We start from the raw sequence: 88,633 nt of genomic DNA, 5'->3' as shown, positions 1-88,633 counted from the left end.
CCCGCGCCGTTCGGGCCGAGGAGGGCGAAGACCGAGCCCTCGGGGACGTGCAGGTCGATGCCGTCGAGGACGGTCTTGTCGCCGTAGGACTTGCGGAGGCCGATGGCGGAGACGGCGGTCGGAGACGGACGGCCGTCGACCTGGCTGGGCATGGGCATGACAGAAGACGGCATGGGGCCCTCCTGGGGAAGGGTGAGGGGAAGGGGGATGGGGGCGCGGTGGCGACGGACCGACCGGGGAGGCGGTGCTCAGGCCTTGGCGCGGCGGATGTCGATGTTGCCGTGCTTCGTGCGGGCGCGGACCTCGACCGTGTCCTCGGTCTTGCCCGGGGTCTCGGACGCGGTGAGCGCGTTGCGGACCTGGCCGGAGGTCGAGTGGGCGTCGAGCCAGGCGGCGACACCCTCGCGGATGCCGACCTCGATGGCGCCGTAGGAGGTCTCCAGCTGGACGGTGCCGCTCGCCACCTCGCCGACGCGCAGGGTGCCGTGGGCGGTGGTGGCGACGACCGAGGCCTCGGCGCGGCCGACCTCGATGTCACCGTTCGCACCGCTGACCCGCAGGTCGCCGGTGACGGCGCGGACGGTCGTGGTGCCGTGCGAGTTCTTCAGGACGGCGGGGCCGTCGACGAGGCCGACGCGCAGGCTGCCGGAGCTGGTGGTGATCTCGGCCTTGCCCTCGACCCGGTCCACGGTGATCGAGCCGTGCGAGGCGGTCAGGTGCAGCGGGCCGGTGGTGTCGAAGCGTGCGTCGCCGGCCGAGGTCTTCACGCGGACCTCGCCGAGCCGGCCCTCGCCGAGCACCTGGGTCCAGGCGCCGGTCAGTTCGACCCGCGAGTCGGCGGGCAGTTCGACCGTGACGTCGACGACGCCGGTGCGGCCGAACATGTTGGACTTCGGCGTCCGCACCGTCAGTACGCCGCCCGCGTACGTGACCTCGGTCTGGTCGGCCGTCCTCACGTCCAGGTCCTTCTTCGGGTTGCGCGCCCGCACCTCGACGACGGTGTCGGCGCGGTCGCCCGCGATGAACTGGATGGAACCGGCCTCCACGCGCGCCGTGGCCGAGATCGGTTCGGGAGTGTCGAAAGAAGGCATGGCTGTCCCGTCCTCTTGAGTCTTCAGGTCGTCCCCGCAGGTGGGACGTGGTGTGGGTGAAGTGGTGCGGGTGGGGTGGCGCGGCTCGCCGGCGTGGCTAGCGCACCCAGCCCGTGATGCTCTGTCCCATGGTCTGGGGCTTCTCCGGCGTGCGCGGCCGGCCGCCGCTGCCGACCGCGGCCGACACGGCCCGTACGAGCCAGGCGTTGACCGACAGGCCCTCGCGGGCCGCGGCCTCCTCGGCGCGGGTCTTGAGGTGGGCCGGCAGGCGCAGGTTGACGCGGGCGGTGCCGCCCTCGTCGCCCTCGGCGAGAGCCGGTGCCGGGAGGGGCGCGGCGGTGGTCTCCGGCTCCGCGGGGGCGCCGCCGCCGGGCGGGAGCGTCACCAGGAAGTCGGGGTCGAGGCCCCGGAGCCGTACGTCGACCGAACCGGGAGCGAGTTCACGGGTGATCTCGTCGGTCGCGGCGGAGAGCACGTTGAGCATGGTCAGCCGGGCCGCCGACTCCAGGGGAGCGGTGAGCCGCTCGGCCAGCTCGCGTGCCTCCTCGCCGCCGGCCTCGGCGGCCACCGCGAGTTCGCGGCGGAGGTTGTCGACATACGGGGTGAGGTCCATGACGTCATCATGGCACCACTCTGGCGCCACTTGCAAGTATCCGGATGTGCTTGATGTGGTGCTGTCTCTCAAAACCGCGCCTGACCTGCGTAAATGCGCTGGCACCTCCATGGGTCGCGGTGGTGTCGGCTGTACGTGACTGACCCTGGCGATGCGAAATGGCGCCATGTGGCACCAGCTGGTGCCACATGGCGCCATCCCCCGGACGGGCGCGTCGGCTCAGGCCGCGTCCCGCACCCTGCCCGCGAACTCCGGGCCGGGGACCGGCTCCCACTTCTCGTCGTACGTGAACAGCCGGGCCCGGAGGGACTCCGCCGGCTCCGCCACCCCGTCCCGGGCGGTCGGGACGGTCACGAGTGTGCTCGTCTCGCCCGAGGGAACGGAGAGCCACAGGCGTGTGCCGCCCTCCGTCACACCGGACAGCGGTCGGGCGGGATCCGGCACCTCGCCGAACCACTGCTCAAGCCAGGCCCGGTCGACGTCCGCCGTGGAGAGCTCCGGGCCGTCCGTCACCGGCTCGAGGAGGATCTCGCCCCCGATCTCCACGTCCGCCGGTGCGGACAGCGTCACCTTCCAGCTCAGCGCCGAACCCTCGGTCACGTCGTCCGCGACGGGCGTCAGGCGCACGGTGGGCATCGCGTCGTCGTTGCGCGCGGTGACCCCGCCCCGGTGCGCTCCGACGACCGTGCCGCGCACGGCCTTGACGAACGCGTCGTGCCGCACGTCGTCGCCGTAGCGCGTGTTGCCCCGTACCTCGACCGGTACGTCGATGTCATGGCGTCCCGGACGCACCGTCACCGTGCGGGACGTCACCTCGTCGGTGCCCGGCACGGGGACGAACAGGCGGACCTGTCCGCTGCCCTGCCCGGAGACCGTCACCGGCACCCGGTAGGTCCGGACCCCGGAGTCGCCTTCCGTGACGGTCAGGCGGCCCATGTCGACGCGCGTGAGCGGCGCCGGGTTCACCGCCGGAGTGCCGGGGCGCCAGCCCCACGCGTCCATGAGCCAGGCCCGGCCGGCGCCGCCGCGCGGGGTCAGTTCGAGCGCGCCGATCCGCTTCAGGTCGACGCCCGCCCGCGCCGCGGCGGCCAGCGGTACGCGGACCTCGCGGCCCCAGTACGCGGCGGTGCGCGGGCTGCCCGGCAGTCCGTCGACGCGGGTGCGGCCCAGGGACGCGCGGCGGCCCGAGGAATCGGTCACGGCGACGTCCAGTTCGGTGCCGGTGCTGTTCGGCGGGGCGATCACGCGCAGGGCCAGGGACTCGGCGCCCGCGAGGGAGACCGGCCGCGCCGAGCGGACCACGACCGGGCTTCCCGTGCCCGTCCACTTCATCGCGACGGCGTCGCGGCCCGGTTCGCGAGAGGTCTCCCAGTACGCGAAGTGCGGCGACCACCCCTCCTCGGGCGACAGGCAGGCGCGGGCGGCGTCCGGGTCGATCTGCGCGCACAGCCGGCCGCCGCCGGAGACGGTGACCGAGGAGCCCGGGAGGAACGCCGGGGTGCGGCGGGCGCCGACGGCGTGGGTGAGGACCCGCGCCGGTCCCGCCGAGGGCGCGCGGCGCCCGGTGCCGTCGAGCAGCGGCCGGACGGCGTCGTCGCCCCCGACGAACAGCCGGGCGGAGGCCGCGATGTACGTGGCGCCCGCGGCCTGCTGCTGCGTGGCCGTCAGCCGGGTCGCCGTGCCGGGGGAGCAGACCGGGTCGACCCCGTCGTCGGACGAGAAGTCGTCGATGGCCGGGGCCTTCGCCTGCCCCGGAGTCCACTCGCTGTTGAAGAAGTTGTGGTTGGCGCCGACGAAGTAGGCCGCACTGTGCAGGGCGTCGCCCTTGCTGACGCCGCGGGTGCCGTCGACGTAGATCTGGCCCTGGAGGTCGGACACGTCGCCGTCGCAGCCCGGCAGGAGGGTGGTGGACGGCACGTCGGGGGCCGGGTTCTGGCCGAACACCGTGGGCCCGATGAGGACGTTGCCGCGGATCTTCCACCGTACGGGGCCCCGGTAGCCGTCCTGGGCGGCGGGCGGCGGGTTCAGGCTGTCGAGCGCGGCCCGGTTGACGCCCTCGCCGCCCCGGGAGTGCCCGACGAGGAGCACCCGCGAGAGGTCGGCGGGGGCGGTCTTCCGTACGGCCGCCGGGGCGGAGGCGCGGTGCGCGGACCAGTCCGCCCAGCGGGCGAGGTGCAGCCGGACCAGGGAGGAGCGGGCCTGGGCGCCGGCGTCCTCCAGGTTCTCGTCCTGCCCGTTGACGCCGTTCGCGGCGACGGACACCGTCACGTACCCCTGGGAGGCAAGGAGCCGCTGGGCGCGCAGATAGCCCTGTTCGCTGGGGATCGGCCGGGTGCCCGCGGGGCACGGCCAGGTGATCCGTACGTCCTCCGTGCCCGGGGTGTAGCAGGTGTCGTGGCGGCCGTGCAGGAAGAGCGCGACCGGTCGCCGGCCCGGCGCTCCGGCCGGTCCGACGACGGTGGCGCGCATCTCGACGGGCTGCGGCAGGCCGGGCAGTCGTACGGAGTCGAGGGCGTACTCGCCGCTGACGGTCCGGTAGCGGCCCGGGACTCCGGGGTCGACCGGGTTCGCGGGGAGCGGGGCCGGCGGTACGGCGGCGGGGGCGAGGGGGCGTTCGGCGGTGGCGTCGGCGTGGCCCGCCGCGTCGAGCCGCCGTCCGCCGGCCGTCACCCGGAGCCGCGTGCCCTCTTCGAGCCGGACGTCCCCGAGGGGCAGGGCGAAGGAGCGCCCGTCCGGCCGGGCGAGCGGGCGGCCGAGGAGCCGGTCTCCGGCGTGGAACTCGACGCGGGCGTCGCCGGCGGGGATGCGCTCGGGCGCCGTCCAGACCAGCTGCCTGCCCGCACCGCTCCCGGTGACCTGCCAGCCCTCGGGGAGGGTGAGTTCGCCGAGCCTGTTCCCCGGGGCTGTCGGCGACGGTGAACCGGGTGCCGGCTGCGCCGCCGCCTGCCAGGGCGACACCGCGGTCAGCGCGAGTAACGCCACGGCGGTGGTCATGCCGCGTGTGACACGTATCAAAGCGGTCTTCCTCACGATCGGTCTCGTCGGAGCACCGGGAGACGGCCGGATTCCCGGCCTTCCCGGAGCCCCTCTCGTCTCGTGAGGACGGTGACGGACACCTGTCGGTTGTCTCATGCGCCGTCAGAACGGCGACAGGGAAGGGGTGTCGGCGCGGAAAGAGGGCCGGCCCGGGTGGCGTGGAAGCCACCCGGGCCGGCCCCGGTGCCGCGGCGGGGATCAGGCGAGGTCGAACCGGTCCAGGTTCATCACCTTGTCCCACGCGGACACGAAGTCCTTCACGAACTTCGCCTTCGCGTCGTCGCTCGCGTAGACCTCGGCCAGCGCGCGCAGCTCGCTGTTGGAGCCGAAGACCAGGTCGGCGCGGGTGCCCGTCCACTTGACCGCGCCGGTGGCCGCGTCACGGCCCTCGAAGGTGTTCTGGTCCTCGGAGGTGGACTTCCACTCCGTGCCCAGGTCGAGCAGGTTGGCGAAGAAGTCGTTCGTGAGCCTGCCGGGCGTCTCGGTGAGGACACCGAGCGAGGACTGCGGCTGGGTGACGCCCAGGACGCGCAGACCGCCGACGAGGACCGTCAGCTCGGGCGCGCTCAGGGTGAGCAGGTTCGCCCTGTCGATGAGCAGGTACTCGGCCGGGAGCCGGTTGCCCTTGCCCAGGTAGTTGCGGAAGCCGTCCGCGGCCGGCTCCAGGGCGGCGAAGGACTCGACGTCCGTCTGCTCCTGGGTGGCGTCCACACGGCCCGGCGTGAACGGCACCTCGACGGGGTGGCCCGCGTCCGCGGCGGCCTTCTCGACCGCCGCGACGCCCGCGAGGACGACGAGGTCGGCGAGGGAGACCCGCTTGTCCCCGCTCTGGGCGGAGTTGAAGGACTCCTGGACGCCCTCCAGGACGCGCAGCACCTGCGCCAGCTCGTCCGGGTTGTTGACCTCCCAGTTGCGCTGCGGCTCCAGACGGATGCGGCCGCCGTTGGCGCCACCGCGCTTGTCGCTGCCGCGGAAGGAGGAGGCGGCGGCCCAGGCGGCGGAGACCAGCTGGGTCACCGTGAGGTCCGAGCCGAGGATCTTCTCCTTGAGGGAGGCGATGTCCGCGGCGTCGACGAGCTCACCGGTACGCGTCGGCAGCGGGTCCTGCCAGAGCAGCTCCTCCGACGGGACCTCCGGGCCGAGGTAGCGGACGACCGGGCCCATGTCGCGGTGGGTGAGCTTGTACCAGGCGCGGGCGAAGGCGTCCGCGAACTCCGCCGGGTTCTCGTAGAAGCGCCGGGAGATCTGCTCGTAGACCGGGTCGAAGCGCAGCGACAGGTCGGTGGTGAGCATCGTCGGGAGGTGCTTCTTCTCCGGGTCGTACGCGTCCGGGATGATCGCCTCGGCGTTCTTGGCGACCCACTGGTGGGCGCCCGCCGGGCTCTTGGTCAGCTCGTACTCGTACTCGAAGAGGTTCTTGAAGAAGCCGTTGCCCCACTGGGTCGGCGTGGTGGTCCAGGTGACCTCAAGGCCGCTGGTGATGGCGTCGGGGCCCTTGCCGGAGCGGAAGGTGTTCTTCCAGCCGAGGCCCTGCTCCTCCAGGGACGCGGCCTCCGGGTCGGCGCCCACGTGGTCCGCCGGGCCGGCGCCGTGGGTCTTGCCGAAGGTGTGGCCGCCGGCGATGAGGGCGACGGTCTCCTCGTCGTTCATCGCCATCCGGCGGAAGGTCTCGCGGATGTCGCGGGCCGCGGCGACCGGGTCCGGGTTGGCGTTCGGGCCCTCCGGGTTGACGTAGATGAGGCCCATCTGCACCGCGCCGAGCGGGTTCTCCAGCTCGCGGTCGCCGGTGTAGCGCTCGTCGCCGAGCCAGGTGGTCTCCGGGCCCCAGTAGACGTCCTCGTCGGGCTCCCACACGTCCGCGCGGCCGCCGGCGAAGCCGAAGGTCTCGAAGCCCATCGACTCCAGGGCGACGTTGCCCGCGAGGATCATGAGGTCGGCCCAGGAGATGTTCTGGCCGTACTTCTTCTTCACCGGCCACAGCAGACGGCGTGCCTTGTCGAGGTTGCCGTTGTCCGGCCAGCTGTTCAGCGGGGCGAAGCGCTGCTGACCGGCGCCGGCGCCGCCGCGGCCGTCGCTGATGCGGTAGGTGCCGGCGCTGTGCCAGGCCATGCGGATCATGAACGGGCCGTAGTGGCCGAAGTCGGCCGGCCACCAGTCCTGCGAGGTGGTCAGGACCTCGGCGATGTCCTGCTTCACGGCAGGCAGGTCGAGGCTCTCGAAGGCCTTCGCGTAGTCGAAGTCCTCACCGAGCGGGTTGGCCACGGCGGGGTTCTTGGCGAGGATCTTCAGGTTCAGCCGGTTCGGCCACCACTGGCTGTTGCCGCCGCCCTGGGTGGGGTGCGCGGCACGCCCGTGCGCGACGGGACAGCCACCGGCACCCTCCGCCTTCGCGTCGGTGACGATTGCTTCGTGGTTCTCAGACATCGGAATCCTTCCGGACCTGGCGGACACAGTGCTCAGGAAGTGCGTTCGGCGGACGGGCCTCGCGCGGGTCTCACGTTCTGCTTCTCCCGCCGTGCTGGAGTCTTCCTGTCCCTTGGCCATCTTCGAAACCGATCCTACGATGGACGTAGTCCAAGTCAAGAACCACGCCAAGTTCGACGATGCCGATGAGGTGAGACATGAGTGACCTGCTGGAGCGACTGCGCGCGCGTGGCTGGCGGATGACGTCCCAGCGCCGGGTGGTCGCCGAGGTCCTGGCCGGGGATCATGTGCACCTCACCGCGGACGAGGTCCACGCGCGCGCGGTCGCGCGCCTGCCGGAGATCGCCCGGGCGACGGTCTACAACACGCTCGGCGAGCTGGTCGCCCTCGGCGAGGTCGTGGAGCTCTCCACGGACGGGCGGGCCAAGCGGTACGACCCGAACGCGCACCATCCGCACCAGCATCTGGTCTGCTCGAACTGCGGGATCATCCGCGACGTCCACCCGACGGGGGACCCGCTCGCCGTCCTGCCGCCCGCGGAGCGCTTCGGCTTCACGGTGGCGACGGCGGACGTCACGTACCGGGGACTCTGTCCGGGCTGCGCCTGAGTACGGGCCCGGAGGTCTGGGCGCGGAAGTCTGACGCGGGGCCTGAGCTCGGAAGCCCGGGCGCGGAGCCTGAGTTCGGAAGTCCTGACACGGAGCCTGAGCTCGGAAGCCCGGGCGCGGAGAAACGGGAGGAGCCCTCCACCGGTGTCGGTGGAGGGCTCCTTCGTGTCCTGCGGGGGTGCGGACTACTTCAGGACGGCGAGCGCGTCCTCGTAGCTCGGCTCGTCGGCGATCTCGCCCACGAGCTGGGCGTGCAGCACCGTGTCGTTCTCGTCGAGGACGACGACGGCGCGGGCGGTCAGGCCGGCGAGCGGCCCGTCGGCGATCTCCACGCCGTAGTTGGTGTGGAACTCACGGCCGCGGAGCGTCGAGAGGTTCTTGACGTTCTCCAGGCCCTCGGCGCCGCAGAAGCGGGCCTGCGCGAAGGGCAGGTCGGCGGAGATGCAGAGGACGACCGTGTTGTCCAGCTGCCCGGCCTTCTCGTTGAACGCGCGGACGGAGGAGGCGCACGTCGGGGTGTCGACGCTCGGGAAGATGTTGAGGACCTTGCGCTGACCGGCGAAGTCCTTGAGCGACTTGTCCGCCAGCCCCTCGGCGACGAGCGTGAAGTCGGGGGCCTGGCTGCCGGGGGCCGGCAGAGCACCGTTGACCTGCACGGGGCTGCCCTTCAGCGTGACCTGGGCCATGGGGATCTCCTTCAGACGTAAGAGTGGCAACGGGGGGAATCGTACGGAAGGCGGATCCGCTCCCACGACACGGGCCGTCGCGATCACTTCCCGCCGATTCACGAATATGAACGGACTGCTCTCGTGCGCCACTGCTGTGGGCGGCTCGCAGGGTGCGCCGGCGTGAATGAGCAGTCTTGACGCCCCTGGTGCAGACCTTTAGGTTCCACCCTCGACGGTCGTCGCCTGTTCACATACGTGATGAAGGGGTGCCTCCATGACTCGATGGTTCACCGCCCCCGCTGAGCGGAGGGGAGTCGAGAGCAGCTCAGCCCCGGACGGCCGTGAAGCGGGACGGCGGTGTGCCGAAGGTACGGGTGAACGCGGCCGTGAACGCGGCCGGGGAGGCGTACCCCAGGCGGCCCGAGACCTCGCTGACCGTCGCCGTACGCAGCAGTGGGACGGCCGCCAGGAGCCGGGCGCGGGACCGCCAGACGGCGGGGCTCTCGCCCGTCTCCGCACGGAACCGCCGGGTGAACGCCCGCTCGCTCGACGCGCATCGGGCCGCCCAGTCGGTGTTGGTGACCGTCGCGTCCGGCGCGGCCAGATACTCCCGGCACAGCGCCGCCAGGTCGGCGGAGGCGGGGATCCCGACGTGGAAGGGGAGCGGGGAACGCGCGGCGATCTCGTGGAGCAGCAGCGTCGCGATGGCGCCCTCCCGCCCCGACAGGCTGTAGTCGGCGGCGAACTCGACCGCCGCGAGCAGCAGTTCGCGCAGCAGCGGCGGCACGTCCACGACCGTGCAGCGCGCCGGCCACCACGGGACGGCGCCCGGCTCCACGTACAGGCTCCGTGTGCTCACCCCGAGCATCCGGACCCGGTGCGGGGTCGCGGCCGGGATCAGGACGGCCCGCTCGGGCGGGACCGTCCACGTGCCGTCGGCGGTCTCGACGACCATGACGCCGGTCGCCCCGTAGAGGAACTGCGCCCGCCGGTGCTCGTGCCACTCCAGGACGTGCCCGGCCGGATAGTCCGTACCGATCGGCAGGACCGCCCGGTCGAGGTGGTCGACGGAGTCCAGCGGGATGTTCTTCACCGGACCACCGTACTGGCCGAGACGCGAAGGAATCCTGCCGACCATCGCATGCGGGAAACCGGCGCCGGCTGGTGATCTTGGCCCATGGACATGGTGACGCTGATGGCGATCGGGCTCCTCACCGGAGCGACGACGGTCTTGTTCGGGTTCGGCGGCGGGTTCGTGGCCGTCCCGGTCGTGGTGTGGGCGGACGCCGCCCTCGGCACGGCGGCCGTCCCGGTGGCCACCGCCACCTCGGCCCTCGTGATGGTCGTGAGCGCCGCCTTCGCCACCGCCGTCACCCCACGGTCGGTGCTCCTCGCCCTGCGGGGCAGCGGCGCCCTGCTGCCGCTGCTCGCGGCGGGCGCCTGCGCCGGGGCGTACGCCTCGCGTCTCGCCCCGCCGGACCTGGCCCGCTGGGCGTTCGTCGGCTACACCGCCCTGACCGCCCTCGACCTGCTGCTCAGGCCCGGCTTCCTGCGTGCCGAGAGCGCGCCCGACGCGGAGCCGGGGCGGGCCCCGAGGCCGCTGCCGGCCGGCGCGGGCGCACCCATCGGCGCGGTCGCCGCCTTCCTCGGCGTCGGCGGCAGCGTGATGACCGTCCCCGCGCTGCGCCGGGCCGGTCATCCCATGCGGGTGGCGACCGCGCTCGCCAACCCCCTCACCCTCGCCGTCGCGCTCCCGGCCGTCGCGGTCTCCCTCGCCGGGGCCCCGCCCACGGCCGCCACCGCGAGCGGCACGGGGCTGGTGGGCCTGGTCGATCCGTACGCGGCGGGGGCGCTGCTCCTCGGAGCCCTGCCGGTCATCGCCGTCCTGCGCCGCCGCCCGCTCCGGATCCCGGACCGCGTCCACGCGTGCGCGTACCTCGGGCTGCTCGCCCTGGTGGCGCTCGCGATGGCGCTCACCGGGCTCTGAGCCCGCCGCCCGGTGAAACGGGGTCGGGGCGGCGGGCCCGGCGTCAGCTCCGCGCGCGGGACCGGTAGTCCTGCCGCAGGGCGTCGAGGACGTCGGCGGCCTCGGGCAGGCCCGCCTTACGGCAGCGCGCGGCCGCCTTCACCAGCCGGGCGGACGCCTCGTCGATCCGGCCGAGACCGTTCCCCTCGATGAGGGCGGCGATCCGCACGGCCTCGGCGCGCGGCACCTCTCCCTCGTCCCCGCCCCGCTCGTGGGCGGCGATCGAGGCCTCCGCCTCGACGAGGGCCTCCGGGAAGCGGTCCGCCTCCGCCAGGACCCGGGCACGGCGGTAGTGCACCTGGCCGCTCTCGTACCAGGACGCGAAGTCCTCGGCGTCCTCCGGGACGGCCGCGATGATCGCGTCCGCCCGCGTCAGGTGCTCCAGGGCCGCGTCGAGCCCCTCCGCCCCGCGGGCCACCACGACGAGCCGGGCGAACTCCCGGGCCATGTGCGTGATGAGGTGCGGATGAGGAGCCTCGGCGTGCGCGGCGAGAGCCCGTTCGTACGCGGAGTCCGCCGCGTCCCAGCGGTCGGCGAGCGCCAGCGTGATCGCCGCCTCGGCCGCCACCAGGGTGAGGACCGGTCCGCGGTCCTCCCACCCTGCGACGGTGTCCGCGAGCCGCAGGAGCTCCTCGGCCGCGGCCAGGTGCTCGTCCAGCTCCCGAAGGCCGCGCGCGAGCGTCAGCCGCGCCTGGGCCAGCGGCCGTTCGCCGATCGCGGCGGACGCCTCGTCGGAGAGCACGGACTCCAGTACGGCGACGGCGTCCGCCTGCTGCCCCGACCGGGACAGCACGTCGGCGAGCTGGAGCCGCGCGTCGGTGGCCTCGTCGGCCGCCCCGTCCTGGTCGAACCGGGCGGCCGCCTCCGAGAGATGGCGCACCGCGCCCTGGGTGTCCCCGAGGTGCGTGGAGGCGTGGCCGAGCAGGAGGTACGTCGGCGCCATCGGGAAGTCGGCGTCGTCGTACCGGACGGCGTCCGCGATCGACCGGTGCAGCAGCTCCGCCGCCTCCGCCGGCTCCTCACGGGCGAGGAGGAACTGGGCGAGCAGGGCGCGCGGACGCCCGTTGCGCCAGGGGCGCTCCGCCGTCTCGTTGTCCACCAGGGCGGCTCGCAGCTCCGCCTCGGCGCCCGCCATGTCGCCGCGCCGGCCCGCGACCTCGGCGACGAACTGACGCACGTTCGCCACGTGGTGGGGGAGGGAGAGACGCTCCGCCTCGGCGCGCATCGTGCCGGCGGACTCCTCGAACCGCTCCAGGGCGGAGTCGGAGAGCTCCGGGAAGGTCCGTACCACCTCCTGGTACGCGGCGAACGTACGGGAGTAGAGCACCGCGAGGTACGCGAGACGGCGGTCGAGCGCCGCCTCGTCGCCGGCCACGGTCTCGCCCTCCCCGGGCACCCCGCCCGTCAGCGGGGCCCCGGTCTTGAGCCGCTCCGCCTCGCGCAGGAGTTCGTCCAGGCCGGACCAGACCGTCTCGGCGTCCGGCGCCGCCCCCTCCGTGCTGTCGGGGGCGGCCGCCCAGGCGAGGGCGCGGCTTCGGGCGGACAGCGCCTGCCACGGCATCCCGACGCCCTCGTAGAGGACGGCGGACCGCTCCAGCTCGGCCATCGCCTCCGCGTTCTTGTCCGCCCGCGTGAGCAGGAACGCCCGCTGGGCGGCGAGCTCGGCCCGCAGCAGGCCCTCCGGGCCGAGCCGGTCGTCGTGGGCGGCGGACCCGTCGGCCAGCCGCTCCTCGATGCGGGACCAGAGCCGGCCGTCGCCCGGATGTCCCACGCGCGCCATGCGCCGCGCCTCGCGCACCAGGTCCACGAAGTCCCCGGGCATCTCGGCCGCGGCGGCCGCGGCGGGCGCCGGGCCTTCCGCGGCCGACGACGCAGGGGCGTGGACGGCGGTCGCCCGCAGGCCCAGTGGCAGCGGCGCGTCGAGCAGCGGACGGCGGTCGAGTCGCGCCCGGCGGCGGTCGCCGACGGCCGAGGTGCCGTTGCGCGCGTCGAAGGCGGCGGTGAGCCGGGCCGCCTCGGCGCGGACGTGGGCGAGGAGCCCGGCCGCCGTCCAGTTCCGGCCGGGCGGGCCGGCCACGGGCGTGTCCGTGTGCCCGTCCTCGACGAGCCGGGCGAGCAGCACCTCGACGCCGGTGAGGAAGTCCAGGTGGGCCAGCGGCGCGCCGGTCGCCTCGAACAGCGGGCGGTTCTCCGCGAGGATCTCCAGACCGCGCCCCTCGTTGCGGGAGAGCGCGCAGAACTCCAGGTGCAGGCCGACCTCCTTCTGCGCGCCGGTCTTGCCCCGCACCTGCCGGTAGCCGGTGAGGTGGTGCGAGCGGGCCTCGTCCGTGCGGCCGAGGCGGAGCAGCGGCAGCAGCGCCCGCGCCTGGCTGGACTGCGGCTCCTCGGCGCAGGTCTGGGCGCGCCCGAAGACCGGCTGCCAGGTGTCCAGCGCGCCGGCGTCATCGCCCGCCGCCACCTGGCGCAGGGCGAAGTCCCGGGTCTCGCAGGCCTCGCAGTCGCTCAGCTCGGTCCGCGGACGGGTGGCCCACAGGTCGTAGGCGTCGGCGACGCCCACACCGGTGTGGACCGCGACGTGATAGCGCATCGCGGCCACCGGCTGCATGCCGTGCCCGGCCTTCTCGTACCGGTCGCGCATCTGGTCGACCCAGCCGTGGACGGTGGCCAGGGGCATCTCGGCCACCTGGAGCAGGGAGGTCGTCACCCACTTGAAGCTCCAGAAGACCTGATGGGCCTCCCACTGGCTGAACGACTCGGGGGCGGAGTCCCACAGCTTGAGCAGCCGGGCGAAGGCGACGGGCGTCTTGCGGTGCTCGCCGGTGAACACGTACGCCGTGATCAGCTCGATGAGGGCCGTCACCAGCGTGTCCGGCTTCTCGAAGGCCTCGGCGGCCTCGACGAGCTCCTCGGCGGTGATGGTCCGCTGCAGGCCGTGGGGAAGGTCGTGGTTCGCGCGCAGCGCCTCGACGACGGCCTCGGGGGTGTCCAGCATCTCTACAGTTCCTTCCGGGGCTCGGTGCCGGCGGCGTCCGGGCCGGAGTGGTGCATGGCGTGGGTGAGCAGACCGATGAAGGCCCGGTTGAGCAGCGCGCTCTCGCTCGCCCGCAGCGGCCGGCGGCTGAGCAGCAGCGCCTGACCGTAGAGGGCCTCCGCGGTCGTCACGGCGAGCCCGCGCTCGGCGATCGTGATCGCCTGCCGGACCAGCGGGTTCAGGTGGTTCAGGACGAGCTGGGCGCGCGGGGTCTCCTGGCGCAGCGAGCCGAGGATGTCGGCCCACAGGCCGTCGCTGTCGGCGGCGAGCCCGGACCTGGTCCGCTCGTGGCGCGCCTCCCGGTTGTCCAGGAGCAGTGCGGGCGCGGTGACCGGCTGGAAGTCGCGCAGGACGACGTCGCAGTCGTGCACCGCGATCGTCTCGCGGGCGATCGCGAGGAAGGCCGCGGCGCGCAGCTCGGCGGTCGGGTCGACGGCGTCGAGATGGGCCGTGACCGTGGCGGGGTCCAGGTCCGTGACCGTCGTGCCCGGGCGGATCTCGGGCAGCCGGTGCACCAGGTCGCGGTCGTAGGTGTAGCCGCCGTTGACGACGCCCAGACCCGCGGCCGACGCGATCGGGGCGACCTGACGGAACTCCTCGACGCTGCGCGCGACCAGGACCGTCGGGTGCGTCCGTACGAACTCCTCCAGCGTGACGTTGCCGTCGGTGGTCTCGAACGGCAGCCACGGCAGCACGATGCGCAGCAGCTCGTCGTCGTAGCGTGCCAGCGCCTTGACCGCGAGGTGGTGGGTGTCGATGAAGCGGTGCAGGAGCGACGGGTCGCTGGCGGCGAGCCCGGTGAGCCAGTCCCGGATCCGGTCGCCCAGCGCGTCCCGTACGGCGGACAGCGTGCCGTCCTCGTACAGCGCCTCCCGCGACGCCGTCGGCCGCAGACTCGTCGTGTCGACGACGCAGCGCACGAAGAACGCCCACTCCGGAAGCAGTTCGGGTGCCTGGTCGGTCAGCAGCATGCCCTTGAGGTGCACCCGGTGCCCCGCGCGCTGAGCCGGGCTGACGGCCGTCGGCAGCACGTACGCGACACCCCGCAGCCCGGCCGCCGGCAGGTCGAGCTCGACGCTGTCGAGCGGCGTGAAGCCGAACAGGTCGCGGCAGTACGCGGTGAGGGCCTCGCGGCGGGCCAGCGGGGAGCGGTGTTCGCGCTCCCACGGCGGCGCCTCGTTGATCCGGTGGGTCTCGCCGCGGGGCCCGACGACGGTGACCTCGTGCCGCAGCAGACCGCCGTAGTGGCGGGCGAGCGACACGACCTGCTCCGGGCTCGTCCACTCGGCGTTGTCGGCGCGCGGGGTGAGGCGGACGGTGGTGCCCGGCTCGGGCACGGCCGAGGCCGGAAGCGTCCGGATGGTGTAGCGGCCGTCGGAGTGGCCGCGCCACTCGACGGCGGGCGCGGACGGGTCGGCCGCGGACCGGCTCACCACCGTGATCTCGTCGGCCACGACGAAGCACGCGAGCAGACCGATGCCGAACTGGCCGATGAACTCCCCGCGGGCGGCGTCGAGTCCCGCGCCGTCCAGGGCGCCGTCGGCGGTCCGCTTGGAGCTGCGCCCGATCGTCGCGAGGAACCGGTGGACGTCGGCCTCGGTCAGGCCGACGCCGGTGTCCGTGACCGTGAGGGTCTCACCCGTGCGGACGGTGATGGTGCCGGGCGCGCCGGGCGTGAGCGCCTGGCGGGCGGTGATGGCGTCGACGGCGTTCTGCAGCAGCTCGCGCAGATAGACGCGGGGGCTGGAGTAGAGGTGGTGGGAGAGCAGGTCGACCAGGCCGCGCAGGTCGACCTGGAACGTGTGGGCGGACTCGGAAGGGTGCACCTGACGGAGTCTTTCGGTGGGTGCGCCCGGCCAGGGAAGGACGCGGGCGGGAAGCGGAAGGAAGCGGTACGGGAGGGCCGGCCGTCTCCGGAAGGGAGGGGCGCCGGCTCTCGGGAACGGACGGGTGCCGGCGGTCGCGGCGCCGGACGGGCGCTCGCGGTCGCGGGAACGGACCCGAGGTCCGTCCGGCGCGCGGCCGGCCCGTGGCGGGTGGCGGGGCGTCCCGGCTCAGCGGCCGGCCGACGCGCGCAGCTTGCTGTACGCCGCGGCGGGGTCGGAGCCGTCCAGGTAGTACCAGGGGAACTCGGTGACACGCCCCTCGGTGGCCCGGAAGCACTCCCGGGCGGCGTCCCGCTCCCCGGCCAGCGAGAAGGCCATGGCGAAGGTGTTGAGGACCTGGAGCCAGGCGCCCCGCCGCACGAAGTCCGGGTGCCGGTAGGAGTGCTCGGCGGCCTCCCGCAGGGACTGCGTCACCTCGGGCCTGCGCATGTACGCGGCGTCCGCGCCCGATGCGAGGGAGAGCCACTCCTCGATGTGCGCGACGGCGACGAGCTGCCCCAGGAGCGTGCCGCCCGGGGCGCCGAACGCGGACGCGCGCGCGAAGGCGTGCATCTCCTCGTGGGAACCGCCCCATTTGTCGCAGAGCTGCTGCAACTGCTGCTGATGGGCCTCCAGGTGCTGCGGATCGCGCCGGATCGTCGCCTCGAAACGGCGTCGCGCGACGACCTGGCCCACTTCGAGGCCGCGCCCGGTGACCTGGAGGCCGTACCAGGGCGAGGCCCACAGGGGTTCGCGCTCGGCCGCCTCGTACAGCCACTCCTCCGCCGTGCGCAGCCGCGCGTGGAACAGCTCGAACTGCGCACGCGTGACGTCCTCGGCGCGGGCGCCGGTCCGCGCCTCCCAGCCCCAGCTGAGGTGGCGGATGCCGGCCACGAGCCGGGGCAGCGCCGCGCCGGGCTCCGCCTCGAGGACCCCGGTGATCCACCCCTCGACCCCCGCGGTGTCACCGACGGCCCACAGGAGCTCCGTGCGGCCCTCGCTCTCGGGACGCGCTTCGAGCACCTCCCGCACCGTGGCCCAGTCCGCCGCCACGGCGGCCTCGCGGACCCGGCGGACGTCCGGATCCCCGGAGTCCTTGTCCAACCGCGCTACCGGCCGGCCTGCCCATTTCCCCAGCGTGAGCCCCCATCCACGGAAGCCAGCCATTTCCCCACCCCTTGCTGTGTGCGAACGGGGCGGCCAGTGATCACCCGCCCCGTGGACGTAGTGACTATCACGCGCGACCGACAATCGCACAGCAGTTTCACTCGGGTGCCCGGCGCAGGGCGCGGACGGCCGGTACGGAGAGCATCACGGCGATCAGCACGAGGCCCGTGACCGAGGAGAAGAGCAGCACGCGGTCGGCGCCCACGCTGTCGGCGGCCGGGCCGGAAAGCGCCCGGCCCAGCGGGATGACCATGATGGATCCGGCCACGTCGTAGGCGGAGACGCGGCTCAGGACGGCCAGGGGGATGTGCGACTGGACGCTCGTCGCCCACATGACGCCCCAGAAGGCGAACCCGCAGCCTGCCACCACCCCGGTCACCGCCGTGACCGTGAACGGCCATCCGAGCGCGGGCGCCAGGGGGTTGAGCGAGAAGAAGAACATGGCGCACGCGCCCGCGACGAGCGGACGGCGCGGCCGGACCCGCATGCCGAGCAGCCCGCCGACGATCGTCCCCGCGCCGTCGGCGGACGCGATCCATCCGTAGCCGCTCGCGCCGTGCTGCTCGGTGAGCAGCGCCGCGCCCAGCGGCAGGGCCGGGCCGAAGACGAACAGGCCGTACACGGCCCACACGGCGATGACCCCCCACAACCAGGAGCGGGACCGGAACTCGTGCCATCCGGTGGCGAGGCGCCGCAGGACCGGCTCGTCGCTCTCGTCCCGGGCCGTGCAGAGCCTGCGCAGCGGCGCAAGGCCGAGCGCGCTGCACGCGTAGCAGGCCGCGATCACCACGAAGGACCCGGCGACGTCCCAGTACGCCACGAGCAGGCCGGAGAGGCCGGGGCCGAGCAGGGTGCAGATCGACTCGGAGACGCGGAGCAGCGCGTTGGCCCGCTGGATGTCCTCGGCGACCCGGGGCACCAGGCTCGCCAGACCCGGCTGGAACATGGCGGTCGCGGCCCCGCTCAGCGCGAGCAGCGCCATCATGTGCCACAGCCGCAGGTCGCCGACGGCGAGGAGCGCCGCGAGGGCCAGCATGGCGACCATCCGCACCACGTCGGCGCCGACCATCATCACCTGCGGGGTGAACCGGTCGGCGAGCACGCCGCCGAACAGCACCAGCAGCACGATCGGCGTCATCCACGCCGCCAGCGCGTAGCCCACGCCCGCCGCCCCGTACCCCGCGCCGAGCACGGCGGTGGTGAGCGAGACCATCAGCATGCCGTCGGCGAGGAGCGAGGTGCTGCGGGCCGCGAAGAACAGCCGGAAGCGCGGGGAACGCCACGGGCTGGGAAGGGAGTTCTTCTCCCGCTCTGCGGTCACGTCATTCGTCGTCATGTCAGCTGCGCCGGTCCCGGCCGGCCCCTTCCCTGAGAATCCGCTGCCCGAGCCAGGCACTGGTCCGGTCCGTCTCCGCCGGCGCGTCCCGCACGATCACGTACCGGCGCGGGGCCAGGACGCCCGGACGGCCCGGCAGAGCGTCCATCAGCGCCGCGTGCGCCTGCGCGGCGGTGAGCGGGGAGTCCCCGCAGGCGAGGAAGGCGGTGAGGCCGTCGACGCCCCCGGTGTCGAGGGCCACGTGCACGGGTACGCCTCCGAGCGCCCCGCTCAGCACCTCCGCGACCTCGGGCGGGGACACCCAACAGCCGTCCACCAGGCTCCAGTCCGCACCGCGCTCGACCGGCCGGACACCGGTCACCCCGGTGAGCGCCGCCAGCGGCACGTCCTCGGTCGCGGCCGCTTCCAGGAGCCGTACCAGACCGGTGAGGAACCCCTCGGCCTCGTCCGGCGTGAACAGCGCGGGATCGACCCACATCCCGAGCCGGAGCACGGGCGCCGTCTCCTGGACGAAGGTCAGGACGCGCGTCGGCAGCACCTGCACCGGCCCGTGGGCCACCTCCAGTTCTGGCCCGTCGGCCTTCCCCGTGGACCCGCCCGGCAGCGTGCTGACGTCGTTGAAGACGACGTCGCGGGTGAAGCGGCTGCCCCGCTCGTACGTGACGGCGTCGATCATCTCCCAGAGGCGGAGCGCGTCGAACTGGCTGTGGCGGTAGGCGTTGAGCGCCGCTCCCCACGCCTTCCGCAGCAGCGCGTCGAAGGACGGCACCCGCACGTCCAGGGCGAGCAGCGCGTCCTGCGACACGGTGTTCACCGAGCGGGCGAGCCGGGGCAGGAACCGGTTCGAGGTGGGCACGGCGGCGACGCACGAGGACTGGCCCGTACGGTGGGAGATCAGCGCGCACCACGCCGTGAGCAGCACCGTGGACGGCAGACCGCCGGTGCGCTCCGCGACGAGGGCGAGCGCCCGGGCGCCCCGCAGCGAGCGGAGGGTCAGCTGCTCCGCCTCGACCTCGGCGCCCACGGCACCCGGCTCCGCGAACATCGCCTGGGGGCCGGTGCGGATGATCCGCTCCCAGTGCCGCAGGGAGGCCTCGGACCGCCGGAGTCCGCGCGGGGTCGCCTCCTCGGCGGCCAGGCCGAGCGGGGTGAAGGCCGCCACCGCGGGGAGCGTCCGGCCGGCGAGCAGCTCGCGCCAGTCCTCCTCGAGGACGGAGAGGGCGCTGATGTCCGTCACCGCGTGGCTCGCCGCGAGGGCGACGTACAGCGGCACACCCGCCACGGCGACGAGGGAGATCCGCAGGCCGAAGTCCCGGTCCAGGTGGAAGCGGCCGGCGCGGTCCCGGCGGGCCACGGCATCGGCATGGCGCGCGGCCTCCGGTGGGACCTCGTCATGGTCGAGGACGGTGACCGTGAACTCTCCTTCGGCCGCCACGACTTGCTCGCGGGGAGCCTCGCCGGCCGCGTGGGGGAAGGTCGTACGCAGCGCCTCGTGCCGTTCCACCAGGGCGCGGAGCGCGTCGATCACCGACTCGGTCCCGTTTCCCCCGGGCACGGGCCAGACGGCGTGGATGTTGATGTGCTCGGGCTCGTCCCGCAGCATGCAGCGGATCATGTTGGCCTGGCCCATCGTGACCGGGCCCCGGCGCTCCTCGCGGCCCGCGTAGCGCACGGTCACCGTGTACGTCTTCGTCATGCGAGGCCCTTCGCGGCGGCCGCGTGGACCAGGGGTGCCCAGGCGTCGATCAGGAGGGCGAACTCCGCCATGTCCTCGCGGACTTCGTCGACGAGTCGCTCGCGGCGGGCGGCGAGGAAGTCCGCCGCCTCGGCGTAGCGGCCGCCGAGCTTCCGGTAGGAGCGGTCGACGACGTCGAGCCGCTCGGTGATCTCCACCCGGTCGACGCGCGTGCTCTCCCGGACGAGTCCGGCGACGGCGGAGGCGCGGAGCCCGCCGCCGGCGTCGAGCAGTGTCTCGCCGGCCGCCGCCGTCCCGGCGTACACGGAGTGCAGGTGCGGGCTCGCGAGCAGGAACTTCGCGAACCGCAGCTGGTACGCGAGGAAGCCGCTGTCCGAACGCCGCTCGGAGGTGTGGAAGTTGACGATGTGCCGGTTGTGCAGCACGCCGGGAAGCCGGGCGTCGTGGACCAGGTGCAGGAGGAAGTAGTCGCTGCCGATGGTGTCGGTGGCCGGCGGCAGCGGCACCCGGCCGTACACCTCGCGGGCGAGGGCGATGTTGCACATGTCGACGCGCGTGGGGCCGACCGTGGTGAGTGTGGTCAGGTCACGGGTGTACGCGGCGGTCCCGGCGCCCCGGAACGCCTCGGCGATCAGGTTCCTGCGCCAGATCTCCGGATAGCCGTCCGGTACGGACAGGCCGATGACGTCCTCGTAGACGAGCGGGTCGAGCCGGCGGATCTCCGCGACGTCGACGGACATCTCGCCGACGAAGGAGCCGCCGACCAGGGCCACCGGCCGGTGGGCGCACGCGGGGTCGAGCCGGCTGCGGGACACGAGCCCCGCCACCTCGGCGGCGGGCCGGCCCAGGGCCGTGAGCTCGTGGTGGAGCGGGAAGACGGGCTCCCCGTCCAGGTACTGGTAGCGGCTGTCGGAGTCCCTGCGGTGCACCGACGCGCAGCCGAGCGCCTCCGCGAACAGGAAGGCACGGTCGGTGCAGGCGCCGTAGGACACCCGGGACGGCAGCAGCAGGCCGAGCAACCGGTCCGGTCCGGCGGCGCCGGACTCGCCGATGACCTCGCGCAGGAAGTCCCGCTGCGCGGTCTCGTCGAGGTGGTGGACGACCACGCCGGGGACGCGGGGGAGTCCGGCCACCGCCTCGCGGTGCTCGGCGAGCACCGGGGCCGCGGAGGAGTCCAGGATCAGCAGGTGCACCTCGACGCCGAAGTGGCGGGCGCCGTGGGCGGCTTCTTCGGCGACCGCCCTGATCGTGTCGGCGCAGGCGCGGTGGGTGGGCAGGGTCAGGCAGACACGGCGCACGCCGGCTCTCCGTCCGTGGCCTCGGCCGTGTCGCTCCAGGAGGTCAGCCCGAGGAGGCGGCTGCCGAGCTCGTTCAGGGTGGCCGTGGGGTAGCGCTTGGACTCGTGCAGCACGGGGTCGCCGACGAGGGTGCGGTTCCAGCGCGGGGTGCGCAGGTGCCGCCAGGACTCGACGCGGGACTTCCGCAGCTTCGTGTGCTCCTCGAGGGCCGGCATCATCGACAGGTACTGGACCGCCCGGACCTGGTCGGCCGAGGTGTTGCGGGCCACGCCGTGGGCGAGGAGACCGTTCCAGATCAGCAGGTCGCCCGGGTGCAGATCGGGGCGCACGACGGGGAACTCCGTCCGGTCCACGGCGGGCCGGACGGGGTCGCGGTCGGCCGGCTGGCCGGGCTTCCACTCCTCGAACCGCCGGAAGAGCTCGGGGCAGCACTGGAAGCCGCCGGACTCCGGGCGGGTGTCGTTGAGCGCGATGATCCCCTGGACCCGCTGCGGGGGCACCCCGAGCGTGGTGTCGATGTCCCAGTGCAGCTCGATGTCGAAGCCCCGGTCGGTGGGCTCGATCAGGGCGCGGTCGCGGTTGCGGACGTTGGGCGGGTTGAGGTTGAGCCGGTCCTGGGTGACCCACAGCTCCTCGCAGTCCCACACGTCCACGAAGGCGTCGTAGACGCGCTGGGCCTGGCGGCTGTCCCAGAGGAGCTGGTGGTGGTACGCCTCGACGAAGCCGTACACGTGCAGCTGCTGGTCCAGCTCGGAGCGGAACGGCCGGTCCTCGTACCAGCTGTCCGGCCGCTCGGGGTCGAGGCCCTGGAAGTCCCAGGCGAAGTCGAGCAGGCGCCGCGCGGCCTCGGCCGGTATCGCCTCGCGGACGACGACGTAGCCGTACGTCTGCCAGTGGGCGAAGTCCTCCTCGGACAGCACCCGCAGCGGCCGCGACTTCTTCAGCTCCCGCAGCGTGGTCGCGGCGAGGTACGACTCGCCGTCGGCGCTGAAGTACGGCAGGTCCGACGCCGCCCGGTGCAGATAGGGGCGGCGGACGGGGCGGTGCGGAGCGGGCGTGGGCATGGGGGTCCCTCCAGAGGCGGTGGCCGGAGGTCAGTCGGCCACGTCGTTCAGAAGAATTGGTTTAGACCAGCACTTCTGTCAAGTGGCGTCGGCATGTGTCGAGTTAGGAACCCGGAGGCACGGAGGTGCGGCGGCTTTGGTCTAGACAACCGTCGGCGAGCTGGCTTAGGGTCCCCATGCGCAGTCCGGTCCCTGATGGAGCATCAGGCGGCTTCTTCGCCGTGCCGTGGTCGACGAGGACCCCACGCCTTGACTGTCCGCCCATGCCCAGAGGGAGCGGTTTTCCATGAGCACACCCAGCACCACCGTCCTGCCCGACGGCGGCCTGAAGAGCCCGGGCGCGGGCCTGATCACCCTGGACCCGGTCCGCACCGCCCTGCTGCACGGCCTGGACGAACTGCTCACCGGGCTCGCCGCGCGCCTCTCCGCCCCCGAGGTGGTGGGCCCGCCGCTGCTCTCCGTGGAAGGCCTCGCGCGCCTCGACTTCTTCCGCAACTTCCCCCATCTCGGCGTCTCCGCCGGACGGTTCGCCCCCGACGCGCTCGACGGCCTCGCCGCCGGGGCATCGCCGGGCGACCTGCCGCTCCGGCCGACCGGCTACCTGCTGCCCTCCGCCACCTGCTACGGCCTGCTGCTCTCCCTGGAGGGACGGGACGTCGGCGAGGACGGACTGCGGCTCTCCGCGGCCGGCCGCTGCTTCCGCAACGAGACCCACTACGACGGGCTGCGCCGCCTGTGGGGCTTCCACATGCGCGAAGTCCTCCACCTCGGCACCCAGCAGGGCGCACTCGAACACCTGGAGCAGGGCGCCGAGTTCATCCTCGAACTCGCCGGACGCCTCGGACTCGACCTGTCCCGGGCCGTCGCCGACGACCCCTTCTACGACAAGGGCGGCTCCCGCGCCCGGCTCATGGCGCTCGACCCCGTCAAGCACGAGTTCAGCGCCCCCGACGGCACGGCCATCGCCTCCGTGAACCGCCACCGCAACTTCTTCGGCGAGCGCCTCGACATCCGGGCGGGCTCCGCGGGCCCCGCGTACAGCGCCTGCGTCGCCTTCGGCGTCGAGCGCTGGGTCCACGCGATGATCCTCGCCCACGGCACCCCCGAGCAGGCTTTCGACCGCCTGCGCGACGCGAGCGCCTAGGGCCTGTCCGTACTCCCGCACCCTCCGCACAGCAAGGAGCGCACGCACCCCATGGACCCCATCGCCTCGTGGCTGCACGAGAAGAACCCCGGCCTCGACGGGCCGATCGACGCCGACGAGGACCTCATCGAGGCCCGGCTCATCGACTCCATGGACTTCCTGGAGTTCATCGACCTCCTGGAGGAGCTCTCCGGCAGCTCCATCGACCTCCAGGAGGTCACCATCGACGACTTCCGCACCATCGGCCGCGTCCAGGAGCGCTTCCTGAGTGCCGCCCCGTGACCCGTCGCCCCTCCTCGCCGCCGTGGCGACCACCCGGGAGGTCCTGGACCATCCGGGACTGCACGAGGGCCTGCTCGCGCCCTGGGAGCGGCGGCGGCTCGACCGGATCCGCGTACCGGGCCGCCGGGACGACGTGACGGCGGCCCGCCTCCTCGTCCGGCTGTGCGTCGCCCGGTTCACCGGGCTCCCTCCGGAGGCGGCGGGCCCCGACCAGTACTGCGAGGACTGCGGACGGCACGGGCACGGCCGCCCGTACCTGAGCCGGCGGCCCGGACTCGGCGTCAGCCTGAGCCACGCCGACGGCCTCGTCGCGGCGGCCGTCGGCCCCGGCCCGGTCGGCGTCGACGTGGAGCCCGCGGCCCGCAGGCCAGGCCCCCTGCCCGTACTCCGCCGGCTCCTGCCCGCGGACGAACTGCGCGAGGCGACGGCCGCGCCGGACCCCGACGCGGCGCTGCTGCGCCTCTGGGTGCGCGGCGAGGCCCGCTTCAAGGCGGGCGGTCATGAGGCACTGCGACTCCTGGACTGGACCGACCGCGACCGGGCGGCCGTCGCCGCGGTCGCCGGCGCGGGCACGGTCACCGTCATCGCCTGCGGGGAACCGGGGGCCGGACGACCTGCGTGAGGACCTTCTCGCTCCGGTTGCGCTCCGACTGCGGGCACGCGCCGGCACCGTCCGCGGTGGACATGCCGCTCACCTCGGACCGGTACGGGCCCCGGTGGCCGGTGCGCCCGTCGGAGACGTCCGGTGGAGAGCAGCCGTCGGCCCCGGAGGCTCGGGGCACCGGACGGCTGAATGCGCGACCGGACCGGGCTAATCCCGTGCCGCGGGCGTGGCCCTGCGGACCCGCGGTGGTACGTCGATGGCCATGCAGCCAGCCACACCCCCGACGGTCACCCCCTTCCTCCGTACGGCCGCCGCCTACGCGTGGCGGCTGCTCGTCGTCGGCCTCCTCGTCTACAGCCTGTTCGCGGTGCTCGGGCGCTTCCACGAGATCGGCGTGGCCGTCTTCCTCGGCCTGGTGATCACCGCGCTGCTCCGGCCCGTCGCCGACCTGGTCGCCCGGTTCCTGCCCCGCCCCCTCTCGGTCGCGCTCACCCTGCTCTGCGGCATCGCCCTGGTCCTCGGGGTGCTCGCGCTGGTCGGCGAGGCGGTCGCGGGGGAGCGGACCACGCTCGTACGCGAGTTCCGGGAAGGGATCGGGCGGATCGAGGACTGGCTGGAACGGCCGCCGGTCCGGCTCGACCCGGACGCGCTCTCCGGCGTGCAGGAGAGGATCGGAGAGTTCCTCTCCAGCCACCGGTCCGCACTGATCAGCGAGGCGGTGAGCGGAGCCGGGCAGGTCGTCGCGGTCCTCACCACGCTGGCCCTCGGCCTGTTCAGCGCGGTGTTCTTCATCCACTCCGGGGACCGGCACTGGGCCTGGTTCCAGGACCAGCTGCCCGAGTCCGTACGCGACCGCGTCGCCGTCGGCGGGCGCGCGGCCTGGCGCACCTTCACCGGCTACACCCACGGCATCGTCCTGGTGGCCGCGGTGAACGCGGTGCTCGTCGGCATCGCCCTCTGGGCCCTCGGCGTCCCCCTCGCGGTGCCGCTCGCCCTCCTGGAATTCCTCGCGGCCTTCATCCCGCTCATCGGCTCGCCGATCGCCCTCGCGGTCGCCTCCGTCGTGGCACTCGCGGCGAAGGGTCCCCTGGTCGCCGGGATCGTCATCGCCCTCATCGTGATCATCGGTCAGATCGAAGGGCATCTGCTGCACCCCCTCGTCATGAGCTGGGCCGTGCGGCTCCACCCGCTGGTCGTGGCCGTCTCGGTGATCGCCGGCTCGATCGCCGCGGGCATCGTCGGCGCCGTCGTGGCCGTCCCTCTGGTCTCGGTGGTGTGGTCCGTCCACACGGCGCTCCGGGCCGCGCGCGCCTGAGTTCCCCGGCGCACGGGGTCTTGCGCCGGGCGTGCGGCCTCTCTACTCTCCCGGCCAATGGTTAGGAACATTTCCTAACGATTGGCCATGGAGGGAAAGGGAGTTGACATGCGTCGACGAAGCGTCTCGCTTCTCGGGCTCGCGGGTCTGCTGGCATTGCCCCTGACGGTCCTGCCGCAGGCGCAGGCCGCCGACGGCCTGGTGTCCACGGGAAAGCAGGCGACGGCCTCGTCCGTCGAGACCTCGGCCTTCGGGCCCGGACTCGCGGTGGACGGCAGCACGGCCACCCGCTGGGCGAGCGCCGAAGGGATCGACCCGCAGTGGATACGGATCGACCTCGGGGCGGACCACACCGTCTCCCGGGTGAAGCTCGCCTGGGAGGCCGCGTACGCCAAGACGTACCGCATCCAGACCTCGGCCGACGGATCGACCTGGACCGACGTCTACTCCACCACCGCGGGCGACGGCGCGACCGACGACCTCACCGTCTCCGGCAGCGGCCGCTACATCCGCATGTACGGCACCGGGCGCGGCACCCCGTACGGCTACTCCCTCTGGGAGTTCGAGGTGTACGGCGCGCCCACCGGCACCGGCGGAGGCGGCGGCGGACCGGCCGTCCCCTTCGGCAGCCACCTCAAGCCCTACGCCGCCGGCATCCTGAAACCCTCCGGCACCCAGGCGGCCCTCGACCAGAAGGTCGTCGACTACTACAACAAGTGGAAGGCCGCCTTCGTCCGGCAGAACTGCGGCAACGGCTGGTACCAGATCATCTCCCCCGACGCCGACCACCCGTACGTCGCCGAGGCGCAGGGCTACGGCATGGTCGTCACCGCCACCATGGCGGGCGCCGACCCGGACGCCAGGAAGATCTTCGACGGCCTCGTCAAGTGGAAGATCGACCACCCGTCCTCGGTCAACCCGAACCTCCTCGCCGCCGAACAGGACACCGCCTGCAAGAGCGTCAACGGCGGCGACGGCGCCACCGACGGCGACATGGACGTGGCCTACGGCCTGCTCCTCGCCGACAAGCAGTGGGGCAGCACCGGCACGTACAACTACCGGGACCTCGCGCTGAAGCACATCGCCGCCATCAAGAAGGACGAGGTCAACGCCACGACCAAGCTCCTGAAGCTCGGCGACTGGAGCAGCTCGGGCGACCAGTACTACTACATCACCCGCACCTCGGACTGGATGGCCGACCACTTCCGCGCCTTCCGCGCGGCCTCCGGCGACAACACCTGGGACGCCGTGCGCAGCGCCCACCAGACGCAGGTCTCCCGCCTCCAGTCCACCTACGCCCCCGGCACCGGACTCCTGCCCGACTTCGTCGTCGACACGAACACCACGCCCAAGCCGGCCCCCGGCCAGGTCCTCGAGGACCCGAACGACGGCTCGTACTGGTGGAACGCCTGCCGTACGCCGTGGCGCATCGCCGACGACGCGGTGACCAGCGGCGACGCCACGTCCCTCGCCGCCGCCCGGAAACTCAACGGCTGGATCAAGACGAAGACCGGCGGCGACCCGAACAAGATCGCCGTCGGCTACAAGCTCAACGGCACCCAGATCTCCTCGGGGAGCGAGGCCGCCTTCTTCGCCCCCTTCGCGGTCGCGGCCATGACCGACCCGGGCAGCCAGGCCTGGCTGGACGCCCTGTGGAACAAGATGGTGGCGACCCCGGTCGACACGAGCAGCTACTTCTCGGCCAGCATCCAGCTCCAGGTCATGATCACGGCCTCAGGCAACCACTGGGTCCCGTAGCGGGGTGTCCCGCCGCACGGACAGGGCCCTGAGATAACCGCTCAGGGCGGCGGCGGTACCCGAGAGCGGGAAGCGGGCGCCGAGCTGCCCGTCGGGACGGACGACGAGACCCGTCGCGCCGTCGGGGAGGTAGAGCCGCGCGAACTCCCCGGCGGCGTCGCGGTACACGGGCAGGGACGGGTCCGCGTTCTCGCCGCCCGGCCCCCGCGCACCGGCCGCGAGGATCGCCACCGCAGGCAGACCGGCGACCGCCCGTGCCGCCGCGGCGGCCCCGGCCAGCTCGGCCCCGTCCGGCCCGTACAGCAGCAGCACATGCCCGGCGCGCCCCCGCAGCACATCGAGAAGACGCAGCGGATAGCCGGCGATCGGGGTGATCAGGCCCGCGCAGTCCGGGGCCCGGTCACCAGGCTGGGGCGCCTCCTCGGGACCGTGACCGACGCCGGACAGCGGACCGCCCCGGTAACTCACCAGCAGCTGCGCCTCACGCAGGAGCAGCGTCCGCCGGTCCTCGGGGTCGGCCTCGATCCCCCGCACGGCGTGCCGTACGGTCCGGCCGACGACCTCCTCACCGACCGGACGGCGTTCGGCGTCGTACGTGTCGAGCAGCTCGGGCCCCGCCACGCCCCGCACCACGAGGGCCAGCTTCCAGGCCAGGTTGCAGGCGTCCTGCACCCCGGTGTTCATGCCCTGGGCGCCGGTCGGCGGATGGATGTGCGCCGCGTCGCCCGCCACGAAGACCCGGCCCCGGCCGTAGCGGTCGACGATGCGGTGGCTGATCCGGAAGACCGAGGACCAGCGCAGGTCCGAAAGCCGTGCCGGGCGCGGTGCGAGACGGTCGACGACGGCCTGGAGATCGGCGAGCCCGGGGCCCCGGCCGCTCTCCAGCCCGTGCGCCACACCGTCCGGCGCGGACGCCTCCCGGGAGGCGGCGAGTTCCGGCGGAAGTCTCATCGACATCCGGTACCGTCCCGCCCCCGGCAGCGGGATGCAGACCAGGACCTCCCCGGTGGACCCGTCCGCGGCCCGCCGACCGGACCGGACGCCGTAGCCGTGGGGCAGGTCCCAGTCGGCCACGACGTCGCCGAGCATGTACTCCTCCTGGAACGCACCCCCCTCGTAGGACAGGCCCAGCGTCTTCCGTACGACGCTGTGCGCGCCGTCGCAGCCGATCAGGTACGGCACCCGCAGCTCCTCGCCGGCACCGGACGCCGTGCGCAGCCGCGCGGTGACCCCGTCCCGGTCCTGGCTGAACGACTCCAGCGCGGTGCCGCGCTCCACGACCGTCCCCAGCCGGGCGACGTGCTCCTCCAGGAGCCGCTCCGTCTCGTACTGCGGCAGCGCCGCGAAGCCGTAGGGCACCTCCGGCGGCAACGCGAGCTCGATCCGGTCCCGCTCGCGGCCGTCGACGTACACCAACTGACCGCGCAGCGGCACCGCCGCCTCCAGGACCGCCCGGACCACACCCATCCGGTCCCACAGCTCCAGGGTGCGCGGCTGGATCCCGACCGCCTTGGCGTACGGAAGACGGGCCGTGAGCCGGTCGACGAGCCGGCAGTGCACGCCGTGCCGGCGCAGCTCGGCGGCCGCGCTCAGACCGGCCGGGCCCGCGCCCACGATCAGGACGTCGGTGGTGGTGCGGTGCGCCACGCGTGCCTCCAGGACTGACTCACCCCCCGACGGATCGGCCTGAACAATCGTCACCCGCGTCCGCCCGGTCGGCGAGCGGTACGGCCGTCCGGCTGACCTGTCGGCCGGGCCGGGTACTGTCGCGGCCATGCTCGAACTGATCGCTCCCACCGGCAGACGGCACACCTCCGTGCGCCCCTCGGCCCGCCGCCGGGGCGTCGCCACCCGGGCCCTGGCGGAAGCCGCGGGGCGTGCCGGATGATCGCGGAGCTCCTGCCGGACGCCGTCGCCTCCGCCTGGCGGGGTGACGACACGGAACCCGTCACCCTCTTCCCCGAGGAGGCCGCCGCCGTCGCGCGCGCCGTCGCCAAGCGACAGCGCGAGTTCGCCACCGTGCGGCTCTGCGCTCGGCTCGCGCTCGGCCGCCTCGGCCTGCCCGAGACGCCCCTCGTACCCGGTACGCGAGGAGCACCGCGCTGGCCGCACGGAGTGGCCGGCAGCATGACGCACTGCGCCGGATACCGCGCCGCCGCCGTGGCCAGGACCGCGGACGTGGCGTCCCTCGGGATCGACGCGGAGCCGGCCGAGCCCCTGCCCGACGGGGTCCTCGACGTCGTCTCCCTGCCGGGGGAGCGGCGCCGTCTGGACGCGCTGACCGCCGGCGTGCCGGGCGTCCCGTGGGACCGGCTGCTGTTCAGCGCCAAGGAGAGCGTCTTCAAGACCTGGTACCCGCTGAAGGGGAGCGAGCTCGGCTTCGAGGAGGCGTCGGTCGAATTCACGCCGGACCCGGACACGGACCCGGACCCGGACCCGGACCCGGGTCCGGATACGCACGGCCGGCACACGGGTTCGTTCACCGCCCGGCTCCTCGTCCCCGGCCCGGTGACCGGCCACACCCGGCACGACCACTTCACCGGCCGCTGGCTCGTACGCGAGGGGCTGGTCCTGACCGCGATCGCCCTGGCCCGGTAGGGCGGAGGGCGACGGCGGTGGGCGGTGGCCGCTCGTCGCACGGACCGAGCCTGGTCGCCCTCCGCACCGAGCCCGGTCGCCGTGCGGGTCGACGGAACCGCTCGGCGTGCCCGGGCGTCCGTCCCGGGCATGAGCGAGAACCCGTCACAGGAATCGCGGGACCGGGCCGAGAGCGCCGTCGGCTGCCTGCTCGCCGTCGCCGGTGTCGCGGCCGCGGCCGCCTTCGCGCTGCCCCGGGCCGCGTACAGCCTCGACGGCGGCTTCGAGTCGCACGCCCGTGACTGGGGCGTGATCCTCGTCGAACTGCCGCTCATCCTCTTCGCCGGTCTCGTCGTCCCACCGCTGACCTGGGCCGCCGCCGTCCGGTGGCTGCGGCCCTGGACGGCGGCGCTCGTCTGCGTCGCCCTCGTGGGCCTCGCGTTGTGGGGACTCGCGCTCTGGTGGCATCCGCCGCAGCCGGATCCGGGGTACGGGCCCGGTCTCTGACGGGCCCTCGGCCGGGTAGCGTGCCCCCGGGCGCGCCTCGTCAGGGGCGCGGCCGCGACCACGAGAGGACGAGGAAGCCCATGGCGCAGGAGCACAAGGAGCACACCCCGAGCACGGTCGTCTCGCAGCCCGTGGGGCATGTCGTCGGCGGGCGGGGCGAGGTGCGGGACGACGAGTGGGGGGACGTCGAGTCGATCGTCCGCCTCGACGGGGAGGCCTTCGGCCCCGAGGCGCTGGCCGGGCTCGACGCCTTCTCGCACCTGGAGATCGTCTACCACTTCGACCGGGTGAGCCCCGACGCCGTCCAGACCGGCGCCCGGCACCCGCGCGGCAACGAGGAGTGGCCGCTGGTCGGCATCTTCGCCCAGCGCGGCAAGAACCGCCCCAACCGCCTGGGCGTCTCCCGCTGCCGTCTGCTTCGCACGGACGGACTCGACCTCCACGTGCGGGGCCTGGACGCCGTCGACGGCACGCCGGTCCTCGACATCAAGCCCTACATGACGGAGTTCGGCCCCCAGGGACCGACCACCCAGCCCGCCTGGGCCGACGAGATCATGCGCCACTACTACTGAGCCCGGGGGCCGTCTCCTGGTGGTGAACCGACGTACGGAACCCGAACTAGGGTTGCCCCGTGCGTGTACTGCTGGTGGAAGACGACGAGCCGGTCGCGGAGTCCCTGCGGCGCGGGCTGCTGCGCTACGGCTTCGAGGTGGAGTGGGTCACCACGGGGACGGCGGGACTCGCCGTCACCACCCCGTACGACCTGGTCCTGCTCGATCTCGGCCTGCCCGACACGGACGGGCTCGACGTCTGCCGGGCGCTGCGCCGCCGCGGCGACGTGCCGATCATCGTGATCAGCGCCCGCAGCGACGAGACCGACCGGGTCGTCGGCCTGGAGATCGGCGCCGACGACTACGTCTCCAAGCCCTTCGGGGTGCGCGAGGTCATCGCCCGGATCAGGGCCGTGATGCGCAGGGTGCGGCCGGCGGAGCAGCCCACCGGACCCCAGCGGTACGGCGCCCGGCTGACCGTCGACCGCAAGGCGGCGCGCGTGTGGCTGGACGACTCCGAAGTGGCGCTCACGCCCAAGGAGTACGACCTCCTCGCGTTCCTCACGGAGGAGCCGGGGGCGCTGATGTCCCGCGAGCAGATCATGGAAGCCGTCTGGGACGCCAACTGGTTCGGGCCGACCAAGACCCTCGACGTCCACGTCGCGGCGCTGCGCCGAAAACTCGCCGGGGCAGTCACCGTCGAGGCGGTCCGCGGCGTGGGCTTCCGTCTGGTCGTGGAGCCCGCGGGCCGCCCGTGATCAGACGCCTCATCGTCAGCTACGTCGCCCTGGTCGCGGTGGCCCTGGCCGCCTTCACCGTGCCGGTCGCGTTCACGCTCACCGCCCAACTGCGCGGCGACACCGAGGAGTCCGTACGCCGCGAGGCCACCACCATGGCCCTGCTCCTCGGGGACGGCGACGCGCCCGCCCGGCAGGCCCTCGCCCGGATGGCCGGGGCGTACGGGGGCGAGACCCCAGGCACCGTGGAGGTGGTGGCCGCCGACGGCCGGAGCGCGATGGAGCCGCTGCCCCTGGCGGCGCACCCGGACGACCCGGCGTTCGGCGCGGCCCTCGCCCACGGCAGGACCACCGTCGACTGGGGATCCCGGCTCGTCTGGGGACCCGAACTCGTCGTCACCGTCCCCGTGTACGCCCGCCGCGGGGCGGATGAGCCGGAGCGGATCGTCGGCGCCGTCCGCATCCGCTACGCCACCGCCGACCTGAGCGACCGGCTCTGGCGGATCTGGGGCTTCCGGGCCGTCCTCGCCGTCGGCGTGCTCGCGGTCGCCGCGGGGCTAGGCGCGATCGTGGCACGACGCCTCACCAAGCCGCTGCGCCAGCTCAACGACATGGCCAGCCGGTTCGGCGACGGCGACCTCACCGCCCGCTCGCCCGTCACGGGTCCGCACGAGACGCAGACCCTGGCCCGCACGCTCAACCAGGGCGCCGAACGCCTCCACACCCTCGTCGCCTCGCAGCGCATCTTCGTCGCGGACGCCTCGCACCAGCTGCGCACCCCGCTGACGGCGCTGCGCCTCTCGCTCGACAACATCGCGGACGGCGTCGACGACCCGTTCGTCCGCGAGGACGTCGACCAGGCCACCGCCGAGGTCGTCCGGATGAGCCGCCTGGTCAGCGGCCTCCTCGTGCTCGCCCGCGCCGAGGCCAAGGTGTCCGCGCCCGAACCGCTGGCCCTGCGCGAGCTGGTCGAGGAGCGGCTGAAGGTCTGGCGTCCTGCCGCCGACGAACGCGGGGTGACCATCGTCCTCACCGGCGACGCCGAGACCCTGCCGCGGGTGCTCGCCGGGCCCGGCAACCTCGACCAGGTCCTCGACAACGTGCTCTCCAACGCCCTGGAGGTCTCCCCGGACCGGGGAACGATCACGGTGCGGATGGAGGCGGGCGGCCCCGAGGAGGCGGTCCTCGAGGTCCTCGACCAGGGCCCCGGCATGTCCGCCGCCGAACAGGCCCGCGCCTTCGACCGGTTCTGGCGCGGCCAGGGACTGACCGGGCGCTCGGGCTCCGGTCTCGGCCTCGCCATCGTCAAGCAGCTCGTCACGGACGACGGCGGCGGGGTGGCCCTGCGGGACGCGCCCGGCGGCGGACTGTGCGTACGGATCGTGCTGCGGACCGTGGCCGAGGGAACGCGCTGGATCAGCCCTCGGCCGGGAGCACCGAGGAGTGGTGGTTGACGATCAGCCACCGGCCGTCGCGCTTCTCGTACACGTAGGTGTAGCGGGCGTCGACCGGCTCGGTGACACCGGTCTTCGGGTCGGTGAGGTGGAAGCGGTAGAGACCGGCGTCGATCGCCGAGTCCGCGTCGAGGACGTCGATCTCCGTACGGATCTTCTCGCCCCGCGGCTTCTTCTGCAGGAAGTGCGCGAAGTAGTCGGCTATCTCCGCGTGGTCGGTGCGGATCCGCGGGGAGGCCGTCGGCAGCAGGACGGCGTCCTCGGCGTACAGGCCGGTGACCCGCTCCGGGTCGCCGGAACGCAGCGCCGCGTTCCACCGGTCGAAGAGGCCGGCGATCTCCCGCTCGGAGGGCTTGCCGCGCCGGTGGTCCCTCCCGGCGGCCCTGCCCTGCCGGGCGTCCGCCCCGGCGGCCTCGACCCGCGGGGTGTCCTTCGCGGCGGCCTCGACCTCCCGGTGGACCTGCTCATCGGCCTGCGCCACGCCGACCCCGGCGACGACGGTGCCGAGGGCGGCGACGGCGAGACCGCCGGCGAGGACGGCGCTGGTACGGGGTGTGCGCTGCATCAGAGGAGGCTCCTGATTCCGGTGAACGGGCCACGGACGCGGGTGCGTTCGGGTCCTGCCACTCTCGCCGCGCGTGATGCAGCCCCCGTACAGCGCACGTCAAGCGCCCGGCCAAGACTCGGGAAAGTCAGCCCCGGTTCCGGGCGCCCGCCGTGCGCGCCACGCCGAGCAGGAACAGCCCGCACGCCGACACGATCAGCCACCCGGGCCGGGTCGCGGCGGCGAGGGCGTCAGGTCCGGTGCCCGCGACGAGGCCGCCGGCGACGGCGATGCCCACCGCCACACCGACCTGACGCGACGTGGACGTGATCGCGCCCGCCACGCCGGCCCGGGCCGCCGGCAGACCGCCGACCGCGGTGTTCGTCAGAGGGGCGTTGGCGAAGCCGAAGCCGATGCCGATCAGCAGGAACGCGAGCAGGATCAGCGGCACGCCCGTGTCCCCGTCCAGGCCCACCAGGCAGAGACCGCCGGCGGCGGTGAAGCCGCCCGCGAGGAGCAGCGGCCGCCTGGGCCCGACCTTGCCCACCAGGACCCCGGACCAGGGCGCGCACACCGTCGCCCCGAGCGCCATCGGCAGGGTCGCGGCGCCGGACGCGAGCGGTGTCCAGCCGCGCGCCTCCTGGAGGTAGAGGGTGCTCAGGAGCAGGGTCACGTTGAGGGCGACGAAGACCGCCGTCGCGCCGAGCACCGCCGTGAGGAACGGCGGCCGGCGGAACAGGCCGAGGTCCATCAGCGGCTCGTCGCGCCGGAGTTCGACGCGTACGAAAGAAGCGAGGGCCACCGCGGTGAGCACGTACCCGGAGAGGGCCGCGGGCGACGTCCAGCCGATGCGGGGGCCTTCGATGAGGAGGCCGACGGTGAGACAGAGGACCAGGGTGAGGAGTGTCTGCCCCGGCAGGTCGAGACGGCGGGCGCGCTCGCCGCGGGACTCCGGCACGAACAGGGCGACCAGGACCAGGGCGAGGACGACCACCGGAGCGTTGATCCAGAACACCGCCCGCCAGCCGAACGCGGCGATCAGCGCACCGCCCGTGACCGGCCCCGCCGCCATGCTGAGCCCGAACACCGAGGCCCACACGCCGATCGCGCGGGCCCGCTCGCGGGGGTCGGGCATCGCGTTCACCACGATCGCCAGGGCCACCGGACTGAGCATCGAGGCCCCGATCCCCTGTACGGCCCGCGCCGCGACGAGCACGCCGAGGGAGGGGGCGAGGGCGCACACGAGGGAGGCCAGGCCGAAGACGAGCAGTCCGGTCCGGAAGACCCGGCGGCGCCCGAGCCGGTCGGCGAGGGCGCCGGAGACGATGAGGAGACTGGCCATGACCACGGTGTAGGCGTCGACGACCCATTCGAGGCCGCGGGTGCCGACGTCCAGGCCGCGGCCGATCTCCGGCAGCCCCACGTTGACGATGGTGGCGTCGACGCCCACCAGGAACATGCTGAGCGCGCAGACCGCGAGCACCGTCCAACGGCGGCGTGCGCTGAGCGGGGCGGGCGGTGGAGCGGGCCGGGATGTGGTGAGCACGTGGTTCCCCCTTCGTCGAGACCGGACGCTGCCCAGACTCGGACCGGGGGAGGGGAGTGGCAAAGAATTTTGCGAAGACCGCAAAAAGGGGCGGGCTCAGGCGGAGGTGAAGAGGTCTCCGGGGGCGTCGTCGAGGACGAACCCGTTGTCGAAGCGGACGCGGACCGTCAGGCGGAGCTTCCGTTCCTGGTACGCCATCCACGCGGGCTCCAGGGAGCCGACCTGCTCCTCCAGTTGGCGCCTGCTGCCCGGGGGCATCTGGTGGCCGAAGTCGTCGAGGAGCGACTTGAGGCGCTCGTACTCGCGGACCTCCTGGCTCTGCGGCCGGTCCTCGTCCACCCGCTCGACCGTGCCCTCGACACCGGCGGCCAGTGCCAGGAACCCGGCCCCCGCCTCGGGGGAGTCCTCGCCCGCGGGGACGACGAGCCCGCCCAGCCGGAGATCCGCCGTCAGCCGCACGCGCCGGCCCTCGTCGATCGTCATCGGTCCTTCGTCTCCATGGTGTCGGGGCTGCCATTATCCGACGCCGGCGCCTGGGGCCGTCCCGGTTACGCGCGTGGCCCCGTACGGGTGGACTCGCCGCCCACGTACGGGAGGGGAGGACCGCCGCCCCGGACGCCGGTGGTGATCTGGCCGTCCCGAAGCTCTCGCGACCCGGAAGAGGCGCCCCCCACATGAGACGTATCCCCTCCCGACGGCTGTTCGCCGCGACGCTGCTCGTGGCGTCCATGCTGGCCCCGCTGACGGCGACGCCCGCCGGCGCCGTCCACGCCGCCACCGCCGCGTCCACGTCCGCGCCCGCCGCCGGCGCCCGGTGGCACGGCGAGGACGACTGCCCGCCCGGCGGACTCGGCCCCGAGCTGACCGCCCGGCTCGACAAGGCCATCGAGGACGTCCGCAAGCAGGCCGGCATCCCCGGTGTCGCCGTCGGCCTATGGATGCCGGGCCGGGGCAGCTACGTCCGCGCGACCGGCGTCGCCGACAAGGTCACCGGCGAGCCGATGTCCACCGACGGCTTCATCCGGATCGGCAGCGAGACCAAGACCTTCACGGTCACCGCGCTCCTGAAGCTCGTCGACGACGGACGGATCGGGCTCGACGACCCCATCGCCCGGTACGTCCACGGCGTGCCGAACGGCCACCGGATCACCCTGCGCCACCTCGCCGAGATGCGCAGCGGCCTCTTCCCGTACACCTCCGACCCGGACTTCATCCACGACCTGCTCAGCGAGCCGCAGCGGTACTTCACCCCGGAGGAGGCGCTCGCGTACGGCTTCAGGCACAAGAACACGTTCAAGCCGGGCGCGAAGTTCGAGTACTCGAACTCGAACCTGGTGCTGCTCGGCCTGGTCGTCGAGAAGGTCAGCGGCCGGCCGCTCGCCGAGTTCCTCCGCAACCGGGTCCTCCGCCCGGCCCACCTGCGCCACACGTTCCTCCCGAGCGGGCCCGAGTTCCCCGAGCCGCACCCCCGCGGCTACACGAACCAGACGCTCGACGGCGCGGTCGTGGACTCCACCGACTGGAACCCCAGCTGGGCCTGGGCGGCCGGGGCGATGATCTCCGACCAGCACGACCTGCGCCACTGGGCGAAGGTCCTCGCCACGGGGGAGCTGCTGAGCCCCGAGACGCAGGCGCAGCGGCTCCGGACCCTGCCGACGGGCTTCCCCGGCCTCAGCTACGGGCTCGGCATCTTCGACGCGAACGGGTGGATCGGGCACAACGGCTCGATTCCGGGGTACGAGACGGTGACGGTGTATCTGCCGGAGCGGGACGCGACGCTCGTGATCATGATCAACACGGACATCACGAGCGGGGGTCAGGAGCCGTCGACGCTCCTCGCCCGCGCGATCACGTCGGTGGCGACCCCGGACCACGTCTACGCGAGCGCCATCCAACCCCGCTAGCCACCGGGGCGGTGCCACCCGCGTTGTGGGCATGCGTTCCTCCCCCGGACTTCGTCCGGGAGGTGCCCCCGGGGCGGAACGGGTGGGCACAACGGAACGGCGCCCTTGCCGGCGCCGGAGGCTCCCGCGCCTTGACCCGCACCACGGGTGGCGGCGCACGGGTGGTGCGGGTCCAGGCTCGGAACGTGGAGGCGCCGCTAGGGGCGCCGTCCCGTGTGCCCACCCGTCCCTCCCCCTAGGACTTCGTCCTGGGGGGACCCCCATGCGGGACGATTGCCCACACGGGCAGCGGCGCACCGCCCGCCCGGGCGCGGAGTCCCGTCGAGCAGCGCACCCACATCCCGCACGCGCAGCGCCCGTCGTTCACCCGAGCGGGATCATGAAAGCCCTGTTCGCGGCCCCAGCGGAGGTCGATCGGGCCCACGTGGCCGAAACTGGGTGGGAGGAGGTGGGCGAGTGGAAGGCGGTGACGACGGCGACGCCGGGCCCCCGCACCAGGTCCGCAGGCTCGTGCTGCACGGGACGCGCGGGGTCGTCTCGCGGTGCCGTGACTTCACGGCGGAGGCCCTGGCCGACTGGGGGTGGCTCCCGGCGGACGGCGAGGAGGCGGCGGAGCGGGTCGAGGACGTCCTGCTGCTGGTGTCGGAGGTCGTCACGAACGCCTGCCTGCACGCCGGCGGCCCCGAGGAGTTCGTCCTGCTTCGGCACGGGGACGGCGGACTGCGCGTGGAGGTGTCCGACGCAAGCCCGGAGCATCCGCGGGTACGGGCGGCCCGGTCTCCCGCGCTGCCCGGCGGGCACGGACTGATGGTCCTGGACCGGCTGGCGGGCGCCTGGGGCAGCCGGGACAAGGGTGCGGGAGCCGTGGGCAAGGTCGTGTGGCTGGAGGTCGGCGGCCCGCCCGTGGGGGCGAGGGGCGCACGGGAATAGATCCCGCCGGGGCGGGCAGCCGCCGCGCAGGGGGGGCAGTCGTCTCCGGACGGAGAGGAGCGGACCATGCCGCGCGGATCGAACGCCAAGCGGGAGCGGCAGTACGAGCACATCAAGGAGAGCGCTCTGGACCGGGGCGAGAGCCGGAAGCGGGCGGAGGAGATCGCCGCGCGCACGGTGAACAAGGAGCGGGCGCGGGCCGGGGAGTCGAAGACCGCGAGCAAGAGCTCGACGCAGGACATGTCCTCCTCGCGCCGCGGCGGCCTGCGCTCGCACAGCGGCTCGGAGGGTCCGACGTACGACCAGCTGTACGCCGAGGCCCAGCGCCGCAACATCCACGGCCGTTCCTCGATGGACAAGGCCGAGCTGAAGCGGGCCCTGGGTCAGTGAGAGGCCTCGGCCGCTCTTTCCACGACGCCCCGGACGACTCCCAGGTCCACCAGGTCCTGGGGGCGCAGGCGCAACTGGTCGGCGGTGGTCGCCGACTCCTCGGGGGCGCGCTTGAGGATCGCGGTGGCCGATTCGGGCGCGATGACGGAGAAGTAACTGTCGGGCGTGGCCCAGGTGTTGCCCGGGGCGGCGAGGGCGAGGGCACCTCCCGAACCGCCCTCGCCGATGAGCAGTGACGTGAGCGGGGTACGGGCGGCGGCGACGGCGCCGAACAGCTCGGCGATGGCCGTGCCCGCGCCCGCGCGCTCCGCCTCCGCGTCGTTCGCCGCGCCGGGGGTGTCGATCAGGGTGAGCACCGGGATCCCGAGGCGGTCGGCCAGGCGCACGAGGCGGGCCGCGGTGCGGAAGCCGGCAGGGCGGGTCGCGGTGCCGCACTGCGCGGCGTAGGCGACGGTGCGGCCGTCGGGGAGCCGCCCGAACCCGCACCGCATGCCGGGGTCGACGCCCCCACAGCGGTCGCCGGAGATCTCCTCGCGCAGGGTGAAGTGGGCGTCTAGGTACGCGCCGGCCCGGGGCCGGTCGGGGTGCCGCGCCCGCGCCACGGCCTCCCGTCCGCCGGCGGCGGGCGGCACCCCCGCGCCCCCGAGCGCGTCCGGGAGCGGCACCGGGCCCTCGTCCTTCCCCGGCCCCCCGAGCGCGTCCGGGAGCGGCACCGGGCCCTCGTCCTTCCCCGGCCCCCCGAGCGCGTCCGGCGGCGGCACCGGGCCCTCGGCCGGGTGGGTGAGGAGCGACAGCCAGCGTCCCAGGGTCTCGCGCAGCGCCCCGGGCGGCACGATCGCGTCGATGTGGCCGTGCGCGAGCTGCGCCTCCGCGGTGTACGCGGCGGGGTCCGCGTCCGGCGGGCGTACGCGGGAGCCGGCGAAGCCGACCTGTGCGCCCGGCAGGGCCAGGACGACGTCGGAGCCGGCGCCGAGGGTGGCCCAGCCGCCGCCCGTGGTCGGATCCCGCAGGACGGCGACCTGCGGCAGCCCCGCGGCCCGGGTCAGCTCGGACTCGCCGGCCAGGTGCTGGAGTTGGAGGAGGGCGCGCATGCCCTCGTGCATCCGGCTCCCGCCGGTGGCCGGGAGGACGACCACGGGCAGCCGCCGTTCCCGGGCCAGGGCGTGGGCGGCGGCGGCCCGCGCGCCGGTCCGCTCGCCGAGGGACCCGCCGAGGAAGCGGAACTCGAAGGAGATCAGGACCGCCGTCACCCCGCCCACGACGCCCGTGCCGCAGACCACCGACTCGGTCTCGCCGGTGCGCTCCGCGGCGCGCGCGTGCGCGGCCGAGTAGCCGGGCCAGCCGAGGGGCCCGTCGCCGGTCAAAGGGCCTTCGTCGAAGGGGAGTTCGTGGAAGTCGTCGGTGACGAGGGCGATCGCCTCGCGTGCGGTCCTCGGGTCGCTCATGCGGGCCTCGCCGCTCCTCGCCGGAAGGTGCCTACGGGGTCGTGCGCTGCTGCCCTCCCACCGTACCGTCCGGGCCCCGGGCGGCCCCGGGCGGCCCCGTTCGCCCCCCGGCGCCCTGGCCGGCCGCCGGGGGCGAACGAGATGCGGTCAGGCCAGGATCCCGCTCCCGTGCGGTGCGTACAGGTCGAGGAGGCGGACCCGGGTCACATGGAGGCGGTGGGCGAGGATCGCCCCCACCCAGAACAGGACCGACGCGCCGAACTCCGGGTCGGAGCGGCACATCGACCGGACGGCCGGGGCGTCGAACTCGTACGCCCGCACCGGCGTCATCGCCTCGGCCCCCGACTGGCACAGATACGGCGGGAACATCCAGGACAGCCCGACCAGCTCACCGTGGCGCAGGGTCTCGATCACGGGCGCTCCCCGGCCCGGCACCTTCGCGTCGAGGGTCACCGCGCCCGTCTTCACGATCCAGAACCGGTCGGCGTGCTGCTGTTCCTCGAACAGCCGGTGGCCGGACTCGAAGTACACGTCCTCGGCGAAGGCCATCAGGCGCTCCCGGTGCTCCGGGGGCAACGTGCTGACCTTGGGCGCGGCTCTGCTCATGGCGGACCCTCCTCGCACACTCGGCTCCCACCCCCAGTGTGAGGCCGCCCGCCCCCGTACGCAGGGTCCGGAACGGCCGACCGGGTGCCGGTGCGCAGGGTGGTCCCGCGGCCACCCTCTGTACACCCGGCGTCCGGAATGCGCACGCCGGGCCGAGGGCGGAGCATGAACGTGAGGAGGGGTGGCCGACGGGGGGTGTGACCCTGGAGGGTGCCATGCCCGTCCCGGACGGTGGCGACGAGCTCGTCGTGTTGCGAGGGGTCGACAAGTACTTCGGCCCCCTGCACGTCCTCCAGTCCATCGACCTCACGATCCACCGCGGCGAGGTCGTCGTCGTCATCGGGCCCTCCGGCTCGGGGAAGTCGACGCTGTGCCGGGCGATCAACCGCCTGGAGACCATCGACGCGGGCGAGATCGTCGTCGACGGGCGGCCCCTGCCCGCGGAAGGACGCGAACTGGCGGCCCTGCGGGCCGATGTGGGCATGGTCTTCCAGTCCTTCAACCTCTTCGCGCACAAGACCGTCCTCGACAACGTGACCCTCGGGCAGATCAAGGTCCGCAAGAAGGACCGGAAGAAGGCCGAGGAGAGGGCTCGCGCCCTCCTCGACCGGGTCGGGGTCGGCACCCAGGCCGACAAGTACCCGGCCCAGCTCTCCGGGGGCCAGCAGCAGCGCGTGGCGATCGCCCGCGCCCTCGCCATGGAACCGAAGGTGATGCTCTTCGACGAGCCGACCTCCGCGCTCGACCCCGAGATGATCAACGAGGTCCTGGAGGTCATGCAGCAACTGGCCCGGGACGGCATGACGATGGTGGTCGTCACCCACGAGATGGGCTTCGCCCGCTCCGCCGCCAACCGCGTGGTCTTCATGGCCGACGGCAGGATCGTCGAGGAGACCTCCCCGGACGAGTTCTTCAGCAACCCGCGCAGCGAGCGCGCCAAGGACTTCCTGTCCAAGATCCTCCACCACTGACCTGTTCAGAGCCTCAGAGGTGATCCTCATGAACCCGCTCAGGACCAGCAGGGCCGTCGTGGCCGCCGCCGCGGCCGTCGTCCTCTCCGTCACTTCGGCAGGATTCGCGAACGCCGCGGCCGGCGGCGCGCCCCGCGACCACGGCGACGGCCAGAAGATCACCATCGGCATCAAATTCGACCAGCCCGGCATCGGTCTGAAGACCCCCGACGGCACCTACACCGGCTTGGACGTCGACGTGGCGACGTACATCGCCAAGCAGCTCGGCCACGACCCGAAGGACATCGTCTGGAAGGAGGCCAAGAGCGCCGACCGGGAGACCCTGCTCCAGCGCGGCGACGTGGACTTCATCGCGGCCTCGTACTCGATCAACCCCAAGCGGTCCGAGAAGGTCGACTTCGCGGGCCCGTACCTCCTCGCCCACCAGGACGTCCTGATCCGGGCCGATGACGACTCGATCAAGAAGCCGTCCGACCTCAACAACAAGAAGCTCTGCTCGGTCACCGGCTCCACGTCCGCGCAGAACGTCAAGACGAAGATCGCCCCGGACGCGCAGCTCCAGGAGTACGGCGGCTACTCCGAGTGCCTCACCGGCCTGGAGAACGGCGTCATCGACGCCCTGACGACCGACGACTCGATCCTCGCCGGATACGCGGCGCAGCCCGAGTTCAAGGGCAAGTTCAAGCTCGGTGGCTTCAAGATGAGCAACGAGAACTACGGCATCGGCGTCCAGAAGGGCAGCGAGCTCAAGGCCAAGATCAACGCCGCCCTGGAGAAGATGGTCGCCGACGGCTCGTGGCAGGCGGCGGTCGACAAGAACCTGGGTCCGGCCGGTTACAAGAACGAACCCGCCCCGAAGATCGGCGTCGTCGTCCAGTGAGCAGGCAGCCGTGTTCGACTTCCTCCAGGGGTACGACCTGCTCGGAGCCTTCTGGGTGACGGTGCAGCTCACCGTCTACTCCGCGATCGGCTCCCTCGTCTGGGGGACGCTGCTGGCCGCGATGCGCGTCAGCCCCGTCCCCCTCATGCGGGGCTTCGGCACCGCCTACGTCAACATCGTCCGCAACATCCCCCTCACCGTCATCATCGTCTTCACCTCGCTCGGCCTCTTCCAGACCCTCGGGGTCAGCCTCGGGGCCGACAAGTTCACCACCATCAACTTCCGGCTCGCCGTCCTCGGCCTCACGGCCTACACCAGTGCCTTCGTCTGCGAGGCCCTCCGCTCCGGCATCAACACCGTCCCCCTCGGACAGGTCGAGGCCGCCCGCGCCATCGGCCTCAACTTCCCGCAGGTCCTGCGCCTCATCGTGCTCCCGCAGGCCTTCCGCTCCGTCGTCGGCCCCCTCGCCAACGTCCTCATCGCCCTCACCAAGAACACCACCGTGGCCGCCACCATCGGCGTCGCCGAAGCGGCCCTGCTGATGCGGGAGATGATCGAGAACGAGGCCCAGCTCATCCTCATCTCCGTGATCTTCGCCGTGGGCTTCCTCTGCCTCACCCTGCCCACCGGGCTCCTGCTCGGCTGGGTGGCCAAGAAGGTGGCGGTGAAACGGTGAAGACCACGCCCACCGTCCTCTATGACGTCCCAGGCCCGCGCGCCCGGCGCCGCAACCTGCTCTGGACGCTGCTGTTCCTGATCGCGCTCGCCGCCGTGGTGTGGTGGGTCGTGGCGAGCCTCGCCGCCAAGAACCAGCTCGAATGGTCCAAGTGGTCGCCCTTCTTCACCGACGCCCGCGTCTGGGAGACGTACATCCTGCCCGCCCTCAAGAACACGGTGATCGCCGCCGCGCTCGCCATGGTCATCGCCCTGCCCCTGGGCGCGCTCCTCGGCATCCTCCGGCTCTCCGACCACCGCGCCGTCCGCGCCGTGGCGGGCACCGTCGTCGAGTTCTTCCGGGCGATCCCGGTCCTGATCCTGATGCTCTTCGCGAACGCCGCCTTCGCCGAGTTCACCGACGTCAGCCCGGACACCCGGCCCCTGTACGCCGTCGTCACCGGCCTCGTCCTCTACAACGCCTCCGTGCTCGCCGAGGTCGTCCGCGCCGGCATCCTCGCCCTCCCCGCCGGCCAGACCGACGCGGCCAAGGCCATCGGCATGCGCAAGGGCCAGACGATGACGTACGTCCTCCTGCCGCAGTCCGTCACCGCCATGCTGCCCGCCCTCGTCAGCCAGCTCGTCGTCATCGTCAAGGACACCGCGCTCGGCGGCGCGATGCTCGGCTTCTCCGAGCTCCTCGCCTCCGTCCGTCCCATGAGCGCCAACTACGGCGCCAACACCATCGCCTGCTTCACCGTCGTCGCCGTCATCTTCGTCGCCCTCAACTTCGCCCTCACCACCTTCGCGTCCTGGCTCGAACGCCGGCTGCGGCGCGGCAAGAAGTCCACCGGAGCGGTCGTCGGCGTCGAGGCGGTGGAGGACCTCGCGGTCCCGGGCGAACACCCGGAGACGCACTGAGAGCCATCCGGGTGAAGGCGTCCATCCGGGCGTCCCGGCGTGCCGAAACACCCACCATGAACGCCACGCCGACCGCGCGCGAACCGCGCCCCGAACGCCACCGACCCACCCGCACCGACCGTCTCCTCGCCGCGCTCGGCGGCCTGGTCTCGGCATACGTCTCCCTGGCCGTCGCGGACCTCGTCTCCTTCTGGGTACGCCCCGAGGCGGGCCCGGTCGCGGCCGTCGGCGGCACCGTCGTCGACTCCACCCCGGCGGCCGTCAAGGAGTGGGCGATCCGCGTCTTCGGCGAGAGCGACAAGACCGTCCTCCAGCTCGGCATCCTGCTCCTCCTCGCCGCCCTCGCCCTCGGCGTCGGGCTGCTCGCCCTGCGCCACCAACTGCTGGGCACGGCGGCCGTCGCCGCCTTCGGCGTCCTCGGGGCCGTCGCCGCCGTCACCCGACCCGACTCCACCTCGGCCATGGACGCCGTGCCGTCCCTCGTCGGAGCCGCCGCCGGCGCGCTGCTGCTGTACGTCCTCATCGGCCGGCTCCTCACCCCGAAGCCCGGAACCGCCCGGGCCGACCGGCGCGGCTTCCTGATCGTCGCCGCCTCCACCGGCCTCGCCGCGACCGGAGCCGCCGCCCTCGCGCGCGCCGTCGGCACCCCCGTACAGGAGAACGCCGCCGCCTCCCGCGCGGCCCTGCGCCTGCCCCGGCCCGCGTCCCCCGCACCGGCCGTGCCCGCCGGAGCGCAGCTCGACGTCCCCGGCATCAGCCCCTTCGTCACCCCCAACCACGACTTCTACCGCGTCGACACCGCGCTCATCGTGCCCAAGGTCGACGCCGGCCGCTGGCGGCTGCGCGTCCACGGCAGCGGAGTCCGCGAGGAACGCACCCTCACCCTGAGGGAGCTGATGGCCCGCCCCGTGGTGGAACGGGACATCACCCTGAACTGCGTCTCCAACCCGGTCGGCGGCCCGTACGCCGGCAACGCCCGCTGGCTCGGGGTCCGCCTCGCCGACCTGCTCCGCGAGGCCGGCGTCCGCCCGCCCTCCGAGGGCGGCCCCGCCGACCAGCTGGTCGCCCGCTCCGTCGACGGCATGACCATCGGCACGCCCGTCGAGACGGTCATGGACGGCCGCGACGCCCTCCTCGCCTTCGGGATGAACGGCGAACCCCTGCCCTTCACCCACGGCTTCCCCGTCCGCATGCTCGTCCCCGGCCTGTACGGCTACGTCTCCGCCTGCAAGTGGATCGAGTCGATCGAGCTCACCACCTTCGCCGCGTACGACGCCTACTGGGTCCCGCGCGGCTGGGCGGCCCAGGCCCCGGTGAAGACCCAGTCCCGCATCGACACCCCGCGCGGCCTCGACCGACCCGCCGCCGGCATCGTGATGATCGCCGGGGTCGCCTGGGCCCAGCACCGAGGCATCCGCCGGGTGGAGGTACGGATCGACGACGGCCCCTGGCAGGACGCCAGGCTCGCCGCGGAGGACAGCAGCGACACCTGGCGTCAGTGGGTCCACCCCTGGGCCGCCGCCCCCGGCCACCACACCCTCACCGTCCGCGCCACCGACGGCACCGGCACCACCCAGCCGGAACACCGCACCGACACCATGCCCGACGGGGCCCAGGGCTGGCACTCGGTCGAGGTGACGGTCAAGGGCGGATGAGCCCTCTCAGGCCAGGAGCCAGGAGGGCCAACCCTTCTCCGTACGCGGTCAGAACCAGTGCAGGCAGTGCGGGGCGCCCTCCCCGCGGAACAGGGCGTCCGCGAGCGCGGCCGCGCCCGGCCGGTGCGCCCGGACGTGCCCGGCCCGCACGAGGGTGCTCGGGGCGGTGCCGCCGAGGTAGACCGATCCCAGGTCCCGCACGTCCAGGGACAGATCGGGTTCCCGGTCCGTCGGGACGCATGCGGCCTTGCCGTCCCTGACGGTCAGCAGGTAGCGGCCGTGCTCGCCGAGGAACGGGTCGTCCACGTCGAGGACCAGCTCGCCGTCCGTGAACCAGCCGCGCGCGGTCAGCGCGCCCGGCACGTCGAGCAGCCGCACCCAGAGCCAGTCGCCGGGCGTGCCCACCTCGGCCGCGCGGAGGTCCGCGAACTGCCAGCGCAGCGGGTGCTCGGGCGGGACGTGCTTGAACACGACCGTACCGACCAGGTCGTGTTCGAGCACGAACCGGGCCAGGGCCGTGAAAACGGCGTCGCTGGTGGCGATCACCTCGTCGACGGTAAGGGTGCGGTCGTCGCCGACGGTGTAACTGGCGTACCCGTCCGGGATCCCGTCGGCGTCCCGGTGGACGGCGACGTGACGCGGCGCCGGAGCGATCGGGGGCTGCCCCGCCCGCCGGGCCCACCAGCGGTGCGGCCGGGACAGCGCGCCGGGCTGCGCGCGGCGGTACCGGTCGTAGACGTCTTCGAGGAGCTCCGCGCAGTCGGCACGCGGCAGCACCTCCACCGAGCCCGCGTCCGCCGCGTCCGTGGCCCCGGGCGCACGGGTGGGGGCGAGCGCGGCCTGCCTGCGCGGCACGGTCAGCCGCTGCGTACAGGTCGCCGGGCCGTAGCCGAACCTGCCGTAGATCGTGGCCTCGGACGCGAGCAGCACGGAGAGGACGTCCCCCCGGGCGCGCAGCTCGGTGAGCTGATGCCGCATCATCGCGCTCAGCACGCCCCGGCGCCGGTGCGAGGGCAGCACGCCGACGGCGGTCACCCCGCCGACCGGGACGAGGGCCCCACCCGGCAGGGTGAGTTCGAAGGAGTACGAACCGGCGGTGCCGACGGGCCGGCCGTCGTCCGCCAGGGCGAACAGGCCACGGTCCATCTCGAGCGCCGACCACCAGACCCCCCCGCCGTCCTCGGCCGGCGTCTCGGGGAAGAGCCCGAACGCGGTGTGCATCGTGTCGACGAAGACACGATGGTCCTGCTCGGTCGTGGGACGAATCTCCATCGGTACTGCCGCCTTCCCGGAACACCGGCGCCACCGTCCGTGGCGCCCCGCACAGTGCAGCCCGGCCCCCTGGCCTGGTCAAACGAATTTCCGAGGCCCCGACGACGAAGATCGGCCGCATAACGAAGCGGTTCCGCCGGTCCGTTCGGGGCGGGCATGAGGGAGACTGCTCCCGTGCGTGGACATCTGCCGGACGAGAACCCCGGTTTCGTGGGACGCCGCACGGAACTGGAGCGCATTTCCGCCGCGTTGGCGGAGCACCGCCTCGTCACCGTGACCGGCGTCGGGGGAGTCGGGAAGACCCGGCTCGCGCTGCGCGCAGCGCACCGCGCCGCCGGCGGATTCCCGGACGGCGCCTGGTGGACCGACCTGACCCAGCTCGACGGCGACCGGCTCCTCGTCGCGCTCGTCGCCGACTCCGTCGACCTCGCCGACCACACCCCCGGCATGGCCACCACCGGACTCTGCCGCCGCCTCGCCGACGACCGGCTGCTCCTCGTCCTCGACTCCTGCGAGCACCTCGCCGAACCCTGCGCCCGGCTCGTCACCGAACTCCTCGCCGCAGCCCCCGGACTCACCGTCCTCGCCACCAGCCGACGCCCCCTCGGCGTCGCAGGGGAGCGGGTCGTCGCCCTCGACCCGCTGCCGCCCGCCGGCGGCGACGCCCTGGAACTGCTCCGCCGGGCCGCGGGGGAGGACTTCACCGCCGCCGGGCCCGCCGGCGAGATCTGCGTACGCCTCGAAGGCATCCCGCTCGCCCTGGAACTGGCAGCCGCGCAGATCCGCCTCCAGGGCGCCGAAGCCGTCCGCGACCAGCTCGGCACCCGCCTCGACGCCCCGCCGGGAGCCCGCTTCGACCTGCTCGCCCACCCCGAGCGGGTCTGGCCAAGCCGCCACCGGACCCTGCGCGCCGCCATCGGCTGGAGCCACGAGCTGAGCACCCCCCTCGAACGCCTCCTCTGGGCCCGCCTCTCCGTCTTCCGCGGCCCCTTCGACCTTGCCTCCGCGACCGCCGTCTGCTCCGGCGGCCCCCTGGACGGCACGACCCTGCCCGCGGCGCTCGACGGACTCGTCCGCTCCTCCGTGGTCCGCCCGCCGGACGCCGCCGGCCGGCTCCGCATGCTCGACACCATCCGCGAGTACGGGGCGACCTGGCTGGACCGGACCGGCGAGACCGGAACGGTCGCCGACCGGCACGCCGCCCACTTCCGGGCCCTGGCCCGCCGGGCGGAGACCGAATGGCACGGCGCCCGCCAGCTCCGCTGGTACCGGACCGTCGACGCCCACCACACCGACCTGCGCACCGCCCTGGACCGGCTGCTGCGCACCGATCCCGACGCGGCCCTCGACCTCGTCGGCTCGGTCGCCTTCGCCTGGTCCTGCCGCGGCCGCCTGCGCGAGGCCCGCGACGGCCTCGAACAGGCCCTGCTGCTCGCCGGGGCCCGCGGCCGCGTCCGGGCCCGGGCGCTGTGGGCCCTCGGTGTCACCCTGGTCCTCCAGGGCGAGTCCGGCCCCGCCCAGGAGGTCAGCGAACGCTGCGCCCGCGAGGCCCGATACACGGAGTACACCGAGCACCCCTCGTACGGGACGGCTCCGGGGCCCGGCGACCTCACCCTCGACGCCGCCGCCCTCGCCGGACTCCTCGCCCTGACCACCGGCCGCCCGATGGCCGCGTACGTCGTCGTGGGCCACGTCCTCGACGCCGCCCCCGGCGGACCCGCCGACTCCGCCGCCCGGCTCCGCTGCCACCTCGTCCGCGTCTTCGCCCTCACCGGCCTGGGCCGGCTCGCCGAGGCCCGGGAACGGGCGCTGCACCTCCGCGCCCTCTGCGAGGAGCTCGACGAGCACTGGACCCGCACCGCCCTCGAATACCAGCTCGCCCTCACCGGCCTCCTGGAGGGCGACCCGGCGGCCGCCTCCGGTCACGCCCGCGCCATGCTCGAAGGCACCCGCGGCCTCGGCGCGAGCCTCGGCGTCGCCCTCGGCCTCGACGTCCTCGCCACCGCCCTCGCGGCGGCAGGCGACGGCGAGCGCGCGGCCGACGTGAGCGGGACGGGCGAGGCGTACTGGCGCTCCACCGGCCAGCCCCGGCGCGGCCTGCCCGGGCTGCGGGCGCTGCACGAGAAGTACACCGACACGGCCCGCGCCACGATCGGCGAACCCGCCTACGAGGAGATCTTCGTCCGCGCCCTCACCGGACCCCCGCAGGACGGCCTCGACCGGGCCCTGCGCGGCCCCCGGCAGGCCTGAGGGCACCACCCCGCGCCGCCGACGTGCCGGGCCCTGCGCGGCCCCCGGCAGGACTGACGGCACCCCCCGCGCCGCCGACGTGCCGGGCCCCCGGCCCGGGCGGACGATGAGGGCATGGACGGTTCCCTCAGTGGTCTGGGCGACATCAGCACACCGGGGCGCGTGGCCGACCCCGACGAGGGCGTCACCGCGCAGGAGCTCGCCCTCGCCACCCGCAACCACGGACTGCCCCTGGAGGCCCTGCGGTACGAGGTCACGCCGCCCGGCCTCCACTACGTCCTCGTGCACTACGACATCCCCGCCACCGACGCGGAAAACTGGCGCCTCACCGTCGGCGGCCGGGTCCTGCGCCCGCTCTCCCTGGACCTGGCGGCGCTCCGCGACCGGCCCTCCGTCACCCGCCGGGTCACCCTGGAGTGCGCCGGGAACGGCCGCGCGAGGCTCAGCCCCCGGCCCGTCAGCCAGCCCTGGCTGGTCGAGGCCGTCGGCACCGCCGACTGGACCGGCGTCCCGCTGGCCGCCCTCCTCGCGGAGGCCGGCATCGCCGAGGACGCGGCCGAGGCCGTCTTCACCGGCGCCGACCACGGCGTCGAGCGCGGCGTCGAGCAGGACTACCGCCGCAGCCTGCCCCTGACGACGGCCGCCGACCCGGCGCGGGACGTCCTCGTCGCGTACGCCATGAACGGCGCGCCCCTGCCGCCGCAGCACGGCAGCCCCCTCCGGCTCGTCGTCCCCGGCTGGTACGGCATGGCGCACGTGAAGTGGCTGCGCGACATCACGCTCGACGACACCCCGTACACCGGCTTCCAGCAGACCGTCTCCTACCGTCTGCGCCGGGAGGCCGACGAACCGGGGGAGCCGGTCACCCTCATCGCCCCCCGTGCCCTGATGGTGCCGCCGGGCTTTCCCGACTTCATGTCCCGCACCCGCGTCGTACGCCCGGGCCCCGTGGAGCTCACCGGCCGGGCCTGGTCCGGGCACGGCCCCGTCACCCGCGTCGAGCTCAGCGAGGACGGCGGGGCGGCCTGGACCGAGGCCGAGCTCGCACGTGACCCCGCGCACCCGTGGGCCTGGTCCGCCTGGCGCACCACCTGGACGGCGACGCCGGGCCTGCGCCACCTGACCGTGCGGGCCACCGACGCCGAGGGGAACGTCCAGCCGCTCGCCGCGCCGTGGAACCGCGGCGGCTTCGCGAACAACCTCGTCCAGCGCGTCGAGGTGCTGTGCACCCCGGAGGCGTCCGTCGCCCCATCGGGCGACGCGTAGAGTCGACCCCGGCGCACCCCCGTACACCTCGGGTGACTCCCGTGCGCCGCCGACCGACCCCCGACGAGGAGACCTCCGTGACCGACCCGGCGTCCACCGCCCTCCAGCTGCAGATCGCCCGGGACCTCCAGGTGGCCGAGACCTTCGACCCGAAGGCGGAGATCGAGCGCCGGGTAGCCTTCCTCACCGAGCGGCTCACCTCCACCGGACTGCGCTCCCTCGTCCTCGGCATCAGCGGCGGCGTCGACTCCACGACGGCCGGCCGGCTCTGCCAGCTCGCCGTGGAGCGGGCCCGGGCCGCCGGCCACGACGCCACCTTCTACGCGATGCGCCTGCCGTACGGCGTCCAGGCCGACGAGCAGGACGCCCAGACCGCCCTCGGCTTCATCCGCGCCGACCGCGTCCTCACCGTGGACGTCAAGGCGGCCAGCGACGCGGCCCTGGAGGCCTGCCTCACCGGCGGGACGACCTTCCGCGACGCCCACCACCAGGACTTCGTGCAGGGCAACATCAAGGCCAGGCAGCGGATGATCGCCCAGTACGCGGTCGCCGGCGCCCACGACGGTCTTGTCGTCGGCACCGACCACGCCGCCGAGGCCGTCTCCGGCTTCTTCACCAAGTTCGGCGACGGCGCCGCCGACGTCGTCCCGCTGACCGGCCTGACCAAGCGCCGCGTCCGCGCGATCGCCGACGAGCTGGGCGCCCCCGCCTCCCTGGTCTGGAAGACCCCCACGGCCGACCTGGAGACCCTCGACCCGGGCAAGGCGGACGAGGACGCCCTCGGCGTCACCTACGACGACATCGACGACTTCCTGGAGGGGAAGCCGGTCGCCGAGCCCGCGTACGCCATCATCGTCCGCCGCTACGAGCTCACCGAGCACAAGCGGCAGCTGCCGATCGCCCCCTGAGCGGACGGGCGGCCGCAGCCGGAGGATCCTGGAAGGGGTGCCCGGGCACCGGGCCCCGGAAGGGAGCACGACATGTTCGGCGAGACCACGGCGTACAGCAGCTTCTCGGTCGACGACCTCGGCGCCGCGCGTGACTTCTACGGCGACGTCCTCGGCCTGAGGGCGGAGGAGACCGGACCCGAGGGGATGCGGATGCTGAACCTCGTCCTGCCCGGCGGGGCGCGCGTCTTCGTCTACCCCAAGGAGAACCACACCCCCGCCTCCTTCACGATCCTCAACTTCGAGGTCGAGGACATCGACCGGGCGGTCGACGAGCTGGTGGGGCGCGGGGTGACCTTCCAGCGCTACCCCGGCTTCGAGGCCGACGAGAAGGGCGTCGTGCGCGACACGCACGGCCCCGCCATCGCCTGGTTCACCGACCCGGCGGGCAACGTCATCGCCGTCCTCTCCACGGGCTGACCGTCCCCCGTGGGCGACCCCCTAACGGCCCGGCCAGGGTGCGCGGGAGCCGCCCACGGTCTCGAATGGGGGCGTGACCGCGCCGCCCGACGACTGCCTCGCCCGCAACGAGTGGATCTGCGGCGACTACCTCTCCACCCGGCGCGAGATCCTCGGCGACGCCGTCGTCCAGCACCTCCAGCTGACCGGCGCCGCCCTCGCGCTCGCCGTACTGCTCGCCCTGCCCCTCGCGGTCGCCGCGCGCCGCTGGCGGTGGGCGGCCGGGCCCGTCCTCGGGCTCACCACGCTCCTGTACACGATCCCGGCGCTTGCGATGTTCTCGCTGCTCCTGCCGGTGTACGGACTGTCCCCCGCCCTCGTGGTGGCGGGGCTCGTCCTGTACTCCCTCACCCTCCTCGTACGGAATCTCCTCGCCGGGCTCCGTGCCGTCCCCGAGGAGACCCGGCAGGCGGCGCGCGGCCTCGGGTACGGGCCGATCCGGCTGCTCCTCGCCGTCGAACTGCCCCTCGCGCTGCCCGCCGCCATGGCGGGACTGCGCATCGCCACCGTCTCCGCCGTCTCCCTCGTCACCATCGGTGCGATCGTCGGCCACGGCGGCCTCGGCAACCTGATCTACGCGGGCATGAACACCTACTTCAAGGCCCAGGTCCTCACCGCCTCCGTGCTCTGCGTGGTCATCGCCGTCGCCGCCGACCTGCTCCTCCTCGGCGCGCAGCGGCTCCTCACCCCCTGGACCCGGGCAGGGGCCGCGTGACCGCCCTCGCCGACGCGTGGTCCTGGCTCACCACCGCCACGAACTGGTCCGGCGACAACGGCGTCCGGCACCGGCTCGTCGAGCACCTCTTCCTCACCCTCGTCTGTCTCGCCCTCAGCTGCCTGATCGCCCTGCCCGTCGCCCTCGTCCTCGGCCACCTCGGCAAGGGCGGCACGCTCGCCGTGAACCTCGCGAACGCCGGCCGCGCCGTCCCCACCTTCGCCGTCCTCGTCCTGCTGCTCCTCAGCCCGCTCGGCCCGTACGGGCAGTGGCCGACGATCATCGCCCTGGTGCTGTTCGCCGTGCCCCCGCTCCTCACCAACGCGTACGTCGGGATACGGGGCGTCGACGCCGACGTCGTACGGGCCGCCCGCGGGATGGGCATGACGGGCCGCCAGACCCTGGCCCGGGTCGAACTGCCGCTGGCCCTGCCCATGATCCTCACCGGCGTACGGATCGCCGCCGTCCAGCTCGTCGCCACCGCGACCGTGGCCGCGCTCGCCGCCGGCGGCGGGCTCGGCCGGATCATCACCGCCGGGTTCAACCTCGCGTCCACCCCGCAGGTCGTCGCCGGAGCCTTCCTCGTCGCCGCCCTCGCCCTCCTCGTCGAGGCGGCCTTCGAGGGCGCCCGGCGTCTCGGCCCGACGCGGCTGAAGGGCGGCGGCGGGTGACGGCGCGGGGCGCGGCCGGCGGGCGGCGGCGGGTGACGCGGCCTGCCGTCCTGTGCCTGGCGGTGCTGCTCTGCGCCGGCCTCGCCGGCTGCGCCGTGGGACCGGCCCTGGAGGACCGGGGCGCGGTCACGGGACAGCCCGGCGACGGCCACCGGCTGGTCGTCGGCTCGGCCGGGTTCACCGAGAGCGACCTCCTGGCCCAGATGTACGCGCTGCTGCTCCAGGACGCCGGTCACCGCACCAGGATCCTCTCGGTCACCAACCGGGAGCTGTACGAGCCCGCCCTGGAGAACGGCCAGATCGACGTCGTACCGGAGTACGCGGCGACCTTCGCCGACTGGCTGAACGCCAAGACCGCCGGGGCGGACGCACCGACCGTCGGCTCACCCGACCTCACCAGGACCATGACGGCCCTGCGCGCCCTGGCGGAGCCGCGCGGGCTCACCGTCCTCGACCCCGGCCGCGCCGTCGACCAGAACGCCTTCGCCGTCACCGCCGCCTACGCCGCCGAGCACCGCCTGAAGACGCTCGGCGACCTGGGGGCCGCACGGCTGCCCGTGCGCCTCGCGGCCGGTGACGAATGCGTCCGGAGGCCCTACTGCGCCCCCGGCCTGAAAGAGGTCTACGGCATCGACGTGACGGCCGTCGACCCCAAGGGCGTCGGCACCACCCAGGCCAAACAGGCCGTGCAGAGCGGCCGGGACCACATGGTGCTCACCACGACCACCGACGCCACCCTCGACGCGTTCGGACTGGTCCTGCTCGACGACGACAAGCACCTGCAGAACGCCGACTTCATCGTCCCCGTCGTCAACCGCGCCCGCGCCGGCGGCGAGAGCGTCACCCGCGCGCTCGCCCGCCTCAACACCGTCCTGACCACCGCCGACCTGGCACACCTCAACGAACAGGTGGACAGCTGGCGACGGCTCCCGCAGGACGTGGCACGCAACTACCTCGCGGAGAAGGGACTCGTCCCGCGCCGATGACCCGCACTCCATGTGATCCACTGTCCTCGCGGGGGCGTACCGAACAGGAGCAGGAGCAGCGTTGACCACCTACCGCCAGCCGGGCCTCGTCCTCACCGACCACCGGTTCCCCGTCCCCCTCGACCACACGCGCCCCGACGGCGAGCGCATCGAGGTCTTCGGCCGCGAGGTCGTCGCGAGCGACAAGGACCGCTCGGGCCGCGAGGGGCTCCCCTGGCTGGTCTACCTGGAGGGCGGACCCGGCTTCGGAGCCCGCCGCTTCATCGGCCCGCAGGCCTGGCTCGGCCGCGCCGTGCAGGAGTTCCGCGTCCTCCTCCTCGACCAGCGCGGCACCGGCCGCTCCACCCCCGCCAACCGCCAGACCCTGCCGCTGCGCGGCGGCCCGGCCGAGCAGGCCGACTACCTGGCGCACTTCCGCGCCGACTCCATCGTCAAGGACTGCGAACTGATCCGCCGCCGGCTCACCGGCGGAGCCCCCTGGACGGTCCTCGGCCAGAGCTTCGGCGGCTTCTGCGCCACCCACTACCTCTCCACCGCCCCCGAAGGCCTGGAGCGGGTCCTCATCACCGGCGGCCTGCCCTCCCTGGACGCCACCGCCGACGAGGTCTACCGCGCCGCCTACCCCCGTGTCCGCCGGAAGAACGAGGCGCACTTCGCCCGCTACCCGCAGGACGCCGAACGGGTCAACGCGATCGCCGCCCACCTCATCGACCACGAGGTCACCCTCCCCGGTGGCGGACTGCTCACCGTCGAGGCCTTCCAGTCCCTCGGCATCCTCCTCGGCTCCGGCGAGGGCACCCACCAGCTCCATCTGCTCCTGGAGGGCGCCTTCGTGCCGACCCCGGCCGGGCCCGCGCTCGCCGACGCCTTCCTCGAACAGGTCCAGGCCCACCTCTCGTACGCGGGACACCCGCTCTACGCCGTCCTCCACGAGGCCATCTACGCCCAGGGACAGGGCCCCACCGACTGGGCCGCCGAACGGGTCCGCGCCGAGCACCCCGAGTTCGACGCCCGTGCGGCGCTCGAGGAGGGCGCGCCCCTGCTCCTCACGGGCGAGACCGTCCACCCCTGGCACTTCACCACCGACCCCGCCCTGCGCCCGCTGCGCGAGACAGCCGAACTGCTCGCCGCGCGCACCGACTGGACCCCGCTCTACGACCCCGACCGGCTCGCCGCCAACAGGGTCCCGGTGGCGGCCGCCGTCTACCAGGACGACATGTACGTCGACACCGCCCACTCCCTGGAGACCGCGCGGGCCGTCCGAGGGCTGCGGACCTGGGTGACGGACGAGTTCGAGCACGACGGGGTACGGGCCGGCGGGCCGCGCGTCCTCGACCGGCTGCTCTGCCTCGCCCGCGACGAGATCTGAACGCCGCCGCGGGAGAGGCATAGGATTCGGCGCGCAGTCGATCAGCAAGGACACCGGGGTGCAGGCCCCGGCCCGCACGAAGGGGCCCGGATGGCGGCACGCGAGACACCTGCGTCCGGCCGGGAGCTGAAGTTCCGGGCCCTCATGGCCGAGCTGCGGCGCGGCATCCTCGACGGCACCTGGCCCCCCGGCAGCAAACTCCCCACCGAGCGTGCCCTCGCCACCGAGACGGGCCTGTCCGTCACCACCGTCCGCCGCGCCTACGAGGACCTCGTCGCCCTCGGCCTCGTCGAACGACGCCAGGGCGCCGGCACCTTCTCCGCCCACCGCCCCGAGCGCGACCGCGCCGACCGGCGGATCGTCGGCGTCCTCGTCCCCGACACCACCTACTACTACCCGCGCGTCCTGCAGGGCATCGAGCGCGAACTCGCGGCGGCCGGCGCCCGGCTCGTCCTCGCCTGCTCGCAGTACGACCCCGCCGAGGAGGACGCCGCCGTCGAACGGCTCCTGTCCGCCGGGGTCCACGGCCTCCTCCTCGTGCCCAGCCTGCACACCGCCACCGACCCGGGACGGCGCGCCGAAGAGCTCCTCGCGCTGCCCGTCCCCGCCGTCCTCGTCGAGCGCCGGCTCGCCGCGTACGGCCCCGGCGACCCCACCGAGCACGTCTGCACCGACCACGAGGGCGGCGCCTACGACGCCGTCCGCCATCTGCGCGCCCTCGGCCACGAACGGCTCGGGCTGGTCACCCGCACCGACGCGCCGACCACCGCGCCCATCGAGTCCGGCTTCGCCCGCGCCCTCGCCGACCTCGGACTTCCCGCCGCGCCGCCCCACGAGCGGGACGTGAGGGACGGCTGGGACCCGGGCCGCGCGGACCGGGCGCTCGCCGCGCTGCGCGCCTCGGGCGTCACCGGCGCGCTCTGCTTCGGCGACCGGGAGGCCGCCCTGATGCTCGGCGCGGCCCGCCGCGCCGGACTGCGGGTGCCCGGGGACCTCGCCCTGGTCAGCTACGACAACGAGTTCGCCGATGTCGCGGAGACCCCGCTGACGGCCGTCTCGCCCCCCAAGTACCAGCTGGGCCGCCTCGCCGCGCAGATCCTGCTGCGGCGGCTCGCCGAGGGGGAGGCGGCCCCGCTCCACCAGGTGCAGCTGCGACCGAGGGTCGTGGTCCGCGCCTCCTGCGGAGGTCGGGCACAGGACGCGCGAAAGTCCAAGCAGTGAGTGCGGATTGCTCATGGTGTGCTCTGGTCACGCACGGATACAACTCGGTCCGGACCCGCGAGGGCCCCTGCGGAGCCCGTGAGGAGAGGACCCGGACCATGAGCACCCACGTCAGCGCGGAGATCGCCGGCCAGCCCGACTGCTGGCGCCGCGCCGCCGAGATCGCCGACCGCGACGCCGGCCTGCTGCCGGCCCGCGGCGAGCGCGTCGCGGTCGTCGGCTGCGGCACCTCGTACTTCATCGCCCGTGCCTACGCGGCCCTGCGGGAGTCCCTCGGCGCGGGCGAGACCGACGCGTTCCCCGCTTCCGACCCGACCGCGCTCGGCCGCGGCTACGACCGGATCGTCGCCCTCACCCGCTCCGGAACCACCACGGAAGTCGTGGACCTGCTCGCCGGCGCCGGCGGCCGCGTCCCGACGCTCGTCGTCACCGGCGTCCCCGGCAGCCCCGCCGGGCGGCTGGCCGACCGGATCGTCGACCTCGGCTTCGCCGACGAACGCTCCGTCGTCCAGACCCGGTTCGCCACCACCGCCCTCCAACTCCTGCGCGCCGGGCTCGGGGTGGACCTCGGGCCCGCGATCGCCGACGCCGAACTCGTCCTGTACGAGCAGCTGCCGGCCGCCTGGGAGCGGCGCGGCCAGTTCACCTTCCTCGGCACCGGCTGGACCGTCGGCCTCGCCGACGAGGCGGCGCTCAAGCTCCGCGAAGTGGCCCGCGCCTGGACGGAGTCGTACGCGGCGATGGAGTACCGGCACGGCCCGATCAGCATCAGCGACCGGGCGAGTCTGGTCTGCTGCCTGGGCCCTGCCCCTTCCGGCCTGCGGGACGAAGTGGAGTCCACTGGCGCCCTGTTCGCCGCCGACGCGATCGACCCGGTCGCGGCGCTCGTCCGGGCCCAGCGGCTCGCGGTCGCCCTCGCGGACCGGCGCGGCCTCAACCCCGACCGCCCGCGCCACATCTCACGCTCGGTCATCCTCGCCGGGGCGTTCCGCCCGACCGTGTCGGAGGCGACCCGTATCCTGCGCTCATGATCGACACGGATGCACAGGACCTCCTGGAGATGCCCGGCGACTGGACGCGCGCGCTCGCCGTCGTCGCCCACCCCGACGACCTGGAGTACGGCTGCGCGGCGGCCGTCGCCGCCTGGACGGACGCGGGGAAGGAGGTCACGTACGTCCTCGCGACCCGGGGCGAGGCCGGCATCGACAGCCTCGCCCCGGACCTCTGCGGGCCGATCCGCGAGCAGGAGCAGCGGGACAGCGCCGCCGTCGTCGGCGTGGACACCGTCGAGTTCCTCGACCACCGCGACGGCGTGATCGAGTACGGCCTCGGCCTGCGCCGTGACATCGCGGCCGCCATCCGGCGCCACCGCCCGGAGCTCGTGATCACCCTCAACCACCGTGACACCTGGGGCGGGGGCCCGGGCGCCCCCTGGAACACCCCGGACCACCTGGCGGTCGGCCGCGCCACGCTCGACGCGGCCGCGGACGCCGGCAACCGCTGGATCTTCCCGGAGCTGACCGAGCAGGGCCTCGACCCCTGGAACGGCGTCCGCTGGGTCGCCGTCGCCGCCTCCAGCACGCCGACCCACGCGATCGACGCCACCCCCGGCCTGGACCGCGCGATCCGCTCCCTCCTCTGCCACCGCGCCTACATCGAGGCCCTGACGGACGAGGACCCGGAGACGTACGTCCGCTCCTTCCTGACCACGGCGACGTCCCGCGCCTCGGCCCGCTTCGGCGACCGTCCGGCGGTGACGTTCGAACTCTTCGGCCGCTGAGGGCCGAGCCGCGGCGGGTCAGGTCCTCGGATTCGGCTTCATCACCGCGAAGACCGCGCCGAAGGGGTCGGCGAGCCAGGCGATGCGGCCGACGTCCGGGACGTCGGTGGCGGGCATCACGACCGAGCCGCCGCCGCCCTGCGCCGTGCGGGAGGTCGCGTCCGGATCCTCCACCGTGAAGTACGGGATCCAGGTCGCGTCCATCCCTTCCTGGAGCTCGGCCGCGCCTCCGAAGGACGCGTCCTCCTGGTCGCCCTCGGCGGTGGAGATCACCCGGTAGGTCATGCCGGGCGCGTCCATCCGCGACCAGCGCCAGCCGAAGAGGTTCCGGTAGAAGGCGAGGGTGGACTCCGGGTCGGGGACGTGCAGTTCGGCCCAGAGGAGGGTGTTGGTCGCGGAGGTCCGGTCGAGGCCCTTCACGGTCCCCGGCTGCCAGACGGCGAACTCGGCGCCGGCCGGGTCGGTGAGGCAGGCCATGCGGCCCGCGTCCATGACGTCGAAGGCCTCGACGCGCACGGTGCCGCCCGCCTCCGCGGCGGCCTCCTGGGTCGCGTCCGCGTCCGGGGTCTGGAAGTACACCGTCCAGGCGCTCTTCGCGCCCTCGTCGAGCGGTCCCAGCGCGCCGACCGTCTTGCCGTCCTGCTGGAAGAAGCCGTAGCCGCCGGCGTCCGGGCCCGCCGACCGGAAGTCCCAGCCGAAGACGGCGCCGTAGAACGCGGCGGCGGCGTCGGTGTCGGGGCTGCCGAGGTCGATCCAGTTGGGGGAGCCCTTGGTGAACTGCGTACCGAGCATGGGTGGTGTCCCGTCCTTGCGTCGTCCGTGGCCGAATGTGGTCACCATGGCCGATCCTCGCCCGAGGGCCCCCGTGGCGCAGCCCAAGCCGCCGCGTTTCATCCGGCCGGCCGACGGGCCGCCGCCGCCTCCAGATCCTCGAACAGGAGCTCGTTGCTGATCGCCACACCCGCCCGGTAGCCCCGGCTCACCGCGTTGACCACCTGCTCCTGCGGGCCCGTCACGTTCCCGGCCGCCCACACGCCGGGGACGCTCGTCCGGCCCGTCCCGTCGACCGCGACGAACTCCCCGAGCGGGGTCTCGCGCAGCTCAGCGCCCAGTCCCCGCAGCACCCCGTCCCGTGCGGCGAGGCGCCGCGCCCCGACGAAGACCACCGAGCGCGGGACGGTCCGGCCGTCGGCGAGCCTGACGCCGGTCAGCCGGTCGCCCTCGACGGCGAGCCCGGCGACCTCCCCGGCCACGACCTCGATGCCGGCCGCGTCGAGCAGCGCCGCGTCCCGGGCGGAGAGCTGCCCGGCGGTGTGCAGGAAGAGCGTCACGTCCCGGGACCAGCGCGAGAGCATGAGCGCCTGGTGCGCGGGCATCGTGGGATGGGCGATCACGCCGAAAGGCAGGTCGCGGACCTCCCAGCCGTGGCAGTACGGGCAGTGGATCACGTCGCGGCCCCAGCGCTCGGCCACCCCGTCGATGTCCGGCAGCTCGTCGACGAGCCCGGTCGTCACCACGAGCCGCCGGGCACCCACACGGGTGCCGTCCGCGAGCGCCACGAGGAAGCCGTCGCCGTCCGCCGCCGCGCCGGTGACCACGCCGTCCCGTACCTCCACCCCGTACACGGCGAGCTCGCGCCGGCCGGACGCGAGGTATTCCGCGGGGTTCATCCCGTCCCGGGACAGGACCCCGTGCATGTGCGCGGCCGGGGCGTTGCGCGGCTCGCCCGCGTCGACGACCAGCGTGCGCAGCCGCGAGCGGCCCATGATCAGTGCCGCGCTGAGCCCGGCCGCGCCGCCGCCGATCACCACAGCGTCGTACGTCTCGTTCGTTCGTGAGTTCATGCGCCGAGCCTTCGCCGGACGCTGCCGCACTCGCAAGAAGACTTGCCGTTTCTGCAACACTGGCCGCATGACCGAAGACGACCGCATCGACGCCGTCCTGACCGAGGTCGGCCCCCGCCTGCGCCGAGTCCGCCGCGACCGCGGGGTGACCCTCGCCGAGCTCTCCGCCGCCACCGGCATCTCCGTGAGCACCCTGTCCCGTCTCGAGTCCGGGCAGCGCAAACCCAGCCTCGAACTGCTCCTGCCGCTCGCCCGCGCCCATCAGGTCCCCCTCGACGAGCTCGTCGGTGCCCCGCCGGTCGGCGACCCCAGGGTCAAGGCGAAGCCCATCGTGCGGCACGGCCGGACGATGTACCCGCTGACCCGGCAGCCCGGCGGGCTCCAGGCGTACAAGGTGATCCAGGAGAAGGCGCAGGAGCCCCCGGAGCCCCGGGTGCACGAGGGGTACGAGTGGCTGTACGTGCTCTCCGGGAGGCTCCGGCTCGTCCTGGGCGAGCACGACGTCGTGCTCGCCGCCGGCGAGGCCGCCGAGTTCGACACCCGCGTCCCGCACTGGTTCGGGCCGGCCGGGGACGGGCCCGTGGAGTTCCTGAGCCTCTTCGGCCCGCAGGGGGAGCGCATGCACGTACGGGCGCGCCCCAAGAAGTCCGGCTGACCTGGTTCCATCGCGGGCAAGCGACCGCTTAGTATGCCACCGACCGCTCGGTACGGAGGAGGCATTCCGGATGCAGGCATGGCGTGTGTACGAGAACGGCGAACCGGGCGCGGTGATGCGCCGCGAGGAGGTGGAACGGCCCACGCCCGGCGAGGGCCAGGTCCTCCTCCGGGTCCGCGCCGCCAACGTCAACTTCCCCGACGCGCTGCTCTGCCGCGGCCACTACCAGGTGCGGCCCCCGCTGCCCTTCACCCCCGGCGTCGAGGTCTGCGCCGAGACCGAGGACGGGCGCCGCGTCATCACCACCGCCGCCCTCCCGCACGGCGGCTTCGCCGAGTACGCCCTCGCCGACGCCGCCGGGCTCCTGCCCGCCCCCGAGGCCCTCGACGACGCCGAGGCCGCCGCGCTGCACATCGGCTACCAGACCGGCTGGTTCGGCCTGCACCGCCGCGCCGCCCTCCAGGAGGGCGAGACCCTCCTCGTCCACGCGGCGGCCGGCGGCGTCGGCAGCGCCGCCGTCCAGCTCGGCAAGGCGGCCGGCGCCACCGTCATCGGCGTCGTCGGCGGCCCCGACAAGGCCGCCGCCGCCCGCGCCCTCGGCTGCGACGTCGTGATCGACCGCCGCTCCGAGGACGTCGTCGCCGCCGTCAAGGCCGCCACCGGCGGCCGGGGCGCCGACGTGATCTACGACCCCGTCGGCGGCGAGGCCTACCAGCAGTCCGCCAAGTGCGTCGCCTTCGAGGGCCGGATCGTCGTCGTCGGCTTCGCGAGCGGCACCGTCCCGGCCCCCGCCCTCAACCACGCCCTGGTGAAGAACTACTCGATCCTCGGCCTCCACTGGGGCCTGTACGCGGCGAAGGACCCGGCCTCGATCGCCCGCTGCCACGAGACCCTGACCGCCTACGCGTCGAAGGGCCTCATCAAGCCCCTCATCGGCGGGCGCGTCCCCTTCGCCGGCGCGGCGGACGCCGTCCAGCGCGTCGCCGACGGCACCACCACCGGCCGCCTGGTCGTCCTCCCGGAAGGAGCCCACGCATGACCGAAGCCGAGGAACTCCGCAGCCGCGTCGCGCAGTTGATCGCCGATCATCCGCCCGCCACGACCGACCGCACCGACTTCCTGAAGGCCCGCTTCGACGCCGGACTCGCCTGGGTCCACTACCCCGTCGGCCTCGGCGGACTCGACGCGCCCCGCGCCCTGCAGGCCGTCGTCGACGCCGAACTCGCCGCCGCCGGCGCCCCCGACAACGACCCGCGCCGGATCGGCATCGGCCTCGGCATGGCCGCCCCCACCCTCCTCGCGTACGGCTCCGAAGAGGTCAAGTCCCGCTTCCTGCGGCCCCTCTGGGTCGGCGAGGAGGTCTGGTGCCAGCTCTTCAGCGAGCCCGGGGCGGGCTCCGACCTCGCCGCGCTCGGCACCCGCGCCGTACGCGACGGCGACGAGTGGGTGATCGACGGGCAGAAGGTGTGGACCTCCAGCGCCCACATCGCCCGCTGGGCCATCCTCATCGCCCGCACCGACCCGGACGCGCCGAAGCACCGGGGCATCACCTACTTCGTCTGCGACATGACCGACCCCGGCGTGGAGGTCCGGCCACTGCGCCAGATCACCGGCGAGGCCGAGTTCAACGAGGTCTTCCTCACCGGAGTCCGCATCCCCGACGCCCACCGCCTCGGCGAGGTCGGCGACGGCTGGCGGGTCGCCCAGACCACCCTCATGAACGAGCGGGTCTCCATCGGCGGCGCCCGCATCCCCCGCGAGGGCGGCATGATCGGGAAGCTCGCCACGACCTGGCGCGAGCGCCCCGAGCTGCGCACCCACGAGCTGCACCGGCGCCTCCTCGACCTCTGGGTCGACGCCGAGGTCGCCCGGCTCACCGGCGAGCGCCTCCGGCAGCAGCTCGTCGCAGGACAGCCCGGCCCCGAGGGCAGCGCCATGAAGCTCGGCTTCGCCCGGCTCAATCAGGCCATCAGCGGACTCGAGGTCGAACTCCTCGGCGACGAAGGCCTGTTGTACGGGGAGTGGGAGATGCGCCGCCCCGAGCTCGTCGACTTCACCGGCCGCGACGCCGGCTACCGCTATCTGCGCTCCAAGGGCAACTCGATCGAGGGCGGTACCAGCGAGGTGCTCCTCAACATCGTCGCCGAGCGGGTCCTCGGCCTGCCGCCGGAGCCCCGCAACGACAAGGACGTCGCCTGGAAGGACCTCGCGCGATGACTGACCTTCTGTACTCCGAGACCGAGGACGACCTGCGGGCGACGGTCCGCGCCCTGCTCGCCGACCGGGCCGGCCACCAGACGCTGCTGGACCGGATCGAGACGGACGACCCGTACGTCCCCGGCCTCTGGAAGGCCCTCGCGGGCGACATCGGCGCTGCCGGACTCCTCGTCCCCGAGCGGCTGGGCGGCCTGGGCGCGAGCCACCGCGAGGCGGCCGTGGTCCTGGAGGAGCTGGGCCGCGCGGTGACCCCGCTGCCGTACCTCACGAGCGCGGTGGTGGCGACGGAGACGCTGCTCGGCCTGGCGGGGGAGGGCGGCGGCCCGGCCGCCGAGCTCCTCGCCGCGCTCGCCTCCGGCGACCGCGTCGCGGCCCTGGCGGTCCCGTTCTCCACCGCGCCCCCCGCGCCGGTCGGCCCGCTCGACGACGCGGGACGCGCGGGCTCCTCGGGCGCGGCCGGTTCCGCCGATGCCGGCGCGCCCGCGGGCTCTGCCGAACCTCTCGGCTCCTCCGAACCCGTCCGTGCCGTTGCTGACGCAAGTGTCGCCGATGTGTTGCTCGTCCCACGGCCCGACGGGCTCTACGCCGTGGCCGCCGGCGACGTCGTCCTCACCCCGCTGACGCCGCTCGACCTCACCCGGCCCCTGGCCGTCGTCGATGCGAGCGGCGCCGCCGGCACCCGCCTCGCCGACGGCGACGCGTCCCGTGCCGCCATCCGTCGCGGGCTGCTCGCCGGGGCGGGACTGCTCGCCTCCGAGCAGCTCGGACTGGCCGAGTGGTGCCTGGAGGAGACGGTCCGTCACACCCGTGAGCGCCACCAGTTCAACCGCCCGGTGGGCTCCTTCCAGGCCCTGAAGCACCGCATGGCCCAGCTCTGGCTGGACGTGGTCGGGGCCAGGGCCGCGGCCCGCGCCGCTGCCGACGCCCTCGCCACCGGCAGCCCGGACGCCCCGCTCACCGTGGCGGTCGCCCAGGCCTACTGCTCGAAGGTCGCGGTCCGCGCCGCCGAGGAGTGCGTACAGCTGCACGGAGGGATCGGCATGACCTGGGAGCACCCGGCACACCTGGCCCTGAAGCGGGCCAAGTCGGACCAGATCGCCCTGGGCTCGGCGGGCCGGCACCAGGACGCGATCGCCGTTCTGGTGGACCTCCCCGCACCCAGGTAAGGGGCTGCTGTGTTCACCGGATCACCAGTCACCGACGATCAGTTCGACTCCTTGGGCGCCCGCGCACTCGGCCAGGGCCGTCCGCAGCCAGTCGCGGTACGGGTGCGTGCCGCCCGGGCCGGTCTCGCTGGGTGTACGGAAGACGATGTAGCCGCCGGGGTGCGAGTACCGCTTGAACCCGTGTCGTCGTGCTTCCTCCGCCGAGGGGTGGCGGCCGGGGCGGAACCACAGGACCACTTCGGTGCGACGGTTCCGTTCGGCAAGGGCGACGCCTTCCAGCGAGGTCCACGGAATGGATGCCGCAGCCGTGTTCCGTCCGGGGGCCGCGGCACCCACCCTGAGTCCGTCCGGCGTGACGACGAGCGTGTTCCCCCGCGCACTCTGCCAGGCACTCCACCCGCAGACGGCCACGGCGATCGCGACGATGAACCAGTCCGGTCCCTCGAACGCCCACGTCTCCTGCGGATTGACGACATGGACGACAAGCCCCCAGGCACCCAGGATGGCGGCGGCGATCAATAGCCGCCCGCCGAACGCGGTAAGCAGCTGCCCCGGGGAGATGCGAGAGGAGAAGACCTCACCGCCCGGTGGCACCTTGGCGGGGGCCGGGAGGGTGGGGGCCTCGGGGAGGGCCCGGGGGGCGGTCTGCTCCTGCCTCCGGCGGCTTTCGAGCCGCCGGAGCGCCCGGGCGAACGCCACGCGCCGAGCCCGGACCGCCGCCTCGACCCCGGCCTCCTCCGAAGGCTCCTGCCGACCGCCGTCTTCGAGCCGTCGCAGGGCATGTGCGACGTCGGCGGCGGAGGCGTAGCGCTGGGCGGGTTCCTTCCGCAGCAGGGTGAGCACGAGTTCATCCCACGCGCGGGGGATGTGCGGGGCCACCTGGCTGGGCACGGGCGGGTCCTGCATGAGGTGGGCGGTGAGGTAGCCCACGGTGTCGGGCGCCTCGAACGGCAGCCGCCCCGTGATGAGTTCGAAGAGGACACAGCCCAGTGCGTACAGGTCGCTGCGCTCCTCGGGGCGGCCTCGCGCCTGCTCGGGCGCCATGTAGGGAGGCGTGCCCACGATGAAACCGGTCTGAGTGAGGCGGTTGGACGTGGCGTACGGGTCGGCGGACCGCGCGATGCCGAAGTCGAGGACCTTCACCGCGCCCGCCGCCGTGACGAGCACGTTCGAGGGTTTGATGTCCCGGTGCAGGACGCGGGCGGCATGGGCGTCGGCCAGGGCGTCGCAGATCTGCGCGCCCCACCTCGCCACGTCCGGCAGGGCGGCGGGTCCACGGCGGACGACGGCGTCGAGGCCCTCTCCCCGGAGGTGCTCCATCACCAGGAACGGTGCCCTGCCGCCCTCGACGTCCGCCTCGCCGAGGTCATGGATCGTCACGACGTTGGGGTGCTGCAGCGCGGCGGTGATCCGCGCCTCGCGCAGGAACCTCGTGCGCGCCTCGTCGCCTCTGCTTCCGCCGCCGGCCAGGAGGGCGATCACCTTCACGGCGACCAGGCGTCCCAGGACCTCGTCCCGAGCCTCCCAGACCTGCCCCATGCCGCCCTCGCCGAGCTGCCGCAACAGCCGGTACCGGCCTCCGAAGACCTCATCTCCCAGCACTGCGTCTCCCCCGGTCGTCTCCTGTCAGGATCACTCTCCCAGGGGAGCAGGAGGCATGCCGCGGGGCGGCCGAGACGTGACCCAGGTCACGTGGACGGGGCAGTGCGGTCTGACCGGGCACATGTGCGAGGCCGATCGGGCGCCCCGTGCCGTTGCCGGGCATGGACCACAGACGCCCCGCCTCGTCACGCAGCACGGCGTCCGCGCGCCGGTCGCCGTTCATGTCGCCGAACCCGCCGACCTTCGGCTACGTCACCGTCTCCCAGTAGGGATACGGCTTGCGCCTCACACTCCCGCAGCGTGGGTACGAGCGTCATGAAGCTGATCTCGGCACTACCGCCGCTGGTCGGGACTGGGCAGGGGTGTCCCATGAGTACCCGCCGGCGAGTCCGTGATTCTGCTGGTCGTACATGCAGACGTTCAAGCCGGTGCGGTTGTACCGCGTCAGGATCTTGTTGTCCCAGCTCCCCAGGGTGGGCATGCTCGTGTTCGTCTTGAACATCGAGCCCGTGCCATCGCCGTTCGCCCAGCCACAGAAGTAGCCCCGGGGCAGTCAGCTGGGCGCCGCCTGCGCGGGCGTCGCGCCGGCCCCGAGCAGCCCCATCGATGTGAGCCCCAGCGTCGTGGCCAACGCGGCCGCGCGCTGAAGCAGAATCTTGCGCATGAATCCCCTCCCTTGCGCGGCACGGAGCAGAAGTTCGACGTGCCGCGCCAGGAGGACATCCGCGCCGAGACCGGCGCGGGCCTCCTCGCTGCCGGTCACGACCGCGTCCTGCCGAACCGCTGGTGCGACCGTACGTTCGAGTGGAAGGACTGCCTGGCCACCGCGCCCCGGCCGGATCTCACCCGTATGGCCGCCCCGCCATACGTCCGGACGGACCGCGCATTCCGTCACACTGTCCGCCGAACGCCGCAATTCCGGTGCGGCGACGGAGGGACGTGAGAGCGATGGCCGTTTCCATTTCTGTCGTGGTGCTGCTGCTGGTACTGGCCGTGATCTTCCTGCGGAACGGCGGCTTGAAGTTCACCCACGCCCTCGTCTGCGCCCTGCTCGGCTTCTTCCTCGCCGGCACCAGCATGGCGCCCACCATCCACAACGGCGTCGCCGCCACGGCGAACGTGGTGTCCAGCCTCAGGCCCTGACCGCGCCGCCCCCTGCTGGGTTCGGATAACCGAACCCTCGATTCGGGGGCGAGCACCATCGCCCCGCCCCACCCTCGGAGGATGAGGGCATGGCTGAGACGACGACGGACACAAGGGCGGCGACCGCTGCCCGCGCCGAGGACCTGCACCGCGCCTACGGGCGCGGCGCCGCCACCGTACACGCGCTGCGCGGGGTGTCGGTGGCCCTCGCACCCGGCACCTTCACCGAGGTGATGGGCCTGTCAGGATCCGGGAAGACCACCCTGCTGCACTGCTTCGCCGGCATGGACCGGCCCACCCGCGGCACGGTCTGGTGGGGCGACACCGAGGTGACCCGGCTGCCGGAACGGAAGCCGGCGGAACTGCGGCGCACCCGGATCGGCTTCGTCTTGAAGGCGTTCAACCTGACGCCCGCCATGACCGTCGCCCAGGACGCCGAACTGCCCGCCCGCTCGGCGGGCACCCGGCCGGACCGCGGCCGCGTCCTCGACGCGCTCGCCCGCGTCGGCCTTGCGGGACGCGAGCGGCACCGCCCCAGACAGCTCTCCGGCCGCCAGCAGCAACGCGTGGCCATCGCCCGCGCGCTCGTCTCCCGGCCCGCGTCCTGTTCGCCGACGAACCGACCGGCGTGCTCGACCGGGCCACCGGCCACGAGATCCTCGCCCTGCTGCGCGCCGGGGTCGACCCACGACGGCCAGACCTGCGCCATGGTCACTCACGACCCCGTCGCCGCCGCCTACGCGGGCCGGGTCCTGCTCCTCGCCGACGGCCTGGTCGTCGGGCTCACCGCTGCCGAGGTCGCGGCACGCCTCGGCCGGCTCGGCGGGTGAGCGCCGTGACCCTCCTCACCCTCGGACAGCTCCGCCGACGTCCCGCCGCCTTCGCCGGACTCGCGGTCGCCCTCTTCCTCCTCGTCGCCACGACGACCCTCTTCGGCTCCCTGTTCGCCACCGAGGCCACCGAGCCCGTCGCCGTCCGCCGCACGGCGGTGGCGGGACCCGGCCTGATGGCGATCGCGGGGGCCTTCGGTGACCTGCAACCTCGGCGCGATCCGCCACCAGCAGGGGCGGCACGAGCAGGCGCTGGAGGCGAGATCGCCGTCCTCGTCGCTTTCCGGCCCGCTCGTGAACGGCGCATGAAAGCAGGGCCGGTTCCATGTGCTTCTCATCCGCTCCCGCCTACCGTCAGCCGCCGGCGCGACATGTCAGGACCCCGAGGAGCCGTTGTGACCACCCCGCCGCCCCGCAGACGAGGACGCGCGCTCGCGCTGATCACCGTGCTCGCGGCGATCCTCCTCGAAGAAGCCGCCCAGGAGCACCTGAACAAGCTGTTCACCGTGCGCATGGTCCTGCCCGCGCGCGAGCCTGGCGCAGTCACCTATCCGCGGTGAAGGCATGGCCCACATTGTCACCCGTCACGCGTCAGCTGACGCATCATGTGCGGCCCCCTTCAACTGGCGCTGACGCTACGTTGATTGCTCGTCCTTGCCGGTGAGGCGTGTTCTGAGGGACGGTTAGCGAACCATTTCAGGTGATGGGGGACCCACACCTCTCAGCTTCTCTCGCATGACGCACCGGCGACTCGCGGACCCACCGCGTGCTCGTCGCGACAGCTCGCGATGGTCGCGGTCGCTGTCGAGAGGAGGTGGCAGATGTGCCGATCCCCGGAGCCGGACGACCCAGGCATGGACACGGAGGGCGCTGAGCGCTCGCCATCCGGGCCTGGAACGCCCACGAGGTGGCATCCGCGGGGCGTGAGCTCGTGGTGGATTGGATTGCGAGCTGTGCTTCTCCTAGTGGACACAGTGGCGGTCCTGAAACAGCACGAGGCCCTCGCCCAGTGGGCGAGGGCTCTCATCGCGGTCGGTGACATGATCGTCGACGCCGGCAAGCACGAGCGGTCATGAAACCAGGGGGGCCTGATCGTCGAGAGGCGGTCAGGTCCTCTGTATCAAGGAGAACATGGGCTGCAGACCCGACCAAGGGTCGCTCTCCCAATTGCACCCAACAGCGCGTCACGAAAGCGGGTTTCGTGCCATGCTCGCGGTCTGTCCGAAGAGGAGGCCGCGTCATGGGGACGGAAGAGGGGCAGTGCCGGGAGTGCGGTCGACCTCTGCCACCCGCTTCGGACACAGGTCGACCACGCCAGTACTGCTCGGGCGTCTGCAGATCGGCCGCTCGACGGTCCCGTAACCGGCGGAAAGAATCTGCGAGCACCGCCGCTTCACGGCAGTGCTCGACCGACATCGCCGGCCGCCGATGCGACCGGAACGCGCGGCACGCCCTGCTGGTGAAGGGTGGCACCGAAATCCAGGTCTGCGCCGAGTGCCTCGACATGACCATCTCGTTCCTGATCAAGAGCGGCGTGCCCTCATCGTCTGTAGAAGTACGCCTCCTGTCCGAGGAAGTGGACGAGCGCGCGGTTGAGGAGGTGCCGATGGCGGTGGCCCCCGCGCCGGCCGCCACCGTCCGCCGGGCACTCATTCTCCTCATCGAAGATGATCCACGCGTCGCCCAATTCATGACCGTTTCCCTGACTGAGCAGCGCTACACGGTCATCCATGAGGCATCCGGGTCTGCCGGTCTGCGTAAGGCGTATGACGAGCGGCCTGACTTGGTGCTGCTGGACCTCGGGCTCCCAGATATCGACGGCTACGAGATCCTGGCCCGGCTTCGGGCCGTCAGTGATGTGCCTGTCATCGTCGTGACAGCGCGCAGCGATGTCCGGTCACGCCTCCACGGCCTCAACCAGGGGGCGGACGATTACCTCGTGAAGCCCTACCACTTCGCGGAACTCCTCGCCCGTATGGAGAGGGTGCTGCACCGCCGCACATCACCGGAGCAGTGGACCCAAGGTGTCTATGACGACGGCTTGATACGGATCGACTCTCAAACCTTCGAGGTCAGCGTGGCCCAGGTCCCGCTGAAGCTGACGCCGACGGAGTTCCGCGTTCTCGACCTGCTCGTGCGCAACACGGACGTCGTCCAATCGTTTCGTAAACTGCTCGCAAGAGCTTGGGGCGACACCAACGGCCGGGACACGGAAAAGGTCAAGTTCACCATTTCACGCCTGCGAAGGAAACTGGACTCAACCGCTGTCGGCAGTGCATCGATCGTGTCAGCCCGAGGCATCGGCTACCTCTACCGAGCACCAGGGCCATCAACGGCGGACACCCCTGCACCACCGGCCTCTCCATCAGCCCAATCCAACTACGGTCACGCAGGCAATGTGCTCAGCATCCTGCAGTCGCAGGACCCCGACAGCGACAGTGGCGAGACGGTCCTGCGCCTGGGCTCCCTGCGCATCGAGCTGCCTACCCGGCAGGTCAGCGTGGACGGCTCGGTCCTCGAACTCACCCGCAAGGAGTTCGATCTACTCGCCCTACTCGCCCAGCGCCCAGGCGTCGTCATCCGTCGGGAGCAGATCATCAGCGAGTTCTGGCCCACCGGTTCTCCAGGGAACGAACGCTTCCTGGAGGTGCACGTCGCGTCCCTGCGCGCCAAGCTGCGCATGCCGACCCTCATCGAGACCGTACGTGGTGTCGGCTACCGCCTCGTCGCTCCACCCGCGTAGGAGAAGCATGGTGCACGCACGTCCTTGGCCGTGACCGTCGGCCATCGCGGGCCTCTGCGAGAACGGTCGGCATCGGCGCGCTCCCCTCACGCACGTGACGCACATGCCGCGCGAACGGCGCACGAAGCCATGATCGCAAACCGAAGGGCCGATGCCGCGTGGACGGCCTGGCGACCTGCGCGCCCAGCACCATGGTCCTCGCATCTGGGAGGACACGCCGCCGAGTCGGATCCACGGGCTCTCCGCCCGCACCAGCCTGGCGATACACGGAGTAGAGCGCCTCTTGTGGCCTCCCTGGACGCCTTCACGGCCACGCTCGTCGCCCGGTACAGCCAGAAGGTCGTGTCGGTCAACGGAGAGAGCGCGAAGGACGGCGCGGAAGCCGTTCAGTGGACCTTCGCCGACGGGGATCACCAGAATCGGAATCTGGAGGGGTGGGCGACGAGGAGTACTGCGTCGTCAGGGCGGGGCACAGGGGCAAGGTGCTGTCCGTGTAGAGGGGGAAAGCGCAGAGGACGGCGCCGAAGTCGTGCGGTGGGACTACGAGAGTCGGCCCCACCAGGAGTGGAGGCTCAGGCTCGTCCAGAAGGACCGTCGCCACTTCACTCTCGAGAACCGCCACAGCGGCAAGGTCCTGTCGGTGTACGGCGAGGCGACGGGACGGTGACAAGCTCGTGCAGTGGACCGACGCGGGCAAGCGTCACCAGCAGTTCCGCATGAGCCGGTCCCCGGCTCCGGTCACACATGGAGCCGGGGTAAGGGGCAGGCTGCCACCGCCGGAGGGCGGTCTCAGGCCATGGTGCCCACGATCTCCTCGACCAACTCCAGGCTGGTCTCCGGGTGGAGGAAGGCGAACCGGGCGACGGTCTCGCCCTCCCAGCCGGTCGGCGCGACGAACGCGGTCTGGCCGGCGAGGAGACGGGCCGACCATTCCGCGTAGTCCTCGGCATCCCAGCCGATCCGGTGGAAGAGCACGGCGGACAGCTCGGGTTCGCGGACGAGCTCGAGGTACGGGGTGTTCCGGATGAGCAAGGCCGCGTCGCGGGCCAGGGTCAGGGCCTGCTCTATGGCCTCGCTGTAGGCGCGGGTGCCGTGGACGGCGAGGGAGAACCACAGAGGGAGGCCTCGGGCGCGGCGGCTCAGGTGGTGGGCGTAGTCGCTCGGATTCCACTGGGTGCCATCGGCCGCGTGGAGGGCGTCGAGGTAGGAGGCTTCCTGGGTGTGGGCCGCCCTGGCCAGGCGCGGGTCGCGGTAGACGAGGGCGGCACAGTCGAACGGGGCGAACAGCCACTTGTGGGGGTCGATGACGAGCGAGTCGGCGTGCTCGATGCCCCGGTAGCGGTCCCGGACGCTCGGGGCGAGGAGGCCGGCGCCCCCGTACGCGCCGTCGACGTGGAACCACAGGTCGAAGTCCCGGGCCACGGAAGCGATTCCGGCGAGGTCGTCGATGATGCCGGCGTTGGTCGTGCCGGCGGTCGCCGCCACTCCGATGACGTCGGACGGTTCCGCGTCGGCGAGGAGCGCCGCGCGCAGCGCGGGGCCGGTCAGGCGGTGGTCCACGGTCGGCACCACGAACGGCTCGACGCCGATGATGCGCAGGGCGTTGCCGACGGACGAGTGGGCCTGGTCGGACACGGCGAACCTGACGCGGTCGTACGGGCCGAGGCCCCGTCGGCGCCGGGCCGTGTCGCGCGCGGTCACCAGGGCGGAGAGGTTCCCGGCCGAACCGCCCGAGACGAAGCATCCGCCGGCTTCGGCCGGCATCCCGGCGAGGTCCGCGAGCAGGCGCAGTACGTGGTTCTCGGCGGCGATGGGGCCGGAGGCGAGGAGCCATGAGACGCCCTGGATCGACGAGCACGAGACGAGCGTGTCGAAGAGGACGGCGGCCTGCGTGGGGGCGGCGGGGACGAACGACAGGAAGCGGGGGCTGTCGATCCCGATCACGGTGGGCGCCAACTGCTCGGTCCACAGCCGCAGGACCTCCGCCGGATCGTTGCCCTCGGGTCCGATCAGCCCGGCCAGGACCCTGTCGAGTTTGTCTCCCTCGCCCGGGTGGTTGAGCCTGGGCCGGTGCAGGAGCCGGTCGCGCAGGGAGGCGACGACGAGATCGGTGAGGGCGGGGTCGTACGTGTGCATGGTGGGCCTCTGTGTTGACGATCAGCGAGCCCGGCCGGACAGGGGCGGGGCCGGAGGCCAGTCAAATCGGCGCCTGGGTGCGAGGGTTCGGTCTCCGTCACAGCTCTGGGGTGGCCGCTTCGTCCGTTCGACCGAACCCGATGACCAGCGCTGGGGTGCTCCGGCGGCCCGTACCAATTCCGGCCGGACCTTTTGGCTCCGGCGACGACACCCCGCCGTTTTGATCGGACGACGATCGCGTCGAGAACCCGCAAACGTCGGCGGGAAGAACGGAAAGGCCGCCTCGCATGCGTCACGTCACCCGCCCGACCCTCGGCATCCTCGGGGGGATGGGCCCTCTCGCCACGGCCGACTTCTACCGGCGGCTCGTCGAACGCACCCCGGCGGGATCCGACCAGGCGCATCTGCCCGTCCTCATGTGGGCGGACCCGGCCGTCCCGGACCGGACGGCGGCGCTGCTCGGCGAAGGGCCTTCGCCCGTTCCCGCCCTCGTCGAGGGTGCCCGCTGGCTTCAGCGTGCCGGAGTCAGCTGCATCGCCGTCCCCTGCAACACCGCCCACGCCTACGTCGAGCAGCTGTCCAGGGCCACCGGCGTCGAGGTCCTCGACATGATCGGGGCCGCGCTTGAGGCGGCGGCCCGCCGCACGCCGGGGCTTGAGCGCGTGGGCATCCTGGCGACCCGGGGCACGCGGCTGACCGGGCTGTACGAGCGGGCCGGCGCCCGGCTCGGGCTCGACGTGGTCCAGGTGCCAGGCGCCGTCCAGGAGGAGTACGTGGACGCCGCCATCCGCGCGGTCAAGGGCGGTGCCGACCTCGACGGGCCCGAACGCTGGATCGCCACCGCGACCGAGTGCCTCAGGGAGCGGGGCGCGCAGGCGGTCGTCGCCGCCTGTACCGAGATACCGCTGGTCAGCGCGTCGGCATCCTGCGTGCTGGCGCTGGTCGACTCGACCGACGCCCTCGCCGAAGCCGCCGTCTCCCGCCTTTGGCGACCCACGAGCACAGTTCGTATCGACGGACGAACCGGCTGACGTATCCTCGTCCGCACGCACCACATCGCAGGGCTGCGCGAGTCCTAACCTGCGGAGATGATCAGGCACATGTCGACGCACCCCGCCCGAAGCCTCAGCCGGGTGCTCGAGGACTTCGGCCACACCCTCCTGGACCTCCTGTACGGCGACCCCGACGCGGCTGGCGAGATCGGCGGCGTAGGCATCCACGATCCGTACGACGAACAGCACTACCCGGAGCGCGCCATCGTGCTCGGCGTCGGTGTCCACGGAGCGGACGAGACCGGCCGGCTGCTGCGGTATCTCGGTGCGCTCGGCGCCACCGCCCTCGTCGTCCGCGGCCCCGTCGACCACGCCGACGAGCTGGAGCCGGTCGTCAACGAGACCGGCGTGGCGCTGCTCGCCCTGACCCGCGGGGCCTCCTGGGCCCAGCTCGCGGCGATGCTGCGCACCCTGCTCGCCGAAGGCGACGTGGGCAATGCGGGCGAGGGCGAGGAGCAGACGCTGGGCGGGGTGCCGTCCGGGGACCTCTTCGCCCTCGCCAACGCCATCGCCACCCTCCTCGACGCCCCCGTCACCATCGAGGACCGCCGCTCCCGCATCCTCGCCTTCTCCGGGCGGCAGGACGAGGCGGACGCCCCGCGGGTGGAAAGCATCCTGGCCCGCCAGGTGCCCGAGCGATATCTGCGCCACCACGAGGAGCACGGCGTCTTCAAGGAGCTGTACCGCAGCGAGGGCCTGGTCCATGTTCCCGCGCCGACCCTCGGCGACCAGGCGGCACTGCCCCGGGTCGCCGTCGCCGTGCGCGCCGGCGACGAGTTCCTCGGCTCCGTGTGGGCGGCGCTGCGCAAGCCCCTCACTCCCGAGCGCGAGAAGGCGTTCCTGGAGGCGGCCAAGCTCGTCGCCCTCCACATGCTCCGCTTCCGGGCGGGTACGGACGCCGAGAACCGTCTGCGGGCCGACCTCGTCACGACCGCCCTCGAAGGCGGGGCCGGCGCGGTCGAAGCCCTCGGCCGGCTCGGCCTCGTCGAGGAACCCGCCCTCGTCATGGCCATCGGGCTCGCGCCCGGGCAGGGCGAGGACCACGCCCACGTCACGGCCGAGCGCCAGCGCCTGGCCGCCGCCCTGGCCGTGCACCTCACCGCCGTACAGCCGCGTTCCGCCGTGGCGCTCCTCGGCGACGTGGCGTACGCGCTCTTCCCCGTCCCCGGCGACAGCGCCCATGCCCGGGATCGCGCCCTGCAGGTGGCGGCGAACTTCCTCCAGCGCACCGGCGACCGCACCGGCGCCGTCATCGGAATCGGCTCGGTCGCCGAGGAGCCGGCGGCGCTCCCAAGGTCCCGGGCCAACGCCGACCGCGCTCTGCGTGTGCTGTTCACCGGCCGTACCGGCAAGCGCGTCGCCTCGATCGCCGACGTGTACGTCGACGCCCTGCTCCTGGAGATGCGGGACCTGGCCGTAGCCAACCGCGACGAGCTGTCCGGCCCCCTCGCCCGCCTCGTCGCGTACGACGCCAAGCACAACGCCCACCTGGTGGAGACGCTACGGGCCTGGCTGGACGCCTTCGGGGACGTGATCACCGCTTCGGCGAGCGTGTTCGTCCACCCCAACACCTTCCGCTACCGGATCCGCCGAGTGGCCGAGGTCGGGGAGATCGACCTCCAGGACCCGTCGGCCAGGTTCGCCGCGATGTTGCAGCTGCGCCTGCTGGGACCGGGGCAGACGCAGAACGGCGGCGGGACCGGGACCGAAGGCCCGGGCACCGCCGCCGGGCTCGACTGAGCGCCGGCTCTGTCAGAGCCGCACGCCCGGCGGGGGCGCCAGGTCCGCGTGGGTGTCGTGGAAGGCGTCCGCGTCCTGGATGGTGCGCACCCAGTCGTAGAACAGCTCCTTCGTGGACAGCGTCTCGATGCCCCGGCCGGCCAGGCGCCGAAGGCCCCGCTCGTGGGCCTGACCGGGAGAGTAGGCGGCGTCGTCCACGACCACCACGCGCTTGCCCGCGTGGTGCAGCTGGATGGCCGAGTGGGCGACGCAGATGTCCGTCTCGATGCCGACCAGGATCATCGTGGTGCGTCCGGTGGCCTCGATCGCGGCGGCGATGTCGGGGTTGTCCCACACGGCGAAGGCGTTCTTCGGCAGCGTGACCGCCTTGGCCGGCAGCACCTCGCGGATCTCCGGCACGGTGTGGCCGCCGGCCGCCGGGTCCTCCTCGGTCACCACGACGGGGATCTCCAGGCGGTCCGCCACGGACGTGATCCAGGCGATGCGCCGCACCATGTCGTGGAAGCGCTGCCGGTCCACGTCGAGGCGGTGGGGCGGGTAGAAATCGGTCTGCACATCGATGATCACCAGGGCGCAGTCGTCGCGGTCGATCAGCGGCATCGTCGTCTCGTCTCCTTGTACGTCGGGTGCACGCCACCCTAGGAACGCCGGCCGCCCCCGGAGTCGTCCGGCGGACCAAGCTCCGACCTGCGCATTCGTATCCCCGTACGAACCCTGCTGGCCCCTTCGTACGTACGCTTTCGGCCAAGCTCACCCGAGCCGCAACAGACACATCGAACCACCCGGAGGGCGAGCGTGAAGGCCGACATCGAGCACTGGACGAGCCGCCTCGCGGCGCTCGCCGCCGACTCCGACGTGCCTGGCGCGAGCCTGGCCTTGTGGTACGGCGGTGAGCTGTACGAGTGCGCCACGGGCGTCCTCAACACCGAGACCGGGGCGCCGGTGCGCGCCGACTCGCTGTTCCAGATCGGTTCGGTCACCAAGGTGTGGACCGCGACCCAGCTGATGCTCCTCGCCGAACAGGGCAGTGTCACGCTGGACACCCCCGTCGCGGAGATCCTGCCGGAGTTCCACGTGGGCGACCCTCGGGCCACCGAGGTGATCACCCTGCGCCACCTGCTCACCCACACCTCGGGCATCGACGGCGACCTGTTCCTGGACACCGGGCGCGGCGACGACTGCCTGCGCCGGTACGTCGAGGCGTGCGCCGACCTGGAGCAGACCTTCCCCGTCGGGGACTCCCACTCGTACTGCAACTCCGGCTTCGTCATCGCGGGCCGTGTGGTCGAGCAGCTCACCGGAAAGGTGTGGGACCAGGCCCTGCGCGAGCAGATCTGCGACCCGCTCGGCCTCACGCACACCTGGACGCTGCCGGAGGACGTCCTGCGCTTCGGCGCGGCCGTCGGCCACGACGAGCACGGCGCCGTGGTGCCGCAGTGGGGACTGCCCCGGTCCGTAGGCCCCGCGGGGCTGATCTGCGCACGGGCCGCCGACGTGGTCGCCTTCGGCCGTGCCCACCTCACTCCCGGGGCTCTCCTCGCCGACCCCGCCGCCCTGCGGCAGGCTCAGGTCGATCTGCCCAATCCGTACGGCGGCGGGCGGCAGTGGGGGATCGGCTGGAGCCTGGACGACTGGGACGGCCACGAGGTCGTCTCCCACACCGGCGACACCATCGGCCAGCATGCCGCGCTCTGGGTCCTGCCCGAGCTGGGGACGGTCGTCGCCGCGCTGATCAACGGCGGCCGGAGCGTCGAGTTCCAGCACCGTCTCGTCACCGAACTTCTCGGGGACCTGCACGCGATCGACGTGCCCGCCCCCATCGGGCCCCCTGATCCGCCCGTCCACGTCGACGTCGAGCCCTTCACCGGCGTGTACGAGCGGGCCGGCAGCAGGATCCACGTGACCGCGCACGACGGCGGGCCGCGCCTGCGCACCGAACCCACCGGCATCCTCGTCGGCCTCGCCCGGTCCCGCACCCTCGACCTCGTCGCCGTCGACGCGACCACGTTCGTCGGCCGCGACGAGGGCGACTCGATCTGGGACGCGGTGGTGTTCGAGCGGCGCCCCGACGGCACCACGTACCTCCACTACAGCGGCCGCGCCACCCCCAAGACCAGCTGATCTCCGCAGGATTGGATCCCCATGGCACCACCTTCCACAGCGGATGCGGCGACCTCAGCCCTTTGGGCCGCCTTCGACGAGGCCGGAGTCGAGGGCTTCGTCCACGCCCGCGACGTCGACGACGCCGACGGAGACCGCGAGGTCGCCTTCCGCGCCGACGCCCCCGTCATCGTCGCCTCCGTCCGCAAGATCGCCGTTGCCCTCGCCTACGCCCGCCAGGCGGCGGCCGGAGTCCTCGACCGGGCCGCCCGCCACACCATCACCGCCGCCAACCGCGAGGGCGGTGGCATCGGCACCGACAGCTGCCGGCACGACGTCACCATGAGCACCCGCGACCTCGCCTTCTTCATGCTCTCCATGAGCGACAACGCGGCCACCGACAAGCTCATGGAGATCCTCGGCACGGACCGGGTGCGTGCCGTCGCCGCCGAACTCGGCTGTCCGCGCCTTCCGGTCGGGCGCTACCGCGAGCTGTGGGACCCGGTCTGGGAGGAACTCGGCCTCGACCCGGACGGCGACATCGACGCCCAGCTCGACCAGGTGAGCGAGGACCGGATCAGGGGCCTCGCCATGCTCGACCCCACCCGTTCCGCGTCCAGTACGCCACGGGAGATCACGTCCATGCTGACGGCGATCTGGCGCGATCGGGCCGGACCCGCCGAAGCGTGCGCCGAGGTCCGAGAGCTCATGGGCCATCAGCTGTCCGTGCACCGCCTCGTCGCGGGCTTCGACGCAGACGTCCGCGTCGCGGCCAAGAACGGCTCCCTGTGGGGCGTCCTCAACGAGGCCGCCGTCGTCGAGTACCCCGACGGCGGCCGGTACGCCGTCGCCGTCTTCCTGCGCACCCCCGCCCTCGGCGGTCGCACCCCTGCCGCCGACGCCGCGATCGCCCGTGCCGCACGGATCGCCGTCGACCACCTGCGCCGCCCCTCGGCCGAGACCACCTCCCAGGAGACAGCATGACCACAGCCGCCGCGCAGTCGGCCGGGGCTGACCAGGCCCGCACCGCTCTCTCGTACCTGTTCGCGCAGGCGCGGGCCGAAGGCTTCGTCCACGTCCGCGACCTCGACACGGGAGCGGAGTTCGGCCACGGCGCAGACACCCAGGTCGTGCTCGCCTCCGTCTTCAAGATCCCCATCGCCCTGGAGTACGCCCGGCAAGTGGCGGCAGGAGAGCTCGACCCGGCCCGGCGCCACACCGTCACCTCCACCTACCGGGCCGGCGGCAGCGGCACCGACGGCTGCGCCCACGACGTCGAGATGAGCGCCCGCGACCTCGCCTTCATGATGATGACGATCAGCGACAACGCCGCCACCGACCTGCTCCTGGACATCGTCGGACCCGAACGGGTTCGCGCGACACTGGACGATCTGGGCTTCCCCGACTTCGGGTTCTCCTCCTGCGCCGCCCTGGACGACGACATCCGCCGGGAACTCGGGCTCGATCCGGACCGCTCCCTCGACGACCAGCTCGCCGGCATCCCCGACGAACGACTCCTCGCCCTCCGCGCCTGCGCCCCCGGCACCAGCCCGTCGAGCACACCCCGCGAGGTGACCGCGCTGCTCGCCGCGATCTGGCGCGACGAGGCCGGGCCGGCGAGCGCCTGCGTCGAAGTACGGGAGATCATGGGCCAGCAGGTCTGGCAGCACCGCCTCGTCTCCGGCTTTCCCGAACCGGGCGTGCGGCTCGCCGGGAAGACGGGCACCGACTTCGCCGTACGCAACGAGGCCGGCGTGATCGAGTACCCGGACGGCAAGCGGTACGCCGTGGGCGTCTTCCTCCGTACGTCGACCGCGGCCACGCGGCAACCCCTCGCCGACCGCGCGATCGGCCGCGCCGCACGGGCCGCCGTCGACCATCTCCGTGCCGGAACCTGAGCATCCCGCTCGTGCACGCCGCCCCTCCGTACGGACACGCCACGCCCCGGACCGCATCGCCCGCGGTCCGGGGCCGACGCGTCTCCGAGACCGCCGCCCGGCTTGGGACCCCACACCCAACGAACCCCGCGGCTTTCGTCGCCCCGACTGAATCAATTCCGGCCACCAGCCGCGACTGTGGGGCAACTCTCCCGCTCCAAGGAGTCCCCCAATGAAGTCCCCGATGAAAAGAGCCAAGGCGATATCCGCCTGTCTCGCGGTGTCACTGCTGGCGGCCGGCTGCGGCAGCGTCGCGCAGGCCGGATCGTCCGGCGGTGACGCCTTCAGCTACGCGATCAAGAGCGACCCGGGACTGCTCGACCCCGCCCAGGTCCAGAACACGACCACGTACACCGCGCTGTCCCTGGCGTACGACACCCTGGTGCACGCCGGGCCCGACGGCCGGATCGTATCCGGACTCGCCGAGAAGTGGGACGTCAGGCCCGCCTCCGTCACCTTCACCCTGCGCCGCGGCGTCACCTGCGCCGACGGAAGCCCGGTGACCGCGAGCACCGTCGCCGCCAACGTCGCCCACATCACCGACCCCGCCACCAAGTCGCCCGCGTACGGCGTCGTGGTCCCCGAAGGACTCACCGCGAAGGCGGACGACACCGCCCGGACCGTGACGCTGTCGACGCCCGAACCCTTCGCCTTCATCCTGCAGAGCACCCGCTACCTGTTCATCGTCTGCGGGGCGGGCCTGAAGGACCGCGCCCTGCTGGCGAGCGGCACCTCCGGATCGGGCCCGTTCCGGCTCACCTCCGCCGAGCCGAACCAGAGCTACACCTTCGCCAAGCGCGACGGCTACGCCTGGGGACCGGACGGGGCGACCACCGCCGATCCGGCCATGCCCGGCTCGGTCGTGCTCAAGGTCGTCGGCAGCGAGTCGACGACCGCCAACCTGCTGCAGTCCCACGAACTCAACGGCGCGCAGCTGGCCGGGCCCGACCGTGCCCGCGTCACCAACATCCCCGGAGTGACCACCACCGTCCAGGCCAACGGCACCCAGGAGTTCTTCTTCCACCAGGGCAAGGGCCACCCCGGCAGCGACCCTGCCGTCCGCAAGGCCCTGCTCCAGGCCGTCGACATGGACTCCCTCGGGGCGATCGCCACCGGCGGCACCGGCCGCACCCCCACCGGCCTGGTCATGGACCCCAAGCCCTGCCCCGGCGACACCGTCATCGGCCACCTGCCCGTCTTCGACCCGATCGAGGCCAAGTCGACGCTGCACGCCGCCGGCTGGGTCCGAGGTCCCGACGGCATCTGGGCGAAGGAAGGGAAGCGGCTCACGATCCGCATGATCTACGGCACGTCGTCGGGCGAGACGATGGCGGCCGCGGCCGAGTACCTGGCCGAAGAATGGAAGCAGATCGGCGTCGACGTCCGGCTGCGGGCCGTGTCCGACGCCGCCTACGGCGAGATCGAAGCGGTAACACAGGACTGGGACGTGGACTGGGCTCCCCTCGGCGTCACCCTGCCCACCCAGCTGTTCGGCACCCTGTCCGGCCCCTTCACCCCCGACGGCGGCAACTTCGCCCACCTCACCAACACGGCGTACGAGAAGCTCACCGCCCAGGCGAGCAAGCTGCCCGGCACCGCCGGCTGCACCCTGTGGGACCAGTCGGAGCACGCCCTGATCGACAGCGGCGACATCGTCCCCGTCGTCGACAAGACCGTCACCGTCGCCGCCCACGACGCCACCTTCCGCATCACGTCGGGCCTCTTCGACGCGACATCGATCCGTATGACGGGAGGACGGAAGTGACCACCACGACCGATGCCCTCACCCCGCACGAGACGGCCCCGGCTGCCGCACCACGCCGCCGCGTCCGACGCGTGACCCCGCTCTTCCTCGCGCGACAGCTGCTGCGCCTGGCCGGATCCCTCGCCGTGCTCGTCGCCGCGTCGTTCGCGATGATCCATCTGATCCCCGGCGACCCGCTGCGCCAGATGCTCGGCCCCACCGCGCCGAAGGAACTGGTCGACCAGCGCAGGAGCGAACTCGGCCTCGACCAGCCGCTGCTGAGTCAGTTCACGCACTACGTCAAGCAGCTGTTCTCCGGAGATCTCGGAACCTCGTTCTTCTCCTCCCAGCCGGTGACCGACCTCATCGGCCAGGGCTTGCCCAACACCCTGGCCCTCGCGGTCCTCGCCACCCTCGTCGCACTGGCCGTGGCCGTACCGCTCGGCCTGTGGGCCGCCGTCCGCACCCACAACGGACGCCGGCGCGGCACCGAGACCGCCTTCACCACGCTCACCGGCGCCGCCGTCGCCATCCCCGAGTACCTCTACGGCCTGGCGTTGCTGCTGGTTCTCGCCCTGGGCCTCGGCCTGTTCCCGCCGGCCGGTCTCACCGGGCCCGCCTCCTTCGTGCTCCCGGTCACCGCGCTCGCCATCGCGCCGGCGGCGATGATCGCCCGCCTGGCTCGCGTCGAGACCCTGCGCGAACTCGACACCGACTACATGCGCCTGGCCCACGCCAAGCGCCTGCCCGCCCGGCGGCTTTACGCGGTCCACCTGCTGCCCAACACGCTCACCGCGACCCTGACCATGGGCGGCCTGCTGCTCAGCGGTCTGATCACCGGCAGCGTCCTGGTCGAGAACGTCTTCGCCTGGCCCGGTCTCGGCCTGCGCACCGTCGAGGCCATCACGCAGAAGGACTATCCCGTGGCCCAGGCCATGATCCTCGTCTACGGCGCGCTCGTCCTCGTCGTCAACTTCCTCGTCGACATCCTGCTCGGGGTCCTCGATCCCAAGTCGACCCTGTCCACCCCGTCCGCCTCCACCCGCAGGGAGGGCTGATGCGCCGCCTGCTGAGAAACCCCGTCGGTCTGCTGGCCGCCGCACTCGTCGCCCTCATGATCCTCCTGGCCGTCGTCGGACCGCCGATCTGGCAGGACGCCGCCGACCAGATCAACCCCAAGGAGATCAGCCAGGGAGCCTCCGCCGCACACTGGCTCGGCACCGACGCCCTCGGCCGGGACCTGCTCGCCCGGACCCTCGTCGCCACCCGGCTGACCCTCGGCCTGGCCTTCCTCGCCACCCTGATCGGCACCGTCTCCGGCATCCTCCTCGGCACCCTGCCGCAGATCCTGCCGCGACCGGCCGGCCGCGCGGTCATCGCCGTGGTCGACCTCCTGGTGGCGTTCCCCACCCTGCTGCTCGCCATGTTCACCGCCGTCGTCGCCGGTCTCGGCGCGCAGGGCGCCGTCCTCGGCATCGGCGTGGCCCTCGCACCGACCTTCGCCCGGCTCACCCACACCATGACGGCGACCGTCGCGGGGTCGGACTACATCGCGGCCGCCCGGATGCTGCGCGTGCCCCGCCACCGCATCCTCACCCGGCACATCCTCCCCAACATCGCCGAGCCGCTCATCCTCAACACCGCCCAGGCGATGGGCGGCGCCCTCCTCGGCCTGTCCGCGATGTCCTTCCTCGGCATGGGCGTCCAAGCACCCTCGTACGACTGGGGGCGCCTGCTCAACGAAGCCTTCGGGCACGTCTACGTCACCCCGTCCGTGGTCGTCGCGCCCGCGCTCGCCGTCACCCTCGCCGGCCTGGGCTTCATGCTGCTCGGCGACACCTTCGCCAAGGCTGCCGCCCACACGAGCGAACCCGTCGGCAAGCCCGTCGCCCCCGTGGTGGCCCCCGCCCGGGACGAGCCCGCACCGGACGCCGTCCTGGAGGTGCGGGACCTCACCGTCGCCTTCCCCGGCGACATCACCCCCGTACGCCAGGTGTCGCTGACCGTGCGTGAGGGCGAGATCGTCGGCCTGGTCGGCGAATCGGGCAGCGGCAAGAGCATGACCGCCGCCGCCATCGGGCAGATCGTGCCCTACCCCGGACTCGCCGGCAGCGCCCGCACGCGACTGGACGGGGTGGACCTGGACGGCCTCACGGACGCGGAGCGCCGCAAGCTGCTCGGCTCGTCCCTGGCGATGGTCTTCCAGGACCCCACCTCCTCGCTCAACCCCGCCTTGCGGGTCGGCGGCCAGCTCGCCGAAGTGGCCACCCTGCACGACGGCGTCACGCGCACCGAGGCGCGGGCCCGCGCCGTCGAACGCCTCGGCACGGTCCGCATCAAGCAGCCGGCCGAGGTCGCCCGGCAGCACCCGCACGAGCTGTCCGGTGGCATGCGCCAGCGCGCCGTCATCGCGATGGGCCTCATGGGCACCCCCCGCCTGATCATCGCGGACGAGCCCACCACCGCCCTCGACGTCACCGTGCAGCGCGAGGTGCTGCGGGTGCTGCGCGAGGTGGTGGACGAGACGCGCGCGGGCGCCCTGTTCATCTCCCACGACATCGCCGTCGTCAGCGAACTGTGCGACCGGATCGCCGTCATGTACGCGGGCCGCATCGTCGAGGAGCTTCCCGCCGACGGCCTCCACTACGCCCGGCACCCCTACACCCGCGCCCTGGTCGGCTCGCTGCCGGACATGGACACCGACCGGTCGGGTCCCCTCAGCACCATCCCCGGCCGCCAGCCCGCGCCCGGCGACGTCGGCGACGGCTGCGCCTTCGCCGACCGGTGCGCCTTCGTCACCGCCCGCTGCGCGATCCGGCCCAAGCTGCTCGCCCGTACGGAAGACCACTCCGTGGCCTGCTGGGAGGTCCAGTGAACATCGACCGACTCACCGTCCGATACGGCTCCTTCACCGCGGTCGACGGCGTCAGCCTGGAGGTCCCCGAGGGCTCCGTGACCGGTCTGGTCGGGGAGTCCGGCTCCGGGAAGTCCACCCTCGCCCGCGCCGTGGCCGGTCTGACTCCGTACCGGGGCACGGTCACCGGCGTCGCGCCCGGCCGCGTCCAGATGGTCTTCCAGGACCCCTACTCCTCGCTGAACCCGCGCATGAGCATCGGGGACGCCATCGCCGAAGGCACCCGGGTCCCGCGCGTCGAGCGGGCGGCGGAGGTCGGGCGGCTCCTCGAACTGGTCTCTCTCCCGGCCACGTACGCGAGCAAGTACCCCCGCGAACTCTCCGGCGGCCAGCGCCAGCGCGTCGCCATCGCCCGCGCCCTCGCCGCCGGGCCCGAGCTGCTCATCGCCGACGAGATCACGTCCGCCCTCGACGTCTCCGTCCAGGGAGCCGTGCTCAACCTGCTGCGCGAACTGCGCGGCGAACTCGGCCTGACCATGCTGTTCATCTCGCACAACCTCGCCGTCGTGCGATACGCCTGCGATGCCGTCGCCGTCATGCACCATGGCCGGCTCGTGGAGTCCGGCCCTGTCGAGGACGTGATCGGGGCGCCGCGGCACGCATACACCCGCACCCTGCTCGACGCGGTCCCGCGCCTCGCCCGCGCCTGAGCCCCCGTCGTCGCGTCCGGCGGCCCGACACCCCGTACGGGCCGCCGGACGCCTTCCCCCTGCCCGAAAGGATCGTCGTGTCCCACGACCTCCACCGCCGTGCCGTCGTCGCCGACGCGCACAACGACCTCCTCATGGCCGTCGCCGCACGCCCACCGAAGCGCTGGGGCGCCTTCTTCCGCGAACGCTGGCTGCCCCAGCTGCGCGAGGGCGGCATCGACATCCAGGTGCTGCCGGTCTTCATCGACGACCAGTACCGCCCCGAGGGCGCACTCCGGCAGACCCTCCGCATGATCGAGTGCGCCCACGTCCTCACCGAGGCCAACGCCGACCAGGTCGCGCTGTGCCTGAACGGCGACGACATCGACGCCGCCCTCGCCGAGGGCAGGATCGCCCTCGTCCTCGCCCTGGAGAGCGCCCCCGGCATCGACGCCTCCGTCGAACTCTTCCCCACCCTCTTCCGGCTCGGCGTACGGATCGCCTCCATCGCCCACTGGGGACGCACGCCGCTCGCCGACGGCAGCCGCGAGGACGCCACCGGCAGCCGGCTGACGGAACCCGGCGTCGAGGCGCTGCGGGAGATGGAACGCCTCGGCATGCTCTTCGACATCTCCCACCTGGGAGCGAGCGGCGTCGCCCACGTCCTGGAGCTCGCCACCCGGCCCCTGATCGCCACCCACTCCTGCGCCCGCGCCCTGCGCGACCACCACCGCAACCTCACCGACGAACAGATCCGCGGCGTGGCGGCCACCGGCGGCGTGGTGTGCGTGAACTTCGTACCGGACTTCCTCACCGACGACCAGGCGGAGGTGAACACCGACCGCATCGTCGACCACATCGAGCACGTCGTCTCCGTCGCCGGCATCGACCACATCGGGCTCGGCTCGGACTTCGTACGCGAGGTCATGCACGACGTCACCCCGCCCTGCTGCGAGAACCTCGACGACGAGGACCCGATGTTCGACTTCCCCGGCCTCGAAGGCCCTGCCGGAATGCCCCTGGTGACCGAGACACTCGTCCGCCGAGGACTGCCGGAAACGGACATCCTGAAGATCCTCGGCGGGAACATGCGGCAGCTCATGACCAAGCACATGGGCTGACGACCCGTACTGCAGCGGTGCCCGGCGGGTCGTACGAGCCGCCGGGCACCGGCCGTTCCACAGGCATTGGGTCCCCGGTACGAATCGGGCGCCCAGGTTGTCACTGCGCCACCAACCGGGCCGTGTCCGGCCTGCCTAGCGTGGCGGTCATCCCCACCTGGAGGAACCAAGTGCCGGTTGACCGAGAACCCCACCCCCCGCGAGCGGACCACGCGTCCACCCCTGCGCCCGATCTCGACGCCATGCTCGCCGACCTCGAAGAACTCGTGACCTGCGAGTCGTACTCCGCCGACCACGCCGCGGTGGCCCGCAGCGCGCGGGTGGTCGCCGAGCAGGGCGCCCGGCTGCTCGGCGCCCGCCCAAAGACGCTTGTGACCGACGGCGTCACCCACGTCCAGTGGACCTTCGGAACCCCGCGCGTCCTGCTCCTGGGCCACCACGACACCGTCTGGCCGATCGGCTCGCTCAAGACCCACCCCTGGTCGGTGGAGCAGGGCATCGCCCGCGGCCCCGGCGTCTTCGACATGAAGGCCGGCCTGGTGCAGATGTTCCACGCCCTGGCCTCCCAGCCCTCCCTCGATGGCGTGTGCGTCCTCGTCACGGGCGACGAGGAGGTCGGCTCGGACACCTCCCGCCCGCTCATCGAGGACCTGGCGCGTCAGTGCACGGCCACCTTCGTCCTGGAGCCCTCCGCACCCGGAGGAGCACTCAAGACCGGCCGCAAGGGCGTGTCCCTCTACGACATCACGGTCCACGGCCGCGCCGCCCACTCCGGCCTCGAACCCGAGAAGGGCGTCAACGCGGCGACCGAACTCGCCCACCACGTCCTCGCCCTGAGCCGGATCGCCGACACGGTCACCGCCGAAACGGGGCCCGGGACGACGATCACTCCCACCCTCGCCTCGGCGGGCACCACGACCAACACCGTCCCCGCCCGCGCCGACCTCAGCGTGGACGTACGCGTCCCCAGCGCCGCCGCCCAGGACGCGGTCGACCAGCTGATCAGGACCCTGCGACCCGAACACCCCGACGCGCGCCTGAACATCGCCGGCGGCCCCAACCGCCCGCCCCTGGACCCCGACGCCTCACGCGGGCTCTTCGCCCTGGCCGGCGACATCGCCGCGCGACTCGGCCTCGACCCCCTGCGGCAGGCCGCCGTCGGCGGCGCCTCCGACGGCAACTACACCGCCGGAGTCGGCTGCCCCACCCTCGACGGCCTCGGCGCCGTCGGCGACGGCGCCCACGCCGACCACGAACACGTCGTCACCGCCACCATGCCGGCCCGCGCCCGGCTCCTGGCCCACCTCGTCGGAGCGATGAAGTGACCGCACTCGACGTCAGGGAACTCCACACCATGGAGGACCTCGACACCGTCAGCCGCCTCTACGCCGGCATATGGGGCACAGCCGCCGACAGCCCGCCCGTCTCCGCCGAGGTGATGCGCGCCCTCTCCCACGCGGGCAACTACGTGGCCGGCGCCTACGAGCAGGGCCGCCTGGTCGGCGCCTCCGTCGGCTTCTACGGCGACCCCGTCGGCACCACCCTGCATTCCCACATCACCGGCGCCTCCCAGGGCCGCGGCATCGGCCTCGCCCTCAAACTGCACCAGCGCCAATGGGCCCTCGCCCGCGGACTGGGCCGCATCACCTGGACGTACGACCCGCTGATCCGCCGCAACGCCTACTTCAACCTCGTCAAGCTCGGCGCCCGCCCCGAGGAGTACCTCCCGTCCTTCTACGGCGCCATGGACGACGCCATCAACGGCGGCGACGAGTCCGACCGCGTCCTGACCGCCTGGGACCTGACGGCGCCCGCGGGGCCGTACGCCTTCGACCTGCCCGCCGATGTCGCCCGTGGTGTCCGCAACGACGACGGCCGCCCCGCGATCGACCCGACCGACGCCGGCACCGTCCTCATCGACCTCCCTGACGACATCGAGTTCCTGCGCCGCACCGACCCGGGCGCCGCCCGGGAATGGCGGCTGGCCGTACGGCACGTGCTCGGCGGCCTGCTCGCCGAGGGCGCCCGCGTCGCGGGCTTCCACGACCGACGCAGCTACGTCATCCACCGCACCACCCCCTGACCAACGCACCAGGAGCCACCCGCACATGAAGACCACGATCTCCGGCGTCGAACTGCGCCGCATCGCGATGCCGCTCGTCGCCCCCTTCCGCACCTCCTTCGGCATCGAGACCAGCCGCGACGTCCTCCTCGTCCGCGTCGTCACCGCCGACGGAATCGAAGGCTGGGCGGAGTGCGCGGCCATGTCCGAGCCCCGCTACTGCTCCGAGTACGTCGACGGAGCGCAGGATGTCCTGCGTCGCTTCCTCGTCCCGGCCCTGCCGAAGGAGGGCGTGGACGCGGCGACCGTCGGCCGCGCACTGGAACCCTTCACCGGCCACCACATGGCCAAGTCGGTCCTGGAGACAGCAGTCCTCGACGCCCAACTCCAACTGTCGGGCGAGTCCTTCGCGGCCCATCTGGGCGCTGCCCGCGACCGCGTCCCCTGTGGCGTCTCCGTCGGCATCATGGACTCGATACCCGAGCTCCTGGACGCGGTGGCGGGCTACGTGGCCGAGGGCTACGTCCGGATCAAGCTGAAGATCGAGCCCGGCTGGGACGTCGAACCGGTCCGCGCCGTCCGCGAGCGCTTCGGAGACGACCTTCTCCTCCAGGTCGACGCCAACGCCGCGTACACCCTGGTCGACGCCCAACAGCTCGCGAAGCTGGACGACTTCGGCCTCCTCCTGATCGAACAACCCCTTGCCAACGACGACATGGTCCAGCACGCCCAGCTGGCGAAGCTGCTGCGCACCCCGATCTGCC

Annotated in this window: 78 protein-coding genes and 4 pseudogenes (1 of these 82 only partly in view); 54 read left to right on the top strand and 28 right to left on the bottom strand. The window is 73.1% G+C overall.

Annotation, left to right across the window (positions count from 1 at the left end; all coding sequences use genetic code 11):
- From ABT041_RS23950 to katG, 5 genes and pseudogenes are all read right to left on the bottom strand, one after another.
- A pseudogene (locus ABT041_RS23950) lies at positions 1-173 on the bottom strand (ABC transporter); the annotation flags it as partial.
- 75 nt (positions 174-248) lie between these two features.
- The gene (locus ABT041_RS23945; RefSeq protein WP_351187592.1) at positions 249-1,091 is read right to left on the bottom strand and encodes a DUF4097 family beta strand repeat-containing protein; all 843 of its coding nucleotides are present in this window, start codon (positions 1,089-1,091) and stop codon (positions 249-251) included.
- Between the two features lie 97 nt (positions 1,092-1,188).
- Positions 1,189-1,704, bottom strand: a complete 516-nt coding sequence (locus ABT041_RS23940) for a toxin-antitoxin system HicB family antitoxin (protein WP_351187590.1) — start codon at positions 1,702-1,704, stop codon at positions 1,189-1,191.
- Between the two features lie 219 nt (positions 1,705-1,923).
- Positions 1,924-4,698 (bottom strand): hypothetical protein, encoded by a 2,775-nt coding sequence (locus ABT041_RS23935; RefSeq protein WP_351187588.1) that lies wholly within the window; start codon positions 4,696-4,698, stop codon positions 1,924-1,926.
- A gap of 240 nt (positions 4,699-4,938) precedes the next feature.
- The gene (gene katG / locus ABT041_RS23930; RefSeq protein ID WP_351187586.1) at positions 4,939-7,164 is read right to left on the bottom strand and encodes a catalase/peroxidase HPI; all 2,226 of its coding nucleotides are present in this window, start codon (positions 7,162-7,164) and stop codon (positions 4,939-4,941) included.
- A 197-nt stretch (positions 7,165-7,361) separates the two neighbouring features.
- Here katG and ABT041_RS23925 point away from each other — a divergent pair, with 197 nt between their 5' ends.
- On the top strand, positions 7,362-7,772 hold the full coding sequence (locus tag ABT041_RS23925) for a Fur family transcriptional regulator (protein WP_351187584.1): 411 nt from the start codon (positions 7,362-7,364) through the stop codon (positions 7,770-7,772).
- A 185-nt stretch (positions 7,773-7,957) separates the two neighbouring features.
- On the opposite strand, the gene tpx is transcribed toward ABT041_RS23925, so the two are convergent.
- Positions 7,958-8,458, bottom strand: coding sequence for a thiol peroxidase (tpx, locus tag ABT041_RS23920; RefSeq protein ID WP_351187582.1), 501 nt, complete (start codon positions 8,456-8,458; stop codon positions 7,958-7,960).
- A gap of 307 nt (positions 8,459-8,765) precedes the next feature.
- Positions 8,766-9,533 (bottom strand): AraC family transcriptional regulator, encoded by a 768-nt coding sequence (locus ABT041_RS23915; protein ID WP_351187580.1) that lies wholly within the window; start codon positions 9,531-9,533, stop codon positions 8,766-8,768.
- Between the two features lie 84 nt (positions 9,534-9,617).
- Here ABT041_RS23915 and ABT041_RS23910 point away from each other — a divergent pair, with 84 nt between their 5' ends.
- Positions 9,618-10,427 (top strand): sulfite exporter TauE/SafE family protein, encoded by an 810-nt coding sequence (locus tag ABT041_RS23910; RefSeq protein ID WP_351187578.1) that lies wholly within the window; start codon positions 9,618-9,620, stop codon positions 10,425-10,427.
- Positions 10,428-10,470: 43 nt separating this feature from the next.
- Here ABT041_RS23910 and ABT041_RS23905 read toward each other — a convergent pair whose 3' ends face one another.
- The 7 genes from ABT041_RS23905 to ABT041_RS23875 form a co-directional block, all read right to left on the bottom strand.
- A complete protein-coding gene (locus tag ABT041_RS23905; RefSeq protein ID WP_351187576.1) occupies positions 10,471-13,458 on the bottom strand; it encodes a hypothetical protein in 2,988 nt (995 codons plus the stop codon).
- Between the two features lie 2 nt (positions 13,459-13,460).
- Entirely contained in the window at positions 13,461-15,323 is a 1,863-nt protein-coding gene (locus tag ABT041_RS23900) for an HSP90 family protein (RefSeq protein ID WP_351187574.1), read from the bottom strand.
- A gap of 228 nt (positions 15,324-15,551) precedes the next feature.
- Complete coding sequence (locus tag ABT041_RS23895) at positions 15,552-16,466, bottom strand: hypothetical protein (RefSeq protein ID WP_351187572.1); 915 nt, start codon at positions 16,464-16,466, stop codon at positions 15,552-15,554.
- 160 nt (positions 16,467-16,626) lie between these two features.
- The gene (locus ABT041_RS23890; protein WP_351187570.1) at positions 16,627-17,865 is read right to left on the bottom strand and encodes an MFS transporter; all 1,239 of its coding nucleotides are present in this window, start codon (positions 17,863-17,865) and stop codon (positions 16,627-16,629) included.
- A 1-nt stretch (position 17,866) separates the two neighbouring features.
- Entirely contained in the window at positions 17,867-19,561 is a 1,695-nt protein-coding gene (locus ABT041_RS23885) for a condensation domain-containing protein (RefSeq protein WP_351187568.1), read from the bottom strand.
- A complete protein-coding gene (locus ABT041_RS23880) occupies positions 19,558-20,859 on the bottom strand; it encodes a DUF6271 family protein (RefSeq protein ID WP_351187566.1) in 1,302 nt (433 codons plus the stop codon). The genes ABT041_RS23885 and ABT041_RS23880 overlap by 4 nt, the downstream gene beginning before the upstream one ends.
- On the bottom strand, positions 20,841-21,923 hold the full coding sequence (locus ABT041_RS23875; protein ID WP_351187564.1) for a phytanoyl-CoA dioxygenase family protein: 1,083 nt from the start codon (positions 21,921-21,923) through the stop codon (positions 20,841-20,843). Before ABT041_RS23875 ends, ABT041_RS23880 begins: the two co-directional genes overlap by 19 nt.
- A gap of 286 nt (positions 21,924-22,209) precedes the next feature.
- On the opposite strand from ABT041_RS23875, the gene ABT041_RS23870 reads away from it, so the two are divergent.
- From ABT041_RS23870 to ABT041_RS23850, 5 genes are all read left to right on the top strand, one after another.
- A complete protein-coding gene (locus ABT041_RS23870) occupies positions 22,210-23,067 on the top strand; it encodes a class-II aminoacyl-tRNA synthetase family protein (RefSeq protein WP_351187562.1) in 858 nt (285 codons plus the stop codon).
- A 51-nt stretch (positions 23,068-23,118) separates the two neighbouring features.
- Entirely contained in the window at positions 23,119-23,349 is a 231-nt protein-coding gene (locus ABT041_RS23865; RefSeq protein WP_351187560.1) for an acyl carrier protein, read from the top strand.
- On the top strand, positions 23,336-23,971 hold the full coding sequence (locus tag ABT041_RS23860; RefSeq protein WP_351187558.1) for a 4'-phosphopantetheinyl transferase family protein: 636 nt from the start codon (positions 23,336-23,338) through the stop codon (positions 23,969-23,971). The genes ABT041_RS23865 and ABT041_RS23860 overlap by 14 nt, the downstream gene beginning before the upstream one ends.
- A 244-nt stretch (positions 23,972-24,215) precedes the next feature.
- Positions 24,216-25,268, top strand: a complete 1,053-nt coding sequence (locus tag ABT041_RS23855; RefSeq protein WP_351187556.1) for an AI-2E family transporter — start codon at positions 24,216-24,218, stop codon at positions 25,266-25,268.
- A 108-nt stretch (positions 25,269-25,376) separates the two neighbouring features.
- A complete protein-coding gene (locus ABT041_RS23850; RefSeq protein WP_351187554.1) occupies positions 25,377-27,026 on the top strand; it encodes a glycosyl hydrolase family 8 in 1,650 nt (549 codons plus the stop codon).
- Here the strand turns inward: ABT041_RS23850 and ABT041_RS23845 are convergent.
- Entirely contained in the window at positions 27,003-28,673 is a 1,671-nt protein-coding gene (locus ABT041_RS23845; RefSeq protein WP_351187552.1) for an FAD-dependent monooxygenase, read from the bottom strand. The two genes, ABT041_RS23850 and ABT041_RS23845, sit on opposite strands and share 24 nt — an antisense overlap.
- Positions 28,674-28,910: 237 nt before the next feature.
- Between ABT041_RS23845 and ABT041_RS23840 the strand changes: the two genes are divergently transcribed.
- The 5 genes from ABT041_RS23840 (at position 28,911) to ABT041_RS23820 (ending at position 32,852) form a co-directional block, all read left to right on the top strand.
- The gene (locus ABT041_RS23840) at positions 28,911-29,624 is read left to right on the top strand and encodes a 4'-phosphopantetheinyl transferase family protein (RefSeq protein ID WP_351187550.1); all 714 of its coding nucleotides are present in this window, start codon (positions 28,911-28,913) and stop codon (positions 29,622-29,624) included.
- A 129-nt stretch (positions 29,625-29,753) separates the two neighbouring features.
- Positions 29,754-30,110 carry a hypothetical protein gene (locus tag ABT041_RS23835; RefSeq protein ID WP_351187548.1) on the top strand — a complete coding sequence of 119 codons (357 nt, stop codon included), beginning with the start codon at positions 29,754-29,756 and terminating at the stop codon, positions 30,108-30,110.
- 80 nt (positions 30,111-30,190) lie between these two features.
- Entirely contained in the window at positions 30,191-30,682 is a 492-nt protein-coding gene (locus ABT041_RS23830; RefSeq protein ID WP_351187546.1) for an SAM-dependent methyltransferase, read from the top strand.
- Positions 30,683-30,741: 59 nt separating this feature from the next.
- Positions 30,742-31,419, top strand: a complete 678-nt coding sequence (locus tag ABT041_RS23825) for a response regulator transcription factor (RefSeq protein WP_351187544.1) — start codon at positions 30,742-30,744, stop codon at positions 31,417-31,419.
- On the top strand, positions 31,416-32,852 hold the full coding sequence (locus tag ABT041_RS23820; protein WP_351187542.1) for a sensor histidine kinase: 1,437 nt from the start codon (positions 31,416-31,418) through the stop codon (positions 32,850-32,852). The genes ABT041_RS23825 and ABT041_RS23820 overlap by 4 nt, the downstream gene beginning before the upstream one ends.
- Here the strand turns inward: ABT041_RS23820 and ABT041_RS23815 are convergent.
- The 3 genes from ABT041_RS23815 to ABT041_RS23805 all read right to left on the bottom strand — a co-directional run bounded on the left by ABT041_RS23815 (position 32,815) and on the right by ABT041_RS23805 (position 35,425).
- Positions 32,815-33,417 (bottom strand): SgcJ/EcaC family oxidoreductase, encoded by a 603-nt coding sequence (locus tag ABT041_RS23815; RefSeq protein WP_351187540.1) that lies wholly within the window; start codon positions 33,415-33,417, stop codon positions 32,815-32,817. The genes ABT041_RS23820 and ABT041_RS23815 overlap by 38 nt on opposite strands.
- Before the next feature lie 127 nt (positions 33,418-33,544).
- Positions 33,545-34,942, bottom strand: coding sequence for an MFS transporter (locus ABT041_RS23810; protein WP_351187538.1), 1,398 nt, complete (start codon positions 34,940-34,942; stop codon positions 33,545-33,547).
- A 96-nt stretch (positions 34,943-35,038) separates the two neighbouring features.
- Positions 35,039-35,425 (bottom strand): hypothetical protein, encoded by a 387-nt coding sequence (locus ABT041_RS23805; RefSeq protein WP_351187536.1) that lies wholly within the window; start codon positions 35,423-35,425, stop codon positions 35,039-35,041.
- Positions 35,426-35,616: 191 nt separating this feature from the next.
- On the opposite strand from ABT041_RS23805, the gene ABT041_RS23800 reads away from it, so the two are divergent.
- The 3 genes from ABT041_RS23800 to ABT041_RS23790 all read left to right on the top strand — a co-directional run bounded on the left by ABT041_RS23800 (position 35,617) and on the right by ABT041_RS23790 (position 38,166).
- Positions 35,617-36,846: a serine hydrolase domain-containing protein gene (locus ABT041_RS23800; protein WP_351187534.1), complete on the top strand. Its 1,230-nt coding sequence runs from the start codon at positions 35,617-35,619 to the stop codon at positions 36,844-36,846.
- A gap of 456 nt (positions 36,847-37,302) precedes the next feature.
- Entirely contained in the window at positions 37,303-37,776 is a 474-nt protein-coding gene (locus ABT041_RS23795; protein WP_351187532.1) for an ATP-binding protein, read from the top strand.
- A gap of 66 nt (positions 37,777-37,842) precedes the next feature.
- Complete coding sequence (locus tag ABT041_RS23790) at positions 37,843-38,166, top strand: plasmid stabilization protein (protein ID WP_351187530.1); 324 nt, start codon at positions 37,843-37,845, stop codon at positions 38,164-38,166.
- On the opposite strand, the gene ABT041_RS23785 is transcribed toward ABT041_RS23790, so the two are convergent.
- Together ABT041_RS23785 and ABT041_RS23780 are read right to left on the bottom strand one after the other, a co-directional pair.
- Complete coding sequence (locus tag ABT041_RS23785) at positions 38,160-39,611, bottom strand: carboxyl transferase domain-containing protein (protein WP_351187528.1); 1,452 nt, start codon at positions 39,609-39,611, stop codon at positions 38,160-38,162. The genes ABT041_RS23790 and ABT041_RS23785 overlap by 7 nt on opposite strands.
- A 147-nt stretch (positions 39,612-39,758) precedes the next feature.
- Positions 39,759-40,217: a Crp/Fnr family transcriptional regulator gene (locus tag ABT041_RS23780; RefSeq protein ID WP_351187526.1), complete on the bottom strand. Its 459-nt coding sequence runs from the start codon at positions 40,215-40,217 to the stop codon at positions 39,759-39,761.
- Between the two features lie 215 nt (positions 40,218-40,432).
- Between ABT041_RS23780 and ABT041_RS23775 the strand changes: the two genes are divergently transcribed.
- The 5 genes from ABT041_RS23775 to ABT041_RS23755 are packed head-to-tail and all read left to right on the top strand — an operon-like array spanning position 40,433 to position 45,298.
- Complete coding sequence (locus ABT041_RS23775) at positions 40,433-41,188, top strand: amino acid ABC transporter ATP-binding protein (protein ID WP_351187524.1); 756 nt, start codon at positions 40,433-40,435, stop codon at positions 41,186-41,188.
- Positions 41,189-41,216: 28 nt separating this feature from the next.
- Positions 41,217-42,068, top strand: a complete 852-nt coding sequence (locus tag ABT041_RS23770) for a glutamate ABC transporter substrate-binding protein (RefSeq protein WP_351187522.1) — start codon at positions 41,217-41,219, stop codon at positions 42,066-42,068.
- Positions 42,069-42,078: 10 nt separating this feature from the next.
- Positions 42,079-42,744, top strand: coding sequence for an amino acid ABC transporter permease (locus ABT041_RS23765; RefSeq protein ID WP_351187520.1), 666 nt, complete (start codon positions 42,079-42,081; stop codon positions 42,742-42,744).
- Positions 42,741-43,643 (top strand): amino acid ABC transporter permease, encoded by a 903-nt coding sequence (locus ABT041_RS23760; protein WP_351187518.1) that lies wholly within the window; start codon positions 42,741-42,743, stop codon positions 43,641-43,643. The genes ABT041_RS23765 and ABT041_RS23760 overlap by 4 nt, the downstream gene beginning before the upstream one ends.
- A gap of 56 nt (positions 43,644-43,699) precedes the next feature.
- Positions 43,700-45,298, top strand: a complete 1,599-nt coding sequence (locus ABT041_RS23755; protein ID WP_351187516.1) for a molybdopterin-dependent oxidoreductase — start codon at positions 43,700-43,702, stop codon at positions 45,296-45,298.
- A 48-nt stretch (positions 45,299-45,346) separates the two neighbouring features.
- Here the strand turns inward: ABT041_RS23755 and ABT041_RS23750 are convergent, their stop codons facing one another.
- Positions 45,347-46,570 carry a GNAT family N-acetyltransferase gene (locus ABT041_RS23750; RefSeq protein ID WP_351187514.1) on the bottom strand — a complete coding sequence of 408 codons (1,224 nt, stop codon included), beginning with the start codon at positions 46,568-46,570 and terminating at the stop codon, positions 45,347-45,349.
- A 156-nt stretch (positions 46,571-46,726) separates the two neighbouring features.
- Between ABT041_RS23750 and ABT041_RS23745 the strand changes: the two genes are divergently transcribed.
- The 11 genes from ABT041_RS23745 (at position 46,727) to ABT041_RS23695 (ending at position 58,234) form a co-directional block, all read left to right on the top strand.
- Positions 46,727-48,820: an ATP-binding protein gene (locus ABT041_RS23745; RefSeq protein ID WP_502976582.1), complete on the top strand. Its 2,094-nt coding sequence runs from the start codon at positions 46,727-46,729 to the stop codon at positions 48,818-48,820.
- Between the two features lie 114 nt (positions 48,821-48,934).
- Complete coding sequence (locus ABT041_RS23740; protein ID WP_351187510.1) at positions 48,935-50,086, top strand: sulfite oxidase; 1,152 nt, start codon at positions 48,935-48,937, stop codon at positions 50,084-50,086.
- Positions 50,087-50,163: 77 nt separating this feature from the next.
- Positions 50,164-50,994, top strand: a complete 831-nt coding sequence (gene nadE, locus ABT041_RS23735) for an NAD(+) synthase (protein ID WP_351187508.1) — start codon at positions 50,164-50,166, stop codon at positions 50,992-50,994.
- Positions 50,995-51,066: 72 nt separating this feature from the next.
- Positions 51,067-51,453, top strand: coding sequence for a VOC family protein (locus ABT041_RS23730; RefSeq protein WP_351187506.1), 387 nt, complete (start codon positions 51,067-51,069; stop codon positions 51,451-51,453).
- A gap of 73 nt (positions 51,454-51,526) precedes the next feature.
- Complete coding sequence (locus tag ABT041_RS23725; RefSeq protein ID WP_351187504.1) at positions 51,527-52,207, top strand: ABC transporter permease; 681 nt, start codon at positions 51,527-51,529, stop codon at positions 52,205-52,207.
- Positions 52,204-52,878, top strand: a complete 675-nt coding sequence (locus ABT041_RS23720; protein WP_351187502.1) for an ABC transporter permease — start codon at positions 52,204-52,206, stop codon at positions 52,876-52,878. Before ABT041_RS23725 ends, ABT041_RS23720 begins: the two co-directional genes overlap by 4 nt.
- Before the next feature lie 32 nt (positions 52,879-52,910).
- Entirely contained in the window at positions 52,911-53,864 is a 954-nt protein-coding gene (locus tag ABT041_RS23715) for an ABC transporter substrate-binding protein (protein WP_502976581.1), read from the top strand.
- A gap of 61 nt (positions 53,865-53,925) precedes the next feature.
- Entirely contained in the window at positions 53,926-55,233 is a 1,308-nt protein-coding gene (locus tag ABT041_RS23710; RefSeq protein WP_351187500.1) for an alpha/beta fold hydrolase, read from the top strand.
- A gap of 90 nt (positions 55,234-55,323) precedes the next feature.
- Entirely contained in the window at positions 55,324-56,454 is a 1,131-nt protein-coding gene (locus tag ABT041_RS23705; protein WP_351187498.1) for a GntR family transcriptional regulator, read from the top strand.
- A gap of 98 nt (positions 56,455-56,552) precedes the next feature.
- Entirely contained in the window at positions 56,553-57,485 is a 933-nt protein-coding gene (locus tag ABT041_RS23700) for an SIS domain-containing protein (protein ID WP_351187496.1), read from the top strand.
- The gene (locus ABT041_RS23695) at positions 57,482-58,234 is read left to right on the top strand and encodes a PIG-L deacetylase family protein (protein WP_351187494.1); all 753 of its coding nucleotides are present in this window, start codon (positions 57,482-57,484) and stop codon (positions 58,232-58,234) included. The genes ABT041_RS23700 and ABT041_RS23695 overlap by 4 nt, the downstream gene beginning before the upstream one ends.
- An 18-nt stretch (positions 58,235-58,252) precedes the next feature.
- On the opposite strand, the gene ABT041_RS23690 is transcribed toward ABT041_RS23695, so the two are convergent.
- A complete protein-coding gene (locus ABT041_RS23690) occupies positions 58,253-59,026 on the bottom strand; it encodes a VOC family protein (protein ID WP_351187604.1) in 774 nt (257 codons plus the stop codon).
- 98 nt (positions 59,027-59,124) lie between these two features.
- Complete coding sequence (locus ABT041_RS23685) at positions 59,125-60,078, bottom strand: NAD(P)/FAD-dependent oxidoreductase (RefSeq protein ID WP_351187492.1); 954 nt, start codon at positions 60,076-60,078, stop codon at positions 59,125-59,127.
- Between the two features lie 67 nt (positions 60,079-60,145).
- Here ABT041_RS23685 and ABT041_RS23680 point away from each other — a divergent pair, with 67 nt between their 5' ends.
- From ABT041_RS23680 to ABT041_RS23665, 4 genes are all read left to right on the top strand, one after another.
- Positions 60,146-60,733 (top strand): helix-turn-helix domain-containing protein, encoded by a 588-nt coding sequence (locus ABT041_RS23680; protein ID WP_351187490.1) that lies wholly within the window; start codon positions 60,146-60,148, stop codon positions 60,731-60,733.
- 70 nt (positions 60,734-60,803) lie between these two features.
- Complete coding sequence (locus ABT041_RS23675; protein ID WP_351187488.1) at positions 60,804-61,772, top strand: NADPH:quinone oxidoreductase family protein; 969 nt, start codon at positions 60,804-60,806, stop codon at positions 61,770-61,772.
- On the top strand, positions 61,769-62,950 hold the full coding sequence (locus tag ABT041_RS23670; RefSeq protein WP_351187486.1) for an acyl-CoA dehydrogenase family protein: 1,182 nt from the start codon (positions 61,769-61,771) through the stop codon (positions 62,948-62,950). Before ABT041_RS23675 ends, ABT041_RS23670 begins: the two co-directional genes overlap by 4 nt.
- Positions 62,947-64,116: an acyl-CoA dehydrogenase family protein gene (locus ABT041_RS23665; protein ID WP_351187484.1), complete on the top strand. Its 1,170-nt coding sequence runs from the start codon at positions 62,947-62,949 to the stop codon at positions 64,114-64,116. Before ABT041_RS23670 ends, ABT041_RS23665 begins: the two co-directional genes overlap by 4 nt.
- Positions 64,117-64,137: 21 nt before the next feature.
- Here ABT041_RS23665 and ABT041_RS23660 read toward each other — a convergent pair whose 3' ends face one another.
- The 3 genes from ABT041_RS23660 to ABT041_RS23650 all read right to left on the bottom strand — a co-directional run bounded on the left by ABT041_RS23660 (position 64,138) and on the right by ABT041_RS23650 (position 66,481).
- A complete protein-coding gene (locus ABT041_RS23660) occupies positions 64,138-65,718 on the bottom strand; it encodes a serine/threonine-protein kinase (protein WP_351187482.1) in 1,581 nt (526 codons plus the stop codon).
- A 313-nt stretch (positions 65,719-66,031) separates the two neighbouring features.
- On the bottom strand, positions 66,032-66,271 hold the full coding sequence (locus ABT041_RS23655) for a peptidase inhibitor family I36 protein (RefSeq protein WP_351187602.1): 240 nt from the start codon (positions 66,269-66,271) through the stop codon (positions 66,032-66,034).
- Positions 66,272-66,481: a hypothetical protein gene (locus ABT041_RS23650; RefSeq protein WP_351187608.1), complete on the bottom strand. Its 210-nt coding sequence runs from the start codon at positions 66,479-66,481 to the stop codon at positions 66,272-66,274. It abuts the gene before it with no gap.
- A 185-nt stretch (positions 66,482-66,666) separates the two neighbouring features.
- On the opposite strand from ABT041_RS23650, the gene ABT041_RS23640 reads away from it, so the two are divergent.
- The 6 genes and pseudogenes from ABT041_RS23640 (at position 66,667) to ABT041_RS23615 (ending at position 71,101) form a co-directional block, all read left to right on the top strand.
- A complete protein-coding gene (locus tag ABT041_RS23640) occupies positions 66,667-66,861 on the top strand; it encodes a hypothetical protein (RefSeq protein ID WP_351187480.1) in 195 nt (64 codons plus the stop codon).
- Positions 66,862-66,950: 89 nt separating this feature from the next.
- A pseudogene (locus tag ABT041_RS23635) lies at positions 66,951-67,691 on the top strand (ABC transporter ATP-binding protein).
- Positions 67,688-68,251, top strand: a complete 564-nt coding sequence (locus tag ABT041_RS23630) for a hypothetical protein (protein ID WP_351187478.1) — start codon at positions 67,688-67,690, stop codon at positions 68,249-68,251. Before ABT041_RS23635 ends, ABT041_RS23630 begins: the two are co-directional and overlap by 4 nt.
- Before the next feature lie 512 nt (positions 68,252-68,763).
- A pseudogene (locus ABT041_RS23625) lies at positions 68,764-69,990 on the top strand (response regulator transcription factor); the annotation flags it as partial.
- Positions 69,991-70,131: 141 nt separating this feature from the next.
- A pseudogene (locus ABT041_RS23620) lies at positions 70,132-70,434 on the top strand (winged helix-turn-helix domain-containing protein); the annotation flags it as partial.
- 151 nt (positions 70,435-70,585) lie between these two features.
- Positions 70,586-71,101 (top strand): RICIN domain-containing protein, encoded by a 516-nt coding sequence (locus ABT041_RS23615; RefSeq protein WP_351187476.1) that lies wholly within the window; start codon positions 70,586-70,588, stop codon positions 71,099-71,101.
- 122 nt (positions 71,102-71,223) lie between these two features.
- On the opposite strand, the gene ABT041_RS23610 is transcribed toward ABT041_RS23615, so the two are convergent.
- Positions 71,224-72,570: a pyridoxal phosphate-dependent decarboxylase family protein gene (locus ABT041_RS23610; RefSeq protein ID WP_351187474.1), complete on the bottom strand. Its 1,347-nt coding sequence runs from the start codon at positions 72,568-72,570 to the stop codon at positions 71,224-71,226.
- A gap of 287 nt (positions 72,571-72,857) precedes the next feature.
- Between ABT041_RS23610 and cuyB the strand changes: the two genes are divergently transcribed.
- Positions 72,858-73,601 carry a cysteate racemase gene (cuyB, locus tag ABT041_RS23605; RefSeq protein ID WP_351187472.1) on the top strand — a complete coding sequence of 248 codons (744 nt, stop codon included), beginning with the start codon at positions 72,858-72,860 and terminating at the stop codon, positions 73,599-73,601.
- A gap of 69 nt (positions 73,602-73,670) precedes the next feature.
- The gene (locus ABT041_RS23600; RefSeq protein WP_351187470.1) at positions 73,671-75,362 is read left to right on the top strand and encodes a PucR family transcriptional regulator; all 1,692 of its coding nucleotides are present in this window, start codon (positions 73,671-73,673) and stop codon (positions 75,360-75,362) included.
- Positions 75,363-75,374: 12 nt separating this feature from the next.
- Here the strand turns inward: ABT041_RS23600 and ABT041_RS23595 are convergent, their stop codons facing one another.
- Positions 75,375-75,962 carry an isochorismatase family protein gene (locus tag ABT041_RS23595; RefSeq protein WP_351187468.1) on the bottom strand — a complete coding sequence of 196 codons (588 nt, stop codon included), beginning with the start codon at positions 75,960-75,962 and terminating at the stop codon, positions 75,375-75,377.
- A 195-nt stretch (positions 75,963-76,157) separates the two neighbouring features.
- On the opposite strand from ABT041_RS23595, the gene ABT041_RS23590 reads away from it, so the two are divergent.
- The 11 genes from ABT041_RS23590 to menC form a co-directional block, all read left to right on the top strand.
- Complete coding sequence (locus ABT041_RS23590; protein ID WP_351187466.1) at positions 76,158-77,483, top strand: serine hydrolase domain-containing protein; 1,326 nt, start codon at positions 76,158-76,160, stop codon at positions 77,481-77,483.
- A gap of 21 nt (positions 77,484-77,504) precedes the next feature.
- Positions 77,505-78,446: a serine hydrolase gene (locus ABT041_RS23585; RefSeq protein ID WP_351187464.1), complete on the top strand. Its 942-nt coding sequence runs from the start codon at positions 77,505-77,507 to the stop codon at positions 78,444-78,446.
- Positions 78,443-79,360, top strand: coding sequence for a serine hydrolase (locus ABT041_RS23580; protein ID WP_351187462.1), 918 nt, complete (start codon positions 78,443-78,445; stop codon positions 79,358-79,360). The genes ABT041_RS23585 and ABT041_RS23580 overlap by 4 nt, the downstream gene beginning before the upstream one ends.
- Positions 79,361-79,571: 211 nt before the next feature.
- Positions 79,572-81,164, top strand: a complete 1,593-nt coding sequence (locus ABT041_RS23575; RefSeq protein ID WP_351187460.1) for an ABC transporter substrate-binding protein — start codon at positions 79,572-79,574, stop codon at positions 81,162-81,164.
- Positions 81,161-82,201 (top strand): ABC transporter permease, encoded by a 1,041-nt coding sequence (locus tag ABT041_RS23570; protein ID WP_351187458.1) that lies wholly within the window; start codon positions 81,161-81,163, stop codon positions 82,199-82,201. The genes ABT041_RS23575 and ABT041_RS23570 overlap by 4 nt, the downstream gene beginning before the upstream one ends.
- Positions 82,201-84,018 (top strand): dipeptide/oligopeptide/nickel ABC transporter permease/ATP-binding protein, encoded by a 1,818-nt coding sequence (locus ABT041_RS23565; RefSeq protein WP_351187456.1) that lies wholly within the window; start codon positions 82,201-82,203, stop codon positions 84,016-84,018. Before ABT041_RS23570 ends, ABT041_RS23565 begins: the two co-directional genes overlap by 1 nt.
- On the top strand, positions 84,015-84,707 hold the full coding sequence (locus tag ABT041_RS23560; protein WP_351187454.1) for an ABC transporter ATP-binding protein: 693 nt from the start codon (positions 84,015-84,017) through the stop codon (positions 84,705-84,707). Before ABT041_RS23565 ends, ABT041_RS23560 begins: the two co-directional genes overlap by 4 nt.
- 77 nt (positions 84,708-84,784) lie before the next feature.
- Positions 84,785-85,807, top strand: coding sequence for a dipeptidase (locus ABT041_RS23555; protein ID WP_351187452.1), 1,023 nt, complete (start codon positions 84,785-84,787; stop codon positions 85,805-85,807).
- A 242-nt stretch (positions 85,808-86,049) separates the two neighbouring features.
- A complete protein-coding gene (locus ABT041_RS23550; RefSeq protein ID WP_351187600.1) occupies positions 86,050-87,132 on the top strand; it encodes a M20 family metallopeptidase in 1,083 nt (360 codons plus the stop codon).
- Positions 87,129-87,890 (top strand): GNAT family N-acetyltransferase, encoded by a 762-nt coding sequence (locus tag ABT041_RS23545; protein ID WP_351187450.1) that lies wholly within the window; start codon positions 87,129-87,131, stop codon positions 87,888-87,890. The genes ABT041_RS23550 and ABT041_RS23545 overlap by 4 nt, the downstream gene beginning before the upstream one ends.
- A 25-nt stretch (positions 87,891-87,915) precedes the next feature.
- On the top strand, positions 87,916-88,633 hold the 5' portion of the coding sequence (gene menC / locus ABT041_RS23540; RefSeq protein WP_351187448.1) for an o-succinylbenzoate synthase. Its footprint extends 395 nt past the window's final position; the window shows 718 of its 1,113 coding nt (coding positions 1-718); the start codon lies at positions 87,916-87,918; the stop codon falls past the right edge of the window.

The organism is Streptomyces sp. NPDC002825, from assembly GCF_040295385.1.
Taxonomy (GTDB): Bacteria; Actinomycetota; Actinomycetes; order Streptomycetales; family Streptomycetaceae; genus Streptomyces.
This window is presented reverse-complemented; position numbering and strand designations above follow the sequence as displayed.

Excerpts from the sequence above, each read along its gene's own strand:
- ABT041_RS23945 (WP_351187592.1), bottom strand. The coding sequence starts at position 1,091 with ATGCCTTCTTTCGACACTCCCGAACCGATCTCGGCCACGGCGCGCGTG.
- ABT041_RS23940 (WP_351187590.1), bottom strand. The coding sequence starts at position 1,704 with ATGGACCTCACCCCGTATGTCGACAACCTCCGCCGCGAACTCGCGGTG.
- ABT041_RS23935 (WP_351187588.1), bottom strand. The coding sequence starts at position 4,698 with ATGACCACCGCCGTGGCGTTACTCGCGCTGACCGCGGTGTCGCCCTGG.
- katG (WP_351187586.1), bottom strand. The coding sequence starts at position 7,164 with ATGTCTGAGAACCACGAAGCAATCGTCACCGACGCGAAGGCGGAGGGT.
- ABT041_RS23925 (WP_351187584.1), top strand. The coding sequence starts at position 7,362 with ATGAGTGACCTGCTGGAGCGACTGCGCGCGCGTGGCTGGCGGATGACG.
- tpx (WP_351187582.1), bottom strand. The coding sequence starts at position 8,458 with ATGGCCCAGGTCACGCTGAAGGGCAGCCCCGTGCAGGTCAACGGTGCT.
- ABT041_RS23910 (WP_351187578.1), top strand. The coding sequence starts at position 9,618 with ATGGACATGGTGACGCTGATGGCGATCGGGCTCCTCACCGGAGCGACG.
- ABT041_RS23905 (WP_351187576.1), bottom strand. The coding sequence starts at position 13,458 with ATGCTGGACACCCCCGAGGCCGTCGTCGAGGCGCTGCGCGCGAACCAC.
- ABT041_RS23890 (WP_351187570.1), bottom strand. The coding sequence starts at position 17,865 with ATGACGACGAATGACGTGACCGCAGAGCGGGAGAAGAACTCCCTTCCC.
- ABT041_RS23885 (WP_351187568.1), bottom strand. The coding sequence starts at position 19,561 with ATGACGAAGACGTACACGGTGACCGTGCGCTACGCGGGCCGCGAGGAG.
- ABT041_RS23875 (WP_351187564.1), bottom strand. The coding sequence starts at position 21,923 with ATGCCCACGCCCGCTCCGCACCGCCCCGTCCGCCGCCCCTATCTGCAC.
- ABT041_RS23870 (WP_351187562.1), top strand. The coding sequence starts at position 22,210 with ATGAGCACACCCAGCACCACCGTCCTGCCCGACGGCGGCCTGAAGAGC.
- ABT041_RS23865 (WP_351187560.1), top strand. The coding sequence starts at position 23,119 with ATGGACCCCATCGCCTCGTGGCTGCACGAGAAGAACCCCGGCCTCGAC.
- ABT041_RS23855 (WP_351187556.1), top strand. The coding sequence starts at position 24,216 with ATGCAGCCAGCCACACCCCCGACGGTCACCCCCTTCCTCCGTACGGCC.
- ABT041_RS23850 (WP_351187554.1), top strand. The coding sequence starts at position 25,377 with ATGCGTCGACGAAGCGTCTCGCTTCTCGGGCTCGCGGGTCTGCTGGCA.
- ABT041_RS23840 (WP_351187550.1), top strand. The coding sequence starts at position 28,911 with ATGATCGCGGAGCTCCTGCCGGACGCCGTCGCCTCCGCCTGGCGGGGT.
- ABT041_RS23835 (WP_351187548.1), top strand. The coding sequence starts at position 29,754 with ATGAGCGAGAACCCGTCACAGGAATCGCGGGACCGGGCCGAGAGCGCC.
- ABT041_RS23830 (WP_351187546.1), top strand. The coding sequence starts at position 30,191 with ATGGCGCAGGAGCACAAGGAGCACACCCCGAGCACGGTCGTCTCGCAG.
- ABT041_RS23815 (WP_351187540.1), bottom strand. The coding sequence starts at position 33,417 with ATGCAGCGCACACCCCGTACCAGCGCCGTCCTCGCCGGCGGTCTCGCC.
- ABT041_RS23805 (WP_351187536.1), bottom strand. The coding sequence starts at position 35,425 with ATGACGATCGACGAGGGCCGGCGCGTGCGGCTGACGGCGGATCTCCGG.
- ABT041_RS23800 (WP_351187534.1), top strand. The coding sequence starts at position 35,617 with ATGAGACGTATCCCCTCCCGACGGCTGTTCGCCGCGACGCTGCTCGTG.
- ABT041_RS23790 (WP_351187530.1), top strand. The coding sequence starts at position 37,843 with ATGCCGCGCGGATCGAACGCCAAGCGGGAGCGGCAGTACGAGCACATC.
- ABT041_RS23785 (WP_351187528.1), bottom strand. The coding sequence starts at position 39,611 with ATGAGCGACCCGAGGACCGCACGCGAGGCGATCGCCCTCGTCACCGAC.
- ABT041_RS23780 (WP_351187526.1), bottom strand. The coding sequence starts at position 40,217 with ATGAGCAGAGCCGCGCCCAAGGTCAGCACGTTGCCCCCGGAGCACCGG.
- ABT041_RS23775 (WP_351187524.1), top strand. The coding sequence starts at position 40,433 with ATGCCCGTCCCGGACGGTGGCGACGAGCTCGTCGTGTTGCGAGGGGTC.
- ABT041_RS23770 (WP_351187522.1), top strand. The coding sequence starts at position 41,217 with ATGAACCCGCTCAGGACCAGCAGGGCCGTCGTGGCCGCCGCCGCGGCC.
- ABT041_RS23755 (WP_351187516.1), top strand. The coding sequence starts at position 43,700 with ATGAACGCCACGCCGACCGCGCGCGAACCGCGCCCCGAACGCCACCGA.
- ABT041_RS23750 (WP_351187514.1), bottom strand. The coding sequence starts at position 46,570 with ATGGAGATTCGTCCCACGACCGAGCAGGACCATCGTGTCTTCGTCGAC.
- ABT041_RS23745 (WP_502976582.1), top strand. The coding sequence starts at position 46,727 with ATGAGGGAGACTGCTCCCGTGCGTGGACATCTGCCGGACGAGAACCCC.
- ABT041_RS23740 (WP_351187510.1), top strand. The coding sequence starts at position 48,935 with ATGGACGGTTCCCTCAGTGGTCTGGGCGACATCAGCACACCGGGGCGC.
- ABT041_RS23730 (WP_351187506.1), top strand. The coding sequence starts at position 51,067 with ATGTTCGGCGAGACCACGGCGTACAGCAGCTTCTCGGTCGACGACCTC.
- ABT041_RS23705 (WP_351187498.1), top strand. The coding sequence starts at position 55,324 with ATGGCGGCACGCGAGACACCTGCGTCCGGCCGGGAGCTGAAGTTCCGG.
- ABT041_RS23700 (WP_351187496.1), top strand. The coding sequence starts at position 56,553 with ATGAGCACCCACGTCAGCGCGGAGATCGCCGGCCAGCCCGACTGCTGG.
- ABT041_RS23695 (WP_351187494.1), top strand. The coding sequence starts at position 57,482 with ATGATCGACACGGATGCACAGGACCTCCTGGAGATGCCCGGCGACTGG.
- ABT041_RS23690 (WP_351187604.1), bottom strand. The coding sequence starts at position 59,026 with ATGCTCGGTACGCAGTTCACCAAGGGCTCCCCCAACTGGATCGACCTC.
- ABT041_RS23685 (WP_351187492.1), bottom strand. The coding sequence starts at position 60,078 with ATGAACTCACGAACGAACGAGACGTACGACGCTGTGGTGATCGGCGGC.
- ABT041_RS23680 (WP_351187490.1), top strand. The coding sequence starts at position 60,146 with ATGACCGAAGACGACCGCATCGACGCCGTCCTGACCGAGGTCGGCCCC.
- ABT041_RS23675 (WP_351187488.1), top strand. The coding sequence starts at position 60,804 with ATGCAGGCATGGCGTGTGTACGAGAACGGCGAACCGGGCGCGGTGATG.
- ABT041_RS23670 (WP_351187486.1), top strand. The coding sequence starts at position 61,769 with ATGACCGAAGCCGAGGAACTCCGCAGCCGCGTCGCGCAGTTGATCGCC.
- ABT041_RS23665 (WP_351187484.1), top strand. The coding sequence starts at position 62,947 with ATGACTGACCTTCTGTACTCCGAGACCGAGGACGACCTGCGGGCGACG.
- ABT041_RS23640 (WP_351187480.1), top strand. The coding sequence starts at position 66,667 with ATGGCCGTTTCCATTTCTGTCGTGGTGCTGCTGCTGGTACTGGCCGTG.
- ABT041_RS23615 (WP_351187476.1), top strand. The coding sequence starts at position 70,586 with ATGCCGCGTGGACGGCCTGGCGACCTGCGCGCCCAGCACCATGGTCCT.
- ABT041_RS23610 (WP_351187474.1), bottom strand. The coding sequence starts at position 72,570 with ATGCACACGTACGACCCCGCCCTCACCGATCTCGTCGTCGCCTCCCTG.
- cuyB (WP_351187472.1), top strand. The coding sequence starts at position 72,858 with ATGCGTCACGTCACCCGCCCGACCCTCGGCATCCTCGGGGGGATGGGC.
- ABT041_RS23600 (WP_351187470.1), top strand. The coding sequence starts at position 73,671 with ATGTCGACGCACCCCGCCCGAAGCCTCAGCCGGGTGCTCGAGGACTTC.
- ABT041_RS23595 (WP_351187468.1), bottom strand. The coding sequence starts at position 75,962 with ATGCCGCTGATCGACCGCGACGACTGCGCCCTGGTGATCATCGATGTG.
- ABT041_RS23585 (WP_351187464.1), top strand. The coding sequence starts at position 77,505 with ATGGCACCACCTTCCACAGCGGATGCGGCGACCTCAGCCCTTTGGGCC.
- ABT041_RS23580 (WP_351187462.1), top strand. The coding sequence starts at position 78,443 with ATGACCACAGCCGCCGCGCAGTCGGCCGGGGCTGACCAGGCCCGCACC.
- ABT041_RS23575 (WP_351187460.1), top strand. The coding sequence starts at position 79,572 with ATGAAGTCCCCGATGAAAAGAGCCAAGGCGATATCCGCCTGTCTCGCG.
- ABT041_RS23565 (WP_351187456.1), top strand. The coding sequence starts at position 82,201 with ATGCGCCGCCTGCTGAGAAACCCCGTCGGTCTGCTGGCCGCCGCACTC.
- ABT041_RS23550 (WP_351187600.1), top strand. The coding sequence starts at position 86,050 with ATGCTCGCCGACCTCGAAGAACTCGTGACCTGCGAGTCGTACTCCGCC.